The sequence below is a fragment of the Desulfomicrobium aestuarii genome, assembly GCF_055385525.1.
In genome coordinates, this window is sequence record NZ_AP042427.1 from 2607501 (window position 1) to 2721673 (window position 114173).

Genomic DNA, 114173 nt, shown 5'->3' on the forward strand with positions numbered 1-114173 from the left:
CCGGCTCGATCATCCAGAACTCGGCCGCGTGCTTGGGCGTGTTGGAATTCTCGGCGCGGAAGGTGGGTCCGAAAGTATAGACCCGACCCAGGGCGCAGGCCAGATTCTCGGCCGCGAGCTGACCGGACACGGTCAGGGACGCCTCCTTGCCGAAGAAATCCTGGTCGAAGTCCGCCTTGCCGCCTTTTTTGGGCACATCACTCAGATTCAGGGTCGTGACCTGGAACATCTCGCCGGCGCCCTCGCAGTCCGAGCCCGTGATGATGGGCGCATGAACATGGAAGAATCCCTGCTCGTGGAAGAAACGGTGCACGCCGTAGGACAGCTCCGCCCGGATGCGGTTCAGGGCGCCGAACTTGTTGGTGCGGGGACGCAGATGGGCGATGGTGCGCAGGTACTCGTCGGTGTGTCGCTTCTTCTGAAGCGGGTAGCTCGGGTCCGCCTCGCCCAGGATTTCCAGGCTGTGGGCCTTGAGCTCCCACTTCTGGCCCTGTCCCGGAGACTCCACCAACGCTCCCTCCAGGCGGACCGCCGCGCCCGTCCCGACCTTCTCCATCAGCCCGAACCCCTCGGCCCCGGCGTCGACGATGGCCTGCAGGTTCTTCAGGCACGAGCCGTCATTGATCTCAAGGAAGACGAACTCCTTACTCTCCCGCTTGGTCCGCACCCAGCCCTGGACCACCAGCGACGGCACTTCCGACTCGGACAAAAGGACATCGGCCACTCTGATATTCTTCATTTTTCCCCTCGGGTATGAAACGGCTAGAGCATGTCCACGGGATCGAGATCCACGGACATGCGGACATTTTTTTCCGTACGCAGCGTCTTGCGCATTTCGGCGCACACCCCCCTGATGGCCGGCCAGCTGTCGGCCTTGAGCAGGCACTGGAAGCGCTTCCGTCCGCGCAGCACGGCCAGCGGCGCCGGCGCCGGCCCCAGAACCCTCACCCCGGACGCCGCCCCCAGGGCGCGGATGCGGCCGCCGAAGCTCGCCAGCAGTTCGCCCTCGGGCAGGTCCGTTGGCAGGGAGATGCGCACCAGGGCCAGCTTGACGAAGGGGGGATAACCCATGGCCCGGCGCAGGGCGATCTCCCTGTCGAAAAAACCTTCGTAATCGTTGTCGCGAATATACTGCCAGCAGTAATGCCCGGGGTTTCTGGTCTGGATCAGCACCCGGCCGGGCTTGTCCCCGCGGCCGGCCCTTCCCGCCACCTGCACGAGCATCTGGAACGACCGTTCCGTAGCCCTGTAATCCGGAAGATTCAAGCCCAGGTCGCCGTCCACGACCACCACCAGGGTCACGTTCGGAAAATGGTGCCCCTTACTGAGCATCTGCGTGCCGACCAGGACCTGGGCCTCCTGCCTGGCGAAGGCCGACAGCGTGTCCTGCATGGAGCCAGCCCGGCGGGCCGTGTCGCGATCCAGGCGCAGGATGCGCGTGTCCTGAGGCAGTTCGTCGCGCAGGAACTCCTCCAGGCGCTCGGTCCCGGCCCCCAGAGGCAGAAACTCGTGTCCCCTGCACGACGGGCAGGACAGGGGGAAGAGCAGCGTGTGGCCACAATAATGGCACAGCAGCAGTTCGCGCCGCTTGTGCAGCGTCAGGGAGACCTGGCAGTGCGGGCACTTCAGGGGCGTGTCGCAGGCCTCGCAGTAGAGGACAGGGGCGTAGCCGCGCCTGTTGTGCAGGATGATCGCCTGCTCCCCGGCCTGGATCGCCGCCACCAGCGCGTCGCGCACGGACGTGGCGAAGGGCCCGTGCTCTGGCGGCTCGGAGCGCAGGTCCACCAGCGTGACCTCGGGCAGCCGCGACTCGCCGATGCGGCTTGTGAGCGATTCCACGGCGATGCCGCCGCTGCGGGCCGCATGAAAGACCTTCACATCCGGCGTGGCCGACCCCATGAGCAGAAGCCCGCCGCTGCGGGAGATGCGGCCGTAGGCCAGCTCCCTGGCCTGGTAGACCAGCCCCTCGTCCTGCTTGAAGGAGGCGTCGTGCTCCTCGTCGAGGATGACAAGCCCCGGTTCCAGCGGCAGAAAGAGGCTCGACCTGGTGCCGACGACGATGCAGGGCTCCGTCCTGCCGGCCAGCTCCGCAAACGTCCGCAGCCGCTCCCCCGCGGCCAGGTATCCGTGAAACAGCCGCACCTGCGCCTCGGGCAGGGCCGATCGCACGTCCTCGTACAGTTTCAGGGCGATGGCCACTTCCGGGGCCAGAAGCATGACATGCCGGCCGCTGCACAGGGCCCGCCGGGCCAGTTCCATGTACACGGCCGTCTTGCCGCTGCCCGTCACGCCGAACAGCAGCGCCGACTCGGGCGCGTCGGCCAGAAGGAGCCTCCAGAACCCGTCCACGGCCCGTTCCTGTTCGGGCGTGAGGGTCAGTTGCACCGGGCTCGGCGCGCAGACGTCCGCGGCTTCGAACGCGGACTCGACTTCCCGGACCAGACCCTTGCGCGCCAGGGTGCCCAGCACCTGCGCGACGCTTTTGCCGAAATGCCCGGCCAGGGCCTTGGAGGACGACACGCCGTGAACGTCCAGATAACGCAGGACGTCGAGCTGGGCCGTGGCCTGCGGGCGGACGGCCCACGGCGGTTCGGAGGTCAGGGAGTAAAGCCTGTCTGTCCGGCGCTGAGCCACGACGGGCGAGAATCCGCCATCCAGCCACGCCGCGGTCAGACCGGCGCGGTCCCCGCTCCCGTCCAGTTCGCCCAGGGGGACGATCCGGCCGTCGCGGGCCCGGAAGGACGGGACCTCGCGCAACGCCGACGGCAGCACGCGGGCCAGGATCCGCCCCGGCGCGTCCATCTGGCGCACGGAAAGGTCGCGGATGAAATCGAGGTACGCGGCCGAAAAAAAAGGTTCCAGGTCCACGGGCCAGACCACGTCGCGGCACGCGCACCCTTCGGGTGCGGGCACGTCCATCCCCACGATCACCCCCACCCGCAGCGACCGTCCCAAGGGAACGATGGCGCGCACGCCCTCCCGCCACATTTCCCGCGGCAGGGACGCGGGCAGGGAATACGTCAGGGCGCTGTAGGGGGCGCAGAGGAGGAGGACGGAACAGTACTGACTCATGGGCTCCACGAAAAAGAGAGGGGGAACGGACCGGCCCGTTCCCCCGTGAGAATCGGGATCGCGTCTAGCGGGAGGGCGGGATCAGTTCGCGCAGGCGGGCGATGAGATCGTAGCGCAGATCCTCGTCCTGCAGGGCGAAGTAGATGTTGGCGGTCAGGTAGTCGACCCAGTCGCCCACGTCGAAGCGCTGTCCGCGCAGCTTCACGGCCAGGAGGCGGTTCTCCCGCGCCATGGACTGCAGGGCGTCGGTCAGCTGAATCTCGCCGGTGTGGTCGGGATTCAGCCCTTCGAGATGCTTGAAGACCTCGGGCGTCAGCACGTAGCGGCCCACCAGGGCCAGGCGCGACGGCGCGCTCTCCATGTCGGGCTTCTCCTTCACGCCGCGGATGCGGTACAATCCGGGCGCGAACTCCTCGGCGTCGATGATGCCGTACTTGCTGACGCGGTCGCGCGGCACTTCCATGACGCCGACCACAGGCATGCGCTCGTTCTTCCAGACTTCGAGGAGCTGGTTGATGCCGGGGTCGCGGTTGAACATGAGGTCGTCGCCGACCATGACGGCGAAGGGCTCGTCCTTGACGACCTCCCGCGCGCAGAGCACCGCATGTCCCAGGCCCAGCTGCTCCTTCTGGCGCACGACGATGATGTTGGCCATCATGGCCACCTTGCGCACCTCGGCCAGCAGATCCGTCTGCCCCTTGCGTTCCAGCAGCTGCTCCAGGGCGAGGTTGTAGTCGAAATGGTCCTCGATGATGCGCTTGTTCTGGTTGTTGACGAAAACCACGTCCGACAGGCCCGAGGCGATGGCCTCCTCCACGATATATTGGATGGAGGGCTTCCGGAACACCGGCAGAATTTCCTTGGGCACATTCTTGGTCGCCGGAAGTGATCTGGTTCCCCACCCTGCCACCGGAATGACAACTTTACGTACCTGCATGGATCGCTCCTTGTTTATACCCGACGAGGGCGGGCGTTCCCGCTCCTCAAAATTTCGATTTCAGGCCAGTCCCGACTCCACGGCCTGGGTCAGATCGTCGCACAGGTCGTTGACCAGAGACTCATCCCGGGCTTCGACCATGATGCGGGCCAGGGACTCGGTCCCGGAATAGCGCAGCAGAACGCGACCCGTCCTGCCCAGCCGCTCCTCCGCGTTCTTCACCGCCGCCTGGATGGATGGCACGTCGGCGAAGGGGACTTTCCGCTTGACCTTCACGTTGACGAGCTTCTGGGGGAAAGGCGTCAACAGCCCGGCAATCTCGGAGATGGAACGCTGTCTGGCGACCATGATGCGCAGCAGCTGCAGCGCCGCCAGGGTCCCGTCGCCCGTGGTCGAATGCTCCATGAAGACCAGGTGGCCGGACTGTTCCCCGCCGAGAAGATACCCTCCCCTGCGCATTTCCTCAACGACGTATCGGTCGCCGACCTTGGTCCGCACCAGCCGGCCGCCGCGCTCCTGCATGAAGACCTCCAGGGCCATGTTGCTCATGACCGTGGCGACCAGCGTGTTGCCGGCGAGGGTCCCGCGGGACAGCATCTCGTCCGCGCAAACGGCCATGATCTGGTCCCCGTCGAGCACGGTTCCGTGCTCGTCGACCACGATGAGCCGGTCGGCGTCCCCGTCCAGGGCCAGGCCGATGTCGGCCCGATGCTCCCGGATCTTGGCCGCAAGGCCTTCGGGGTGCAGGGAGCCGCAGCCCTTGTTGATGTTCAGGCCGTCGGGCTCCACGCCGAGAGTCACGACCTTGGCGCCGAGCTCCTCGAAGATGAGCGGCGCGACGCGGTACGCGGCCCCGTGGGCGCAGTCGAGAACGATGGTCAGGCCGTCCAGGGTCATGCCCGCCGGAAAGCTGTGCTTGAGTTCGACGATGTAGCGCCCCGGGCTGTCCTGAATCTTCCTGGCCCGGCCGACCTGATCGTAGGCCGGGTAGTCCCAGGCGAAATCCGGGTTGGTGACCATGGCCGCGATCTCGTTCTCTGCCTCGTCGGCCAGCTTGAAGCCGTCCTTGTCGAAGAACTTGATGCCATTGTCCATGTAGGGGTTGTGGGAGGCGGAGATGACCACACCCAGGTCGGCGCGCATGCTGCGCGTCAGGAAGCTGATGGCCGGGGTCGGCATGGGGCCGACCAGGAAGACGTCCATGCCGGCGGCGCAGAAGCCCGAGGTCAGGGCCGACTCGAAGACGTACCCCGAAAGCCGCGTGTCCTTGCCGATGACGACCCTGTGCCGCCTGCTGCCGTTGCGGAAATACTGGCCCGCGGCCAACCCGAGTCGCAGCACGAGTTCCGGCTGCATGGGGTGGCTGTTGACGCGTCCCCTGATTCCATCCGTTCCGAAAAGTCTGCCCATCCGCTCTCCTCTTATGGGGTCAGCGACTCGTTGCGCTGCACGATGATTTCAATTTCCTCAGGCTTGGATTCCAGCAGTTCCACCCCGTCCGGGAAAATGTACTCGGGCTTGACGACGCTCTGCCCGAGAGCAGGATTGGCCCCGGGGTCCACCGTCATGCGCAGCTTCTCCCGCCAATCCTTGTCCTTGAGGAGCCGCACCGGCACGAGCAGCCTGACGCGCGCGAACTTGGGTTCCATGACGTAGGTGAAGGAAGGGTACTCGACGGCCTCCAGGTTCACCTTGATCCAGATTTCCTGCTTGATGTGCCCGAAATGCAGGTCATAGCTGACGGAGGCCACGGACGTGCGCACATCCGGAGGGAGCAGCAGGCGGGCCCTGCCCGACGCCGTGAGGCTGCCGTCCGCGGGAACCTGCACTCGCACCGTGGGCACCCTGTCCACCTTCTCCAAGGCGCTGGCGAACCCGGTCACGGTGACCTGATCCGGTACCACGGTGGCGTTCTTGAACTGCATGTCTTCGCCGGGCAGTCCTTCCCAGTCAAGATGAACCGGCACGCTCTTGGAAACCATGACGTCGGCCACGAGTTCAAGACGCGTCGGGTTGATCTCGACGACCTCCACCGCCGAGGTGATGGCCATGCTCTCGGGCACGAGCGGAATGACGTTGGTCCCGACCTGAACCTTGGCCAGATCGAGCTTGTAGGCCAGCCGGCCCGTGTTCAGGGACCGGACCTGGTTGCTCGTGCCGCGTATGCGCACCTGCAGCTTGTTGACCAGCCCGGAGGTGATCTCCATCTGCTGGGGAAGGTTCACGAATTCGAGCGGCACCTCGAGCCACGTCTCGACCTTCTCCTGCCCCGAGACCACATACCAGCACGCCAAAGCCAGAAGCAGGGCCAGCGCTCTGTATTGCCAGTTATTCCACATCATTTCCTCAACGCAGCGGCAAGAACTTTCTTCAGGCGGACCTCATTGAGGCTGCTCGTGATGCGCCCGCCCACGGCCAGGGATATGCTGCCCCGCTCCTCGGACACGATGAGGGCCACGGCGTCGGTCTCCTCGGTCACGCCGATGGCCGCGCGGTGCCGCGTGCCCAGTGCGGCCTCGTGCTTGAGGCCCACGGCCAGGGGCAGGATGCACGCCGCGGCCTCAATGCGGTTGTCGCGGATGATGACGGCGCCGTCGTGCAGGGGCGTGTCCTGATGAAAGATGGTCAGGAGCAGGTCCTTGCTGAAGGCGGCGTGCAGTTCGATGCCGCCCGAGACCACGTCCCCAAGGGGGATGTTGCGCTCGATGACGATAAGCGCCCCGGTCTTGCTCTTGGCCATCTGCACCAGGGCCAGGATGAGGTCGTCGAGGACCGCCGTCTGCACGGTGTCCTTCTTGAAAATCGTGGTCGCGCCCATGACGGCAAGGGCCTTGCGGATGTCCCGGCGGAACAGGATGATGACCACGAGGAAGATGGAGCCCAGAAAATTGCCCAGCAGCCAGTTGAGCGTGTACAGGCCGAATTCCCCGGCCGCGAAGTAGGCGATGACGATGAGCAGCAGACCGTAGATGACGGAAACGGCGCGGGTGCCCTTGATCAGCAGGATGATCCGGAAAAAGATGTAGCCCACCAGCAGGACGTCCAGGATGTCCTTCCAGGTGACTTGCAAATTGCCGATGGTGTAGCTCAGCACCCGACCTCCCCTTCTCCCGCCAATGCCCGCGCGACCAGCAGGCCGTCGCGCGTCTCCCGCACCTCATGCACGCGGTGGATGCGCACCCCCCGACCGTAGAGCGCCACCGTGGCCGCCAGGGTAGGGGCGTTGCGATCCCTGCCGTCGCGCCCCAGCAGGCCCTTCCACAGCGACTTGTTGGAAAGGCCCATGTACACCGGCCGCCCGAACTCGAAAAACCGCTCGATATTCTGCAGGATCTCCAGGTTGTGTTCCAGGGTCTTGCCGAACCCGATGCCGGGGTCCAGGACCACGTTCCCATCGGGTACTCCGGCCCGCACCAGCGCTTCGAGACGTGCGGCGAAAAACGCCCTGATCTCGTCCACGACATCGTCGTATCTCGGCGCGACCTGCATGTTCCCGGGAGCGCCCTGGCTGTGCATGAGCACATAGCCGGGCTTCAGGTCGGCCACCACGTCCATGAGCCCCGGGTCCGCACCCATGGCCGAAACGTCGTTGACGATGACGGCGCCGGCCTCCAGGCAGGCCCTGGCCACGCAGGCCTTGGTCGTGTCGACGGACAGGACAGCGTCCGGGTGTGCCCGGAGCACCCCCTCGACCACCGGCAGGACGCGCTGCAGTTCGACGTCCGCCGGGACCGCTTCGGCGAAGGGCCTGGTGCTCTCGCCGCCAATATCCAGAATGTCCGCGCCTCGGTCAAGAAGATGCAGTGCCTTGTCCACCAGCGCCCCGGCATCGCAGGCGCCGCCGCCGTCGTAGAACGAATCCGGGGTGGCGTTCAGGATTCCGACGACAAAAAAGGGGGCAGGACCGAGGGTCCTGCCCCTGAGCACATCCCAGGAGACGTTGTCTGCTCTCCCCCGGGACATGCGCTACTCTCCCGCCTTGTCGCCCGCGTCCCCCTCGTCCAGGGCGAAGCCCTCATCGCCCGCCTCGGCGGACGAAGCCTCGGCCGCACCGCCGGCCGCATTCCGGCCGCCGTTGCCCTGCGGGGCCAGGGGCTCTCCCTGGATGATCTTGGCCACCTCCTCGCCCGTGAGCGTCTCACGTTCGATGAGGGACAGGGACAGGGCGTGCAGGAGTTCGAGGTTGTCCTGCAGGATGGTCTTGGCGCGGTTGTAGGCGTCGCCCAGGATACGCTTGACCTCGAGGTCGATGAGCTTGGCGGTCTCGTCGCTGTAGTCCTTGATGTGGGCCATGTCGCGGCCCAGGAAGACCTCGTCGTCCTTCTTGCCCAGGGCCATGGGACCGAACTCCTCGCTCATGCCCCACTCGCAGACCATCCGCTTGGCCATGGCCGTGGCGCGCTCGATGTCGTTGCCCGCGCCGGTGGTGATGGAGTTGAAGACGATCTCCTCGGCCGCCCGGCCGCCGAAGAGCACGGCCAGGTTGTTCTGGAGATAGGTCTTGGAGTAGGTGTGGCGGTCGTCCACGGGCAGCTGCATGGTCACGCCCAGGGCGCGGCCGCGGGGGATGATGGACACCTTGTGGATGGGGTCCGTGCCCGGCAGGAACTTGGCCACCAGGGTGTGCCCGGCCTCGTGGTAGGCCGTGGTCTTCTTCTCCTCGTCGCTCAGGATCATGGAGCGACGCTCCTTGCCCATCATGACCTTGTCCTTGGCCTCCTCGAAGTCGAGCATGGTGACCTTGTCCTGGCTCAGCTTGGCGGCGTGCAGGGCCGCCTCGTTGACCAGGTTCTCGAGGTCCGCGCCGGAGAAGCCGGGCGTGCCGCGGGCCAGGACGTCGAGGTCCACCTCGGGCGACAGGGGCGTCTTTCTCGTGTGCACTTCGAGGATGCGCTTGCGGCCCTTGAGGTCGGGGTTGGGGACCACGACCTGTCGATCGAAGCGGCCGGGGCGCAGCAGGGCCGGGTCGAGGACGTCGGGACGGTTGGTGGCGGCGATGAGGATGACGCCTTCGTTGGACTCGAAGCCGTCCATCTCGACGAGCATGGCATTGAGGGTCTGCTCGCGCTCGTCGTGGCCGCCGCCGAGACCCGCGCCGCGCTGACGGCCCACGGCGTCGATCTCGTCGATGAAGATGAGGCAGGGCGCGTTCTTCTTGCCCTGGATGAACAGGTCGCGCACGCGGGCAGCGCCCACGCCGACGAACATCTCGACGAAGTCGGAGCCGGAGATGGAGAAGAAGGGCACCCCGGCCTCGCCGGCCACGGCCCGGGCCAGCAGGGTCTTGCCCGTGCCGGGGCCGCCGACCAGCAGCACGCCCTTGGGGATGCGCCCGCCCAGACGGGTGAATTTCTTGGGGTTGCTCAGGAAGTCGACGATCTCCTGCAATTCCTCCTTGGCCTCGTCCACGCCGGCCACGTCGGCGAAGGTGACCTTGGTCTCCTCCTGGGTGACCATCTTGGCCCTGGAGCGGCCGAAGGACATGGCCTTGCCGCCGCCGCCCTGCATCTGGCGCATGAAGAAGATCCAGACGCCGATCAAAAGGAGCATGGGGAACCAGGAGATGAGCACCGTCATGTACCAGGGTGCGTCCTCCTCAGGCTCGGCCTTGACCTGCACGTTGTTCTTGACCAGCGTGTCGACCAGGGTCGGATCGTTGGGCGAATAGGAGCTGAAACGCTGGTCGTTGACCAGCACGCCGGTGATTCGCGAGCCTTGAATCTTGACGCTGGTGACCTCGCCCTGACGGACCTTGGTCAGAAATTCCGTGTAGTTGAGATCATTGGGCGGCACGGGCGGCTGATTGAACAGATTGAACAGGACAATCATGACCATGCAGATCGCGGCCCAGAGGACCAGATTCTTGGAAAAACTGTTCAAATGAGAAAACCTCCATAAGCCGGGTCGTCACAGGTCCCTCGTCACCGGCCGTCTTTGTCGTCGTAGTGGGTTCATGCTTAGCTGAACGAGATGTGATTGTTAAGTTCAGTTTCAGGAATGACAAGTAAATTTTCGCCAAAACGCACCTTTTTTGAAAGGTAGCCCGAAAACCTTGATCATTGTCCGGTGCATTGATAGATACGTGCCTCCCGAGGGGGAAGCGTATCGTCACCGGTGTGGCGCCCGGTCTTCAAAACCGGTGGAAGGTCGAGAGGTCTTCGGTAGGTTCGACTCCTATACGCTTCCGCCACCCTCACGCCTCTGCGCATTCCCCTTCACGAAAGCCGCCTTGCCATCTCCGCCGCGCTCTGACATGGGCCGGACATGTCCCCCGACACCGCCACGCTCACCCGCCCGCACTGTCTGGAAGGTCTCGACCTACTGCACGCCAGCTACCGCCGGCAGACGTTCTCGCGTCACAGCCACGACGGGTACGCCTTGGGCGTCATCGAAAGCGGCGCCCTGGCTTTCCGCTACCTGCACCGGGACCACGTGGCCTGCGCGGGAGAGGTCAATCTGGTCGTCCCGGGAGAGTGCCACGACGGCCGGTCTGCCGGCCCCGATGGCTGGACCTACCGCATGCTCTACCTTTCGCCGGAACTGGTGCGGGACGCGGCCGGGGAGCTGGAACTGGGGCTGCCGGACTTCAGGGCCGGAGTCCTGAGTGATCCCGGGCTGGCGGACGCCATCCGCGCGGCCCACATCCGTCTCTCCGACCCGTCCGTCTGCGTTCTGGAAAAGGAGTCGAGCCTGCTCCTGCTGCTCACCCGGTGGATCCACGCCCATGCGGAACGAGGCGGCAAGCCCGGCCGCAAAGGCCCGCAACGGGCGGCCGTGAGGCGGGCCGAGGAATTTCTGCGTGCGCACGCCGCCGACGCGCCGCGGCTCGATGACGTCGCGAAGGCATCGGGCCTGAGCCCCTATCACCTGCTCCGGGTTTTCGCGGAAACCACCGGGCAGACCCCTCACGCATTCCTTACCCAGCTGCGGGTGGACATGGCCAAGAACCTCCTCGCCACGCAACTGCCGTTGGCTCGGATCGCCGCGGAATGCGGGTTCGCCGACCAGAGCCACCTGACACGGCTTTTTCGCCGCCAGTGCGGCGTCACACCGGGCCATTTCCGCAAGATCGTACAAAACACCGACCCCGGGAATGCGTAAAGCCTCCCCCCACGGAGGCTTTATGACACGCATTCTTCCCCATCTCTGTCTGGCCGCGGCCATGGCCCTCGTCGGGAGTTCCGTCGTGGCCGGCGAAATCATGATCCGCCACTTCCCCATCCATCTGGGCTCGCTGCTGCGCTTCGCCCTGGCCAGCGCCATCATCGTCCCTTTCTGGCTGTGGATCGAACCGCACCCGCCGCGCCTGCGCCCGCGCAGCTGGCTCATCCTGGCGGTTCAGACCCTCTGCGGGTCGGCGCTCTTCACCATCTTCGTGCTGCACGGGCTGCGCTGGACCTCGCCGGCCTCGGCCGGAATCATCACCAGCACGACGCCCGCCTGCATGGGTCTTCTGGCCTGGATCATTCTAGGGGAACGTCCGGGCGGACGCATCATGGCCGGCATCGCCCTGTCCGTGACGGGCATAGCCATCCTCAACCTGGCCGGGGCGCAGGACGGGCCCGACGGCTCCTGGCGCGGCAACCTGCTGGTCGCCGCGGCCGTGGTCGTGGAGTCCCTGTTCCTGCTGGTCCGCAAGTCCATCCCCGAGAAGCTTTCCCCCCTGGCGACATCGAGCATCATCAGCGTCCTGGCGACGCTCTTCTTCATGCCCCTGGGGCTGTCCCAGGCCTGGGGCTTCGACTTCTCTGCCCTGCCCATGGAGGCTTGGTGGTGCGTCCTCTACTACGCCGTGGCCGTGACCATCATCGCCTACCTGTGCTGGTTTGCCGGGGTGACGAAGGTTTCGGCCTCGGTGGCCGGCATATTCACGGGCATCCTCCCGGTCAGCGCCCTGGCTGTTTCGGCGCACTTTCTCGGGCAGAACGTGGCGTGGCCGCACCTGCTCGGGTGCGTCCTGGCCATGGCGAGCATCGGGCTCATCTGCAGCCGCAGCACGGCGTAACCGGCCGGGCGTCAGGAACGCACGAAGAAATCGGGAGGCAGCACGGCCCAGACGGCGCGCTTGCCGGCTTCGAGGCTGCCGTACTCGCCGCCCAGGCCCAGAACCTTGGCGGGGTGGGTGGTGACCATGGCCAAAAGGTCCCAAAGGGGGATGTCCGTGGGCAGCAGGGCGCGGACCGTCCGCAGTTCCGCCCAGAGGTTCAGGTCGTCGTTGGAGGCCAGGGAATCCGTGCCCAGGCACAGCGTCACACCGGCGGCATGAAGGGCCGCGACCGGAGCCTCGCCCACCCCAATGCGTTCGTTGCTGCGGGGGCAGAGGCAGATTCCGGCGCCGCTGCGGACGAGAATCCCGATGTCGGTCTCGTCCACGTGGACGCAGTGCACGGCCAGCGTCCGGCCATCCAGCAGGCCGAGTTCGGAAGCGTACGCAACGGCGCTCATGCCGGGCGGGACGAACCCCTTGGGCAGGATGCGGCGGGCGCGCAGAAATTCGGCGAACTCCCCGCCGCGCCCCTGGAACAGCTCGTTCTCCCCCGGCACTTCGGCCAGGTGCAGGCTGAAGGGAAGGTCGCGCGAGACGCACCAACCCTTGGCCTCCCTGGCCAGGGCCGGGGCCGTGGAATAGAGGGCGTGCACCGACGGGCTCCAGGGTCCGCGCCAGTCAGCGGCGGAGAAATCGGGCAGACCTCGCCACCCGGACAATTCGCGGAAAAGGTGCCCGCCCATTCCTTCGGCCTCCAGGACGCTGCGGACCATCACCGCCTCCCGACCGACAACGTCCGCTATGAAGCAGGTGCCGGAGTTCCGGGCCGCGGCCGCTGCGCCCTCCACATCGGCCCGGCACACCCGCTGGGCGCGCAGGGCCGCGAACAACCCGTCCGCCCAGGCCTCGAACCCCTGCCCGGCTGAAAGCCTGCCCGCCAGATGGGACAGCTCCAGGTGGGCGTGCGCGTTGATCAGCCCGGGCACCAGCGTCACGTCGCCCAGATTACGGCACGGCCCCGACGCCTCCTTCCAGGGGGCGACAGCGACGATGCGGCCGCCGTCGACCAGGATGCAGCCGTCCACGATCTCGGGGCACCCGGGATTCATGGTCAGGATTCGCGCCGCACGGTACGCCTCCGTCATGTCCAGTTCACCTTCCCGCACGGAAAACCATAACAAAAGAGGCGGCCAGGCCGCCTCTTTTCAGAACACGTTGTTCCGCGGTTATTTGTAAACCTTGTCGGCATCCTTCTGCACGTCCTCGGGTACCTTCACGCCCATCCTGGACGCGGCCTTCAGGTTGAGGTGCAGGACGAGTTCCTGCTGGGTCTCGACGCAGGTGGTGCCGGGGTCGGCCTTGTCCACCAGCAGGCGCTTGGCCATGAGGCCCGTCTGGTACCCGTGCTGGTAGTAGTCGAAGGCCAGGGCCGCGACGGTCCCGCGCTTCACGGAATCGACGTCGGCCGAGAACAGGGGCATCTTCTCCTGCTCGCAGACCTTGATGACGGACTCGAGGGCCGAGATGACCGTGTTGTCCGTGGGCAGGTAGATGGCGTCGACCTTGCCGACCAGGGACTTGGCGGCCTGGTTGACGTCGCTGGTCTTGGCCACGGTGGCGGCCACGACCTCGAAGCCTGCCTTGGCCCCTTCGGCCTGGACCATGGACACGGTGGTCTTGGAATTGGCCTCGCCGGCGTTGTAGATCATGCCGAGCTTCTTGAGGCCCGGATAGAACCTGCGGATCATCTCCACGTGCTTGTCCACGGGCAGCATGTCGGAAACGCCGGTGATGTTCTTGCCGGGCTTCTGCAGGTCGTCCACAAGGCCTGCGCCGACGGGGTCGGTGATGGCCGTGAAGAGCAGCGGTGCCGCTGACAGGACGGGCGACTTCTTGGTGGCCACGGCGCAGGCCTGGGCCGACGGGGTGGCGATGGCCAGGACCAGGTCCGGCTTCTCCCCTGCGATCTGGGCGGCGATCTGGTTGGCCGTGGCCATGTTGGCCTGGGCGTTGTGGACCGAATAGGTCGCGTTCACGCCCTGGGCCGTCAGGCTGTCCTTGAAGCCCTTGAGCACGGCGTCCAGGGACGGGTGTTCGACGAACTGGTTCACTGAAATGGAGTACTTTGCTGCATAGCCCTGGCAGGCAAAGGCCAGGATGCACAGGGCCGTGATGATGGCTTTCTTCATGTTGCTACCTCTTTTGGGTTCGTGGGGACTACCGAATGCGGAACATGTCCACGAGCCCTTTAAGCTGTTCGGAAAGCGCGCGCAACTCCTCGGCATGCTCCCGCACAGTGACGCCGTTGCGGGTCATGTCAGTGGCGGACGAACTCACCTCGGCGATCTGGCTGGTTATTTCGCCGGCCACGCCCGACGTCTGGCTCACGTTGTGGTTGACCTCGTCGAGCCCCTGGGAGGCCTGGCCGATGTTCTGGGCGATGTCTCGGGTCGTGACGGACTGCTCCTCCACGGCCGCGGCGATGGTGGTGACGATGGAGTCTATGTCGGTGATGACCTTGGTTATCTCGTTGATGCGCGCCACGGTCTGGTCGGTGGCGCCCTGAATGCCGCTGATCTTGCCCCGGATCTCGTCGGTGGCGGCGGCGGTCTGGTTGGCCAGTTCCTTGATCTCGTTGGCCACGACGGCGAAGCCCCGGCCGGCTTCACCGGCCCGGGCGGCCTCGATGGTCGCGTTCAGGGCCAGGAGGTTGGTCTGGGAAGAGATGGCGGTGATGGTCTGGGTCACGGAATGGATCTCGCGGGCCATGGCGCCAAGGTGGTCCACGTCGGCCGACGTCGCTTCGGCCGTGCTCACGGCCACCGCGGTGATCTCCTTGGCCCTGGCGGTGCTGCGCGAAATCTCGTCGATGGTCGCGCTCATCTCCTCGGACGCGGCGGCCACGGTCGAGATGTTGACCGACGCCTGCTCCGTGGCCGCGGCCACCGAGCGCATGTTCGTACTCATCTCCTCGGACGCGGCGGCCACGGCGTCGGAGCGGGTCTGATTGTCCGAGGCCAGGTCGGCCACCGTCTCGGAAACCGATTTGAGCTGGCCCGAGGCCACGGCCAGGGTGCCCACGCCGGAGATGATCTCCTGCATCATGGACCGCATGTTGTCCGTCATGGAGTTGACGCTTTGGGCCAGTTGCCCGATCTGATCCCGGCTTCTGGTTTCCACGTGCACGGTCAGGTCGCCCTTGCTGATCTTTTCCGTGGCCTCGGCCACGTCATGGATGGGGACGAGGACGGCCCGCCGGAGGAAAAAGGACAGGGCGCCGAGGAGCACGGCCAGACCCGCGGCCATGATGCCCCCGACTTTAGTCTGGTTGCTCATCATCGCGTTCATCTGGGGCGAAATGTCCTGGGTCATGACCATGACCCCGAGCACCGGCTGATTCGACCCGTGACAATGATGGCAGGACTCTTCGTTGGGAATGGACTTGATTTCGAGGTAGGCCGGTTTGCCGTCGATCTCGGTGATGGACTGGCTCATGCAGTCCTTGCGCAGACAATCCTCGAGCAAGGCTGCCAGTTCCGCGCTCCTGACGACGTCCGTGATCTCCTTGCGCAGGAACTGGTCCGACGTGGAGTAGGTGACGTTGCCCTTGAAATTGGTCAGATGGATGTCGATATCATCGTAGCGACGGCCAACTTCCACGAACTTTTCCGTGGTCCCCTCGTTGTCGCCGATGGCCATGGGTTCGCGGATGGCCATGGAGAGCATCTCCGCGATGCGCTCGGCGTTGACCTCGACCTCGTGCAGCGTGCGGGCCCGCTGCATGAGGAAGGTCGCCGTGAACAGCGCACCGAAAGTCAGGACGAGCACCGCGAAGGTGATGCCGAGGATCTTGGCGCCCAGGGATCTTCTGAATATGTTCATGGCGGCCTCCTAGTGGGCCCCGCCGTACAGCAGGGGCTTGAAGTTGAAGGCCTTGACGCGGCTCTCGTTGTGGCAGCCCTGGCAGTCTTCCATGCTCAGCTTGCCCTTGATGAGTTCCGTGTCCCCTCCGTTCTCGACATGTTCCTGGCCGGGCCCGTGACACACTTCGCACCCCGCGTCCGCAACATGCGGCGTCTTCTCGTAGCTGACGAAACCGCCGGGCTTGCCGTAGCCGGTAGTGTGGCAGCCGTAACACTCGGCCAGCTCCGCCTCGGTCAGATCCGAGGCCATGATCTTGATGGACCTGTCGGAATGGGCCTTTTTGGCGTATTTCGTGAAATTGTCGTACTGTTCTTCATGACAATCCTTGCATGCTGCGGTGCCTACATAGGCATTCTCTGCCAAAGCTGACATAGGGCACAACAGACATGCCAAGACGACGGCATGGAGCACCTTGCGAACGATCTGAGCCTTCATCCCCCCTCCCTGCATCAAACTGGCACCGTCAGTCCGTTGCCGATAAATTTTAACGCGTGTACATACATTACTGTATGACGTCAATAACATCCTGGGATCTCGACAGAAATATCCGCGTTCCCCGACTCCGGACACATGAGAATACATTGTGCCCGATGCAGTTCCACCCACTGTCGTCATACACTTCGAGTCGGCGCCCCCCGCGGCGTGATCGCGGCGCAACATGCCCGCCATCCCGACTTCGCATACGGGGGCACGCCCGCATACCCCATGTCCCGCCTTGCCGGACCTGCAGCCAGAAGAAATGCTTATCTTCATGTTACGACCCTCCCTTATGATTCCTGCCCGATGACTTCTTGTTTATTGGAAATGAGGAGGGGGATGAAACTCGAACCAAAACGTATTTTTTGATAAAAACGACTAAAGTATTACGGGCTAATTTGAGTACATAGATACTTATACATGCGTATACAGCCAACGCTGGCGGCCTAACCCCGGGCGTGAAAAAGCCCCCGCCGATGGTGCGGCGAGGGCTTCCGTCACGACGCGCGACGCAATCGTCGCGTTCGTGTGCTGTGCGTCAAGAAACGGCGGAGCTAGGCTTTCTCCGACAGCCAGGACGAGAGTTCGGAAATCTGCGCGCCGACCGAATCGGGGCCAGTGCCTCCGGGCACGTGCCGGCGGGCGACGGCATTGTCGTAGTCGAGAACGGCAAAGACGTCCTCGCCGATGTCGGCCGAGAAGCGACGCAGTTCCTCAAGGCTCAGATCCTCGATGCCGACACCGCGTTCCTCGGCAAAGGCCACGGCCGCTCCGGTGATGTGGTGAGCCTGACGGAAGGGCACGCCCTTGGCCGCCAGGTAGTCGGCCAGTTCCGTGGCGTTGAGGAAGCCGGCTTTAAGGGCCCGGCGCATGCGCTCGGCGTTGAAGCCCAGTTCCGACAGCATGCCGGCCATGATGGCCAGGGACGGTGACACCGTGTCGTGGGTGTCGAGGAAGGGCTCCTTGTCCTCCTGCATGTCGCGGTTGTAGGCCAGAGGCAGGCCCTTCATGAGGGTCAAGAGGCCCATGAGGTCGCCGTAGACGCGGCCCGTCTTGCCGCGCATGAGCTCGGCCACGTCGGGGTTCTTTTTCTGGGGCATGATGGACGAGCCCGTGGAGTAGGCGTCGGGCAGGCGCACGAAGCCGAACTGCGGGTTGGCCCAGATGATGATCTCCTCGCACAGCCGCGAGAGGTGCAACATGACAACGCTCCCGCAGAACACGGACTCCAGGACGAAATCGCGGTCGGAGACGGCGTCCATGCTGTTGGCGAAGGTGCCCCCGAGTCCCAGGGTCCCGGCCACCTGGGCGGGGTCGAGGGGATGCGTGGTACCGGCCAAGGCCGCCGCTCCCAGGGGCGAGACGCGCACACGCTTCAGGGCGTCGCGGACGCGGTCGTGGTCGCGGCGGAACATCTGGGCGTAGGCCAGCAGGTGCTGAGCCAGGCTGACAGGCTGGGCCGGCTGGAAATGGGTGCAGCCGGGCAGCAGCACGCCCTGGTTTTCTTCGGCCCGCTGCACGAGCACGCCGACCAGGCCTTTCAGGTTCTCGCCCCATTCTTCCAGGCAGGCGGCCGTGAAGAGCCGGAAATCCAGCGCCACCTGGTCGTTGCGGGAACGCCCGGTGTGCAGCTTCTGGCCCGGCGTGCCGACGAGCTCCGTCAGGCGGTGCTCGATGTTCATGTGCACGTCTTCGAGGTCCTCGCGCCAGACAAAGGTCCCGGCCTTTATCTCGGCCCGGATCTGCTCCAGGCCCTGATGGATGGCCTCACAGTCGGCCGGGGTGATGATGCCCTGCTTCGCCAGCATGGAGGCGTGGGCCTTGGAGCCGTCGATGTCCTGGGCGCACAGCCGCGAGTCGAAGCCCACGGAGCACGTGTAGCGCTCGACCAGGGGGGCGGTGTCCCCGGTGAATCGGCCGCCCCACAATTTCTTTTCCTTGGATGCCGCGCTCATGGCCTAGCCCTTGATCTTGTTCAGGAACGGTTGGCGGGCCTGCAGGCGCAGACCGTGCAGCTTGATGAAGCCGGCCGCGTCGGCCTGGTTGTAGACCTCGTCCTTTTCGAAGGTGGCCAGCTCCGGGTTATAGAGCGAATACGGGGACTTGCGACCAAGAGGGTACACGCCGCCCTTGTAGAGCTTGAGGCGGACGGTGCCGGTGACCGTCTCCTGGGCCTTGTCCATGAAGGCCTGCAGGGCTTCGCGCTCGGGCGCGAACCAGTAGCCGTTGTAGACCATCTCGGCGTAGCGCGGGATGAGGGTGTCGCGCAGGTGCAGCAGCTCGCGGTCCATGCACACGCCCTCCAGGTCGCGGTGGGCGCGCTGCAGGATGGCCCCGCCAGGGGTCTCGTACACGCCGCGGGACTTCATGCCCACGAAGCGGTTCTCGACCATGTCCAGGCGGCCGATGCCGTGGCGGCCGCCCAGCTCGTTCAGGGCGGCGAGCATCTTGGCCGGGGACAGGGTCTGGCCGTTCAGGGCCACAGGATTGCCCTTCTCGAAATCGAGGGTGATGACCTCGGCCTTGTCGGGCGCCTGCTCGGGATCTACGCTCATCTGGTAGGTGCCCGGGCCGGGTTCGGACCACGGGTCTTCCAACTCGCCGCCCTCGAAGCTCAGGTGCAGGAGGTTGCGGTCGCAGGAATAGGGCTTCTCCTTGGTCACGGGCACGGGGATGCCGTTTTCCTTGCAGAATTCCAGGAGCTGCGTGCGGGAGTTGAGATCCCACTCGCGCCAGGGGGCGATGGTCTTCAGGTGCGGGGCCAGGGCCAGGGTGGACAGTTCGAAGCGGACCTGGTCGTTGCCCTTGCCCGTGGCGCCGTGGGCCACGGCCTGGGCCCCTTCGGCCAGGGCGATCTCGACCATCTTCTTGGCGATGAGGGGCCGGGCGATGGACGTGCCGAGCAGGTACCCGCCCTCGTACATGGCGTTGGCCCGGAACATGGGGAAGACGTAGTCGGCGACGAACTCCTCCTGCAGGTCCACCACATAGGCCTTGGTGGCGCCGGTATTGAGGGCCTTGTCCTCCAGGCCGTCGAGTTCCTCGCCCTGGCCAAGGTCGGCGGTCATGGTCACGACCTCGCACTCGTAGGTCTTCTTGATCCACTTGAGGATGGCGGAGGTGTCGAGACCGCCGGAATAGGCCAGCACGACTTTTTCGATCTTGCGCATGAAAACTTCTCCTTTATGTGCAGCGGACTGGCCGCCTCAGCTGTAAATCCATTCCAGGATGGCCTTCTGCATGTGCAGACGGTTCTCGGCCTGGTCGAAAACGATGGACCTCGGCCCCTCGAAGACCTCCTCGCTGACCTCCTCGCCGCGGTGGGCGGGCAGGCAGTGCAGGACCTTGGCCGACGGGTCGGCCAGGGTCAGGAGTTCCTCGTTGACCTGATATCCGGCGAAGGCCTTCTCGCGGCGCTTCTGCTCGGCTTCCTGGCCCATGGAAGCCCACACGTCGGTGTTGACGAAATGGGATCCGGCGATGGCAGCCTTGGGGTCGTCGGTGATGTAGACCTTGGCGCCCATCTTGAGGGCCCGCTCCAGAATCTCGGTCCTGGGCATGTAGCCTTCGGGGCAGGCCAGGTTCAGCTGGAAGCCGAAGTAGATGCTGGCGTTGATCCAGGAGTGGGCCATATTGTTGCCGTCGCCGATCCAGGACACGACCAAGTCTTTGAGGTTCGTGGTCCGCTCGTAGATGGTCAGCATGTCGCTCATGACCTGACAGGGGTGGTAGAGGTCCGTCAAAGCGTTGACCACCGGGATGGAGCCCCAGCGCGCCAGTTCCTCGACGTTCTTCTGGGCGAAGGTGCGCACGACCATGCCCTGCACGTAGCGGGACAGGACCCGGGCCGTGTCGGCCAGGGGCTCGCTGCGGCCCAGCTGGGAATCGGCCGGCGTCATGAAGATGGTGCTGCCGCCCAGGTGACGGATACCTACGTCGAAGGAAACGCGCGTGCGCGTGGAGGCCTTCTCGAAGATCATGGCCAGGGTCTTGCCGGCCAGCAGCGTGGACCGGTAGTCCGTGTCCTTCATCTCCTTGGCCCGCCGGACAAGGTCCATGGCCTCGGTGGCCTTGAGATCCAGTATGGATAGAAAGTGCTTCATGGTGTCACCCGATCATCCGGAGATACGGTTTGAATGTTGCGTGCGTAAACGCAAAAAATTTTTTCCTACAAAGCTTGTTCATGGTTTGTAAAGGAAATTGCAACACCACGAAATAAAAATGAAAAAGCCGACGAATACACGTCGGCTCGCAGGTGGTCACAAGCTGTGGCGGCGTTACGGGCGCAGGTGGCGGGCGAAGCCGTCGGCCATGCTCAGGGACAGGGCGCGCATGACGGCGTAGGTCGGGTTCTCGGGCAGGCGCACCTGGCTGCGGACCACGACATAGTCCTTGACGGGCCCGGCCTCCATGGCCGCAGCCTGGGCCGCGGACCAGATCAGGGTCCCGTCGGGCACCCAGTACACCTCGGCCGTGACGCCGATGGATGTCCGGCCCGCGCCGCCTCCCTCGTAGAACTGCGAAACGTTGCCCGTGACCAGAATATTGGCGCCCTTGGCCCGGGCCGCGGACATGGCCGCGTCCAGCCCGGTCCAGGGCTTGGAGGAGTCGTACTCCATGGCCCCGAAGACCCGGCGCTCAAGCCACGCGCGCCTGAAGACGTCGGCCATCTCCCGGCCCACGTCCTTGCGAACGGCGATGTCCTGACGCAGGGCGAAAGGCACTATCAGCGCCCGGTAGCCCGTGTCGGGCATGGACGCGGGCGTCACCGCCTCGACCAGTTCGCCCATCAGGATCTCGGCGTCGTCCTGATAGTCAATCCCGTAAAGGTTCACATCGTAGCGGTCCGCGGACGCGCACCCCACCACGAGCAGGGCGCAGGCGCAGAGAATGAAATATTTCATGACAGCATCTCCTTGGCAGGCGATTTCAAGCAAGATAGGTACCAATGGCCCGATACACCACGCAAGGAGCTTCGACGTGACCCCGACCATGCGCTACCGGCTCGCCCATCAGGACAGTCTCCTGGGGGTGGCCTACTTCACCCCCGAACCCGCCGAACCCCTGACCCTGGAGCAGTGCCTGGACCACGTCCGCAGGCTGCCCGGCGACGAATTCATGCGCGCCCACGTCCGGCCGCTGCTGGCCGCCATGGCCCCGGCGGAACTGCGCGCCCTCCAGGGCGCCGCCGACGAGACGGTCCGCGCCCTGGTCCTCGAAACCGTGCTCCTGACCCCGGGCCTGCGGGACCTGTGGCCGGAGATGCTCCCCGCGCTGGAAGGGCTCAAGGACCGCACGCCCCAGCTCTTCCTGGCCAGCGCCGCCCTGCCCGACCACGACCTGCACGCGCGCGCAAGCCGTCTCCTGGCCGCGAACATCTTCGAACACGCCCCACTGCCCGCCGACCCGGCCGACGACGCCTTGGTCGCGGCGCCCGACAACCCGGCGGCGGACCCGGCCCGCATCCGGGCCACCCTGGAACTGCCCGCCCCCTGCCCCAGGCGGCCTGCCGAGGCCACCCGCGCCCTGGCCGAGGAACGGCTCTACGGCCTGGGCGTCCTGGACGGACCCGAGATGCGCCATCACGCCTCCCTGGCCCCATGGGGGCTGCTGCGCCGCTGGCGGCTGGACCGCGCCACGCGCTGCGGCGCCTTCGACCACCGCCTGCAGGGCCTCATGACCAGCTACGGACGCGGCCTGACCATGGACGACGCCCGAGTCTCCCTGGCCATGGAGATCGTCGAGCGCTACAGCTCCTTCGCCGACATCCGCGACATGCGCGTCTCGGGCAGCCAGGACGGCGGGGAAATCCAGGTCGCACCCTTCCGCGCCCTGGGCGGCGAGGCCCTGGACCCGAACGCCATGCGCCTGGAAGTCCCGTACGCGGACCAGCCCCTGCACTGGATCGCGGGCCGGGGCCGCCGCGGCGAGACCAGGCTCGTCCCGCTGCAGGCCGTGTACCTCTTCACCAACCTCGACGAAGTCCGCCTCTTCAGCGGCCTGGGCTCCACGGGTCTGGCCTCGGGCAACACGCCCGAGGAAGCCAAGGTCAGCGGCCTGCTGGAAGTCATCGAACGCGACGCCGAGGCCGTCAGGGTCTTCGATCCGGCGAGATGTTTCCGCGTGGAGAGCCGCGACGACGAAATGCGGGAGCTTCTGAAACGGTACCAGCAGCAGGGCGTCGACCCCGTCTTCCAGGACCTGACCACGGAACTGGGCGTGCCCTGCTACAAGTGCTTCGTGCACCTGGCCGAAGGCGGGCTGGTCAAGGCCACGGGCGCGTCCCTCTCGGGCCGCCGCGCCGCCCTCTCGGCCCTGACCGAGACGCCCTTCCCCTTTCCCGGCGGACCGGCGTCGGCCGAGGGCCCGCACAATCTTCCGGTGCGCCTGCTCGAAGACCTGCCGGACCACTCGACGGGCTCGGCCGCAGGCGATCTGGCCCTGCTCGAGGCCATCCTCGAAGACCGGGGGTATGAGCCCGTCTACATCAATCTGACGAAACGGGAACTGCGGCTGCCCGTGTACAGGGCCATCGTGCCGGGGCTTGAGATCGTCTCGGACTTCGATCGGTTCACGCGCGTCAGTCCCCGCCTGTGGCGGGATGTGCTCAGATCGAGGGGAAGATGCGGGTGATGGACGCTTCAGGGTCGGACCGGACCGCGGCCACGGCCAGGTCCGTCAGATCGTCCATCTCCGGGCCGTGGTCGTGGCCCATGAGGTGCAGCAGGCCGTGGGCCAGCAGGCGCACGGTGTATTCGTGGGGGTCCTGGTTGTAGAGGCGCGTCTCGCGGGCCAGGGTGTCCACGGACAGGACGAGGTCCCCGAGCCAGTCGCCCTCGCCGCCGGGGAAGCTCAGGATGTTGGTGGGCCCCAGGCAGCCCATGAAGGAACCGTTCACTTCAGCCATCTCCCGGTCATCCACCAGGCGCAGCGAGAGCTCCCACTCTTCCAGGCCGAAGCACCCGGCCAGGCCCTCGAAAATCTCCATGAGCTCCGGCCCCGAGAGGGGAAAGCGCGGGTCCGCGGGAACGCATTGCTCCAGGTGCAGCATCAGCCCTTGCCCTCCCGGGCCAGCGCGGCCTGCCGGTGCCGGTCGTAGGCGCGCACGATCCGCCCGACCAACGGATGGCGGATGACGTCGTCCTCGGTGAAATGGATCATGGCTACGCCCTGCACGCCTTCGAGGACCTCCACGGCCTGCACCAGGCCCGAGCCCATGTGTGCGGGTAGGTCGATCTGGGTGACGTCGCCCGTGACCACGGCCCGCGAGCCGTAACCCAGCCGCGTCAGGAACATCTTCATCTGTTCGGGGGAGGTGTTCTGTGCCTCGTCGAGGATGACGAAGGCGTTGTTCAGGGTCCGGCCGCGCATGAAGGCCAGGGGCGCGATCTCGATGGCCCCGGCCGCGATCATCTCCTGCACCCGGGCGTAGTCCAGCATGTCGTGCAGGGCGTCGTAGAGGGGCCGCAGGTAGGGGTTGACCTTCTCGACCAGGTCGCCGGGCAGGAAGCCGAGCTTCTCGCCGGCCTCCACGGCCGGGCGTGTCAGGACCAGGCGCTTGACCTTCTTCTGCAGGAAGAGGGACACGCCCACGGCCACGGCCAGGTAGGTCTTGCCCGTGCCGGCCGGGCCGATGCCCAGGGTCAGGTCCAGTTCGCGCATGGCGTGCAGGTACTCGCGCTGGGTCACGGTCTTGGGGCAGACGGTCTTGCGCGGGGAGACCGTGAACAGGGCCTCCTGGTAGTATTTCTTGAGCGGCGTGGACGGGTCGCGAAGCATGATGCGCAGGCTCTGCTCGATGTCGCGGTCGAAGAGCTGGTGCCCGCCACGGACCAGGTCGTAGATCTGGGCGAAGTAGCGGCAGACCAGCCGCACCATGTCATGGTCGTCGCCGGAAACCAAAAGCTCGCTGCCGCGGCTCTCCACGGTCACGCCCGTGATCCCGGCCACGGTGTCCAGATGGGCGTTGCCGGGCCCGAAGACCTCGCGGGCGAAGTCCGGGTTCTCGAAGGTTATGTCCTGTCTCTCCATGCATCCTCGTGGCGCGCCGTCAAAGCCGCCCCGGCGGGGCGACGGCTGCGCATTTGCAAAACCATGCGGAGTTCCGTAGAGGAATGCGTCCGCACCTAGATACCAAAAAGTGAAGCATCACAGGGCCGCGAGGCCACATATCATATGAAAGACGACAAACGAACCACTGGCAACCTGCCGGCCGTCAGGCCGGAAACGCAGCTTGCTTTCCAGGAAGCAAGAGGCATGGTGAGGAAAGCATTCGTGACGGCCATCAAGACCAATCTCGCATTTCTTGCCTGCTCCGGCCTCTACGCCTACCGCTCGGGGCAGCGCTTCTGGGAACAGAAGGGCAGTTCGTGGTGGGCCAGGACCCGCGCCTTCTCCAAGACCGCGTACCTGGCCCTGCAGGAGGACGCCTTCGGCTCGGACATCCACATCGAAACCCTCGACCTGGACAAGGTGCTGGAAGGCAGCCGCCCCACCCTGGCCATCCCGTCCACGCCCGAAGCCGTGGACGACCTGATCCACCCGAAAAAGCCCTAGCCGCCGATGGCCGTCATGGCCCGGTCGCAGACCTGGTTGGTCTGGCGCTCCTGCAGCAGCCGGTAGCCCAGGGGCTTCTCCTGGTTGGCCCTGGCGAAGAGGTCGAGCAGTTCCTGGGTGGAGTGCTGCGGGTTGCGCAGTATGGAGCGCACGTCGTATTCCTTGTCGGAAAAGAGGCACGTCCGCAGCTTGCCGTCCGAGGTGACCCGGAAGCGGTTGCAGCTCTCGCAGAAATGGTTGCTGACGGCCGAAATGACGCCGATGCGCCCGGGCCCGCCGGCGATCCGGTACATCTTGGCCGGGCCGCTGTTGCGGGAGGCCTCGCGCACCTCGTCCAGGGGCACGAGGCCCTCTACCGCCGCGACGATGTCCTTGGCCGGCCAGTAGTTCGCACGGCTCCAGCGAGACTGGTAGCCGATGGGCATGAACTCGATGAAGCGCACGTCCACGCCGAGATCCCGCGCAAAATCCACGAATTCCGGCAACTCGTCGTCGTTGATGCCCTTCAGGGCGACGACGTTGATCTTGACCCGCATCCCCGCAGCCAGACAGGCGTCGATGCCCGCTCTGACCAACCCGTACCCGTCAACGCCGGTGATTTCCTCGAACTTCGCGCGCTGCAGGGTGTCCAGGGAGATGTTCAGGCAGGCCACGCCGGCCTCGCGGAGTTCCTGCACGCGCCCTGACAGCATGGTGCCGTTGGTGGTGATGCGCAGGTCGAGGGACGGGTATTTGGCGTGCAGGCGGGCCAGGAAGGGGATGAAGCCCTTGCGGGCGAAAGGCTCCCCTCCCGTGAGCCGGACCTTCTCGACGCCGGCGATCTTTGCCACGTCCACGAGCTCGAACATCTCCTCGAAGGTCAGGATCTGTTCGTGGGGCAGGAACACCCATTCGTCCTGCGGCCTGCAGTACAGGCAGCTCAGGTTGCAGCGGTCGGTTATGCTCAGCCGCAGGTAGCTCACCTTGCGGCCGTGGGAATCGATTAGCATGGACACCTCGCAAAGATAGTGTGGCCGCAAGACCTAAGTCTTCCCGCGGCTCATGTAAAGTCAGCTCCCCATATCGAGGCGCAGCCGCACTTCGAGGTCAGGGTCGATGACCGGCCGGATCGTGCGCAGGACCTTGTCCACGCCGACCATGCCCAGGTTCGCCCCCTTGATGGTCCGCACGTCCCGGACCAGGCACAGCAGCACGTCGCCGCGGTCGGCCATCTTCAGGTGACTGGCCAGGGCGGCCAGGGCGGCGGCCTCCTGGATGGTCCGCTCGGGGACCTCCTGGGCCGGAAAATCGCGTCTGACCACGACATGGGCTCCGGGTCCGTCCTGGGCGTGCAGCCAGTAGTCGAAGGGGCTGGCCGCCTTGGTCAGGAGCTGGTGGTTGGCCTGGGCGCTGCGGCCGCGCAGGATGAGGAAGCCGTCGGAGGAGCGGTAGGTCCCGACCTTTATGCCCCTGTATTTGGCGGGCAAAGGGCTCGGCGCGACCGGCGACAACTGTTTATCGGGCGGCGCGGCCGGCCCGATGCGGCCGGCCCTCGCGTCGTCCAGTTCCCGGCGCAGGGCCTGGATTCTGGCGGCGACGATGCCCATGCCGCGCTCTCCCTTGGCCGCGCGGCCGAAAAATCTGGTCATGTTCTCACGCACGGTCACCCCGGGGTCCAACCGGAGCTCCACCTCCCGGCCGTCCCCGTCGCAGAGCCGGACCACCGCCAGACGGGCGTCCTTGTCCAGGCCGTGCAGATGGGCCTGCAGCGCGAGCCCCTTTTCACGCATGGCGACCATCTCCCCGAGGCGGGACCGGTCCGCCTCCACCCGCGCCAGGGCGCGCTCGATGCGCCGGATGTTGCGGGACCTGGCGTCGTCCTCCCCGCCGTGCGCCCTGGCCATGTCGGCCAGGGTCCGGCCGTGGGCCTGCTGCGCGGCCTCCAGGACGCTCACGCAGGCGCCGCCGCCTTCGAGGGGCCAGAGGCCAACCTGGCTGCGGCCGCGGTGGTCCAGCCCGAAATAAAACGTCCTGACGGCGCCGCTCTCGATGTCCCGCAGCAGGCTCCGCGCCTGGTCCTCGGGGAGGGAACGCAGCCGGTTGCGCAGGGGCGGCGTGAGATGCGGCAACTCGCGCCACAGGCCGTCCTCGCCGATGATCCGCTCAAGCTCCGGCCAGACGGGCGCGGCGCCGAATTCCGGCGGCAGGGAGTCGACCAGGGTGGGCGCCGCCGCGAGGTCGAGGATGAGCCAGCGCCCTTCGCCGGAGGAAAGCTCCAGGGCCAGACGCCGCCGGGACCAGTCCGAGACGATTCCGTGCACGCGCCGGTCCCGCAGGCGCTTGCGCAGCCACATGGCCCGGCCCGAAGGGGTCGGGGGATTTTCCGGTTTGTGCGGGGAAAGGAAGAGAAAGGGGGTGGGCTTGCCGGTGCACAGAACGAGATGCCCCGCCCGGCCCATGCTGAAGGTCCAGGTGTCGGGCAGGGGCGCGAAGACCTTCTCGATGCGCAGGCCCCGGATGCGCGCGGCCAGTTCCTCGGCCACGAAGCGGAAAACGCTGGCGTCCATGCGTGTCCTTCAAAAATAACAAAAAAAGCGCGTCCCGGAACGGTACGCGCCTTGATGAACTTGAAGACCGGGGTGCGGCCCTAGTCGCCGCGCAACCGCTCTTCCTCTTCCCGGCGACTCTTGCACTCGATGCACAGCGTGGTCATGGGGCGCGCCTTGAGGCGCGGAATCCCGATGTCCTCGCCGCAGTCCTCGCAGACGCCGAAGGAGCCGTCGTCGATGCGGTCCAGGGCCTCATTGATCTTCTTGATCAGCTTGCGGTCCCGGTCGCGCAGGCGCAGGGTGAAAGTGCGGTCTGACTCGGCAGAGGCCCTGTCGGCGGGATCGGAGTAGTACTCCACGTTGTCCGACATTTCCTCGATGGTCGCCTCGCCCTGACGCTGGATGTCGTCAATCATCTTGGTCAAATATTCTCTGAAGAACTCAAGGTCCTTGGCTTCCATGGTACGTCCTCCTGAACAGGCCGATTGTCTAAGGAGAGAGAGTTAGTATTCACTGACCACCAAAAAGTAAACCCCCGGGGGATGCGTACGCCTCTTTTGATAAGAATAATCCTTTGTCGGCCAGGTGAAAAGAAAAAATCAGATTTTGGTTGACAGCCGACACCGGCCTTTATAAACACGACTCCTCGTTGAGCGGGAGTAACTCAGTGGTAGAGTGCAACCTTGCCAAGGTTGAAGTCGCGGGTTCAAATCCCGTTTCCCGCTCCACAGATCAGGCGGCATAGCCAAGTGGTAAGGCAGAGGTCTGCAAAACCTCCATTCTCCAGTTCAAATCTGGATGCCGCCTCCAATCGCGGGAGTAACTCAGTGGTAGAGTGCAACCTTGCCAAGGTTGAAGTCGCGGGTTCAAATCCCGTTTCCCGCTCCAGAAGACAAAGGCCGGTCCGACCGGCCTTTTCTTTTTCCGGCCGGTCGGAAAAAATGCTTGCCTCCCGGCCGACGTCCGATTAGGGACGACTCTTCGAACGCGGGAGTAACTCAGTGGTAGAGTGCAACCTTGCCAAGGTTGAAGTCGCGGGTTCAAATCCCGTTTCCCGCTCCATGCGACTATGAAGGCCGGTTTCCCGGCCTTTTTCTTTTCCCGCCCAGAATGCCGCGGCTACTTGCGGCCCCCGAAGATGGAGCCGAGCACACCGCGCAGGATCTGCCGCCCAAGCTGCGTCCCTATGGTTCGCGCCGCGCTCTTGACCATGGCCTCCCCCAGTCCCTGGCGGCGGGAAGTCCCCGTCAGCCAGTCGAAGGCCCCGCCACGGGCCGCCTCCTCCTTCTCGCGCGCCGCCGACTCGGTCCGGTCGCGGGCCTGATCCGCCATGGTCCTGGCTCTGGCCTGCAGGAGTTCGAAGGCCGACTCGCGGTCGACCATGGCTTCGTAGCGGCCCTTGAGGGGCGAACGGCCGAGAATCTGGGCGCGCTCGGGCTCCGTCAGCGGCCCGATCCGGGACTGCGGCGGCCGCACCAGCACCCGCTCGACCACGCCGGGGCGCCCCTTGGCGTCGAGGACGGACACAAGTGCTTCTCCTGTCCCCAGTTCCGTGATGGCCGCGGCCGTGTCGAAGGCCGGGTTGGCCCGGAAGCTCTCGGCCACGCTGCGCACGGTCTTCTGCTCCTTGGGGGTGTAGGCCCGCAGGGCGTGCTGGATCTTGAGCCCGAGCTGGCCCAGGACCTCGTCCGGGATGTCGGCCGGCGACTGGGTGACGAAGTAGACGCCCACGCCCTTGGAGCGGATCAGGCGCACGACCTGCTCGATCTTGTCGACCAGGGCCTTGGGGGCATTGTCGAAGAGCAGGTGCGCCTCGTCGAAGAAGAAGACGAGGCTCGGGCGCTCGGGGTTGCCGACCTCGGGCAGCTGCTCGAAGAGCTCCGACAGGAGCCACAGCAGAAAGGTCGCGTAGATCTTGGGAGAGCGGGCCATGAGGCCGGCCGCGTCCAGGAGTGAGATCACCCCGCGCCCGGAAAAATCCGTGTGCATGAGGTCCGCCAGGGCCAGGGCCGGCTCGCCGAAGAACACGTCCCCGCCCTGCTCCTCCAGCACCAGGAACTGCCGCTGGATGGCCCCGACACTGGCCGGGCTGATGTTGCCGAAGGTCCCGCGAAGTTCGGAGGCGTTCTCGGCCATGAAGGCCAGCATGGCCCGCAGGTCCTTGAGGTCCAGGAGCAGCAGACCCTGCTCGTCGGCGATGCGGAAGCAGGCGTACATGATGCCCGTCTGGGTCTCGTTGAGCTCCATGAGCGTCGAGAGCAGCAGGGGACCCATCTCCGAGACGCTGGTCCGCAGGGGATGCCCCGAAACACCGAAGACGTCCCAGAAGACCGTCGGGTTGCCCTCGAAGGCGAACCCCTCGGCCGGCATGAGCGCGAGGCGTTCATCGATCTTCGGGTGGGGATTGCCGGGCGCGGCGATGCCGGACAGGTCGCCCTTGATGTCCGCGGCGAAGACTGGGACGCCCATGCGCGAGAAGCTCTCGGCCAGGACTTGCAGGGTAATGGTCTTGCCGGTGCCCGTGGCCCCCGTCACCAGCCCGTGCCGGTTGCCCATGGCAGCCAGCTGGTACACGCCGGCCCCGTCCGCCCCGCCGAGAAGAAAGCGTTGTCCGTCGATCATGTGACGCTCCTTGTGGATCGGATTGAGACTAATTTTTGATTTCTAGCACACCGCGGCCCGAATACAAAGCCCATTGACTTGTGCGCGAACCCCCGCCACAACGGCGTTCTGCGGATTCCCCGACCGGCTCTCCGGCCGCCCGGAACCGCGCCAACCCAAACCGTTTCAATTCGGACCATTATGATCAAAATAAACCCTTGCCCCAAGGGCTACGTCACGGACCTGGACAAGACCTGCACACCCGAGGAAACCGTCGCCAGGGCCCGCGAGGCCCTGTCCCGCTCCGGCAAGCGCATCCTGGCCCAGACCCGGCGCATCGATACCGGCCGGCTGGGCATCCCCGTCTTCATGTCCATCTGTGGCGAGGACGCGCGCGAGGTCATGCCCACCCGCAAGCAGATGGGCAAAGGCGCCTCCCCGGCCCAGGCCGAGGCCTCGGCGCTGATGGAGCTGGCCGAGCGCTTCAGTTACTTCTCCTTCTGGAACAACCCCGGCAACTTCCGGCCCATGACCTGGTCCCAGGCCCGCCAGGCCTTCGGCGACAGCCTGCTGCCCATCTCCTTCCTGATCCAGTCCGTGGCCGATAAGGCCCGTGAAGAGGACGCGGCCCGCATCCTGGACCTCCTGCCATGGAGCTTCACGCCGGTCACGGACATCGGCACGGGGCGCGAATACATGGCCCCTCTGGACTGGTTCAAAAAGCTCAACGAATTCAACGGCTCCTCGGCTGGCAACACCCTGGAGGAGTCCATGCTCCAGGGCGGCTGCGAACTGGTAGAACGCCACGTCTGCGCCGTGGTCGACCGTACGCGGCAGGAGACGCCAAGCATCGACCCGGCCTCCTTCACGGACCCGGTGCTGGTCGAACTCTACTACAAGTTCATCCGCAACGGCCTCAAGGTCTGGCTCAAGGATTTCAGCCTCGGCCTGCCCGTGCCCACGGTGGCGGCCCTGGTCATGGACCCGGGCACCTTCCCGCACACGAGCGAGATCGTTTTCACCGCCGGCACGGCCTCCTCGCCCCAGAAGGCGGCCATCCGCGCCCTGACCGAGATCGCCCAGCTCGGCGGCGACTTCGAGAGCTGCAGCAACTACGAAGCCTCGGGCCTGCCCAAGTTCACCCACCCCGACCAGTTCGGCTGGCTGACGTCGGGCCCCACGGTCTCCATCCACAGTCTGCCCTCGAACCAGGACGCGGACATCGCCACGGAGCTCGTGAACTTCTGCGCGCGGCTCAATGAGCAGGGCTTCACCTTCTTCTCCGTCGACACCACGCAGCCGGGCCTTGGCATCCCGGCCAACTACAACTTCATCCCGGGCTTCCTGTTCCGGGAGCGCACGCCCATGGCCTCCCTGGGCCTCTTCGTCGGCCGCATCCTGGCCGAGGACATGGACCCGGACCAGGCCGAAGCGGGCCTGTCCGTACTGGAAGAAGTCTATCCCGACGCCCACTACCTGCCCTTCTTCCGGGGCCTGGTGGACCTGCGCCGGGGCGAGATCGACCGGGCAGCCAGTTGGTTCGCCGAGGCCGAGCCGCAGCAGCCCGAACGCGACGACCGCGGCCTGGCCGCCTTCTACCAGGCCTACGCCCTGTCCCAGCAAGGCCTGTGGGCCGAGACCATCCCGCACCTGGACCGGGCCGTGGATCACTGCCCCGAGGTCAAGGAGTACTTCAACCTGCGCGGGGTGGCGTATTTCAAGCAACAGCACTACGCGGGCGCCGCGGCCAATTTCGAACTGGCCCTGAGTCTGGACAGCGGCTCGGCCATGGATCTTGCAAATCTGGGCCTGTGCCATAAATTCATGAACAACGCGGACAAGGCGCGGGAACTGCTGGGCGAGGCCCTGCGGCTCGACCCGGGCCTGGACTTCGCACGCACCCACCTGAACGAACTGGAAGCCCGATAAGGAGGACTCCATGGACATCAGCAAAAAGATAGCGGAACTCAAGACGGAACCGGGTTTCCGGGAGAACGTGGGCATGGTTCTGGTCCACAACGGCGTGGTCCGGGCCTGGTCACGCAAGGACAAGAGCAAGGTCGGCCGCGTGAAGATCGAGGTCGATCAGACCAAGGTCGAGACAATCCGCAAGGAGATCGAGGCCCGCCCGGGCATCTTCCGCGCGGTGGCCGAAGCCAGAAGCGGCGAGTACGTGCCGGGCGACGACCTGCTCTTCCTCATCGTGGCCGGCGACATCCGCGAAAACGTCAAGCCCGCCCTCGCCGACCTCCTGGACCGCATCAAGTCCGAGGCCGTGACCAAACAGGAACTTTCGGAATAACCGGAGAAACGAACCATGAAGCGTCATCCCCTTGCCATACTGCTCTGCACGATCCTCCTTGGCGCATCCCTTGTCCTGTCCACGGCAGCTCTGGCCGCCACGGACCTGCCGACTCCGACCGGCGGCACCAACTTCGACTACGCCTGGCTCAAGGGCCGCGCCCGCCATCTGGCGCAGCAGCCCTACGTGGACCACGCCGGCGAGATCCCGGAATCCCTCAAGAACCTGAGCTGGGACGCCTACATGCAGCTGGCCTTCGACTCGGAGCACGCCCTGTGGAAGAGCGACGCGTCCCTGTTCCGGGCCGAACTGTTCCACCTGGGCCTCTTCTTCAAGACGCCCATCACCATCTATGAACTTCAGGACGGGAAGGTCAAAGAGCTCGACTACACCCCCGACCTCTTCACCTACGGCAAGTCCGGCGTCAAAGGAAAGGACCTGCCCAAGAACCTCGGCTTCGCCGGCTTTCGCCTGCGCTACCACACGGACTGGACCCGCGACCTCGTGGCTTTCCTGGGCGCGAGCTACTTCCGCGCCGTGGGCGGCGAGATGCAGTACGGCATGTCGGCCCGCGGCCTGGCCGTGGACACGGCCCTGCCGCGCGACGAGGAGTTCCCGACCTTCACCCATTTCTGGCTGGAAAAGCCCCGTCCCGGCAGCGACACGGCCACGGTCTACGCCCTGCTCGACTCGCCCAGCGTGACCGGCGCGTACCGTTTCGACATCCGCCCCGGCCAGATGCTGACCATGCGCGTCGATGCGGCCGTCTACCCGCGCAAGGCCATCGAGCGCCTGGGCATCGCCCCCCTGACCAGCATGTTCATGGTCGGCGAGAACGACCGCCGCATGAACCACGACTGGCGCCCCGAGTTGCACGACTCCGACGGCCTGGCCATGCACAACGGCAATGGCGAGTGGCTCTGGCGGCCCCTGAACAACCCGCCCTTCCTGCGCTTCAACGCCTACATGGACAACAACCCGCGCGGCTTCGGCCTGGTCCAGCGCGACCAGAACTTCGACCATTACCAGGACGACGGCGTGTTCTACGACAAGCGCCCGAGCGTCTGGATCGAGCCAATCGGCCAGTGGGGCACCGGCTTCGTGCAACTGGTGGAGATCGCCAACCTCGACGAGACCTTCGACAACATCGTGGCCTTCTGGAACCCGGCCGAGCCCGTCCAGGCCGGCCAGGAACTGCTCTACAGCTACAACATGTACTGGGGCACCAATCCCCCGTCCCAGACCAAACTGGGCAAGGTCGTGGACACCTTCACGGGCCTGGGCGGCGTGGTCGGCGTCATCCGCAAGTACTACAGCCAGCGCTTCGCAGTGGACTTCTCCGGCGGCGACCTGGCCATGATCGGCAAGGACACCAAGATCAAGCCGGTCCTGGAGACCTCGGCCGGCCGCATCGAGATCACCTCGGTCCGTCCCCAGCACGCCATTAACGGCTTCCGCTGCATGTTCGACGTCGTGCCGCCGGACGACACCCAGAACCCCATCAACCTGCGCCTCTACCTTGAGGCCGACGGACGCCCCCTGACCGAAACCTGGATCTACCAGTGGACGCCGCCTGCCGCGGGCGACCGCCATCTCTACAACCCGGGCCACCTGGAAAAACAGCCGGGCGCCAACTAGACGCAAAAAGGGCAGGTCCTCGGGCCTGCCCTTTCCTTTTCCCCAATCACAACGGGTGGTTGCACTTCGGAGTTCACGACCTCCGTCCGTAGTATTCCCGCACCGTGCTGAAATTCTTCATGATCGCGTCCCACATGCGCAGGGCGTCTTCCTTGGCGCTTTCGGGGCAGGTCAGCTTGATCTCCATCATCGGCTTTTCCGGGTCGTTTCCCGCACCATGGTAATTCCAGGAAGCGATCAAGCGAGGCTCCTCATCATTATTGCAGAATACGCAGTTGCAAGCCGTTCATTGTGGCCCAAGGTATTATGGTGATAACGCTTTTCGGCGGTTCGCCGGGACTGCTGACGGGATAGGTGTCAAAGGCAAGATTTATCCGGGTCCCAAACTGGCTCATTGTCCAGATTGCTCAACCGCGACGCCATGACCCCCGGCACCACGACGATGGCCACGGGTCCCCCTTTTGACTCGGAAGACATGGGTCCGGTTCAGCTCGCAGTTGGAGGCCACACGGGGTGAAACATCTCCTGCGGCGTCTTTTCGTGGATTCTGGGGCCGACGTAGTCATCCGTGGCGTGTTTGAGCCTGACCATTTTTTTCATGGCAACACCTTCAGGTGCGGGGATTCCGCGCGCAGGTTAACGTGGGCTTCCATGTCCTGACAGAGGAAATAGTCGATGGACACGTCGTTGGCCGGGGAGCCCTGCGCGTCGAGCCTGACGACATTGCGCACCAGGGTCAGGGAGGATGCCTTTTCCTGGGAGCCGGAAACCGGAAAGCATGTGAACATGTCCAAGCCGTTGGCGGGTCTGAACGAATGCGCCGATTCGCCCACCCGTACTTCCTCTCCATATGATTCCAGGACAAATGCGATCCAGTACTCTTTCGGACAGTCCAGACAAACGTGTTCAGCCACGATGACCTTCTTGGGTGCAGATGGTGCGCATGGCGGAAACGGCCGCGTCCTCATTGACATTTCCGACAGCGAAGATCCTGAGCGCGGGAAAGACCTCGGTGTCGGGAAAGGATTCCCCGTGCAGCAGGCAGCAGCGGACAAACAGTTCTAGGGCTCCCTGGGTGGACAGCCCCAGGGCGAGTCCCCTGCGCACATGGCGGACGACGAAGGCCGGGAACGGTTCATTTTCGGGAGGCATGGGCGGAAGCGCATCAAGAGTCGATCCACATAGGGAAAAGACAACATTGCGGGCCATCACCAGAGCGCGCCCTTCGCTGAAAATTTCGGCGTGGCGCGTGCTGAAGTGGTACCATGGACAGGAATGGACGATACCGCTCGTTTCGGCGGGCTCGGCGGGCCGGTCGGGCCGGTCGATGCGCACCCAGCCCTCCTCCACCGTGCGGGTCAGGACGAGCCGCAACGGGCCCAGAAGCAGCTGCGTCTCTTCGGGCATGGCGGCGCAGATGCGCGCCAGAATTCTTCCGTCCCAGACGCGGAAGATGAGGTTTTCTCCTTCCGTCCTGACCATAAGCAGGCTTCGCAGGTGGGCCAGGATGTCTTCGGATGTCGCATCCGAGGCTACAACCATGCCCCATCCTTTGGGGTCGTGTTCTTCGAGCCAGTCGAGGACTGGAGAGTCAGGCGTCACGGGCGCGAAGCGGGGGGAGAGCTCGTGCATGTGCTCCAGGCAGGAATCGAAGAAGAGCAGCGTTTTTTGCCTGTCGGGCTCCAGGGCGTAGAGTTGCGCAAGCGCGTCAGGGTGACAGCCTGGGTCCAGGACAAGCCAGGCGCTCCAGCCTTTGCTCAGAACTTCTTCAAGGACGTCTTTGGGATCGCAAATTTTTCGCCCTGCAATCGTATTGACTGCTTCATGCATGATATTTCTCTTTATACACGGTCAATTTTGCAAAATTTGATCAAATATTTACCAAATATTAACAATTATTACGTGGTGAAAAAGAGGAATGTGCCCTTGAGAAAGAGGCTAATGATGGCTGTAGTTTTCATTATTTTGACAGAATTTCACTATGAATGACAACCAATGATTTCAGTCATCTACTCCCATGGCTTTGAAGGCATGCCTCTTTGAATCCATTCATGATATTCAACAAGTATGTTACAATTATTCATAAAGTGAATTACAGAGATCGATATGATACATATTAACAACATAAATATAGAATTTCTGCGAGTGCTTACTATGAATAAATTTGCAGAGTAAAAAATAGCGATGAATATAAATATATATATAAACTTTATAGGATTGATCCCAATATGATTAGATTCAAAAATTATTTTGTAAAAAAATATCGCAGTGAGTATAATATATATAAATATAAAAATGTAAAATAATGCAAAATAAAATTTTAAATATAATCGCATTAATTCCTCCTTGTATGAATTTTTCATGGAGAAAACATCTTTTCTGGAATTGGTATTCCTGTTGACTCATCTCCGTTTCCAATGTTTTTTCCTCTTTTGTAAGCCCTGAGGTATAACGGGTCGTCTCCAAAAGAGTCATGACGATCAAAAGAGTCGTATTTTTCAGAGAAGTATGCGCACCCCGTTGTTCCGTATGTAAAAATTTTTTGCATCGAAGAAAATGCTTGTGCAGGAGACCAACCTTCCCTTTCTACTCCTGTATTACAACCATGTATCCATAAAGAATCATTTGCTTTCCATGGTAAAATTTCAAGCGAATTTATCTCAGATAATTGCAGATTTATTTCACCGGCAAGAGGATCATTTGCAAACGGATCGTCAGGATCTGCACGAAACTCCAGACCCTGATTACGGCCTGATCCTAAACTCGCATGAGTAAATATCCTTCCTTCTACAATATTAAAATTGTTATTGATTGATGTTTTGTATATAGCAATCCACGTTTTCTTAAATTGCGGCCCTAACTTGACACTAACACTCATATAAAGAGTATCGCCTTGCATCACTTCATGTTATCTTAATCTTTTTATCCATGTTTCTGCATCTTTTTTGAATGCGTTGTCGTCCACATCAAAGCATATTGAAAAGAAAATATTTCGTGATTTACTGTTTGTATATTGATTGTTTTAAGTATAGCATGTCGTTGCGTCATCAGTTTTACTTGATTGTGGCATGGTTGCCCCAGCGTCATATCCAGCACCCCGTTCCAAGGGGCATAACTTGACGACCGCCTCATCGAGTTCACGGGCTTTGTTGAAAATCACTTTTTGACAATACGGCACCTGCCCTTCCTCCGGCACGATCCCGTCCAAGGGCAACAGCGGTTTCGCCCCCGTGCCCGAGCCCGGGCTGCCGCCGGAGTTGATCCGGATCTTGGCCCCGACAATGGTCACCCCCGACGGGTCGAGCTTGATGAAGCTGCCGCCGACCTTGACGGTCAACTCCGTACCGGCCTCGATGACGGTCTTCATCCCGGCCTTGATGTGGGCCTCGTCCCCGGCCCGGAGCAGCCATTTCTCTCCGATCCGGGTATGGCGGGTTCCCTTGACCGTCAGATGGTCGTCGGCCAGGAGTTCGACCTTGCGGTCCTTCTCCACGGCCTGCTGATCCTCGCCCTTCACCAACGAATAGGAGAAGTGGTCCACGGTGCGGTGCTGGTCGCGCAGGATGTGCTCTTTCCAGTCGTTCTTGACGTGTACGTTCACGTCCTTCTCGGCGTGGACGTAAATCTCCTCCTGGCCCTTCCTGTCCTCGACCCGTAGTTCGTTGAAGCCGCCCCCGCCCGGCGAGGACAGGGACTTGAAGACCGTGCGCGTCTTGTGCTCGGGCAGGACGTACGGGACCGGGTTGGCGGAGTTGTAGACCCGGCCCGTGACGATGGGCCTATCCGGGTCGCCCTCCAGGAAGGAGACGACGACCTCGTGACCAATCCGGGGGATGGCCATGGTCCCGTACTGGCCGCCGGCCCAGCCCTGGGACACGCGGATCCAGCAGGTCGTGTTCTCGTCGTATCCGCCCAGCCTGTCCCAGTGGAACTGCGCCTTCACCCGGCCGTACCGGTCCGGGAAGATCTCCTCGCCTTCGGGGCCGGTCACGATGGCCGTCTGATCCCCGAGGACGCGGTTCTTGGGATGCTCCGACGCGGGCACGAAACGCGTCGAGTCGGGGATGGCCAGCAGCCTGGCCCCGTAGCTCATGCCCCGGTCCGGGGCCTCGTGCTCCAGCACCTGGGGCTGCTCGCCCCGGTGCTCGACCCGGACGACCCACCAGCGGGCGTTGAGTTCCTGACGCTGGTGGCCGAACATCTCGAACACGAAACCGGGGTTCATCCTGGACACGTCGGTTTCGGCCTCGATCCACAGGCCCAGGCTCAACTGGCGCAGCAACTCGAGGTGGGCGTAGCGCTTGCCCTCCCGCTGCAACTGGTAGAGGTGCGGGTAGCGGTAGCGTTCGAGGGTCATCCCGGCCGGGACAGGGGCCTTGACGTGGCTCGTTTCCCGCTCGCCGACCTCCAGGTTCAGCCGCGTCTTCTCGAAATTCCAGTCGCGGTAGGTGGACGAGTCGCTGCGGATGGCCTGGCCGAGCAGGACGCGCCTTATGGTTGCCGTGTCCACGACGGTCCCCGCGCCGGGATGGAAACGCAGCCGGCTCTCGCCCCCGATTCGGGGGCCGCCCTCGCGGTCCGAAAAGCACAGCACATGCCGGTCCGGGCCGTGCTCGAAGTAGAAATAGACGCCCTCCTCCTCGCACAGACGGGAGATGAAGTGCAGGCTCGTCTCGCCGTACTGCACGCAGTACTCGCGGGCGGCGTAGTCGTGGAAGCACTTGAAGGCGTAGCTGTCGCCCGTGAAGTTCTGTTCCTTCAAAACCTGCTCGATGATCTGGAGCACGTTCATGTTCTGATAGATGCGGTGGTCAGTGGTCAGGCCCAGGAACCACAGACGGGGGACCAGCAGGCAGCGGTAGTGGGTTCGGAGATTGGCGGTATGCAACTGCTTGAAGTGTCGGACGATGCCGTGGACGTGGCGGGCGCCGCCGCTCCGGTCCGCGATGGAGAGGCAGGCGGGCCGGCCGAGGAGGCCGGAGAAATCCAGGGATGACGACTCGTGGGTCAGTTCGATCTCGAACTCGTAGGGCCGATGCACCTCCTCGGTGCCGGAGAAGGCGAAGACACCGAAATCGGGCCCGCCCTCGACCTCGAAAGTGAACCAGGGACTGTTGGCGCTGTTATCCCACCATTGCTGTGGGTTGATGATTTCCCCGTCAGCATTTTTCATCTGGTAATGGACATGCTGCGAGTAGTGATCACTGCCTTTTGGTCCCCTTCCCCCCATAGTTCCCAGCGGAGTTCCGACACGTATCTGTTGGCCGTTCCGAACGCGTTGGGTGTTAGTATGAAGACACTGGTGCAGGTTGCCTTTGTCGTCGCGAATTCCGATTGTGCCGTATTGCCCACCAACCGGAGGCATTTCCACTGTTCCGGACACGGGCGAGTGCAGAGCAGGGTGGTTCAGGTTGATCCCTGTCTGGCCTCCTTCGTAATTGAAATCCACTCCACCGTGAGGCCCGGATGGGCGTTCTTCCCCGAAGGGCGCCGTTGTGTGGGCCGAATTCCCGGCCTGTTCAGGAAGAATGGTGTCGATAGCTTTTTTGAAAGGCATATCACTCCCTCGATTTTATATTGAATCGTCTTCAATCATATATAGATTCCAGCATTTATTTTTTTTAAAATGATATTTCACAAGAAGCCCTGTATCGTCTTTCGATCTGATTATTTCAGCATTATTCTTATCAATCTGAACTATTTTTAATTTTTGCTTATCTTCATTCAATATATCGAATGAAGGTATTGTTGGATATTTTATATCTTTTTTATCAATTGATTTTTTAATCTTTTGAGGAATTAAATAAGACTCTGTATCAATAAGTAAGATTATAACATGATCGCTTGAGTGTTTTTTTTGGAAATACTGATCATTTATGAATATATTGGAAAATTCATAAAAATCATCTGATAAAAATGCGTTATCTTCTGTAGAATTGCCGCATTCATATGAAAATGCAGTACTGTTTACGAACAAAATCAATGAAATCAGCGTGATGAGATATGTTTTCACAGCCTTTCCTTCATGGCGCGTTGCATCAGGGTCTTTTGGCGGGAGAGAGGAACATGAGCCGCCCTGATGGCTTTGGCCTCCGCGGGAAGGGAATCGGACGCTATTCCCCGGCGCGGACGGACAGGCATGGACGTATCATGTCTCGCAGGAGCATGACATTGGGAACGGTTCTATATGTCGTCGGGAAAAGTATGCATCAACAAGGCGGGTGAAATGGGGAGACTGGTACGTTGACGTGGAATCGAAATTGTGTGTCGAAAGATTCGGGAGTGAACCCCAGCCGGGAATTCACGGCAGGAAAGGCGCCGCCAGCTCCCGCACTCGCATCGCCTCCTCGTCCTTGCCGTACTTGATGCATCCCTGGGCGTAGAGCCGGACCCGTTCCCGCAGGGACGCCACGGCCATGGCCCGCTGCTCGGCGGTCAGGTCCATGGTCCGCAACAGATCGACGACGGCGTAGACGCGGTACAGATCCAGGCCGATGATGCGCCGGGAAAGCTGGTCCGCGTGCCCACCGGTCTTGACGGTCAACGCCTCGGGCACGAGCCCGACGGGATGGCGCGCCCCGACCCGCAGCCACAGGCTGTAGTCCTCGCAGGCCGGCAGGCGCTCGTCGAACGGCCCCAGCTCGTCCCACAGCCGACGCGAGAACATGACGCACGACGGACTGATCAGGCACAGTTCCAGAGATTTTTCCAGAAACCAGCCCGCGGGCTTGGCGTGCTTGAAGCGCGGGTTGACCCGCACGCCGTCGCGGATCCAGATCTCGTCGGTCTGACAGATCTGCAGACCGCTTTCGACCAGGAAGCGGACCTGCCGCTCAAGCTTTTCCGGCAGCCAGTAATCGTCCGAGTCCAGGAGCGCGATGTAGCGGCCCCGGCTGGCGGCGATGCCCAGGTTGCGGGCGGAGCTGACCCCTTTATTTTCCTGACGCATTCCCGTAAGCCGGGGATCGTCGAATCCGGCCAGGACCTCTGCGGTGCGGTCGGTGGAGCCGTCGTCGACGACGATGAGCTCCAGGTCGGGGAGGCTCTGCGCCAGCACCGAGGCCACGGCCCGGCCCAGAACATCCGCCCTGTTGTGGGTGGGAATAATCACGGAAACACATGTCATGAGATGCATCCAGGTCGTCAATGTGCGGTGGTTCAACGCCACCGCGTGGTACGGCATGTTCCTCGGCCGCCTGCTGATCGAGGCCGGCCACGAGGTGCTCGTCCTCGGTCTGCCCGGCACCCTCTCGGCCCGCAAGGGCGGGGAGTGGGGGCTGCCCATGCGGCTCATGGACCTGAACACGACCACGCCCTGGGGCATAGCCGCGCTCTACGCCGAACTCAAGGCCCTGGTGCGGGAGTTCAGGCCCGACGTAGTCAACTGCCACCGCGGGGAGGCCTTCCTCCTGTGGGGGCTGCTGCGCAAGGAGCTTGGCTCCTTCGGGCTGGTCCGCACCCGCGGCGACCAGCGCCTGCCCAAGGCCAATATCGTCAACCGCTGGCTGCACAACGCGGTCAGCGACGCGGTCATCACCACCAACTCGCCCATGACCCGCCATTTCCGGGACGCCTTCGGCATGTCGCCGTCCAGGCTGCACGAGATCCTCGGCGGCGTGGACACGACCGCGTTCCACCCCGACGCTACGGCCAGGGAGCGCATCCGGGCTGAGCTGGGCTACGGGGAGCGTGATTTCGTCGTCGGGCTCCTGGGCCGCTTCGACCGCGTCAAGGGCCAGCTTGAGCTGATCAAGGCCGTGAGCCGACTGCGCCGCGAGGGGGCGGGGAATCTGCGCCTCCTCCTGCTGGGCTTCGACTCGGCCACGCCGGAGGCGACCGTGCGCGACTGGATCGCCGAGCACGGCGTCGAGGACGTGACGACCATCACCGGCAAGCGCCCGGACATCGCCGCCTGCCTGAACGCCCTGGACCTGGGAGTGGTGGCCTCCCTTTGGTCCGAGACCATCGCCCGGGCGGCCCTGGAGATCATGGCCACGGGCGTTCCCCTGGTCGGCACGGACGTGGGCGTCATGCCCGACCTGCTCGAACCCGCTGCCCTCTTCCCGGCCGGGGACGTGGACGCCATGGCCCTGCGCATCCGCGCGGCCATGACGGACCCGAGCCTGGTGACGGCCCTGCGCGAAGGCCAGCGCCGCCGCATGTCCGGCCTTTCGGAGCGGGATTTCCTGACCCGCACCATGGCCGTGTACGAGGGGCTGCGATGAAGCGCGTCGCCCTGATGCTCCCGAACCTGAGCCGCTACGGCGGGGCCGAGCAGTTCGGCCACCGCCTGGCCGGCTATCTGGCCGCGTGCGGCGACTTCGACGTGACCTTCGTCTGCGCCAGGCAGGACGGAGAGGCCCCCGAGGGCGTGCGCATCATCCGCGTCGGCCGGCCCGTGCCGGGCAAGCTCGGCAAGACCCTGTGGTTCGCCCTGGCCGCCGAGTACGTGCGCCGCAGGGAGAAATTCGACGTGACCGTCGGGCTGGGAAACACCGTGTTTCAGGACGTCGCCCGCCTTTCGGGCGGCCCCACCGGGCTCTTCTGGGGCCTTTCGATCAAGGCCTACGACGAAGGCCTGCCGCGCACCCTGAAAACCCTCTCCCGCCGCCTTTCGCCCGGCAAGCAGCTCGCCCGGGTCATCGAAGGCCTGCAGGCGCGCCGCACGCGGGTTCTGGTGGCCAATTCCCACTTCGTGCGCGACCTGACGACGCAGGCGTTTCCCTTCCTCGACGCCGGCCGCATCCCCGTCATCTACAACCAGCCCGACCTCGACCGCTTCCACCCCGGCCGACCGGAGGACAAGCCCGCCCTGCGCGAACGCTTCGGCCTCCCGGTCCAGGGGGACCTGATCATCACCGCGGGCACCAATTTCCGCCTCAAGGGCGTCCACATCCTCATCCGCGCCCTGGCCCTCCTGCCCGCCTCCTTCCGGCTGGCCGTGGCCGGCGGTCGGGGCAGCTCCGAGATGCTCGCGCTGGCCGATTCCCTGGGCGTCGCGGACAGGGTCCGCTTCCTAGGCCGGGTGGACGACATGCCGGCCCTGTACCAGGCCGGGGACATCTTCGTGCTGAACACCTTCTACGACGCCTGCGCCAACGCCGTGCTCGAGGCCCTGGCCTGCGGCCTGCCCGTCGTCTCCACGGCCTGCAACGGCAGTTCCGCCTTCCTGGCGCCCGAGGCCGTGCTGGCCGACCCGACCGACCACGCGGGGCTGGCCGAACGCATCGAGGCCCTCGTCCACGGCGGCTCCACGGCCAGAACCGTTTTCAACCCGCCCCGCGGCCTCGAGCCGTACGCGGAGCTCATCCGGAACCTTGCATGACAGATCTTTCGTCCTTCAGCCCCGAACGCATCCTCGTCTGCCAGCTGCGCCAGATCGGCGACGTGCTGCTGACCACGCCGTCCATCCGCCTCCTGCATGAACGCTACCCGGCCGCGGCCATCGACGTCTTCACCGAAAAGAAGTGCGCCCCGGTCCTCGATAACAACCCGCATGTGCGCCGGGTCTGGGCCCTGGACAAGAAAGCCCTGCCCAACTTCCTGGCGGAGCTGCGCTACTACGCCCGCATCGCCGCCGAAAACTACGACCTCGTCGTGGACTTCCAGCAGCTGCCCCGCTGCCGCTTCGTGACCCTTCTGAGCCGCGCCGAGGTCCGCCTGACCTATCCGCCGCCGTGGTACAACCGGCTGCTCTACACCCACTGGGCTCCCCCCACTCCCGGGTATTCGGGCAGATTCAGGGCCGGCATCCTCGCGCCGCTGGGCATCGTCTGGAACGGCCAGGCCCCGGAGCTGTTCCTGACCGACGAGGAAAAGCGCTGGGCCGAAACCTATCTGGCCGGATTCGACCTGGAGCGCGGCCGATTCATCACCCTCGACCCGACCCACCGCCGCTCCACCCGCCTCTGGCCCGCCCGCCACTATGCGGACATGGTCGCAAGGGTCCATGCGGCGCGCCCGGACCTGCGTTTCTTCATCCTCTTCGGCCCCGGCGAGGAAGCCATGGCCCGGGAGGTGCTGGAGCACTGCCCCGTTCCCGAAGCCTGCGTCCTGCCGGACACGCTCATCGGCCTGCGGCAGATGGCGGCCGTGCAGTCCATGGCGCGGCTGCACGTGGGCAACTGCTCCGGCCCGCGCCATTTCGCGGTCTCCGTGAACACGCCCACCCTGACCATCCTCGGCGCCACGGGCGGAGGCTGGCGCTTCCCCTCCGAGGCGCACAGCGACATCTTCGAAGACCTGCCCTGCAGGCCCTGCAACGAAAACTTCTGCGCCCGCAAGGATCACGCCTGCCTTGAAAACCTTTCTCCCCGGCGTGTGGCCGACCGGGTTCTGGAGATCCTCGGGGCCTGAGCGCCCCGGGGTGGGCTCCGTATTGCCCGCGCCACGATTCGAGTCTATGGGTGCGGGGTGGCTGGCAGCCACTCTTTTTCGGAAATTCCACCCAAGGAGCGACCTCATGAAAAAAACCATTCTCACCATCTTCATCCTGCTGTGCTGCGCCGGTCCGGCCATGGCCGACGCCCTCGATACCTTCCTCGACAACATCAACGTCCAGGCCGCCGCGGACAGGCATGGCGCGGTCGCCAGCATCGGCTCCCATTTCGGGGTGCCCTACTCCGACGTCGAACTCATCATGGGTACCACGGGCAGCCTTTCCGACGCGTTCATGATCCTCCAGTTCGGACGCTGGACGGGCCTTAGCCGCGACAGGATCATGGGCGTGTACGGCTCCAGGAAGGGGCAGGGTTGGGGCGTCATGGCCAAGGAACTCGGCATCAAGCCGGGTTCGGCGGAGTTCCACGCCCTCAAGAGCGGAGACTTCGGCTACGACCCGCGCCGTCCCTACGGCTATGACGACAAGGGCGGGACCTCGAAAAAAGGCGGGCCATCGGACAATGGTCCGGGCAAGGGAGGCAAGCCGGACAAGGGCGGAAATTCCGACAAGGCCGGCGGGAAAGGGAACAAGAAAGGCCCCGGCAACAGCGACGACCTGCTGCCCTCGGACCAGGGCGGCGGCAAAGGAAAGCAGAAGTAACGCCCCGACCATTCACTCGGGACGGTTCGCACCGTCCCGAGCCGATTCACGAGCCGTGTAGCAGACCCCGCACTCGTCGTGGTACTGCTCCCAGATGGCCGTGAATTCCTCACGGTTCTCCAGCAGGATGTCGACCAGACACGGGTCGAAATGCCTGCCGCTCTCCTCCAGGAAATACTCGAACACCTCGTCCCAGTTCCACGCGTCGTGGTAGACCCGCTTGTTGGACAGGGCGTCGAACACGTCCGCCACGGCGACGATCCGCCCGTGGACGTGAATTTCCTCCTCCTTCAAGCCCTGCGGGTAGCCCATCCCGTCCCATCGTTCGTGATGCAGCAGCACGATACGAGCCGCCGTCTGGATGATGGGGCTCGTCGAACGGCTCAGGAGTTCGTACCCGCGCTGCACGTGGCTCTTGATGACGTCGAACTCCGCGGGCGTCAGGGAGGCCGGCTTGTTCAGGATGGAGTCGGGAATGCCGATCTTGCCCAGGTCGTGGGCCGTGGAGGCGATCTTGAGCATCTCCGCCTCCTCCTCTGGCAGACCGTACTTGAGGGCCATGAGGCGCACATATTCCGACACGCGGCGCACGTGGCTGCCGGTCTCGGCGGAGCGGCACTCCATGGTCTCGGCGATGTGGAAGATGATCTCCTTCTGGGTGTCCTCGATGCCCTTGTTCAGGAACAGGTTGTCGAAGGCCAGGGAGACGTTGGTGAAGAAGAGTTCGAGCAGGTCGTGGTCGTTCTCGTCCAATTCCCGGCCGACCTCGAAATAGAGAAAGTTTTCCGAACCTGTCCTGCTGATGAAGTACCAGGCGCACTTGCCGTCATCGCAGTAGAATCCGTGGGGTTTGCTGCGGGCCCTGGCCAGGGCGCGATGCACGGTATCCCCGCGCACGTCCTCGATGGGCCGCTCCACGAATTCGCTGAACTCGCCCGTGGCCGCCAGGACCACGGACCGCCCCTTGAGCCCCGACGCGGCCAGGCCCGAGGCGTGGCTGTACACGGCGTCGCGCTTGAGCTGGAGGATGGCCGTCAGCTGGCTCAGCACGCCGCAGCCGAGTTTCTGCAGGGACTGGCGCTCGAAGATGTCCGACGAGGCCTCGATGATGCGCTTGAGGCCCTGGCGGTTGTCCTCGATGGTCGTGATGAAGCTGAAGCTGCGCAGGGCCGAGACGATGGTCACGAGCATCTTTTCCAGGGTCAGCTCGGTCTTCTCCTTGTAGTCGTCGATGTCGTACTCGAGGATGACCTTGGCCGCGGGCGCCTTGCCCGGCTGTCCCGTGCGCAGGATGATGCGTACCGCCAGGTTTTTGAGCTCCTCGCGGATGTGGCGGACCAGTAGCAGGCCGCTGTCGTCGGCCTCCATGACCACGTCCAGGAGGATGACGGCGATGTCGTCGTGCTCGCGCAGCACGGCCCTGGCCTCGGCGGCGCTGTGGGCGTGCAGGAATCCGAACCTGCGGCCGCGGTATTCCTGCCCCGACAGCATGAAGACCGTGACGCTGTGGACGTCGGCCTCGTCGTCCACGATCAGGATCTTCCAGGGCGCCTCGCCGGCCCCGGAAACAGGTTCCGGCGCCTCTTCCTTGAACAGGATCTCGTCGTTGTCGGTCATGCCTCTCCTTGCCCGACGGGCACGCGCACCTGGAACGTCGTGCCGTGGCCCGGCGCGCTGCAGCAGGTGACGGTCCCGCCGAGGGTGCGGGTCACGGTGTTGAAGACGATGTGCAGGCCCAGCCCCGTGGAGCCCTTGGCCCGCGCCGTGGTGAAGAACGGTTCGAATATCTTTTCCTGAACTTCGGGCGGCATTCCCCGCCCGTCGTCGGAATAGGTCATGTTGAGAACGCCGTCGGTTCGCTTGATCTCGATGCGGATGTGCCCCGCCTGCCCCTCATCGTAGGCGTGGGTCAGCGTGTTGACGATGAAGTTGGTCAGGATGTGCGAGAACGCGCCGGGGTAGCTCTCGACGACCAAGTCCTCGTCGCAGACCACCTCGACCGTGTGGCTCGTCTTCTTCAGCTTGGGCCGCAGGCTCAGGAGCACCTGGCCGACGTACTCCCGCACGTTGAAACTCCTGCGGTTCTCGGAGATCTGGTCCGCCGCCACCATCTTGAAACTGCGGATCAGGTCCGAGGCCCGGTTCAGGTTGATGAGGCTCATCTCCAGGCCTTCCCGACTGGACTCCAGATACTCCGAGAGGTCCGAACGTTTCATCTCCGCGCGCTCGAAGAGGCCGCGCAGCACCCGGTTCTTCTCGGCCATGGTCGATGTGGCGGACAGGGCCACGCCCACCGGGGTGTTGATCTCGTGGGCCACGCCCGCCACCAGCCCGCCGAGGGCCGCCAGCTTTTCGGACATGACCAGCTGGCTCTGGGCCTGGCGCAGGTTCTCCAGGGCTGACTGCAGGTCCGCGTTGGCCCTGGCCAGTTCCGCCGTCCTCGTGAAGACGCGCTCCTCCAGTTCGGAGTTCAGAAGACAGCACTCCTCCTCGGCCCTCCGCCGGTCGTGGTCGTGGACTTCGAGGCTCGCGGCCATGCGGTCGAAGGCCGCGGCCAGCCGCCCGAGTTCGCCGTCGGCGTGCTCAAGGCCCGTGCGGGTGCTCAGATCACCAGTGCCCAGACGATCCGTGGCCGCCATGAGACGTTCCAGACGCCGCAGAATCGTGTGTTCACCCACGAACCAGGCCGCGGCCAGGGCCAGGGCAGCGGCCAAGGCCAGGGACATGAAGTTCCAGACCATGGCCCACCTGGCCGCCGACAGGGCCAGGCCTTCGGGCTGCCCGAGGCGGATCATGAGGCCCTGCAACGGGGTGTCAGGGAAATTCAGGCGCTTGAAGCCATAGAGGCGCCGCACGCCGTCCACTCCCCGCTCCAGAAAGGTCCCCTCTTCCTCCTGGCCGGACATGCGCTCGACCATACGCGGGAGGTCGTTCACCCATGTGTACTTCTCGGTTTCCGGAAACCGTGTCAGACGCAGCCCGTCATGGTCCGTCAGGGTGAAGACCGAACCCTCTGGCAGATGGAAGTCGACGAATATCTGACCGAAGTAGCTCAGGTCGAAGGAGGCCACCAGGACGCCGCGCGTCGTGCCGTCGCGATCGATGACGGGCTGGGCGAACTCCATGAGCACGTGCCTGCTCTTGTCCACGAGGTGGTAATTCCCCATGGCGAACCGCCCCGTCTGCATGGCCTGCACAAAATACGGCTCCCCTTCGATGCTGACAAAGGATTCCACCGGGGACACGGCCACGATCCGGCCCGTTGCGTCGGACAGGGCCAGGGCCACGTAGGCAGGGTTGGTCGAGAGCATCTCCTCGAGCAGGAGCTGGGAGCCCAGCGCGTCGAACTGCTGCACCTCCCTGGCCCTGGTCAGGGTGGCCAGCATCAGACGCGCGTTGGCCACGACCTGCTCATGGTGCGAGGCCATGACCTGAATCTGCCTCAGGGCAGCGCTCCGGGCGCTTTGGATGGTGTTCTCGCGCAGGGAGTAGCCGGTGAACAGCATGATGCACAGTGCGGGCAGGATGGCGACCAGCACCAGGCAGATGAGGCTTGTGCGTATGGAGGCGAAGGCGGGGATGCGCATTGTCCCTCCGACAAACGGGGCGAGCCGGGACGGCGCGCCTGTTTGCAGGAAGGATAGCGGGGGGGAGACGATGGCGCAAGACATTCCCGCACGAAAAGGTCGCGCGGGAATGTCCGGCCGCAGGGGTCAGCGTTCGCTGGCCAGAGTCCGGGAGATGGAGTAGCAGTAGTCGCCGATTTTCTCCAGCCTGGCCAGCAGGTTGATGAAGGCCAGACCGCCCTCGATGCCGCACTTGCCGATCTTCAGGCGCTCGATGTGGGCGTCGCGCATGGTCTCGCGCATGGAGTCGATGGCCCGCTCAAGCTCCTCGGCCTTTTCCATCAGCTGTTCCGGCTGCTTGATCAGGGCTTCGGACACCATCTTCAGGAACTCGTCGACCCTGGCGGAGATGACGAAAAGATCGCCCATGGCGTTCTCGCTGAACTTGAGTTCCTTGTCGACGATGTCCTCGCAGAGCAGGCCCAGCGCCTCCACCGCGTCGCCGATGCGTTCGAGGTTGTTGACGATGCGCATCTGCTCCGCGATGTCGGTGGACGTCTCCTCGTTGAGCTCTCCCTGCATGGTCTTGGCCAGAAAGGTCGAGACTGCCTTGTGCGCGTCGTTGATGTGCGATTCGTAGCGCTGCCGCAGACGCACGGTGCGGTGGTCCCGTTTTTCGAGGCCTTCCAGGGCGTTGGCGTAGGCCGCGTGGACCGTCTGGGACATGCGGTGGATCTCGCCGCGGACCTGCGCCAGGGCGGCCACGGGGTTGTCCTCGACGTGCTGGTCGAAGACCGGCAGCCGGAACAGGTCGTCGCCCTCGGTCTTGTCCTTGGGCGAGCACCATGTGCCGACGCGGATGAGTGCCGGGAGGAAGACCAGGAAGACCACGGCGTTGGTCAGGTTGAAGAGGGTATGGCCGTTGGCCAGGAAACGGCCCACGTAGGGGTACTCCCCGCCGACCTGCGTGTCCCACGGCTGCGATGCCGTGACGTTCATGCTCACCCACTCAATCCCCTGCAAGAAGTACGGGAAGATGGTCAGCATGATGCACACACCGAGCACGTTGAACATGGTGTTGGACCTGGCCGCCCGGTGGGAATCGCTGCAGCTCGACCCGATGGTCGCCAGTTCGGCGGTGATTGTCGTCCCGATGTTCTCGCCCAGCACCAAGGCCATGGCCGAGGGAAAGTCGAGCAGTCCCTGCGTGGCCAGGGTCATGGTCAGGCCCACAGTGGCAGACGAGGACTGCAGGATCATGGTCAGGATGCAGCCCGTGGCCACGCACAGGAGCACGCCGCCCATGCTCGAGGCGTCAAACTTGGTAAAAAAGGCGATGAATTCGGGATCGGACCGCAGGGGCCGCAGCCCGTCACCCATGACCGTCATGCCGAAGAAGAGCAGGCCGAAGCCGAGGATGACCTCGCCGAGGTAGCGGTACTTCTTGCGCGGGGCAAAATACTTGAGGGGGACGCCGATGGTGATGGCCGGCAGCGCCAGGTTCGACAGCTTGAAGGCGATGAGCTGGGCGGTCATGGTCGTGCCGACGTTGCAGCCGAGCATGACGCCCACGGCCTGGTTCAGGCTCATCAGGCCGGCCGAGACGAAGCTGATGAGCATGACCGTGGTGGCCGACGACGACTGGACCAGGGCAGTGACGCCCGCGCCCGTGATGAACCCGACGACCCGGTTGTTGGAGACGGCCTTGAGGACGTTGCGGATCCTGTTGCCCGCAGCCATCTGCAGGCCTTCGGTCATGAACTTCATGCCCAGGATGAAAATACCGAGGCCGCCAAGGGTCTGAATCAATACATCAAACATGTGGTATCCGTGATCCTTGTGTTACATTCGTATGACAGCGAACCGAAATCCGAATTCCTGTAGAGTATCTCTGCCGGTAAGAAAAGATTTTTTACGATTCTGAAACACGCCTGTAACAAAACGAACATTTGTGCATTTTTTCAACGGGATCAGTTTGTTACAACTTGACGACGCGCCCGATCGCAGCTCTTCCCGACCAAACCGATCAGAAAGTTTTCCCGCAAGCTCCACGCCGAGTTGCGCAAATCACCGCGGGCTGGCATGAATGAACCGGGAAACCGCAGCCTGATTCGCACGCAAGGAGGATTTCCGTGAACAAGCAAAACGCCTTCGTTCTCTGGTTCGACGAGATCGGCATCGAGGACGTGCCGCTGGTGGGCGGCAAGAACGCGAGCCTTGGCGAGATGTACCGCAACCTGACGGCCAAGGGCGTGCCCGTGCCCGGCGGATTCGCCGTCACGGCCAAGGGGTACCGCCATCTGCTGGACAGCTCGGGCGCCATGGACAGGATCAAGAGCATCCTGCAGGGCCTCGACACCCACGACATGGACAACCTTATGGAGAGGGGCAGCCGCATCCGCTCCCTCATCCGCGGCCTGGAGTTCCCGGCCGACCTGCAGGGGGCCATCGCCGAAGCCTACCGCAAGCTGGAGACGCAGTACGGCCAGGGCGTGGACGTGGCCGTGCGCTCCTCGGCCACGGCCGAGGACCTGCCCGACGCCAGTTTCGCCGGCCAGCAGGAGACCTACCTGAACATCCGCGGCGTGGAGGACCTCCTGGACGCCTGCCAGCGCTGCTTCGCCTCCCTCTTCACCAACCGCGCCATCTCCTACCGCCAGGACAAGGGCTTCGACCACTTCTCCATCGCCCTGTCCATCGCCGTGCAGAAGATGGTCCGCTCGGACCTCTCGGCCAGCGGCGTCATGTTCTCCATCGACACCGAGACGGGCTTCCGCGACGCCGTGTTCCTGACCGGCGCCTGGGGCCTGGGCGAAAACGTGGTCCAGGGCGCGGTCAACCCCGACGAGTGGTACGTCTTCAAGCCGACCCTCAGGCAGGGGTTCAAGCCCATCATCATGAAGCGCGTCGGCGGCAAGGCCATCAAGATGATCTACACCACCGACGCCAAGGCCCCGACCAAGAACGTGGCCGTGCCCGAGGAGGACCGCCGCCGCCTGGTCCTGTCCGACGACGAGGTCGTGGCCCTGGCCCGCATGGCCTGCACCATCGAGGAGCACTACAGCGCCATCCGCGGCCAGTTCACGCCCATGGACATCGAGTGGGCCAAGGACGGCCAGACGGGCGAACTGTTCATCGTCCAGGCCCGCCCTGAGACCGTGCATTCCCTCAAGGACCGAGCCACCCTCAAGAAGTACGTGCTGCAGGAAAAGAGCGAGGTCCTGGTCCAGGGGCAGTCCGTGGGCGAGCTCATCGGCCAGGGGCCCGTGCAGGTCATCAAGTCCGCGAGCATGATCCACGCCTTCCGCAAGGGCGAGGTCCTGGTCACGGACATGACGGACCCGGACTGGGAGCCCATAATGAAGATCGCCTCGGCCATCGTCACCAACCGCGGCGGCCGGACCTGCCACGCGGCCATCGTCAGCCGGGAACTCGGCATCCCCTGCATCGTCGGCACGGGGAACGCCACCACGCGCCTGAACCAGGGCGAACCGGTGACCGTGGACTGCTCCGAAGGGTCCGTGGGCACGGTCTACCGGGGCCTTCTGCCCTTCGAGGTGCAGGAGACGGACCTGGGCGCCCTGCCCAAGCCGAAGACCAAGATCATGATGAACCTGGCGAGCCCCGAACAGGCCTTCGAGAAGAGCTTCATCCCTAACGAAGGCGTGGGGCTGGCGCGCGAGGAGTTCATCATCAATTCCTACATCAAGATCCACCCCCTGGCCCTGCTGAACTACGAAAACCTGCCGGACGAGATACTGAAGCGCGCCATCGCCGACATGACCTCGGGCTACGCGGACAAGGCCGAGTATTTCGTGGACAAGCTGGCCGAGGGTGTGGGGATGCTGGCCGCGGCCTTCCACCCCAAGCCGGTCATCGTGCGTCTTTCGGACTTCAAGTCCAACGAGTACGCCAACCTCATCGGCGGCAAGCTCTTTGAACCGGACGAGGAGAACCCCATGATCGGCTGGCGCGGGGCATCGCGCTACTACTCGGAAGGGTACAGGGAGGCCTTCGGCCTGGAGTGCCGGGCCATGAAGAAAATCCGCGAGGACATGGGGCTGACCAACGTCGAGATCATGATTCCCTTCCCGCGCACCGTGGAGGAGGCCAAAAAAGTCATCGAGACCATGGCCGGGTACGGCCTGAGGCAGGGCGAGAACGGCCTCAAGGTCATCGGCATGTGCGAGATCCCGTCCAACGTCATCCTGGCCGAGGAGTTCCTGGAGGTCTTCGACGGCTTCTCCATCGGCACCAACGACCTGACCCAGCTCATCCTCGGCGTCGACCGCGACTCGTCCCTGGTGGCCCACGTCTACGACGAGCGCAACCCGGCCGTGAAGAAGTTCGTGCGGCAGGTCATCGAGGTGGCGGTGAAAAAGGGCAAGTACATCGGCATCTGCGGCCAGGCCCCCAGCGACTACCCCGAGTTCGCCGAATTCGTGGTCGAGTGCGGCATCGGGTCCATGTCCCTGAACCCCGACACGGTCATCAAGACGACCCTCATCGTGGCCGAACTGGAAAAGCGGCTGGGCATCTCCTGACATTGCGCACACCCGCCGCGTACGGCCCCTCCCTGCAGGAGGGGCTGTACGCGGCGGCCCCGTAAGCGCCACCTCGTCCACGCACCTTCCGGACGTGCACAGGGTGGGGGAGGCGCCCCGGACTTCCCGCTTTGAGCGCTTCTTCCGCGTGATCGCACCGGACGCCCCGCACGGCATTGAGGCATGACAACATGCCCTGGACCGTGTACAGCTCGTCCAGGCTGCCGGAGGTCTTCCCCGATCCGTTGGAGCAACGCATGCCTTCATCCCGGAACATTCCCCTCGTGACCTACGTACGGCAAACCCTCGTCGCACGCCTGGCGTTCATGGCCGCGGTCATCGCCCTGGGCATGGCAGTGCTGGCCTATATGGCCGAGGAACGCATGATGGCCCGGGAGGTCGTCTTCGAGGCCCAGATCGGCATCGAGGAACTGGCCGACCGCACGCGCGAACTCATGGTCATGGACAACCTGCAGCCGCGGGCAGCCTTCCGCAAGACCCTGGACGAGCTGAGCGTGGCCAGACCGAAACGAAGAAACGGCAAGGTCGTCTACGCAGGATTTTCCAAGCCCGGCGTCGAGGGCGCCGAGGAGTATCTGGACAGGAGTTTCGTGCTGCACCAGGCCGTGTGGGATTATGTGCACTCCCGCAGCACACCGCACGCCGAGACCGGCGAGGCCTGGTCGCGGACGACCGTCATCGCGGACCTGCTCTGCGTCCATGCCATGCTTCCCCTTGGGGACTCCGCGAGAAACGAAACCGGACGGGCTGAGATAGTCTTCGTGCCGTCCCCGGAAACCCTGGCCGCCATGAACAGGAAGTCCATCCTGACGGCGGGCATCGTGGTGCTCATCACCCTGGCCACCACGGGCCTGCTCTACCCCGTGGTCCTGCGCCTGACCGACCGTCTGGTGGCCTTCTCCCGCAACATGCAGGCCGCCAACTTCGAGACCCTGTCCCTGCTGGGGTGCGTCGTCGCCAAACGCGACAGCGACACCGACGACCACAACTACCGGGTCACGCTCTACGCCCTGCACACGGGGGCGGCCATGGGCCTGGACGCGGACCAGATGCGCGCCCTGACCAAGGGCGCGTTCCTGCACGACGTGGGAAAGATCGCCATCCGGGACGACATCCTGCTCAAACCCGGCAGGCTCACCCGGGAGGAGTTCGAGATCATGAAGACCCATGTCCGCCACGGCCTGGACGTCATCGACCGATCGACGTGGCTGCGCGACGCGCGGGACGTGGTCGGCGGGCACCACGAGAAGTTCGACGGCGAAGGGTACCCCGGCCGGCTGGAGGGCGCGGACATCCCCCTGACCGCCCGCGTCTTCGCCGTGGCCGACGTCTTCGACGCTCTGACCTCCCGCCGCCCCTACAAGGCGCCCCTGAGCCGCGCCGAGGCCCTGGGCATCCTGATCCGCGGGCGCGGCAAACACTTCGACCCCGAAGTCGTGGACGTTTTCGCCTCCATGGCCAAAGACCTGCATGAGCGCTACGCGCACAAGACGGGGAGCGACCTCAAGGCCGAACTCATCGACATGTCCTGGAGGTATTTCCAGGCCGACGCGGAAACCCTGGTCTGACGCGGCGCGACCGAAATGGGCAGGATTGCGGAAGAAATCTCCAGACTGTCGTTATCGTTGGCCGACCTTTGCCTGGTTCCCCCTTCTCACTTCCCGAACGCGGACAGCCCTGAACGGCAGCGGCAGTTCGCGCACTTGACCGTGCACGAGCACGTCCCCCCTCCCCCGCCGGGGCACGACCCGTCCCCGTCTTCGCCCTGCGGGCGCTCGGTCCACGATCGCGAGCCCATGACCCCGCTCGACGCCTTGCGCAGCCGGTGCATGTCCTGAATCGAAAAGAGTTCCGAACCGTTGTCCAGTTTGAAACACATATCCCCTCCTTATTTCAGCCGGCGCTTGCGGCCACGGCGCGTGACACCGTGGCCAGACCGAAACCCGGCAGCATGTGCACGGGCTTGTTGTGTTTCTTTCCCATGTTCTTGACCAGAAGACAGGCCGCGTGGCTGTTGCAGTTCACGGGGCACAGCACCACGTCGGCGCGGAGGAAGCGGCTTTCGAGCCCCTTGACGCCGCCGCGCAGCCGGCCGTCATGGTATTCGAAGACCCCGCCACGCTCCTCGATGAATCGCCTGTAGGCGTCCTCCATGCGTCCCGGGCCGCCGACGATGAGGATACGCTTCCGGCAGAGGTCGAACGACGGGCACTCGGGCGAACACTTCTCCGACGGGCATGTGCCCCAGGGAGCTGGCGCCCCGTCCGACCCGTGATCACGCACGTTCCCCGATGCCCGGCAGCCTGCGCCGCACTCCAGAGTGCTTCGAACATCCGCATTCATCGAGTCCCTCCTTTAATTAGCTCTCTCTAACATTTAAAGCCAAACTCGATCACCAGGATTCATGACATGATCACTGAATCACTCATGTCATCACCATACAGCGCTTTGCCTAGCTTAGCAGAAATTAGACGTAACTAATAAAATTGCGCCTAACCCCGCTCCCTCCTTCCTGTCAACGAATATCCTGTCGGCGAAGCATCCGGCGGCTCTTGATGTTCACTCAGCTATCTAAACTTGATTTAAAAAATGCAGAAAACAGATATACCCCCTGTGGCGCCCCGGATGCCGTACAAGCTGGACGGCCAAAGCTCCTCCTTGCCTGCCGCGGCGCACATCAGATAGCACGGCGCAGGGGCGTCGTCCGGCGCCCGCGAAATTTCACCGCGCACGCTGCAGGAGGCCGCTCATGTTCGTCGTCATCGTCGATATCGCCGTCAAAAGGGATTTCATCGAGCAGTTCCGGGAGGCGGTCATCCGCCAGGGGAACAATTCACTGACCTTGGAGGAGGGATGCCTGGGCTTCGACATCCTGCAGGACCCGGCCGAACCGACCCGCTTCACGCTCTACGAGTCGTACGTCGACAGCGGAACCTTTCACGACGTGCACCGCGCCACGCCGCACTTCGCGGAATACGCGGCGACGACCGCGGACTGGGTGGAGAGCAAGAGCCTGCGGGCCATGACGAAGATCTGGCCGCTGGAAGACGATTGACGGGGCCGTCCGCTGCTGCGGACGGCGCAATCACAGATACTTGATGGCCGCGAAGCCGAGAATGGCCAGGGCCACGAGAGCCGTGGCGGCAAGCTCGAAATGGCGCTCCATGAAAGGCTTGATGCGCGCGCCGAACATGCGGATGAGCCCCGCCACGAGAAAGAAGCGCATGGCCCGCCCCAGGACCGAAGCCAGGACGAACTGCGTCAGATCGAAGCGCATCATGCCCGAGGCGATGGTGAAGACCTTGTAGGGGATGGGCGTGACCGCCGCGATGAGCACGCCGAAGAAGCCGTAATTCTCGTACCAGATCCGCACGGACTCGACCACGGCCTCGCCATGGTACATGCGCACGATGGGCAGGCCGACGGCTTCCCACAGCCCCCAGCCGATGAAGTAGCCCAGCAGGCCGCCGGCAACCGAGGCGACCGTGCACCACGCGGCCAGGCTGAACCACCGGCGCGGGTTGCAGAAGCACAGGGCGATGAGCAGGACATCCGGCGGCACGGGGAAGAAGGAACTCTCGGCAAAGGACAGGATCACCAGCGCCGGCAGGGCGTAGGGCGTGGCAGCCCAGTGCAGGGTCCAGTAGTAGAGTTTGCGCAGGGGACTGCGCGTGGCGCGGGCCCGGGCCAAGTCGTCCTGGGGTGATGTTTCGTCGCATTTCATGGCGCGGCACATCAGCACAAAAGCCCGGAAACCACAACCGCAAAGAGCGACGGCTCGCGGGCGCTTTTCTTTTGCCCGCATTTCCCGCACAGTCCGTGCGAACACGCTCCGCATCCCCGAGATCGACATGGCCGCACGAACTCCCACCAAATCCGCTCCAAGCGGCACCCCCCCCGGGCGGGCCTTTGCCCTGCCCTGGCCCCTGCCGGCGCTGCTGGCCTGGTCCGCGTGCTGGGCCCTTTTCCTGGCCCTGCACGACCTGCAGCTGCCCGTGGCCTGGTCCGCGGTCGGTGCCACGGCCTTGGGCGTCGCGGCCGGCGCCTTTGCCCGCTCCTCGTGGCGCAGGCTGTTCATCGCCGCGGGCTTTCCCCTGTCGCTGGCCGCGTCGGGGCTGGGCGCCGGCCTGCCGGCCTGGGGCTGGCTCCTGGCCCTGGTACTGCTCACGATGCTCTACCCCATGAAAACATGGCGCGACGCACCCCTTTTCCCGACCCCGCGCGGTAGCCTCGCGGGCCTCGACAAGGTCGCGCGCCTGCCCGCCGGGGCCCGCATCCTCGACGCAGGCTGCGGCCTGGGCGCGGGTCTGGCCGAACTGCGCAGCGTCTTCCCCGACGCGCGGCTCGCGGGGCTGGAGTGGAGCTGGCCCCTGCGCCTGGCCTGCGGCCTGCGCTGCCCCTTCGCCCGTGTCCGTCGGGGAGACATCTGGAAGGAGGACTGGTCGGGCTACGACCTGGTCTACATGTTCCAGCGGCCCGAAAGCATGGGGCCGGCGGCGGACAAGGCGCGCCGGGAGCTGCGGCCCGGCGCGTGGCTGGTCAGCCTGGAGTTCGAGGCCCCGGCCCTGCGCCCCGAGGCCGTGCTGCGCAACGTTCACGGCAAGCCAGCCTGGGTCTACCGCATGAAGTGAGCAGGGCGCAAAAAAACCCGCCACGGTCACGTGGCGGGGTTTGCTTGTTTGTGATGTCCGATCAGCGCGGGATCACTGCCGGCTGGCGACCTCGTGCCCCTTGTGCAGGGCCTTGGACAGCGGGACCACATCCGACGTGGAGCAGAACAGGCTCTCCCTGCTCACGCCCTTCAGGGCCTCGCACAACACGTCGTCCATGTTCTCGACCAGGACGATCTCCAAGTCCTTGAGCACGGCCTTGGGAACTTCCTTGAGGTCCCGCTCGTTCTCCTTGGGCAGCAGCACGCGGGTGATGAGGCCGCGATGGGCGGCCAGGAGCTTCTCGCGCACCCCGCCGATGGGCAGGACGCGGCCGCGCAGGGTGATCTCGCCCGTCATGGCAACGTCGTTCCTCACCGGGATGTCGAGCAGGGCCGAGGCCAGGCAGGTGGCCAGGGTGATGCCGGCCGAAGGCCCGTCCTTGGGCGTGGCGCCCTCGGGCACGTGGATGTGGATGTCCACTTCCTTGTAGAAGTCCCGGCGCAGGCCGAAGAACTCGGACCGCGAACGGATGTAGCTGATGGCCGCCTTGGCCGACTCCTGCATGACGTCGCCGAGCTTGCCCGTGATCTCGATCTTGCCGCCGCCGGGCATGAGCGCCACCTCGACGAAGAGAAGCTCGCCGCCGACCTGGGTCCAGGCCAGGCCCGTGGCCACGCCGACCTGGGCCTCTTCCTCGCGCTGGTCGTGACGGACCTTGGGAATGCCCAGGTAGGTGCCGATCATGGACTTGGACACGGTCACGGTCTTGTCCATGTCGCCGTCCTCAACCAAAGCGCGCGCCACCTTGCGGCAGATGGAGGCCAGTTCGCGCTCCATGTTGCGCACCCCGGCCTCACGCGTGTAGCGGCGGATGATCTCGAGGACGGCGCCCTTGGACAGGCTCAAGTTCTCGGGCTTCAGGCCGTGCTGCTCCATCTGCTTGGGCAGGAGGAAGTCCGTGGCGATGCGCTCCTTCTCCGTCTCCAGGTAGCCGGGGATGTTGATGATCTCCATGCGGTCCTGCAGCGGCAGCGGGATGGTCTGCAGGGAGTTGGCCGTGGTGATGAAAAACACCTGCGACAGGTCGTAGTCCATGTCCAGGTAATGGTCGTTGAAGGCGCTGTTCTGCTCCGGGTCCAGGACCTCCAGCAGGGCCGCCGAGGGGTCGCCCCGGAAGTCCATGCTCATCTTGTCCACCTCGTCCAGGCAGAAGACCGGGTTGTTGGAGGACACGCGCTTCAGGGACTGGATGATCTTGCCGGGCAGGGCCCCGACGTAGGTCCGGCGGTGGCCGCGGATCTCGGCCTCGTCGCGCACGCCGCCCAGCGACAGGCGCACGAACTCGCGCCCCGTGGCCCGCGCGATGGACTTGGCCAGGGACGTCTTGCCCACGCCGGGAGGGCCGACCAGGCACAGGATGGGCCCGCGCAGCTTCTTCACCAGGGCCTGCACGGCCAGGTATTCGAGGATGCGCTCCTTGGGCTTCTCCAGCCCGTAGTGGTCGTCGTCGAGGGTCTTCTGGGCCTGCTTGATATCAATGTCCACGTCGCGGAGCACGTTCCAGGGCAGGGCCAGGATCCAGTCCACGTAGTTGCGCAGCACCGCGTACTCGGCCGAGGACGGCGGGGTCTGGCGCAGCTTCTTCATCTCGGCCATGGCCTTGGAGCGGGCGTCCTCGGGCATGTCCTTGGTCTTGAGCTGGTTCTCCAGGTCTTCCACGTCGGCCTTGGGGTCGAAATCGCGGCCCATCTCCTTGTGGATGGCCTTCAGCTGCTCGCCCAGATAGTAGTCCTTCTGGTTCTCCTCCATCTGCTTCTTGACGCGGCCCTTGATCTTCTTCTCCAGGGAGAAGACCTCGACCTCCTCCTGGATGAGCTCGTAGACCCGTTCCAGGCGGCGCACCGGGTCGCGCAGTTCGAGCACGTCCTGCTTGCGGTCGTAGGTGGCCTTGAGGTGCGGCGCGATGCTGTCGGCCAGGCGGCCGGGCTGGTTCACGCTGGTGATGGCCAGGACCGTCTCCTTGGCCAGCTTGCGGTTGACCTGGGCGTACTCCTCCACGGCCTCGTGGGCGGCGCGCACCAGGGCCTCGCCCTCCACGGGGTTGCCGTCGATGTCGGGCAGGGCCGTGACGCGCACCATCTGGATCTCGTCCTGGATCACCAGACCGTGGGCCTGGTCCCAGGAGGCGCGGTACAGGCCCTCGAAGAGGACCTTGATGGTCCCGTCGGGGAGCCGGAGCATCTGCAGGACCTTGCTGACCGTGCCGACGTCATAGAGGCCGTCCACCTCGGGCCGCTCCTGGCTCGGATCCTTCTGGGCCACGAGGAAGATGCGCTTGTCGTAGGTGTCCAGGGCCCGTTCGATGGCCTTGATGGAGGAATCGCGGCCCACGAAAAGCGGCACGATGGATTTGGGGAACATGACCACTTCGCGCAGGGACATGACCGGCAGGGTCAGGCTCCCGGGGTGGTTCTTCTCGAAAATGATGGCATCGGACATGGCTGGTCTCGCTGGTTGCGCCCGACCGGGGTCAGGCGCTCTTGGCCTCGGGCTTGAAGAGGATGAGGGGTTCCTTGCCCTCCTCCACCACGGCCCTGTTGATGACGCACTCCGTCACGTCCTTCATGGACGGGATGGTGTACATGATGTCGAGCATGATGGACTCCATGACGGAGCGAAGTCCGCGGGCGCCCGTCTCGAGCTTGATGGCCCTGGCGGACAGGGCCTTCAGGGCGTTGGTCGTGAACTTGAGCTCCACGTTCTCCAGCTCGAACATCTTCTGGTACTGCTTGACCAGGGCGTTCTTGGGCTCCTGCAGGATGCGCATCAGGTCGTCCTCGGTCAGCTCGGTCAGGGAGGTGATGACCGAGATGCGGCCCGTGAACTCGGGAATGAGGCCGTAGCGGATGAGATCCATGGGGTGGACCTGGCGCAGGAGGTTGTCGGTCGTGATCTCCTCCTTACGGCGGACCTTGGCGCCGAAGCCCATGCTCGAACCCTGCACGCGCTGCTTGACGATGTCCTCCAGGCCGATGAAGGCCCCGCCCACGATAAAGAGGATGTTGGAGGTGTCGAGGCGGATGAACTCCTGCTGCGGGTGCTTGCGGCCGCCCTTGGGGGGAATGTTGGCCACAGTGCCCTCGATGATCTTCAGCAGGGCCTGCTGCACGCCCTCGCCGGACACGTCGCGGGTGATGGAGGGGCTGTCGGACTTGCGGGAGATCTTGTCGATCTCGTCCACGTAGATGATGCCCTTGGCCGCGGCCTCCAGGTCGTAGTCGGCGTTCTGCACGAGCTGGACCAGAATGTTCTCCACGTCCTCGCCCACGTAGCCGGCCTCGGTCAGGGTCGTGGCGTCGGCGATGGCGAAGGGCACCTTGAGGATGCGCGCCAGGGTCTGGGCCAGGAGCGTCTTGCCGGAGCCCGTGGGCCCGATGAGCAGGATGTTGCTCTTGTCCAGCTCCACGTCGTCCTTGACCCGGGCGTGGTACTTGATGCGCTTGTAGTGGTTGTACACCGCGACCGAGAGGATCTTCTTGGCGTCGTCCTGCCCGACCACGTAGTCGTCGAGGGCGGCCTTGATCTCCTGGGGCAGGGGGATGTCCGAAGAGTCCAGGTCTTCCTTGCGGTTGTCGTTTTTCAGAATGTCGTCGCACAGGGCGATGCACTCGTTGCAGATGTACACTTCGGGACCGGCGATGAGGCGCTGCACCTCGTCCTGGCCCTTGCCGCAGAAGGAGCAGCTCAAATCCTTGCCCGTCCTCTTCTTTCTTTCCGCCATGGGATACCTCGTAAAAACTCGATCAAACCTGTTATTCCAGTTCCTTGCGCGAAGCCAGGACCTGATCGATGAGCCCGTATGTGCAGGCTTCCTCGCCGCTCATGAAATAGTCGCGCTCCGTGTCCTGCTCCACCTTCTCCAGGGACTGCCCCGTGTGGTTGGCCAGGATGCCGTTCAGCTCGCCGCGCAGGCGGATGATCTCCTTGGCCTGGATGGCGATGTCCGTGGCCTGCCCCTGGAATCCGCCCATGGGCTGGTGGATCATGATGCGCGAGTGAGGCAGGGAGTAGCGCATGCCCTTGGCGCCGGCGGCCAGGAGCACGGCGCCCATGCTCGCTGCCTGGCCGATGCACAGGGTTGCCACGGGCGCGGAGATGTACTGCATGGTGTCGTAGATGGCCATGCCGGCCGTCACGGAACCGCCCGGGGAGTTGATGTACATGTTGATCTGCTTCTCCGGGCTCTCGGACTCCAGGAAAAGCAGCTGGGCGCAGATGGAGTTGGCGACGTGGTCGTCGATGGGCGTGCCAAGGAGCACGATGCGGTCCTTGAGCAGGCGCGAATAGATGTCGTACATCCGCTCGCCGCGGCCGGTGTTCTCGATGACGAATACGGAATTGCTGACCATGAAAGCTCCTGAAACAAACGGGTGAATGCTGATACCAAAGATTTGAAAAATAACGATCCGGGGCAGGGTGTCAAGGGCTGGGCGGAAGAGGACGCGGCCGTCCGGCGTCTGCCGGCGCATGGCCTGCCGGGACCGGACGCCGCACCGTAAGGAAAGGGCCGGGACAAGACCCGGCCCTTCGTGAGCTTATGCGTCCTGAGCGTCCTGGGCCGCCGGGGGAACCGGGGTCACCTTGGCGTTCTCGTAGATGAGGTCCATGGCCTTGTCCGCCAGGACCCGATCCTTGAGGGGGATCATCAGGTTGTGCTGCTCGTAGTAGTCCTTGATGGAGTGGAAGTCCTGGCCCGTGGAGGCGGCCATCTTCTGCAGGACCATGTCCACTTCCTGCGGATCCACCGTCAGGCCCTCGGCCGTGGCGATGGCCAGCAGCACCAGGGAGGACTTGACCACGTCCTCGGCCATGGGGCGGTTTTCGGCGCGCATTTCGGCGGGCGTCTTGCCCAGGGAGTCGAGGCTCTTGCCCTGGCGCTCCAGGCGGCCCTGCAGTTCCACGATCTGCTTGTCGATCTGCTCCTCGACGATGCTCTGGGGCAGCTCGAAGCTGACCTGGGCCTTGATGCCGTCCAGGAGCTTCTTCTGGGCGTCGCCCTTGACCAACTGCTTGCGGGTCGAGAGGTAGGACTTCTCGATGGCGTCGCGCAGGTCCTGGACCGAGGAGTAGCCGCCGGCCAGCTCGGCGAAGTCGGCGTCGACCTCGGGCAGCTTGCGTTCCTTGATGGCGTGCAGGGTGACCTTCATGGTCACGGTCTGGCCGGCCAGCTTGTCGTTGATGAAGTCGGCCGGGAAGGTCAGTTCCTTCTCCACGGTCTCGCCCGGGGTCATGCCGATGACGATGTCCTCGAACTCGGGCAGGGAGTTGCCCTCGCCCAGGGGCAGCTCGAACTTGTTGGCCGCGATGCCTTCCATATCCACGCCGTCCTGCATGGCCTGGAAGTCGATGACGGCGATGTCGCCGCTGACGACCTGGCGCTCTTCCTTGATGATCACGGTCTTGGCCATGTTCTGGCGGATGCGCTCGATGACGTCGTCAACCTGCTTGGGATCGACGGCCACCTCTTCCTCCTCGACCTCGAGGCCCTTGTACTCGGGCAGGTCGAAGGCCGGGGCGATCTCGAAGGAGAAGCTGTAGGAGAACTTCTCGTCGCGCTCCATCTCCTTGGCGTCCACGTCGATGCGCGACAGGGGGGAAAGCTTGGTTTCGCCCAGGATCTCGTTGATGTGATAGTTGATGAGGTCCGTGGTGGCCTCGCCGTAAATCTGCTTGCGGAACTTGGCCTCGATCACGGACGACGGGACCTTGCCCTTGCGGAACCCCTTGATGTCCGCGCCCTTGCGGTACAGGGCCACGGTGGCGGACAGGGCGGCCTGCACTTCCTCGACACCCACCTCGACGGTCACCTTGCGCTTGACCGGGGACAGTTCTTCGACTTTGTATTCCATGACTCCACTCCTTGATGATGGGCGCACCCTCGGGGGCCCGGATAGTCTTCTCTGGTGCGGGCGATAGGATTCGAACCTACAAGCTTTTGGCGCCAGCTCCTAAGGCTGGTGCGTTTACCGTTCCGCCACACCCGCAATCCGCAAAAGAGGGTCCATAGACGAGCCTTTGCGGGCCTGTCAACGCATGCATTGGTCGCAAAAGCCCGCTTTCGCCCCCCTTTCGCCCGTCTTTCCGGCCTGTTGAGCTATGTTTGGCTCTCTTTGGCCAGGCGCACGGCCAGGGACGTGTGGCGCAGCCGGCCGCGCTCGTTCCCCAGCCCCATGTGCATGGCCCGGCGCGACCCCATGAGCACGGCCAGCTTCCGCGCCCTGGTCAGGCCGGTGTAGATGAGGTTTCTCTGCAGGAGCATGTAGTGCTGCGTGACCACGGGCATGACCACGGCCGGGTACTCGCTGCCCTGGCTCTTGTGCACGCTGATGGCGTAGGCCAGGCCGATCTCGTCCAGCTCGTCGAAACCGTACTCCACCTCGCGCCCGTCGAACTCGGCCGTCAGGACCTCGTCCTGGGTGTCGATGCCGGTGATGCGGCCCAGGTCGCCGTTGAAGACGTCCTTGTCGTAGTTGTTGCGGAGCTGCAGGATCCGGTCCCCTTCCCGGTACGTCCGCTGCCCGCGGACAAGCTCCCGGCCGTCGGGGTTCAGGCGCTCCTGCAGGAGGCGGTTCAGGATGACGGTGCCGACCTCGCCCTTGTGCATGGGCGTCAGCACCTGCACCTCGGTCATGGGGTCCAGGCCGTAGGCCTCGGGGATGCGCTCGCAGACCATGCGCAGGATGAGGGCCTGCAGCTCGGAGAGGTCCTCCTTCTCGACCCAGAAGAAATCGGCCTTGGGCGGCGCGTGGGGGCTGCCCTGGGGAAATTCGCCCTCGTTGATGCGGTGGGCGTTGACCACGATCATGCTCTCGCGGGCCTGCCGGTAGATGTGCGTCAGGCGCACGGCAGGGATGGTCCCGCTTTCGAGCATGTCGCCCAGGACGTTGCCCGCGCCGACCGACGGCAGCTGGTTCTCGTCGCCGACGAAGACCAGGCGGCAGGTCAGGGGCAGGGCCCGCAGCAGCGCCAGGCACAGCCCGCAGTCAAGCATGGAGACCTCGTCCACGACCATGACGTCGGCCGGGAGCTTCTTGTCCTCGTTGAACTCGAAGCCCGAGGCCGGCTGGTAGCGCAGCAGCCGGTGAAGGGTCACGGCCGTGAAGCCCGTGGCCTCGGACAGGCGCTTGGCCGCGCGGCCCGTGGGCGCGGCCAGGGAGATGCGCAGGCCCAGGGCCTTGAGCGCCCGCACCACCACCCGCGTGATGGTCGTCTTGCCCGTGCCGGGGCCGCCGGTGATGATGGACACCTTGTGCCCGCAGGCCGACTCCACGGCCAGGCGCTGCTCGTCGGACAGGGTCAGGGACTGCCGCTGCTCCTCGCGCTCCACGGCGGCCGAGATCTTCTTCGGGTCCATGCGGATGGCATGGTCCAGCAGAGCCCGCAGGCGCGAGGCGATCTCGCGCTCGGTCTTGTAGAAATACGTCAGGTACACGGCCTCGGCCACGCCCTTCTCGGGCAGGGGCTCGATGACCAGGCGCTTGCGCTCGACCAGGGCGTCGATCTGCTCCTCGATGAGCTCCAGGTCGTGGCAGCCCAGCAGCCGGGCCGCCTCCTCCGCCAGGACGGGCCGGGGCAGGAAGACGTGCCCGGCCCCCTCGGAGGTCTGGCGCAGGCAGTACTCGACGCCGGCCTCCAGGCGCTGGGGCGCGTCCTCGGCGAAGCCGAGCTTCAAAGCCATCTCGTCGGCCGTGCGGAAGCCGATGCCGTGGATGTCGTAGGCCAGGTCGTAGGGGTTGGCGCGCAGGCGCTGCACGGCGCCTGCCCCGTACTGGCGGAAGATGCGGTGGGCGAAGGTCGTGGCCACGCCGTGGGTCTGCAGGAAGAGCATGAGGCCGCGCACCTCGCGCTTCTCCTGCCAGGACAGGACGATGCCCTTGAGCTTGGCCGGGCCGATGCCCTCTATCTCGAGCAGCCGCTCGGGATCCGAATCGAGGATGTCGAGGATCTGGCTGCCGAAGCGGGCCACGAGCCGGTCCGCCATCTTCTCGCCGATGCCCTTGACCGCGCCCGAGGCCAGGAAGCGCCGGATGCCGCTCAGGGTGGCCGGCATGACGTGCTCGCAGCCCTCGGCCTTGAACTGCCGGCCGAACTTGGGGTGCTCCACCCACTCGCCCGACAGGCGCAGGGACTCGCCCGGCGCGATGTCGCCCAGGGTGCCCACCACCGTGACCTGGCCGGGCCCGGCCGGGGAGTCCAGCCGGGCGATGACGTACCCGTTCTCGGGGTTGTGGTAGACGACGGTGACGACTTCGCCCTGGACGGTGTGCATGATCCTAGAGCGACTGCCGGTACTTGAGGGACTGTTTGAGGGTTTCGCGGTCCACGTACTTGATCTCGGAGCCCAGCGGGATGCCTTGGGCCAGGCGCGTCACGGAGACGTGGGGAAAGGCGCGCGTGACCAGGCCGTGCAGGTAGGTGCTCGTGGCCTCGGCCTCCATGGTGGAACCCAGGGCCAGGATGACCTCCCGCACCTCCCCTTCGCGCAGGATGGATTCCAGCCGCGAGATCTCCAGGGAGCGGGCGTCGACCCCGTCCAGGGGCGAGAGCAGGCCGCCGAGGATGAGGTAGCGCCCCTTGAATATCCCGGACTCCTCCATGACCACGAGGCTGTCCCATTCCGAGACCAGGCAGAGCTGTTCGCGGCTGCGCTTGGGATCGGCGCAGATGTGGCAGGGGTCCGTGTCGGCCAGGGAGCAGCAGCGCGAGCAGATGTGCAGGGCGCTGCGCAGGTTCTCGATGTCCCGGCCGAAGGCGCGCACGGACTCCTCGGGCCACTTGAGGAGCGTCATGGCCATGCGCAGGGCGCTCTTGGGCCCCACTCCGGGCAGGGCCGAGAACTGGTCCACGATCTTTTGCAGGGGTGCGGGAAGTCGCTGCACGAGGGGTTCCTAGAACAGGCCCGGGATCTTCATGCCGCCGGTGATCTGCGACATCTCGGCCTGCACCGTGTCCTTGCCCTTCTTGATGACCTCGTTGACGGCCGAGAGGATGAGGTCCTGCAACATTTCCACGTCCTCGAGGACCGCAGGGTCGATCTTCACGGACAAGAGCTCGCCCGCGCAGGTGGCCCTGACCGTGACCATGCCGCCGCCGACGCTCGTCTCGATCTCCTTCTTGCCGGTCTCTTCCTGGGCCTTCAGCATCTTCTTCTGCATGAGCTGGGCCTGTCTGATCAGTTCGTTCATATCTCGTTCTCCTGTGCTTTTCCGTTGATCGGGGGCCGGACCTCGACGATCCGGGCCTGAAATTTCTCCTGGGCCTGCCGCACCACGGGGTCGGCCTGGGCCATCTCCTTGAGTTCGGCGCGGGTCTTGCGCGCCTCGGCCACCGGCGTCTCCACCCGCACGTTCACGCCCGGACCGTAGTAGGCCCGGGCCAGCTCCGTCAGCACGGGCAGGCCGGCCCGCAGGCGGTCGCAGAGAAAGGCGTGGGGGCTCGTCAGCACGAGGTCCGTCCCGTTCAGCTCGCCGCGGGCCTTGTCCAGGGCGGGCAGGGGGCGGCTCCCATCGGGCCGCGCTGCGCAGAAGGCCGCGAAACCGGACCAGGTGCGCGGCCCGGGCGGGGGCGCGGGGATGGACGGGCCGGCCTCGGGACGGGCGCCGAAAGCCGCACCGTTCTCGCGGACCATGGCCGCCGGGGCCGCAGGCTCGCGCACCTCGCGCGGGGCCGCGGCGGCCGGACGGGGCGGCGCCTGGACCTGCGGCTGGGCGGACGGCTGGGGGGCCGGCCGCGGCGCGGGCGCAGGCCGCTGCGGCGCACCGGCGGGGGGCCGCGAAAATCCGTCGGGACGCGGCGCGGGGGACGGGGACGGAGCCTGGGCGGCGCGCGGCGGCGCGGCCTGGCCGGCGGCCGCGCCCTGGCCGGGCGCGGCGGCGCCCAGGGCCAGCAGGTCAGGCAGGCAGGCCAGGTTCAGGAGCAGAAGCTCCAGGGCCAGGGCCGGCTCCATGCTGGTCAGGACCTTGCGCTGGCTGTCCATGGTCATCTGCCAGGCCGCGTGCAGGTGCCCCAGGCTGAAGCGCGGCGCGAATTCCGCCCAGACGTCGATCTCCTCGGCCGGCAGGTCCATGAGGCCGCGCGCGGCGTCGCCCATCTGGTTCAGCAGAAAGAGGTTGCGCCAGCACCCGGCAAGCTCCCTCAGAAAGAAGCCCAGGTCCGCGCCCTGATCCAGGACCTCGGTCAGCAGGGCGTGGAGGCCCCGCAGGTCGCGGCCGTGCACGCACTCCACCAGGCGCGCGAAGATCTCGCCGCCGGCCAGGCCCAGAACCTCGCGCACGTCGGCCAGGGTCAGGGTCGTCGAGCCCAGGGCCAGGACCTGACCCAGAAGCGACATGCTGTCGCGCACCGAACCCGCCCCGCGCTTGGCGATGAGGGTCACGGCCGAAGGCTCGGCCGGGATGCCCTCGCGCTCCAGCACGCCGCCCAGGTGGCGCACCAGGTCGGCCTGGGGCAGACGCTTGAAGACGAAATGCTGGCAGCGGCTGACGATGGTCTGGGGAAATTTTTCGGGCTCGGTGGTGGCCATGATGAAGGTCACGTGCCCGGGCGGCTCCTCCAGGGTCTTGAGGAGCGCGTTGAAGGCCGCCTTGGAGAGCATGTGCGCTTCGTCGATGATGATGACCTTGTAACGGCACTCCAGGGGCGCGTAGCCCACGTCCTCCTTGAGACGGCGGACGTTGTCCACGCCGGTGTTGGAAGCGCCGTCGATCTCGACCACGTCCACGGCCGCGCCGAGGGTGATCTGGCGGCAGACCGGGCACTGGTTGCAGGGCTCCTCGGCCGGGCCGTGCTGGCAGTTCAGGGCCTTGGCGAAGATGCGGGCCAGGGTGGTCTTGCCCACCCCGCGCGTGCCGCTGAACAGGTAGGCGGGCGCCACCCGCCCCGTGGCCGCGGCGCGGGACAGGATGCGCTTGACGGAGTCCTGGCCGGCCACGCTGGCGAAGTTCTGGGGGCGGTAACGGGCGGTGAGGCTTTCCTGGCTCATGGTGTGATCGGCGGGTGCGGAAATTGACGAAACGCCGGGCGCAGGCAGGCTGCGCCCGGCGGGCAATAACGGGAGGCTAGAAGCTGTAGCGGGCCAGCCACTGGCCGTACTTGGGGTTCTGGCCGCGCAGGACCTTGAAGTAGGCGTCCTGCAGGGCCGCCGTGACCGGGCCGCGGCTGCCCTGGCCGATGACGCGGCGGTCCACCTCGCGGATGGGCGTGATCTCGGCCGCGGTGCCGGTGAAGAAGGCCTCGTCGGCGCAGTACAGCTCGTCGCGGGTGAAGCGGTCCTCGACCACGGTGTAGCCCAGGTCCTCAGCCAGGATCATGACGGACTCGCGGGTGATGCCCGAGAGGATGGAGCCCAGCGGCGAGGTCTTGATGACGCCCTTGCGCACGATGAAGATGTTCTCGCCCGTGGCCTCGGACACGTAGCCCTCGGCGTCGAGCATGAGGGCCTCGTTGTAGCCGTCGGCCAAGGCCTCGCGCTTGGCCAGCACGGAGTTGACGTAGTTGCCGCAGGTCTTGGCCTTGGTCATCATGACGTTGACGTGGTGGCGCGTGAAGGACGAGGTCTTGACGCGGATGCCCTTCTCCAGGGCCTCGGCGCCGAGGTACGCGCCCCAGGGCCAGGTGGCGATGATGGTCTGGATGGGGTTGTCGCCCGGGTAGACGCCCATGACGCCCGCGCCGATGAAGGTCAGGGGCCGGATGTAGCCCTCGGCCAGCCTGTTGACCTTGAGGGTCTCGATGATGGCCGCGCTGATCTGGTCCTGGGTGAAGGGGATGACCATCTCGTTGATCTTGGCCGACAGGAAGAGGCGCTCCACGTGCTCCTGCAGCCGGAACACGGCCGAGCCGCCGTCGGTGCAGGTGTAGCAGCGGATGCCCTCGAACACGCCCACGCCGTAGTGCAGGGTGTGGGTCAGGACGTGGACCTGGGCTTCGTCCCAGGGCACGAGTTTGCCGTCGAACCAAATCTTGTCTGCTTTCTGAACCATGGAATCCTCCTCGCGGTGGGCGTCGTTGTGGCGCGGCGGGGCGCGCGGCCCCGAGCGTCGCGGAACACTAGGTCAAGGCGCAGGCCCCGGTCAAGGGAGGCCCCCCGAGGCCGCAGGCCCTTACGAATCCTTGGCGTGGCTGGAGCGGAAGATCATGCGGATGGGCGTCTTGTCCATGCGGAAGACCTTGCGCAGCTGGTTCTCCAGGTAGCGCACGTAGCTGCCCCCGAAGAGCTTCTCGTCGTTGACGAAGAAGACGAAGGTCGGCGGCCGGGAATCGGCCTGGGTCATGTAGTAGATCTTGCCGCGCCGTCCGCCCATGACCGGCGGCTGGTGCCGCTCGGTGACCATCTTGACCAGGCGGTTCAGCTCGCCCGTGGTCACGCGCTGGCCGCACTGCTCCCAGAGCTTCTCGACCAGCGGCAGGAGCCCGCCCAGGCCCGCCATGGACACCGACGACGAATAGAGCACGGGCACATGCCCGCAGAATGCGAACTGGTCCACCAGGTCCTTCTTGGTCTTGGCAAGCTGGTCCTTGGTCAGGAGGTCGATCTTGTTGACCACGATGACGAAGGGGATCTTCTCCGTGTCCAGAAAGGACAACAGCCGCTTGTCCTGCCCGACCACGCCGTCCATGACGTCGAGCACCAGCACGACCACGTCGGCCTGCTTGGCGGCCTGCATGGAGTGCACGACGCTGAAGTATTCCAGGGAATCGGTGACCTTGGACTTGCGGCGCACCCCGGCGGTGTCGACAAAGGTGTAGACCTTGCTGCCGCGCTGCACGGTCACGTCCACGCAGTCGCGGGTGGTCCCGGCCTCGGCGCTGACCATGAGCCGCTTCTTGCCCAAAAGCGCGTTGATGGTCGACGACTTGCCCGCGTTGGGCCGACCCAGCAGGGCGATCTTGAGACCGCCCTGAGGCTGCTCCACGCCCTCGCACTGGTCCTTCGGCAGCGCCGTCTCGATCATGTCGCGCAGATCGCCCATGCCGAAACCATGGGCCGCGGACACGCACTGAAGGGGAAAACCCAGAGCGTAGAAATCCGCCGCCAGGGTCTCCTCCTGCTCGGGGCCGTCGACCTTGTTGATGATGACGCGCACTTCCTTGCCGCTTTGACGCAGATACTGCCCGACCTGCTCATCCTGGGGATGCAGCCCGGCGCGGCCGTCGACGATGAACAGGATCAAATCCGCCCCGGCCATGGCTTCCCGGGCCTGCTCGAAGATGCTGATCTCGATCTCGTCGCTGGAGTCGGGGACAAGTCCGCCCGTGTCGACGAGCATGTAGGTGCGCGTTTCGCCGCGCACCTCGCTGAAGATGCTGTCCCTGGTCACGCCGGCCATGTCGTGGGTGATGGAGACCCGCTTCTTGATGAGGCGGTTGAAAAGGGTGGATTTGCCCACGTTGGGACGCCCGATGAGGGCCACCATGGGAAGATGCTGGTTCATGGTCTGCGTTCCTGGCCGATGATCTCGGCGATACTCGATGTGTATGGCGGGGAAAGCACCCCGCGTTCGGTGATGATGCCCGTGATCAGGGAGTGATCCGTGACGTCGAAGGCGTAGTTGAAGACGGGCACGCCGTCGGGCGTGATCTGGGTGGCCCCGACGTGGGTCACTTCCAGGGGCGTGCGGTCCTCGATGGGGATGAGGGAGCCCTCGGGCGTGGCCAGGTCGAAGGTGGAGCTGGGCGCGGCCACGTAGAAGGGGATGCCGTAGTGCCGGGCCAGGATGGCCACGCCGGACGTTCCGATCTTGTTGGCAACGTCGCCGTTGGCCACGATGCGGTCGGCCCCGACCACGACCTTCTGCACCAGCCCGCGCTTCATCAGCAGCGAACAAGCGTTGTCGCAGGCCACGGTCACGGGGATGCCGTCCTTGTGCAGCTCGTAGGCCGTCAGGCGGGCGCCCTGCAGGAAGGGCCGGGTCTCGTTGGCGATGACGGAAATCCGCTTGCCCATGTCCACGGCGCCGCGGATGACGCCCAGGGCCGTGCCGTACCCGGCCGTGGCCAGGGCCCCGGCGTTGCAGTGGGTCATGACCGTGTCGCCGTCGGCCAGGAGTTCCCCGCCGAAGCGGCCCATGGCCTTGTTCATGGCGATGTCGTCGGCGTGGATCTTCCGCGCCAGGGCGAGCCAGACATCGCCCAGTTCGCGCGGGTCGGCCACGCCGCTTGCGGCGCCGCGCATCTCGTTCACGGCCCAGGCCAGGTTGACGGCCGTGGGCCGCGCCTGGGCCAGGAGGCCGAGCAGCCGGCCGAGTTCGTTCGTCCAGTAGGCGCCGGCGGCCAGGGCCTGCTTCAGGGCGATGCGGCAGCCGTAGGCCGCCGTCACGCCGATGGCCGGCGCGCCGCGCACGACCATGGTCTGCAGGGCGTAGATGACGTCCTCCACGGTGCGGCAGGCGAAGGTCTCCTCCACCAGGGGGAGCTTGCGCTGGTCAAGCAGGAGCAGGGCGCAGGCCTCGGCGTCGAATCGGATGTGGTCTTCCATGTGAGTCCTTTTCAAGAGAGAATGGAAATTATGGGAGGCATGGGCGGTACGGGGGTGCATACGTCCCATGGCTCCCGTGATTCCCGTTCTCTTTTCCCAAAAAAAACCGGGCCACCAAGCAGCCCGGTTTCCACAGACAGGGGCGGAGCCGCTTCGTCAGGAGCGCTCGGTCACTTCCACCAGGTGGTAGCCGAACTGCGTCTTGACCGGGCCGTGGACCACGCCCACGGCTTCGTTGAAGCAGACGTGGTCGAACTCGGGTACCATCTGGCCCGGGCCGAAGGTGCCTAGGTCGCCGCCGCGGCGGCCCGACGGGCACTGGGAATAGTTGCGGGCGATTTCGGCGAAGTCTCCGCCTTCCTCGGTGATCTTCTTCTTCAGAGCCTGGCAGACCTCTTCGGTCGCCACCAGGATGTGACGGGCACGTGCTTTGGCCATGGTGATCTCCTTGATTTTTTCGTGGCCCTAACCCGATGCCCGCCACTTGGCAAGACGCCTCAGGCGTAGCTCATCATGTGCGCCGCGACCTTGTCCATGTCCACGGGACGCCGGTACATGGCCCCGTCCCTGCACTGCGGCAGGAGCGTCTCCTTGGACGGACGCTGTTCGCGGTAGATGACGCCGATGGGGATTTCCTCGCCGAAGACCATGGCCGCCTTCATGGCCTCGTCCCAGTTCGCGGGGTCGTGGGAGACCTCCTTGCAGCGGGACTTGTACCAGGCGAAGGTGTTGACCTTGTTGAAGGAGATGCAGGGCGAGTGCATGTCCACCAGAGAGAACCCCTTGTGCTCCATGGCCGCGGCGATGGTCGCCGCGGCATGTTCCTTGAGACCCGAAAAGGACCGGGCCACGAAGGAGGCGTGCATGGCCACGGCCACGGCCACGGGGTTGAAGGGCTGGTCGAACACGCCCAGGGGGTTGTTCTTGGTCACGTGGCCCGTCATGGTCGTGGGGCTCGACTGGCCCTTGGTCAGGCCGTAGATCTGGTTGTTGTGCACGATGAGGGTGATGTCCAGGTTGCGGCGGATGGCGGCCAGCAGGTGGTTGCCGCCCTCGCCGTAGGTGCAGCCGTCGCCCGACTCCACGACAACCTTGAGCTCAGGATGGACGAGCTTGAGGGCCTGGGCCGGCGGCAGGGCGCGGCCGTGCAGGCCGTTGAAGCCGTTGCCCCGGACATAGTGCACGATCTTGGCCGCCTGGCCGATGCCCGAAACCAGGGCGAACTGGTGGGGTTCGAGATCCTGCCGGGCCAGGGCGTCCTTGAGGGCCAGGAGCACGTCGTGGTTGCCGCAGCCCGGGCACCAGGCCGTGACGTATTCGCCGTATATCTTGCTGTCGATCATAATGCCTCCAGGATGGGCGCCAGGCGCTCCAGGACGTAACCGGCCGTCAGGGCCCGGCCGTCGTAGCGCAGGACTGAGTTGGCGATGTGGAAACCCGTGGTCTCGCGCAGCAGCCGCGTGAACTGGCCGGTGCTGTTGCCCTCCACGGCCACCACGCATTCCGCGGCGTGCAGGCGCTGCAGGAAGGTCTCGGGCGCCAGGGGCCAGACCTGGATGAAGCACAGGCTCGCGGCCCTGATTCCCCGTTTCTGCAGAATCCCGGCGACCTCGCGCAGGACCTCGCCCGAGGAGCCCCAGCCCACCAGCAGCAGGTCGGGATCGTCCTCTCCCGTGGAGACGGGAGGCAGGATTTCCTCCCGCAGCACGTCCAGCTTGGCCAGGCGCTTGTCCTGCATGCGCACGCGGATGTCGGCGGCCTCGATGATATGCCCCTTCTCGTCATGCTCGTGGCAGTCGGCCAGGACCAGGCTCTTGCCGTGGCCCGGGATGCGGCGCGGGGACACGGACGCGGACCAGTCGTAGCGGCGGTAGGCGTCCGGGTTCTCGTCGCTCAGGTCGGGTCCGGCCACGGGCGGCAGGGCGCCGAGGTCGAAAGGCTCCGTGGACCGCACGGCGCTGGCCAGGTACTGGTCCGAAAGGATGAAGACCGGGCCCTGGGATTTCTCGGCCAGATCGAAGGCCTTGTGCGTGAGGTGAAAGCAGTCCGCGACATCCGCCGGAGCCAGGATGGCGCGATGGAACTCCCCGTGGCCGGCGCGCAGGACCAGCTCCAGGTCGGCCTGTTCCGTGCGCGTGGCCAGGCCCGTGGCCGGGCCGGGGCGCTGGGCCACGACGAAGACCACGGGCATCTCCATGACGCCGGCCAGGCTGACGGCCTCTGTCATCAGGGCGAAGCCGCCGCCCGAGGTCGGCACGATGCTGCGGGCCCCGCCGAAGGACGCCCCCAGGGCCATGTTGGCCGCCGCGATCTCGTCCTCGCCCTGCTCCACTACCACGCCCATGTCCACGGCCACCTGCGCGAGCCCCTCGGCGATGGAGGTGGCCGGTGACATGGGGTAGTAGCCGCAGAAGCGCACCCCGGCGGCCAGGGCGCCCAGGACCAGGGCCTGGTTGCCGTCCATGGCCAACCGGGTCACGCCGTCGCCCTCGCCCGGCAGGGGCAGGGACGGCGCGTTGTCCGCGGCCCACTTCATGGCCGCGGCCAGGACATCCAGGTTGCTGGCCACGATCTGGTCGCCCTTGGCCCGGAAGTTGTCCGCCACCAGCTCCCGCAGGATGTCCGCCCCAATGCCGAGCATGGCGCCGAGCACGCCCATGAGGGCCACGTTGCGGAAGACGGGCCGCGAGGCCAGTTCGGCGAAGGGGATGCCGATGAGGCCGGGTTCGGGCGCCATCTCCCAGCCGCCGTCCACCAGGATGACGGCCCCGTCCGCGAGCCGTGCCCGGTGCAGGTCCACGCTCTCGCGGCTCATGGCCGCCAGCAGGTCGAAGGTGTCGGGCGGACCCTGCACCGGCCGGGACGCCAGGCGCATGCGAAAATTGTTGTGCCCCCCGCGCACGCGGGACATGACGTGCTGCACGGTCAGCAGGTGGCGCCCGGAACGGACCACGGCCTTGCCCAGAAGTCCGGCCACCGTGTCCAGGCCCTGGCCGGCCTCTCCCCCCAGTATCAGATGAAGTTCTTCGCGCACGAATCTCTCCTTGGTTTCCCGTGGCCGCGACAGCGCCGCACGGAAGTGAGCATGATGGCCCCTTTCGTTGCACATTTCGGCCCTGGAGACAACCGCGGTCTGCCGTTTGTCACGAAAACGATCAGGCGCAGGCTTTACGCCACAGCGCGAAATCCTTAATGCAGACCCGTCCGCACACCTTTCAAGGAAACGATCATGTCCTCAGAGCATTTCGTCATCGGCATCGACACCGGCGGCACCTACACCGACGCCGTGGTCCTCGACCGGCGCACCGGCCGGGTCCAGGCCTGCGCCAAGGCGCCGACCACGGCCCACGACCCGGCCCTGGCCATCGGCCGCGCCCTCGCGGACGTCCTGGCCGCTTCGGGCGCGGAACCGGGGCGGATCGGGCGGGTCACGGTGTCAACCACCCTGGCCACCAACGCCCTGGTGGAGGACAAGGGCGCCGAGGTCGGCCTCTTCGTCATCGGGCACGACAAGCGCCTGCACGTCCCGGCGGCCGACTCGCGCTTCATTCCCGGCGGTCACAAGGCCCGGGGCGTGGAGGTCGAACCTCTGGGCATGGAGTTTCTGCTGAAGGGCATCTCCGCCATGCGCGGCCATGTGGACGCCTACGCCGTCTGCGCCCTGCTGGCCTTCGACGACCCGACCCACGAGCTCGTCGCGGCCAAGGCCATCGAACTGACGGACCCCAAGCCCGTGTTCTGCTCCCACCAGGCCAGCAGCCTGCCCGGCATCGAGGAGCGCGCCTCCACGGCCGTGCTGAACGCCCGCCTGCTGCCCGTCATGCAGGACTTTCTGCAGAGCATCGCCCGCTCCATGCAGCGTCTGGGCCTCTCCTGCCCCGTGCGCATCGTGCGCGGCGACGGCAAGAGCATGGACCTGGACCAGGCCCTGCGCAACTCCTCCTCCACCGTGGCCAGCGGCCCGGCGGCCACGGCCCTGTTCGGCGCCGACGCCGCGGCCGGCGACACGGCCGTCATCGTCGACGTGGGCGGCACCACCACGGACATCACCCTCATCCGCGACGGACGCCCCGTCATCCGCGAGGAGGGCATGACCATCGGCGCCTGGCGCACCCATGTGCAGGCCGTGGAGATGTACACCGTGGGCCTGGGCGGGGACAGCGTGGCGCAGGTCTCGAACGGACTGATCTCCCTCGGCCCGGCCCGGGTCGTGCCCCTGTCCCAGGCCGGGCTGCATCTGGATGGCGCGCCCCTCGACGCCGTGGAGAACCCGGCGGACTGGCTCGGGACGGACATGCGCGGGCAATGCGTGCACCTGGCCCCAGGGGCCGTCCCCGGCGACGACCCCATCCTGCTCCGGCTGGCGGAGCGCGGCCCGGCCACGCCCTGGCAGCTGCGCCGGGACATCGGCATGGCCGAATCCAGCCTGGAGAAGGCCATCGCCCGGCTGCAGGCCGCACGAAGGGTCGTGTCCTGCGGCTTCACGCCAACGGACGCTCTGCACGTGCTGGGGCGCCTCAGTCTCGGCAACGCGGAGGCGTCCCTGCGGGGGGCGAAGGTCCTGGCGGAACTGTGCGGCATGGCCCCCGAGGAGTTCTGCCTCCGGGTGCTCGAAAAGGCCGAAGGGACCATCGCCGCCACCATCCTCGAAGCCCTGAGCACGCGCGAAGTCGGGCCGGCCCTGGCCAGGTTCATGGGCCAGACCGGGCACAGCCCCCTCCTGGACATTTCCATCCGCCTCAAGGCGCGGATCATCGGCATCGGCGCGGCCGCGCCGTTCCTGCTGCCGGCGGTGGCCGAGCGCCTGGGCACCGAGGTCGTTTTCCCGGACCATTACGAAGTCGGCAACGCCCTGGGCGCAGCCGTCATGGACAGCATCAACGCGGAGGCATGATCATGCATTTCAGGGAACAGTGTTTTGCGGCGGCCATGGAAATCTGCAGCGAGAGCGAAGCGGCCGAGGTCGTCCACGGCTGGGTGCCCGGCGGACCCGGCTTCGTGGTCCACGCCTGGGCCGAGGTCGAGGGCGGCGTCTACGACCTGACCGAAAGCGACCGGCCCATGCGCAAGGCCGACTACTACGCCCTCATGGGCGTGCGCCCGGAGCTGACCCGGCGCTACTCCCGGGTCGAGTATTTCACCCTCATGGCCGAAACCGGGAGCTTCGGGCCCTTCGACAAGGAGCTCTTCTTCGCCAACGAAACGGCCACGCTGGCCCAGGGATGACCCTGCCCTTCGCCGGTGAGGTCGCGGCCCTGGCCGCGGCCTTCATCTGGTCCGTGGCGACCTTCCTCTACACCCGCACGGGCAACCGCGCCCCGGCCGTGTTCCTGAACCTGGTCAAGGGCGCCATCGCCGTGGCCATGCTCATGGCGACCATCCTGGTCCTGGGCGACTCCGCGCCGGACCTGACGGCGTCGCAGTGGCTGTGGCTGGCCGGCAGCGGCGTCGTGGGCATCAGCATAGGCGACAGCGCGTATTTCTCGGCCATCAAGCGCATCGGCCCCAGCCAGACGCTCCTGATCGAGTCCCTGGCACCGCCCTTGACGGGCGTGCTCGGCATGTGCCTGCTGGGGGAATCCATCGGCATCGCCGGCTGGTGCGGCATCCTCCTGACGGTGTCGGGCATCCTGTGGGTGGTCACGGAGCACCGGCCGCGCCAGCGCCCCAACCTCCCCGGCCTGGCCTTCGCCGCCCTGGCCGCCCTGTGCCAGGCCCTCGGCATGATCCTTTCCCGGCAGGTCATGGTCACCTCCGAGGTCACGCCCCTGTGGGCCGCTCTGGTCCGCCTGGGCGCCGCCAGCCTCGTGCTGTGGGCCGTCATGCCCATAATCAGGCCAGGGTTGGTGCTGAACCGCGAAACCTGGCGGGCCGTGGGTACCGCACGCCACGGCTGGGCCCTCTTCACCCTGGCCGTGTTCCTGGGCACGTTCCTGGGCATCTGGCTGCAGCAGGCTTCCCTCAAGCTGACCAGCGCGGCCGTGGCCCAGACCCTCATCTCCGTCAGCCCCCTCTTCGCCCTGGGCCTGGCCCGGCTGGGCGGGCATCCCGTTTCGCGCCGCAGCGTCGTCGGCGCCCTGGTCACCCTCTGCGGGGTGGCCCTCTTCTTCCGCTGAACCGGCCGCATCCCCGCCGCGCCGACGGAGCGCTGGTGGAGCGGCTGGCGGCAGGGCTTGCGTTTTGGCTTCGTCCTGCTATTTCTGACGGCTCCGGAACCGGACATTCATCCCCAGGGGAGCCCCATGACAGATCAGTTATCCTGTCCCGTGCAGGCCCAGGCCGACCCCGTCAGCCTGGTCGTCTTCGGCGCCACCGGGGATCTGGCCATGCGCAAGATCTACCCCGCCCTGGCCTCCCTGTGCCGCAACCAGCTCCTGAGCCACGACACGCGCATCCTGGCCGTGGGCCGCACGGAAATGGACACGGAGCAGTACAGGAATCTGCTCGGCGACAGGCTGGCCGGGGCCGTTCCCGCCTCGTGCCTGGCGGATCTCGCCCCCAGGGTGAGCTACCTGCGCATGGACCCCGAGGACCCCGCCTCGGCCCGCTTCCTGGCCCTGGCCCTGAACGAGCTGGACGGCGGCGCGAAGGACCGCCTGTTCTACCTCGCCGTGCCGCCGTCGGCCTACATCCCCCTGGCCACGGCCATCGGCGAGGCCGGCCTGGCCCGGCAGGACGAGGACCGGCGCGTGCGCATCGTCGTGGAAAAGCCCTTCGGCCGCGACCTGCCCACGGCCCGTGAGCTCGACGAGGTCCTGCACCGCTATTTCCGGGAGAGCCAGATCTTCCGCATCGACCACTACATGGCCAAAGAGACGGTGCAGAACGTCCTGCTGCTGCGCTTCGCCAACGCCCTTTTCGAGCCCGTCTGGAACCGCCGCTACATCGACCACATCCGCATCACCGCGGCCGAGGACCTCGGCATCGGCCACCGCGCCGGGTTCTACGACCAGGCCGGGGTCCTGCGGGACATGTTCCAGAACCACATGATGATGCTCCTGGCCCTGTGCGCCATGGAGCCGCCGTCCCTGTTCGACGCCGAGCTGGTCCGCGACGAGCGTTCCAAGGTCTTCCGCGCCCTGCGCCCCCTGGACCTGGAGCGCCTGGACGAGCAGCTGATCCTGGGCCAGTACGGGCCGGGCATGGTCGACGGCAAACCCGTGCCCGGCTACCTGCAGGAGCCCGGCGTGCGGCCGGACTCGGCCACGCCGACGTTCGCCTGGATGAAGGTCTATCTGGACAACTGGCGCTGGCAGGGCGTGCCCTTCCATCTCTGCTCGGGCAAGCGCCTGGCGGCCAAGCACACCGAAATAACGGTGCAGTTCAAGAGCGTGCCCGTGTCCATGTTCCGCAAGACTCACGGCGGCGCCATCCCGCCCAACAGGCTGGTCATCGGCATCCACCCCCACGAGGTGGTCCGCCTGGAAGTCCAGACCAAGGGCCAGGGCTCCCGGCTGTGCCTGCAGGGCCAGTCCATGGAGTTCTCCTACGGCGCGGCCTCGGGCCTCGGGCGTCTGGACGACTACGCCAAGGTGCTGCTGGACTGCATTACCGGCGACCAGACCCTCTTCTGGCGCCAGGACGCCGTGGAGCTGTGCTGGGGTTTTCTGACCCCAATCCTCGACCGCTGCGACGGCGAGGAAGGGGCTCTGCCCCTGCACACCTACGTCGCCGGCGGGCCCGGGCCCAAAGAGGCGCACCGCGCCGCGCCGTAAGAACCTCGATTTTCAGGACAACGGACGCACCACTCGCAACCATCAACCCGACACGCATCAGGAGGACCCATGGCCGGTTTCGAAGGCATCAAATGGGCCGGTTCCCAGGCACGCTACACGCTCCACGACAAGGCCTTCGCCATGGTGCCCACGACCGACAAGGTCCCGGCGGTATCCCGCTCCATCCACTACGGGATCTGTCTGGCCTTCGAGGGCATCCGCTACTTCATCGGCCCGGCCGAGGACGGCAGCCTGCACATCCAGTTCCTGAACCTGCACAAGAACCTGCAGCGCTTCCGCCGCTCCATCTCCTTCAACCTCGGCACGGCGCAGCAGACGCTGGTGCCGACCGAAGAGGAGCTCCAAGGCCTGATCCTGCACTACCTGCGCAGCCCCGAACTGGCGGACTTCATCAGGGACATGGGCGAGACCGGCGGCCAGGGCTACCTGCGGCCCTTCACCGTGGACGAGTCCCAGTCCATCGGCGTGACCTTCCCCGAGCGCCCGTCCATCCGCATGGTCACCTGCACCTACGACCGCTACCTGGGCGAGCCCTTCAGCGGCGTGGTCGTGCCCAACCTGGTGCGGGCCGTGGGCGCCAACGGCACGGGCAACCTCAAGCTCGGCGTGAACTACCTCCTGAGCGTCAAGGCCGTGGACGAGGCCAAGAGCATCCTGCCCGAGGCCAGCTCCGCCCTGTTCCTGGACGACCGTCTGGACCTGCCGCTGCGCGACCGCCGCATCACGGAATGGGACTCGTCCTGCTGCCTCATCGCCATGGCGGACGGCACGGTGGTGAAGATCCCCGAGAGCCCGCTGATCCTCCCCTCGGTCACCATCCAGGGCATCTGCGCCATCCTGCGCGAGGACGGCGTGCCCGTGGAGGAGCGTGACATGACCTACGGCGAGTTCATGGCCCGGGCCGAGGCCGGGGAAATCGCGGCCATCGCCTCCATCGGCACGGCGGGCATCCTGAACCGGGCCCAGCGCCTGATCATGGTCGACGAGAACAACGCGCCCTGCGGCGAGCTGCGCGCCCAGACCGACCACCCCATGTACCACGCCCTGGGCAAGGCCAGGCAAACCTACTGGGACATCTACCAGGACAAGGCCCCGGTACCCGTGGGCATGACTCTGCAGAGCTACCTGATCTGAAATGCGCCGAAGGCCTGAAAAGCGTTCTGGCAAGGCGCGAACCGATTTTGGAGGGCGAAGTGTAGCCGTCTACATGAGCCCTTCAAAATCGGTGAGCAACGCAGTCCAGAACGCTTTTCAGGCGTTCGGCTGTTGACAACCGGGCCCGCACCACCTATCAGGCTTCCCACGCCTGGGGATGTAGCTCAGCTGGGAGAGCGCCGCGTTCGCAATGCGGAGGCCAGGGGTTCGATCCCCCTCATCTCCACCACAGGAAAAGTCAGGGCCTGGATGAAAAATCCGGGCCCTTTTTCTTGGCCGAAATTCCTCCACGCCTCCCTTTCAAGCATCCGGGCTGCAACGGACGATAGTTGCACTCCCCGCGATTCTTCAGCTATGGTCCATGCCTGACCCGCCCATCCGCACGATTTCCCCCTCATCGGACGGGCGGAACCTCAACCCCGGAGGCATCATGGAACTCTCGACGAAAACGAAAATCGGCGACCTGCTCGACGCGTACCCTTTTCTGCTCGAATATCTGGTCAAGCAGTCGCCGAAGTTCTCCAAGCTGGAAAACCCCTTCCTGCGCAAGACCGTGGCCTCCTTCGCCTCGGTCTCCAAGGCCGCAGCCCTGGGCGGACTCGACCCGGACGATTTTCTTGCCGGCATCGCGGTGGAGATATTCAGGAAATCCAACGACTCCGTCACCCTGGTCAACAGCGGCGGGCGGGCGGAGCAGGCGCGGGGCGTGTCACGCGAGGAGCGGATCGAGGCCTTCAAGGGCATCGTCATGCGCCTGCACGGGGGCGAATCCCTCGACAGCCTGCGGCAGGAATTTCACGCGCTGCTGAAGGACGTCTCCCCGGCCGAGGTCGGCGCGATGGAGCAGCGCCTCGTGGCCGAGGGCATCCCGGAGTCTGAGATCAAGAAGCTGTGCAACCTGCACGTCGAACTCTTCACCGCCGACGCCGACAAGCCCGAACTGCCGCTCCTGCCCGACGGGCACCCCATCCGCACCTTCCAGGCCGAGAACGCCCTGGCCGAGGAAAAGGCGGCGAATCTGTCCACGATCCTGGGCGGCGTCCGGGACGAGCTCGGGTATTCGGGGGCGCGAAATGCCCTGAAGAACGGGGTCGCGGACCTGGCCGCCATCATCCGCCACTACGAGCGCAAGGAGAACCAGCTCTTCCCCATCATGGAGGCTCACGGCCTGACGGCCCCGCCGCAGGTCATGTGGGAGATCCATGACGACATCCGGGCCATGTTCAAGAAGGCCCAGGCCTGCCTGGAGTCCGCAGAGCACGCTCCGGCCGCGGAGGCCGTGTCCGAGCTGGTCCTGGCCGTGCGCGACATGGTCTTCAAGGAGGAGCGCATCCTCTTCCCCATGGTCTTCGAGGCCTTTTCCGAGGAGGACTGGCGCAAGGTCAGGCGGGGCGAGGCGGAGATCGGCTTCGCCTGGGTGGACCCGGGCGATGCGTGGCTTCCTGCCGCCGGGACGACCACTTCCGGCGGAGGAGCCACCGGCCTGATACAGCTCGACTGCGGACGCATGGAGCCCGAGGTGATCAACGCCCTGCTCAAGCACCTGCCCGTGGACATGACCTTCGTCGGCCCCGACGACCGCGTGCAGTACTTCTCGCAGACCGAGGAACGGATCTTCCCGCGCAGCGAGGGCATCATCGGCCGCGAGGTGTCCAAATGCCATCCGCCCAAGAGCGTGCACATGGTCGAGGAGATCCTGGCGCGGTTCAAGAGCGGGGAGCGCGACACGGCCGAATTCTGGATCGAGCTGGGCGGACGGTTCATCCACATCCGCTATTTCGCGGTCAGACGCGAGGGCCGGTATCTGGGCTGCCTCGAAGTCAGCCAGGACGTCACCGCCATCCGCGCCCTGAAAGGGCAGCAGCGCTTGCTGGACTGGAAGTGACGACGTGGCCTGCACCTCGTGAAGACAGGGCAAGCTTTTGAACCGCGTCCCCGTGACGCAGCGAACTCTTTGACTCCGCACCGTCATCCGCAATTCCTCGTCCACCATTGCCGGGAAGCGTCTCTTTCGCGGGACGCTTCCCGTTCCGGGCCATGTCCGCGCATCCGAAGCGCGAGGCACGGGATGCCTTGCGCCCTTGCGCTTTCTCTTCCGACTCGCGTAAGAAATATCCAGGGCGACGCCGCCCCCATGAATTCACCCCCGTCGACGTCAGCGAGGCTTCATGTCCCGGAAGCAGAAGACCAGCATCCCTAGCGCGTTCCTGCGCTTCACGTCTCTCATTTCGACCGTTAGTCTGCTGCTGTTGGGCGCCTTGTGGATCAGCGACGACGTCTACCATTTCGAGGAAGACAGCGCAGAATACCGACAGGAATTCCTCGAGATACGCAAGGGCGAAGTCAGGCACGAAGTGGAACTCTTCCTGGCCGCGGTCGCAAAGCGGCGCGGCAACCTCGAAGACTCCCTGCGGGAGAACATCCGGGACCGGGTCGATGAGGCCTGGGCCGTGGCCGACAACCTCTACCGGCACAATTCGGGGCGCATGGGGCGGGAGGATCTGGCCGGGATGATCCGCGAGGCCCTGCGCCCCATCCGCTACAACAACGGGCGGGGCTACTTCTTCGCCACGGGCCTCGACGGGGTGGAGCAGCTCTTCGCCGACCGGCCGGAGTTCGAGGAACGGAACCTCCTGGACATGAAGGACGAGTCGGGGAAACCCGTCATCCGGGACATGATCCGCATCGCCAGGGAACGGGGCGCGGATTATTACGAATATTTCTGGACCAAACCCGGCAGTCCGGGGCGCGACCACCGCAAGCTCGCCTACATCCGCCACTTTCCCGCCCTCGACTGGCTCATCGGCACCGGGGAATATCTTGAGGATGTCGAGAACGACCTCAAGGCCGAAATACTGATGCAACTGGAGCAGGAGCGTTTCGGCGACGGGGGGTACCTCTTTGCCGGCACCCTGGACGGCGTCGCGCTTGCCGGGCCGGCCAAGGGCAAGAACATGCTCGCGGCGACCGACGCCAACGAACTGAAGGTCGTGCAGGAACTCATCGCCACGGCCAAGAAAGGCGGCGGCTTCATCGAATACGTCATGCCGCCCATCGAGGGCATCACCCCACACCGCAAATTGAGCTACGTAACCCTGGTGAATGATTGGGGCTGGATCGTCGGCGCGGGCGTCAACCTCGACGCCGTCGAGGCGGAGATCGCGCGCAATCGGCAAGACATCATGGCCAACAGCCTTAAGCACACCGCCATGCTGCTCGGCCTGCTCGGCATCGTCTTCCTCGGCCAATACATCGCCGCCCGACGCGCTACGGCGCGGCTCAGGGACGGCCTGGCCGTCTTCATGGACTTTTTCAGCCAGGCCGGACGGTTCGGGGCGGCCCTCGTGCCCGAGTCGCAGCCCTACACCGAACTGGAGGAGCTGGCCGCCACGGCCAACGCCATGATCGACGGCCGCCTGCGAGCCGAAAAGGCCCTGCAGGACAGCGAAGCCCGGTACCGGCGTCTGGTGGACAACGCTCTGGACGCCATCTTCCTGGCCGACCGGTCCGGCCGCATCATCGACGCCAACAACGAGGCCTGCCAGAGTCTCGGGTACACGTTCGAGGAGGTCACGTCCCTGAACGTCTGGGACGTGGACATCCATGCCTCGGCCGAAGGTTTCGGGCAGGTCGTCGACATGTTGAACGAAAAGGGGGCCGCGATGCTTCAAGGCGCCCACCGCAAGAAGGACGGCACCGTGTTTCCGGTGGAGGTTCAGACCACCGTTTTCCAGGAGAACGGCTACCTGCTGGTCCTCGGCGTGGCCCGCGACATCTCCGCCCGGATCGAGGTCGAAGAGAAGCTCAGACAGTCCGAAAAGACGTTCATCCAGCTCTTCCAGTCATCGCCGGAAGCCATTCTTCTCGTGCAGACGGAGAGCGAGCGCATCAGGGAGGTCAACGAGGCCTGCGTGCGGCTCTTCGGCCATGCCCGGGAGGACCTGCTGGGGAAAACCGCATTGGAAGCTGGGCTTTACGCCCGCCAGAGCGATCGCGACACGATTCTCGGCGAATTGCTCCGGGGCGGGGAGGTCAAGGACTACGAACTGCAGATGCGGCACAGGGACGGACGCATCCTGGACTGCGTGCTTTCGAGCCAAATCCTGGACATCGGCGGCGAGCGCCATCACCTGGCGTCCTGCCACGACATCACGGAGCAGAAGAAAATCCAGGAAATGCTGATCCAGTCCGAAAAAATGATCTCCGTCGGCGGCATCGCCACGGGCATCGCCCACGAAATCAACAATCCCCTGGGCATCATCATGCAGGCCGCCGAAAACCTGACGCTCAGGACCCGGCCCGATTTCCCCAAGAACCGTGAGGCGGCCGAGGCCGTCGGCCTCGATCTCGGGCTCATGGACAGCTACATGAAGGCCCGCAAGCTCGACGTCTTCATCCAGGACATCCGCGAAGCCGGCGTCAGAGCGGCCTTCATCGTGCGCAACATGCTCGACTTCAGCCGGCGCGGGGAATCCAGGCGCACCATGTGCCGCGTGCGCGACATCGCGGAAAAGGCGCTGAACCTGGCCCGCAGCGATTACGACCTGAAGAAGCGCTACGACTTCCGCAGCATCCGCGTCGACATCGCGGAGGAGCCCGATGTGCCCGCCGTTTTCTGCAGCGAGACGGAGATGGAGCAGGTCTTTCTGAACCTGTTCCGCAACGCGGCCCAGGCCATGGCCTCCGCCCCGCCCCCCGGCGGGGAGCCGCGCGTCGAGGTCCGCATCTCCGCGCCGCGTCAAGGCTGGGTCCGGGTCGAGGTCGAGGACAACGGCCCGGGCATCCCGCCCGAAGCGCTCAGACGCATCTTCGAACCCTTCTTCACCACCAAGAAGCCCGGGGAAGGCACGGGCCTCGGCCTGGCCGTGAGCTACTTCATCGTGACCAGCGGGCACCGCGGAAGAATCCACGCCGCACCGGGCTCCGCGGGAGGGGCCTGCTTCACCGTGGAACTGCCGGTGCAGCCCGGAAGCACCCCGGAGAACGCGGAACTCCGGCACGCGCAGACACCGCCTTCCAGCTGGCGTTGAACGGTCCCCACGGGCCTGCCTTCCGCGGACAAGCGTCAGGGCGCTCCGCTCCCGACTTTTTTCTTTGCAGAACGAAAAAACCGCGTTAGCGTCCGGTCAGCCCCGCGAGGGCTTCCTCAACGCACAGTCAGACAGAGCATCGAACATGCGTCCCAAACTCAGAACAGGTTACCCCGTGACGATCCACGGCCAGGCCTTCACCAAGGTCGGCATCGTCTGCGACGTTTCGGCCTACGACGTCGACGGCACGCTGCAGGTCGTCTATGTGGACCCGGCCTTCAAGGCCCGGCGTACCACCGTGGTCTGGCGGGACGGACGCTTCGAGTGGGCCGACCCTTCCACCCCCGGCGACAACGCCGAGGACGACCCCGCCCTCGAAACCTACGTGACCACGGTCAAGAACGGCCGCTACTAGGGTCCCTCCAGGCGGCAGCGCTGCTCGTAGAAGGCGCTGCCCCCGCCCATGTCCGTCTCCACCGCCCGGATGATGCGGTTCACCCCGCCCCCGAACTTGCCCCACGGCCCGCGCCGGTAGACGACGCAGTCCGGGTGCACGGCCGCGTCCGCGGCCAGTTCCACGTCCAGGAACCCGAGTTCCGTGACGAGACGGCCCGGACCGGGTTCGAGCTCTAATCCGTTCAGCGTGTCCGGGTGCACGCCGACCACGGGCCGCGCGGCCTGGTCCTCGGGCAGGATCTGGGAATGAACGAAGCGACGGTTGATGAGGGTCAAAAGCTGCAGCGGGTACCCGGCCGGCGGGTCCTGGGGCGGGTCCAGCCGGGCGGGTAGGCGGTACAGGCCGTCGGCGTGGCCGAAGCGCAGGCCCTCGAAGGCCACGGCCGGATGGATCGAGCGGGCGTAGCCCGCGGCCCGCAGCTCTTCGAGGGTCGTGTCCAGGGTGCGAGAGCGCAGAGCCTGCCGCAGGGCCTCCTCGGGCTCCGGCAGCGACAGGCCGAGCCGTCGGCAGAGGTCCGCGAGGATGTCGTAGTCCGTACGCACGCCCGCCGGGGGCTCGACAGCCTTGCCGCTCCACTGCACGTACTCGTGCAGGAAGGAGCCCACCAGATCGTCCTGTTCGAGCATCAGCGCCACGGGCAGGACCAGGTCCGCGACCTCGGCCGTGTCGGTCATGAAGGCGTCGCAGACCACGACGAAATCGAGGCCGTCCAGGGCACGGGCCACCGCGCCGGCCTCGGGGAACTGGTTGGCCGGGTTGATGCATTCCACCCAGGCCATGCGCACGGGCGGGTCGGCGCGGCCGATCTCGCGGGCCAGGTCGGGCATGAGCAGCGTGCGGCCGTAGCTCGTGGCCGCCTTCCAGGGCACGTCGAAGTTGGCCATGGAGCTCAGGTTGTAGTAGGCGCCCCCGCCGCTTCGGCCCACCTGCCCCGAGAGCATGGCCAGGGCGTTGACGAAGCGCACGTTCTGCCCGCCGAAGCGGTAGCGCTGCATGCCCCAGCCCAGGAGGGAGGCCACGGGTTCCGCTCCCGCATACAGACCGGCCAGGAAGTCCGCGTCCTCGCGGGACGCCCCGCACCACCGAAGCAGTTCATTCCCGCAGCCGTCCAGAAGCGCCCGGAAGGCGGGCAGGTCACGGCAGGCCGCCGCCACCTCCGGCGCCACGCCCTTGCGCCGCAGCACCTCGCGCAGCACGGCCGCGGCCAGGAAGCGGTCCGTGCCGGGACTGATGCGCACGAAGCGGTCCGTGAACCCCTCGGCCGTGTCCGCGCCCGGCGCGATGGTCACCACGGGCACGCCCGCCTTGCGCAGCCGGCGGACCATGGCCGCGGTGTGCACGGAACCCCGCTTCAGGTCGCGGCCCCAGTTGACCAGGGCCGACGTGTTCAGGATGTCGACGATGTCGTTGTGGCGCAGGGCCCCGAAGTCCTCGACGCAGGCCGTGATGCCGGCCTCGTCGCACAGGGAGCCGTGCAGGCCCGAGGCGCCCAGGGTGCGGAAGAAGAGGGTCGAGAGGAACTTGACCACGCCGCGGTTGCCGGACCCGCGCACATGCAGGATGGAGCGCGGCTCGTCGCGGTACTGGGCGATCTTGCGGGCGCAGAGGTCCAGGGCCTCGTCCCAGCCGATGTCCCGCCACACGCCGTCCGTCTTCAGGCGTGGGGAGCGCAGGCGGTGGGGGCTGGCGAGCCTGCGGCGGTGCACGTCGAGCTTGGGGCAGGCGAAGCCGCGGGTGAAGGGATGGTCGGGGTTGCCGCGCAGGCGCAGCCCGCCGGGGCCGTTTTCGGCCACGATGGAGCAGGCGTCGGGGCAATCCAGGGTGCAGGCGGTGATGGTCATGTATTCTCCACAAGGGCCCGGTACCTATGGGCATTTATGTATGTTCGTCCGATCGTCAGGGGTCGTTCTAATCCCGGCGTTGACGGAAGCCAAGGCCGGCGGCAAGGTCGGCCCATGTCCAACATTCTGAACCTGAACCAGACCGGCCGCGACAGGGTCGAGATCCTGGGCCGGGCCGTGAGCGAATCCGGGGGGGCCACGCCCCTGTATCTGGAGCGCATCTCCGCCGGCTTCCCCTCCCCGGCCGACGACTACATCGAAACGGCCCTGGACCTGAACACCTATCTGGTCCGTAACCCGGCCGCCACATTCATGGTCAGGGTCAGCGGCGACTCCATGTCCGGCGCGGGCATCAGCGACGGCGACATTCTCGTCGTGGACCGCTCCGAGGAGCCCGTGCCCGGCAAGATCGTGGTCGCGGTCCTGGACGGCGAACTGACGGTCAAGCGGCTGATCCGCAAGGACGGCCAGATTTTCCTCGCCCCGGAGAACCCCCGCTACCGGCCCATCGCCGTGGCCGCCGAGCAGGACCTGCACGTCTGGGGCGTGGTCTCGGGAGTGGTGCGGAGGCTCTAGTGCGCGACTTCTACCTCATGGTCGACTGCAACAACTTCTACGCCTCATGCGAGCGCGTCTTCGACCCGTCCCTGGAAGGCAAGCCCGTGATAGTGCTGTCCAACAACGACGGCTGCGTCATCGCCCGCTCGAACGAGGCCAAGGCGTTGGGAATAGCCATGGGCGAGCCGGCCTACAAACGCGAGGACTTCTACGCCCGTAGCGGCGTGCGCGTCCTCTCCTCCAACTACGCCCTCTACGGCGACATGTCGGCCCGCGTCATGCGCACCCTGGGCCTCTTCTCCGCCGAAGCCGAGGTCTACTCCATCGACGAGTGCTTCCTGCGCCTCAAGGGCCTGGACAGCCGCAGCCTCGTGGACACGGCCCGCGAAATCCGCGCCACGGTGAAGAAATGGACGGGCATCCCCGTGGGCGTGGGCATCGCCCGGACCAAGACCCTGGCCAAGGTCGCCAACCGCCTGGCCAAGAAGGGCGACGGCGTGCGCCTGCTGGAGGACGAGGAGGACATCGACCAGTTCCTGCACGCCACGGAGCCCGGCGACGTGTGGGGCATCGGCCGCAGGAGCGCGCGCTTCCTGGCCGCCTGCGGGGTGCGCACCGCCCTGGACCTCAAGCGCCGCCCCGACGACTGGGTCCGCCGCCAGCTGACCGTGACGGGCCTGCGCACGGTTCTCGAACTGCGCCAGATCCCGTGCATCGCCCTGGAGGACGCCCCGCCGCCGGCCCGGTCCCTGGTCTGCTCCCGCTCCTTCGGCACGCGCGTCGAGAGCCTCACGAGCCTGGAGGAGGCCGTCTCGGCCTATGTGCAACGGGCCGCGGAGAAGCTGCGCCGCAAGGGACTGGTGGCCGGGGCCGTGCAGGTCTTCCTGGAGACCAACCGCTTCCAGCCGGGGCCCCAATACTCCGCCAGCCGCGGCCGCGCCCTGCCCGCGCCCACGGCCGACACCCTGGTCCTGCACGGGCCGGCCCTGCAGATCCTGCGCGAGATCCACAAGCCCGGCTACAGGTACCAGAAGGCCGGAGTGATCCTGCTGGACCTCGCCCCGGCGGGCCAGCGCCAGCTGTCCTTCCTGGAGCCCCGCGGCGAGGACAAGGCGCGGCGCGACGCCCTCATGCGCGTCATGGACCGCGTCAACACCATGCACGGCCGGGGCACCCTGGCCCTGGCCGCCTCGGGCCTGGGCAGGAAGGAATGGCACATGCGCCAGGAGCGCCGCTCCCCCCGCTACACCACGTCCTGGGCCGAACTGCCCGTCGTTCACTAAACCCTTTCGCTTCCGCAGGGACCAGTATGCGCTTCGGACTGTGCTGCCTTTTCGTGGCCGAACCCGTGACCTTCCGCGCCACCACGGCCAAGGCCCTCTCGGCCCTGAGCCGCCGCGACGCCTTGGCCAAGGCTTCGGCCGTCTGCCTGCACAACGCCCAAAACCTGCTCCTGGCCGTCAGGACGGCGCACCGGCTCGGCATCGGGGCCTTCCGCATCATGTCGCCCCTCTTCCCGCGCATGACCCACCCCGAGGTCGGCTACAATCTTGAGGACCTGCCCGATGCCGGGGCCATCGCCCGCAACATGGCCGATGTCAGGGACTTCGCGCGGGCCCGCGACGTCCGCCTGAGCTTCCACCCGGACCAGTTCGTGGTCCTGTCCTCGCCCCACGCCCACGTCATCGAAAGCTCCGTGCGGGAACTGGATTACCAGGCCTTCCTGGCGGACCTGACCGGGGCGGACGTCATCAACATCCACGCCGGCGGGGCCTACGGCGACAAGGCGGCCGCCCTGAAACGCCTGGCCGCCGTGGTCCGGGACCTGCCCGAAGGCGTGTCCTCCCGCCTGACCCTGGAGAACGACGACGTGACCTACTCCGTGCGCGACCTGCTGCCCGTGTGCGGGGAACTCGGCCTGCCGCTGGTCTATGACGTCCATCACCACCGCTGCAACCCGGACGGCCTGGACGAGGCCGAGGCCACGACATTGGCCGCCGCCACCTGGAAGGGACGGGAACAGTACTGCCACGTCTCCTCGCCCCGTGAAGGATGGAAGAACAAGCCCAAGCCCCATGCAGACTACATCGACCCCGCGGATTTCCCGGCCTGCTGGCTGGGCCGCACCATGACCGTGGACGTGGAGGCCAAGGCCAAGGAGCTGGCCGTGGTCCGCCTCATGCGCGATCTCGCTCCCCCCGCCTGAACATGACGCACCGCCCAGGCGCGGCCCGAACATCATCCCACCGGCAGCCGACTGCAGCGCCGAATATGCGGCTCCATCACGACACGGCAAAATATTTGTCATACGAATCTGGACAAGAATCCATGCCTGACATATATGTAAGACAGCCGTTTTTTTCGTCGAACCGGAAGGAGACACGCCATGACCGAAAAACGAAGCGCCCCCCGCAAAGCCAGTCTGGAGCCGTGCAGCATCGAACTGTACGCCGGCGGCAAAGGCCCCTTCCCGTCGCGAGTCGTCAACTACAGTGATGGAGGCCTGATGGTCGAACTTGACCACCCCCTGACCAAAGGGGAACCCGTCAAGATCCGCTTCCGTCCCGGCTTGGAAAACGCCCAGCGTCTCGGCGAAACCCACTGCGTCGGCATGGTCCGCTGGTGCGCGCCCCAGGAGGGCCTGTACTCCGGCCGCTACGGCGTGGGCGTACAGATGCCCCAGAGCGTGAGGGCCACCAAGGCGGCGTAAGCCCGGCCCAATACCATCTTTCCCGAAATTCCCGGTCCAGGCGAACGCATTCGCCTGGGCTTTTTTTCGCCCTTCATCCCCGCAGACCGCACGCAGCGTGCTCCCAAGGCTGCCCCCGGCTGGGCCTTCCGCCTCGAGTTCACGCCATCTTTGCATCCCGGTAAAAACGTATTAGGATCGCAACATCCTCCCTCACGCTCGCGGAGCCGCCGGCCATGAAAACCTATCAGGAACTGGCTCGTTCGGCCGGAGGCGGCAACAGAACCGCCTTCGAAGAACTCGTGCGCCGTTTCTCCGACATGGCCAAAGCCGTGGCCGTACGTCGGCTGCGCGATCCGACCCTGGCCGAGGACGCGCTGCAGGACGCATTCCTGACCGCCTGGCTTCATCTGACCGGCCTGCGCAATCCCGACGCCTTCCCCGCCTGGCTGCGCGGCATCGTGACCAACAGTTGCCGCCGCATGCTCCGCGCCCACCCGCCGGACATTCTGACCTCCGACCTGGACAACATCGAGGACTTGCCCTCCGACGACCTGGACCCCTGGGAACACTACGCCCGCTTCCAGACCCGCGACATGATCCGTTCCCTTCTCGCCTCCCTGCCGGGAGTCTATCGGGAAGCAGCCGTGCAACGCTACCTGCTTGGACGCTCCTACGAAGACATTTCCTCGGCCCTGGGCGTGCCCGTGGGCACCATCAAGCGCCGTCTGCACGATACCCGCGAAAGGATGATGCGCGCCGTTGCCGGCCATGACGCGCAGACCATCCGCGTCGGCTGCCTTCCCATCTCCGACCACCTTCTCCCCATGATCGCCCAGCAGCGTCACGACCAGGCCGCCTTTCATGTCAGCCTGCGCAGGTTCACGTCCTGGTCGGAGCTGACCAAGGCCATGGTCAACGAAGCACTGGACGCGGCCATGATGATGGCGCCCCTGACCATGGTCCTGCACAACCGGGGCGTTCCCCTGAGATGGGCCCTCGACGGGCACCACGAGGGCAGCGCCATCACCATGCAGAAATCCATGACCAGGGACCAGGGCCGCCACGGCTTCCCGGGCCGCGATCTTGCCGGGACAACCATGGGGCTGCCCCACCCTCTGTCCACGCACGGCATGCTGCTGCGATCCGTCCTGGGCCTGGGGCCAGGGGGCAGGCCCTTCCGTCCCGTCTATCTCAGCCCCTCCTGCATGGCCCGTCCCCTGGCCCGCAGAAACCTGGACGGTTTCTTCTGCTCCGAACCCTGGGGGCTCATGGCCGAAAACGCCGGGACGGGCACCGTCCTCATCCGCTCCCATGACCTGGCGCCGGACCATGTCTGCTGCATTCTCGCCGTCCGCAGCGATTTCGCGCGCGGCAAGCCGGAACTGCTGGACGGCTACCTGAAGCTGCTCCTGGCCGCCGCGGACTACGCCCATGCGCACCCCATGGAGAGCGCGGCCATCCAGGCCCGTTTCACCGGCGTAAACAAGTACGCGGCCGCCCTGGTCCTCGAACGCGGCTTCGTGACATTCCGCGACCTCGCCCCGGACAGCGCCAGGGCCCGCCAGGTCATGGGCATGGCCCTGCAGAGCGGCATCCTCGACCGCCCCTGCGACCTGGACGCCCTGCTCCTCCCCCGAGCCAACTAGATCCCCCGCAAGAACTTCGTCCGAACCTTTTGTCCGCTTTCAGGCACTCTCTTCAAACGGACATGCGCATGCCCGCGCCAACCGGCAATGACGCAACGACGGGGAGACGCCATGATCGAGATACGGCTGGTCCGGCCAAACAGGCGGGAATTCAGACGGGACGTGTACCGTCCGGGGGTCATCTCCCTGTCGCGCATCCTGTGGGGTTCCTTGGGAAGCGGGATATTCCTGGCCCTCATCGCCCTGGCCGGCTCGGCCACGGGCGTCGGCGTCCTCTATCCCCCTCTGGCCGCCACCTGTTTCATCGGCGCCACCTGCACCTACCTGCGCGTGGCGCGGCCCAAGTCGGTCATCGTCGGGCACTTCATCGCCACGGTGGGCGGCCTGCTCGGCGTAGCCGCCGGCGACCTGTTGTTTGCGGGGGGCACCATGGCCATTCCCATGAAACTCGGCCTGGCCGTACTGATCTCGGCCGCCCTGATGCAGATCCTCGACGCCGACCACCCTCCGGCGGCGGCCACGGCGGCCATCCCGGCCATCCTGCCGCTGCCCGCCCCCGCCTTGATCCTGCCCCTGCACATGGCCTGGGGCGCCGTCCTGGCCGTACTCTTCGGAGTGATCTGGAACCGCTTCTGGTTCGAGTGCCCGCCCCCCGAAGAGGGCTGCGGACGCGCCTGGTTCAATCTGGGCATGGACAGGGCCGACATCGCCGGAACGGGCACATGCACCCTGGCCACGCTGCTCATGTGCGCAAAGCCGTGGAGCCAGGTCGCGTACGAGGCGGGCCTGTGGGTCATGCTCGCGGGGCTGACCGTCATGTCCCTGCACCATTTCTTCGGTGCCCGGGTGCTCGTCTCGCGAACGGACGAGACGTGCCCCCTCGCCGCACCGCCGCAAACGGGCGGACCCGGCCCGGATTCAGGGTCAAAGGAGGTTACGAGATGAACAGTCGATGGATTCCCACCATGTGCTACCAATGCAAGGCCGAATGCGCCATCCTGGCCAGGGTGGAGGGCGGCGTGCTGAAGGAGATCCGCGGCAACCCCAGGGCCCGCGGCAAGGCCTGCGTCAAGGGCATGGCCGGGGTCTCCCTGGAGTACAGCCCCGACCGCCTGACCAGACCCCTGAAACGGGTCGGCAAGCGCGGCGAAGGGAAGTTCGAGCCCTGCTCCTGGGACGAGGCCCTGCACGCCATCACCGCCAAGCTGAGGGACCTGCGCGACCGGGGCGAAGCCCACAAGCTGACGGCCAGCTTCTTCCCCCACTCCATCACCGACCCCAAATGGCGCTTCCTGAACGCCTACGGCGGCTTCATCAACACCGCCCTGCCGCACTGCGACTCGGCCAAGATCGTGGCCTGCATCAAAGCCATGGGCGGGGTGCCCAACCATCACATCCCGCCGAACTTCGCCTCCGTGCCCAAGGGCGGGGTCATCATCCTGGCCGGCCGGCACGCCATGGGCTGCCTGGACGACGCGGCCGTGCCGAGGGACATCCTGGACGCCAAGGCGCGCGGCGCCATCCTTGTGGTCATCGACCCCGTCTTCACGGCCGACGCGGCCAAGGCCGACTGGTGGATCCCGGTCAGGCCGTCGGGAGACACGGCCCTGTTTACCGGCATGACCCACCACATCGTCATGAACGGCCTTCACAACAAGGCCTTCGTGGAGAACTGGGTACGGGAAGGCGACTTCGAGAAGCTCAAGGACTATCTCGCCGACAAGACCCCCGAGGCCATGAGCGCCGTCTGCGACGTCCCGGCCCGGGACATCGTCAAGCTGGCCGAGATGTGCGCCGCGGCCCCGTCCGTGGGCGTGGACAGCTTCAAGGGCATCATGCTCGGCCAGGCCCTGGACTTCGGCCACGCCTGGACCAACTTCCTGGCCGTGACCGGCAACATCGACAACCCCGGCGGCCAGCCCCTGCCGGACCTGACGCCCCTCTCCCCGGTCCTGCCGGCCCCGGCCGGGCCGAGCCTGGCGGAGAAGGGCTGGCACCGCACCGGGCCCGACAAGGGCAAATTCGGCAAGTACTCCTTCATCATGGAGCCGACCTGGTACGAGGCCCAGGCCATCAAGAACGGCGGCCTCAAGGTGCTCGTCACCGCGGAATGCAACCCGGCCCTGACGGAAATGGGGCAGGAGGAATGGCGCAAGGCCGTGACCATGACCGACGACAAGGGCCAGTATCAACTCGAAATGCTGGTCAGCTACGAGATCATGCTGTCCGAAACCTCCAAATACGCCGACTACGTGCTTCCGGACAAAAGCTACTTCGAACGCTGGGAACTGCTCTACATGCCGTGGTGGTACAACTTCGGCCATGGCGTGGCCCTGCGCCAGCCCGTGGTCGAGGCGCCGGGCGAATGCCGCCATTCCAACGAAGTCTTCATCGAACTGGGCAAGCGGCTCTGCCCGGAGTACTTCGCCTTCAAGGACGACCTGGAATACTATGACATCCAGTTGGCGGGCCTGGGCCTGTCGGTCGGGAAGCTGCAGGACATGGGCGGCTTGTGGTCGCCCGGCACGACGGGTTTCCGCAAGTACGAACACGGCGGGTTCGGCACGCCGAGCAAGAAGGTGCACCTCTACTGGGAGGACCTCGAAGAAGCGGGCCAGGCCCTGCCGCGAGTAGGGCTGGCCCCGGAATACGACGCCGACGCCGGCGAGTTCCCGTTCATCCTCATCTCCTACCGCACCATCTTCCACCAGGGTTCGGGCCAGTGGACCCACAACAACCCGCAGCTGCGCGACCCGGTCGGCGGCTTTCTGGACAACCCGGTGCTCATCAACGCCGCCACGGCCAGGAGGCTCGGCATCGAGGACGGGGCCATGGTCACCCTGCGCTCCCGCACGGGCAGCCTCAAGGCCCGCGCCAAATGCACCGAGCGCATCCGGCCCGACTGCCTGGGCCTGCACCACGGCTTCGGCTCCACCGTGGGGCGGGTCGCCGTCCTGGGTCACGGGGTCAGCGACAACGTCCTGATACCTGATTCGGGCATGACCCTCGACTGGCAGGACCTCGTCGGCGGGGAGTCGCACGTCTCGACCCGCGTTACCGTGGAAAGCTAAGGAGGCACGCCATGAAACAACTCAGTCTCGCCATAGACCTGGACCGCTGCATCGGCTGCAAGACCTGCGTGGCGGCCTGCCGCAACGCCAAGGGACTGGTCGACCATGCATCGGCCCTGCCCGGCGCCATCCCCTATTACCTGCGCGTGGAGAGCGACCGTCAGGGCGTGTATCCCGACATCTCCATCCGCTCCTGGGTCATGCCCTGCCAGCACTGCAAGAACGCCGCGTGCATCAAGGCGTGCAAGGCCGAAGCCATCGTCAAGGACGAACAGACCGGCATCGTGCGCATCCTGGCCGAGAAGTGCACGGGCGGCCGGGCCTGCATCGAGGCCTGCCCCTACGGGGTCATCCAGTTCGACGCGGCCCGGAACAAGGCCCACAAGTGCGACCTGTGCTGGGACCGGGTGCACACCGGGCAGAAGCCCGTGTGCGCCGAGGTCTGCCTGACCGACGCCATCCGCTTCGGGGAGAAGGATCTTCTCAAGATGGAACTCGAAGCCGAGGGCAAGGAGATCGTGAAGAAAATGAGCGCCCAGTCCATGCTCTACTTCCGCACACCCGGATAGACACACTCGCGAAGCGTTGCGGCGGGCCGGAGGCGAAAGCCTTCGGCCCGCCGTGGCGACAAGCGAAACCGCCCCGCATTGACCATCCCCCGCTCTCGCCGCTAGGCTGCGATCCCGGCCGGACCGTTCCGGCCAGCACCCTTCAACCGGCGCGAGAATCATGAACATCCCGGCCATCCGTCACATCCCCGCCACCGGCCAGACGCTGTGCTTCGACGCGGCCGGCAACCTCGTGGACTGCGTCGGCAGCGGGCAGGACGGCGAGTTCCGCGCCGGGCAGCCCTGGCCCGAGCCGCGCTTCGAACTCCAGGGCGCCGACCTGGCACTGGACCGTCTGACGGGCCTGGTCTGGCCGCGCGTCGCCTCCGTGGGGGACTTCCCCATGTCCTGGGCCGAGGCCCTGGACGCCGTGGCCGCCATGAACCGCGAGCAGGCCTTCGGCCACGCCGACTGGCGGCTGCCCAACCGCCGCGAACTCCTGAGCGTGGTCAGCCACGACAGCCGCCGTCCGGCCCTGCCGCCGGGTCACCCCTTCACGGTCAGCCAGACCTGGTACTGGACCTCGACCACGGCCGTCATCGCCCCGGACTGCGCCTGGCGCGTGCATCTGGAGGGCGGGCGCATGTTCTACGGCGACAAGACGCGCGACGCCATGGTCTGGCCCGTACGCGGGGAAAGCTCGCTCCTGGCATGGACCGGACAGCGCGGGTGCTGGGACTCGGCGGGAAACGTCGTGACGTGCGCAGGGACGGGGCAGGACAGGGAACTGCGGCGCGGGTCTCCGTGGCCCGACCCGCGCTTCGCCGTGGAGGGGGAAGGAGTGCGCGACCGCCTGACGGGCCTGCTCTGGTCCCGCTCGGCGGACCTGCGCGGAATCTGCACGTGGGAGGAGGCTATCCGGGCGGCACGGGAGTACCACGAGGGGGGGCTGGTCTGGCGGCTGCCGAACATCAGGGAACTGGAGTCCCTGGTGGACGCCGAGCGCCACGACCCTGCCCTGCCGGGCGGGCACCCTTTCGAGAACTCTCAGGAGGCCTACTGGTCATCCACCAGCAGCGCCTACTCGCCCGACTGGGCCTACTGCCTGTACCTGCACAAGGGGGCGGTCGGCGTGGGCTTCAAGGCCGGGGCCGAATTCTCGGTCTGGCTCGTGGCGGTGGAATCTACTCCGGGGTGACGCGCACCGCGCAGGCCTTGAATTCCGGGATGCGCGCCAGGGGGTCCAGGGCCGGGTTGGTCAGGACGTTGGCCGCGGCCTCGGCGAAGTGGAACGGGATGAAGACGTGCCCCTCGGCCACCCGCCCCGTGACCTCGGCCTTGACCGATATCTCCCCGCGCCGCGAGGCCACTCGCACCCGCTGCCCCTGGACGATGCCCAGGCGTGCGGCGTCGGCCGGGTTCATCTCCACGAAACATTCGGGCACGATGCGGTTCAGGCCTTCGCTTCTGCGGGTCATGGTGCCGGTGTGGTAGTGCTCCAGCACGCGGCCGGTGCCTAGGGTCAAAGGATAGTCCTCGTCAGGTGTCTCGGCCGGCGGCACTGGGTGCACGGGCACGAACCGCCCCCTGCCGCGCGGGAAGCTCTCGCGGTGCAGGATGGGCGTGCCGGGATGCCCCTTGTCCGGACAGGGCCAGACCAGGCCTTCATTCTCGATGCGGCGGTAGTCGATGCCGCCGTAGATGGGCGCGGCCTGGGCGATCTCGGCCATGACGGCCTCGGGCGAGTCCGGCCCGGGCCCCAGGCCCAGGCGTTCGGACAGCATGTTCAGGATGCGCCAGTCGGGCAGGGCCTGCCCCGGGCAGGGCACGGCGGCGCGCACGCGCTGCACGCGGCGGTCGGTGTTGGTGAAGGTGCCGTCCTTCTCCGCGGCCGAAGCCGCCGACAGGACGACGTCGGCCAGCCGCGCCGTCTCGGTCAGGAAAATGTCCTGCACCACCAGGAACTCCAGGCTTTCCAGCTTCCTCCGCACATGCCCCACGTCCGCGTCCGAAACCATGGGGTTCTCACCCATGACGTACATGGCCCGGATCCGGTCCGCGGCCATCATCTCCGTGGCCGTCAGCCCCGGCTTCCCGCACAGCTCCGCGCCCCACAGCCCCTCGGCGTGACGCCTGGCCGCGTCGTCGTCCACGCGGCGGTAGCCGGGTAGCACGTTCGGCAGCGCACCCATGTCGCAGGCGCCCTGCACGTTGTTCTGGCCCCGCAGTGGGTTGACCCCGGCCCCGGGCCGCCCCACGTGCCCGCAGAGCATGGCCAGGCTGGCCAGGGCCTGGACCGTGTCCGTACCGCAGGCGTGCTGGGTGATGCCCATGCAGTAGAGGATGGTGGCCGTCCCGGCACGGGCGTAGAGGCGCGCGGCCTCCTCCAGGTCGGCCGCCGGGATGCCCGTCAATTCCTGCACGCGCTCCGGCGTGTAGGCCGCCAGGGAGTCGCGCAGGGCCTCGAAGCCCTCGGTGCGGGCCGCGATGAACTCCCGGTTCTCAAGCCCCTCGCGCAGGATGACGTGCATGAGCCCGTTGATCCAGGCGATGTCCGTGCCCGGAGCCTGGCGCAGCCAGAGGGTCGCGTGCCGGGTCAGGCCCACGGCGCGCGGGTCGACGACAACGAGCTTCGCCCCGGTGCGCACGGCGCGCTTGACGCGGGCCGCGAAGACCGGGTGGGTCTCGGTGGTGTTGGAGCCCGTGACCAGGATGACCTCGGCGTGTGCGATGTCGGCCATGGGGTTGGTGGCCGCGCCGCTGCCGAAGGCCTGCATGAGGCCCGTCACCGTGGGCGCGTGGCACAGCCGGGCGCAGTGGTCCACGTTGTTGGTGCCCATGCGCCTGGCCAGCTTCTGGAAAAGGTAGTTCTCTTCGTTGGTGCAGCGGGCCGAGGACAGGAAGCCCAGGCTGTCCGGCCCGTGGGCGTCGCGGATGGCGGCGAGGCGACCGGCGACCAGCCCCAGGGCCTCGTCCCAGGACGCGGGGACCAGTTCGCCGCCGCGGCGGACAAGGGGCGTCTTCAGGCGGTCGGGGTGGGAGGCGAAGTCCAGGGCGAAGCGGCCCTTGACGCACAGGCTCCCCTCGTTGTGCCCGTCCTCGGCGCCCCGCACGTGCGCGATGCGGCCCCCGACCACGTGCAGGTCCACCTGGCAGCCCACGCCACAGTAGGCACAGGTGCTGCGCACGGGGCGGGTCTCGCACAGGCGGGGTTTGCTGCGCGCATCGCTCGCGCTCAAGGCCCCCACGGGGCAGACCTGCAGGCACTCGCCGCAGAACACGCAGTCGGACCGGGACAGGGCCGTGTCGCACCCGGCCACGATCTTGGCGGCCGCGCCGCGGTAGCCGTAATCGATGGCCTCGTTGACCTGGATCTCGTTGCAGGCCTGCACGCAGCGGCCGCAGAGGATGCACTTGGAAAAGTCGCGCACGATGAACGGGTTCCCCGTTTCCGGCCGGTAGCGGGGCCTAGGCCGTTCGAAGGCGCCCGTGCCCACGCCGTAGCGGTAGGCCAGGCTCTGCAGGGCGCAGTCCCCGGCCGCCGGGCAGAGCAGGCAGTCGTGGTTGCCGGAGTCGAGCATGAGGCGCAGGATGGTCCGGCGGGCCCGCAGCACGCGGTCCGAGTCCGTGTGCACGATCATGCCCTCGGCGGCCGGGGCCGCGCAGGACGCCACCAGGGTGCGCGCCCCCCAGACTTCCACCACGCAGATGCGGCAGGCGCCCGTGGGCGTGCAGTTCGGCAGGCGGCACAGGGTCGGGATGAAGATGCCGTGGGCCGCGGCCACGTCCAGGATGGTCTGTCCGGGCGTGAAGGCGCAGGTCATGTCGTTGATGGTCAGTTCCATGGGGGTCACTCGATGCAGTCGAAAGGACAGGCCGTGTAGCAGGCCAGACATTGCACGCATTTTTCGCGGTCGATGCGCGCGGTCTTCTTCTTGGCCCACTCCACCGCCCCGGTCGGGCAGGCCTTGAAGCACAGGCCGCACTTGCGGCAGCGCTCCTCGTCCACCTCGAATTTGAGCAGCGCCACGCAGCGCTTGGCCGGACAGCGCTTTTCGGCGATGTGCGCCTCGAACTCGTCCCGGAAATGGCGCAGGGCCGAAAGGATCGGGTTGGAGGCCGTCTGGCCCAGGCCGCACAGGGACGCGTCGGTGACGACCGCGGCCAGGTCCTCCAGGGCGCGCAGGTCGCCGGGCTCGCCCTTCCCTTCGCAGATGCGGGTCAGGATCTCGAGCTGCCGCCTGGTCCCCTCGCGACAGGGCGTGCACTTGCCGCAGGATTCGTCCTGGATGAAATCCATGAAGAAGCGGGCCATGTCGACCATGCAGGTGCGGTCGTTCATGACGATGACACCGCCCGAGCCCATGATGGCCCCGGCCTTGGCGATGGCCTCGTAGTCCACGGGCGTGTCCAGCAAATGCGCCGGGATGCTCCCGCCCGACGGGCCGCCGAGCTGCACGGCCTTGCACTTCCTCTTGCCGGGCACCCCGCCGCCGATGTCGTTGACCAGCACGGACAGGGGCGTGCCCATGTCCACCTCGACCAGCCCGATGTTGTTCACGTCGCCGGACAGGGCGAAGACCTTGGTCCCCGTGCTGCCCTCGGTGCCCACGCCCGCGTGGCAGGCCGCGCCCAGGCGGATGATGGCGCCGATCCCTGCGAATGTCTCGACGTTGTTCAGGACCGTCGGCTTGCCCCACAGCCCCTGCTGCGCCGGGAACGGCGGCCGGGGGACGGGCATGCCGCGGCGGCCCTCGATGGAGCGCATGAGGGCCGTCTCCTCGCCGCAGACGAAGGCCCCGGCGCCCTGGTAAATTTCGAGATCGAAGGAAAAACCGCTGCCCAGGATGTTCCCGCCCAGCAGGCCCAGCTCCCGGGCCTGGCCGATGGCGACGGTCAGGCGATGGATGGCCAGGGGGTATTCCGAACGGCAGTAGATGTAACCATGGCGCGAACCGATGGCCACGGCCGCGATGAGCATGCCCTCCAGCACGGCGTGGGGGTCGGACTCGAGGATGGAGCGGTCCATGAACGCGCCCGGGTCGCCCTCGTCGGCGTTGCAGAGCACGTACTTGACGTCGCCGGGCGAAGCGGCCGCGAACTTCCATTTGAGGCCCGTTGGGAACCCGGCCCCGCCGCGGCCGCGCAGGCCCGAGGCCCGCACCTCCTCGACGACGCGCTCCGGGGTCATGTCGAAGAGGGCCTTGGCCAGGCCCTGGTAGGCTTCGTGGGCGACGGCGTGGCCGATGTTCTCAGGATCGATGCGGCCCTTGTTGCGCAGGATCCACGGCCGCTGCAGGGCAAAGAAGGGGATGGAGTCCATGCCCGCCACGGCGTTGCCGTCGGGGTCGCGGTACAGCAGCCTCTCCACGGGCCGCCCCCCCGCCGAGGCGATCACTTCGGCCGCGTCCTCCGCGCGCACCCTGCAGTACAGGACGCCGCCGGGCTGCATGATGACCACCGGCCCCAGGGCGCAGAAGCCGTTGCAGCCCGTCTCGATGACCTGCACGGCGCCGCCCTGCCGTGCGGCCTCCTGGCGCAGGGCCTCGATGAGGGGGATGGAGCCCGTGGCGTGGCAGCCCGTGCCGCTGCAACAGAAGACGCGCGGGGCGAAGGTTTCGAGGGCGGCCCGCTCACGGTCGCGCATGGCCGTCAGCGCGGCGCGGTCGAGACGGGCGCTCATTCGTAGCCCTCCAGGATTTCGCAGGCCGAATCGGGCGTGACCCCGCCGTGGACGTCGCGGTCCACGACCATGACCGGGGCCAGGCCGCAGGCGCCCAGGCATCGCACGGGCTCCAGGCTGAAGCGCCCGCTCCCGCAGGTGCCGCCGGCCTTGACCCCGAAGCGGCGCTCCACGCGGTCCAAGACCTCGCGCACGCCGCGCACGTAGCAGGCCGTTCCCGTGCAGACGCGGACCTGATGCCGGCCCTTGGGTTCAAGAGAGAAAAGCGAATAGAACGACACGACGCCGTACACCTTGGCGACGGGAAGGTTCATGCCGCGCGCGATGCGCTCGATGAGTTCCGGCGGGAAATGCCCCGCGATGTCCTGGCACAGCCGCAGGACCGTGATGAGAGAACCGGGCGTGCGGCGGTGTTCGGCCACGACGGCGTCGGCCTGGGCGAGTTGTTCGGGGGTGAGTGCGTTCAATGGGGCCACGATGGTTGGAGGTTTCTTCGGTGCTTGGCTTGGGAAAGTCATAGTGCAGGGGGCGGTGATGCGCAAATCGGTTTTGGGGGGGCCGGGCGGCGGGGTGGACGGTATGGACCGGATGGACGTAATGGACGGCATGGACCGTGACGGATTCGGGCCACGGGCCAAGCCGTGGCCGGGAGGACAGCATGCATGCCGACGACCCCTTTGACCTGGACCGCTTCCTGCAGGCCCAGGAAGGCGTTTACGCCGCCGCCCTGGCCGAACTGCGCGCCGGGCGCAAGACTTCCCACTGGATGTGGTTCGTCTTTCCGCAGTTCGACGGCCTTGGCCGCAGCCAGACGGCCCGGTTCTTCGCCGTGAAGAGTCTGGCCGAGGCCCGTGCGTTCCTGGCGCACCCGGTCCTGGGCAAACGTCTGCGCGAATGCACCGCCGCCGTGCTGCGCGTCACGGGTCGCACGGCATCCGAGATCTTCGGCTACCCGGACGACCTCAAGTTCTGCTCCTCCATGACCCTGTTCGAACGGGCAGAGCCGGACTGCGACCTCTTTTCCGAAGCCCTGGACAGGTTTTTCGAAGGCAGGCGCGACCGGCTGACGCGGGAACTGCTGGCAGACGGCGGTTCCTGAACGCCGGCCCCGTCTTGCGGGCGCGCCCCCGAAACGTCATTGCCGGGGGAGGGAAGTTTGCTTAGGGAAGCGTTCAGCACATCCCGGAACCCGGCAATTCCCGGGACAGGCGTGACGCCCCGCCGCGCCCTCAAAACCACCCGTTCGCCCGCATATGACACCCATCCATTTCCGACCAAACACCTTTTTCGGACGCCGCGCCGCCCTGGCCAGCCTCGTCCTCCTGCTGCTGACGCTGTCCCTCGTCCTGCTCCAGGGTGGCAAGGAACCGCTCAGGGAGGTCCTCCCGCCCATGGCCGTGCCGGCCATCCCGAACAATCTTTCAGGTCTGACCTGGAACGCCGAGACGGGAACGCTCTTCGCCGTCGCCAACGGCCCGGAATACGCCTATGAACTGAGCCTCAAGGGAGAGGTCCTTCGCAGCATCAGGCTCCGCGGGTTCAAGGACACCGAAGGCATCACGCATGTCGAAGGGACGCTTTTCGCCGTCGTCGAGGAGCGCAAGGGGATTCTTAGCCTGTTCCACATCCCCGCCGACGCGACGGAAATCGATCACGACGACGTCATGCGCCTGGAACTCGGCAAGACGCGCAAGAAAAACAAGGGGTTCGAAACAGTCAGCTACGACCCCGCGACCAGGACGCTTTACACCATGCGGGAAGGCAAGCCTTTCGTCCGCCTCGCCATTCCCCTGGACGACCAGTTCAGGCCCGACGAAATCCGGACCAGCCCCCTGCCGGGCCTGCGCGTCAAGGACGTGGCATCCATCGTCTCGGACACCGACGGCACCCTCTGGGTGCTGAGCGAAGCGTCCTCGCGCATCGTCCATCTGGACCGGGACGGCCGCGAACTTCGCTCGTTCAGACTGCCCATCGACACGAAGGCGTTTCAACCCGAGGGCATCACCTTGGGGCCGTCAGGCAAGATCATCCTGGCGGGGGAACCCAACATCCTGGCCATTTACGAAATCCCGTAACCCGGACCTTCCGGGGCAATGACCGGCCGCACGCCTTCACGTAACTGCACCAAGGAACATCATGGCATTTATCGACCCCGACTCACACCAGGCCATGGTCCGTCACGGCCTGAAAACCGGCATCGCCGCGGTGCTGGCCTACGGTTTGGCCCAACTGGCCGACCTGCAGTACGGCTACTGGGCGACGCTGTCCGCGGTCATCGTCATGCAGGTCTACGTCGCGGATTCCGTCCAGATGTGCCTCTACCGCTTCTCCGGCACCGCCGTCGGCGCGCTCATCGGCATGGCGGCCATATCGGTCTTCCCGGCGACGCAGGCCATGACCGTGCTGGCCCTCTTTCTGTCGGTGGCCTTCTGCGCCTACATGACCCGCTACAACGCCAGATACCGCATGGCGGCCATCACCGTGTGCATCGTCATCCTGGCCAGCCTGGACCAGGAGGACAGGCTCGTCTTCGGGCTGCTGCGGGTTGCGGAGATCGGCATCGGCGTGGCGGCGGCCTTCGTGGTCAGCGTCACCCTCTGGCCAGTGCGGGCCGGCAGCGCCCTCAAGGCCCGGCTCATGGAGCGTTTCACCGAATGCGCCCGCAGCTACGAAACCATCATGGAGTCGTTCCTGGCCCTGCAGACCGGCCTCGACCCGCGTCTGCTCGCCGGCCTGAACGCCGACATCCTGAAGGACCGCGACCTGTTCCGGAAAGTCCTGCATCATGAGCGAAGGATGTACCGCGAGGACACCGACTTGCTGGACCTCAAAATCCGCACTCTCGAAACGTGCAGCGCCCACCTGGAGACGATGCTCCGAGCGCTCAACAGCGAACAGGAACGGGGCTACGACATCCTCATGGCACCCGAACTGCGGCAGCTCTCCTCCATTACCGTGAACGGGATGCGCGCCATCGCCTCCGGATGCCTCCCGGACCAGGCGGCGCTCTCCCAAGCCCTGGAAAATGCGGAAACGCGCCTGCGGGAGCTTCGGAGCGAGGGAGCCACAAAACGCTTCCACCTGCAGAAGCTCGTCCAGTTTTTCGCCTTCTACCACAGCGCGCACGCCATGGGGCACGATATTCTACTCTACAGTCTCAATGCGAAGTTCGACATTGAGCCTTCCTGATGGTAAGAATCGTGCATATGTTCTACGGATGACGTACACGATCAGGCCGTGCCCGGACTCCTCGACAGGCCATTGACTGACCTGAAGAGCGATTTTATGAAACATTCCACCATTGTAAACATCAGCCACAAGGAAGGCGTAACCATGAAAAAAATACTTCTGACCGTTCTCATCACCGTGTTCGCAGTGAGCGGCTGCGCCACCATGGACCAGCAGTCCAAGACCACCAAGGGCGCCACCTACGGGGCGGCCGGTGGCGCCGCGGCCGGAGCGATCCTGGGACAGATCATCGGCAAGAACACGCAGGGCACGCTCATCGGGGCGGCGGCCGGAGCGGCCATCGGCGGCTTGGCCGGGGCTGGCGTCGGCCACATGATGGACAAGCAGGAAGCGGAAATGCGCGACGCCCTGGCCACGTCCGAGGAAGTGGCCGTCCGGCGCGAGGGTGATCTCATCGCCCTGACCCTGAAGGGCGACGTGTCCTTCGACGTGGACTCCGACGTGGTTCTCCCCGGACTCTACACCGAACTGGACCGCATCGCTCAGATCCTGGTCAAGTATCCGGACACGACCATCGTCGTCGAAGGGCACACGGACAGCACCGGCTCCGACACCTACAACCAGGGGCTGTCCGAAAGGCGCGCCCTGAGCGTCCAGCGGCTCCTGGTACAGCGCGGGGTGAGCGAGTACCGCATCTCGACCATCGGCTACGGCGAAACCCGCCCCGTGGCCACCAACAACACGCCCGAAGGCCGCCAGATGAACCGCCGCGTCGAGATCCGCGTCAACCCCAACACCCAGGCGCAGCCTCAGGGCCAGCCTGCCCCGATGCAGTAGCCCCGCCGGCTCTGCTCCGCACCTGACTGCGATACATAGGGCCCGCGTCTTTGCGATGCGGGCCCTATCTTTTTCCGGGAACCGCCGCCCGCGTGCGAAGCCCGCAAGGTTCACAGGCATACGTTTGAAATCGACGCCTCCGGCTTTCCCGCCATGCAGTTCACCGTGCAGGGTTTGCACAGCGGGAGGAAGGGATGGAAAAGTTTTCGCGTGAGGTTCCCCACGCACCGATCTTCAGCCGCTCTCCGGTCGGCCGGACGCTTCGACTCCTGCGGCGGCATCGTCGGCCCGCACCCAATATCAGGTCCGGTTCACTTTTTGCTGTTCAAGGATAAATGGGCTCCGCCTGGAGACGGGGCCTGCGGGAGTCCGACGATACCGTTTCGCCGGGTCACTCCTTAACCTACACAGACCATGAAAAAAACACTGGCAACAATTGTCCTTTTGTCCGCCCTCGCACTTCAGGGATGCGTGGTCGGGGTCAGTGCGGTGCAGCCCCCACATGCCCGCTATTACGGACACCCGTCCCTCGTCGTCATCCCGGGGACCTACGTCTACGCCATGACCGACGTCACGGATGACATCTATTTCCACGTCGGCTGGTGGTGGCGGCTGTGGGACGGACGGTGGTACAAGTCCCGCTACTACGACCGCGGCTGGAGCCATTATCGGGGCGTGCCCGTATTCTACCGGGAAGTCGACCCCCGCTGGAGGGACTTCTACAGGCACCGCCACTGGCACGGGCACCCGTGGACATGCGAGCGCATCCCGGCCTCAAGGGTCCAGAGCGACTGGCACAGATGGCAGGATGCCCGGCACTGGGAAAGGGAGAAAAACTGGGGCGTCAAGGGCTTCCGCCCGGAACCCTATCGGCATGCCGGTCTGGCGGAACAGGAACGGGACGGCTCGCGGTTCAGGGACACGGACAGGCAGCGCCAGGTCCGAACTCAAGCGTCGCCTGAGAGCAGACGTGAATTCACGCGCGAAAAGGAGACGAGGCACGGCCTGCCGTTCTTCGGAAACCGCCGGACGGACGAGCGGGAAACGCAACGCCTTGAAAGGGATCGAACCCGTGATCGCCGGAACAGCCGGCCGGAACCGGCCTTCGACCGTGGGCGGCGGCAAGAAAATCAAGATGCTCCCATGGCCTCGGAACGACTGCAGCAGGATCGCCAGCACACGCCACAGATCTTCGAACGGCAGAGGCGAGACGAGGTCGGAGACGAGGCAAAACGTGCATGGGGGAACCGCGGGCAACAGGATTCCCGGCGCAACCGCAAGCCTTTCGAATTCGGGCGACAGGAGTCCGGTAACATGAGCAAGACGAGGCAAGAACAATTTCGCGAGCGGCTGGAGACCCGGGACCAGGCACCCCAGTCCGAACAGCGGCAAAGGGAAGCCAGGCCGGAACGGGTTCAGCGGCGTGAGGGATTTGGTTCCCAGGCATCGCATTCCACGTCGCGGCAGCGGGAAGTCACCCAGGAGGAGTCCCAAGGTCAAACGCGCAATCGCGACGCTAAATTCCTAAGACGTGCAGCGCAGGGACCTTCTGAGCAGGAATCCGGACACACCTGGCCCTCAAAGAGGGGATACTCCCAGATCATGCAGACACAGGAATAGTATCCAATCATTCACTGAGGGAATTGCTTCACAGGAAAAACCAATGTTGAAAAGTCATTCCGATCATGTTGCAAGATGAAAAGTCGGGTCAAGGATCCAATAATAAACCCTCGCTTTACGGCGAGGGTTTATTATTGCATTTCATATGCAGATGCTGAAGTCAGCATGAAAGCATTTCAAACTAGAACGTGTAACGAAGCCCCAGCAGCACCTCATGTGCTATCAGATCAGCCTCGCCCTTGACCTCTAAAGGAGCGACCCCAACGTCACCTGTTTCAGCATTTCCGAAATCAGCATAGCGGTAACCAAGATCAAGAGTAAAAAATTCGTTTACATCGTAGCCAACACCAAGCGCAAGGTTGAAAGCGAAATTTGTGACGCTATCCGACGCTGAATCATCATATATTCTTACACCATTCTCAGACAATTTGAGTTCACCTTCAGCGTCGATGATTGCGACACCGAGCCCACCGCCAACATATGGAGTAAAAGCAGTACCTGTTTCAATATCATAAAAAACATTAATAAATACGCTCTGAATATCAAATTTCATAGTTCCTGAATCACGATAAAGATCAGAATCTATATAAAATGCGTCAGAATATTCACCTTCGGATTCACTGCGCATGGCATATTCAACTTCCATTCTTACAGGAGTTTTGAAATTTGGATTGAAGTCATAACCAATGGCAATGGCTCCCCCGAAGGAAGAATCCTTTTCGCTGTCGAGTCCAGCGCTGTCAGAACCCAAGCCTTCAACCTCAACCTTCACTTCCGCGTTATCAATACGTTGATACGAATACACAAATTTTGGCGCAAGGTATACGCCAGTCTGTTCAGCGAAAGCAAAAGATGTTGAACACAAAATCCCCAGAGCTACGATCAAGAAAAGTCTTTTTTTCATTGCCTTACTCCTTTTGATTAATTTGAACACTTGCGCAAAATTTATCACAGCCTGTTCGTATGACACAATAGAAAAATAAATTTCTTTCAATTTGTGCTCAATGCCTGCCTGTATGACGACATTCCTACTAAATGACTCAAGAATCATAGCGCATGCCCGACCCGATTCCGAGGTCTTGATGAATTTGAATTATAGCCGGGAAGATGGAGGTGCGCCAACAATGATCAAGACATCAATCGAAGTTCTGCGGCATACTGCACGACGACCGCACGTATGCGAAAGGACAGACTGTTCAAATTGACACGAAAAGGAACGAAGGTGCAGGCGAAGGCTGGGCTTCAAAACGACTCGCGGCAGGTTTCTCCGATTATCTATCCGCCTTGTGTATCCGTGCGGACTTGGAGATCCCTGCCGTTTTTATATCGCAACTATTGGTGATAGTTGGAGAAAAGTGGCGGAGAGGGTGGGATTCGAACCCACGTACCGGTGATTAGCCGGTAACTCGATTTCGAGTCGAGCGCGTTACGGCCGGACTTCGCTACCTCTCCGCGAGGTTTTTGGAAATTTTCTTTTCCTGGCGGCGCTTCCGGAAGAAGCCGCTCAGGACGGAGCTGCACTCCGCTTCGAGGACGCCGCCCAGGGACCAGAAACGGTGGTTGCTCCAGGGCAGGTCCGTGCCGCTCATGCGGCTGACCAGGCAGCCCGCCTTGGGGTCGGCGGCGGCGTAGACCACTCCGGCCAGCCGGGCCTGGATGACGGCGCCCAGGCACATGATGCAGGGCTCCAGGGTCACCACCAGGACCGCATCGGTCAGGCGGTGGTTGCCGACCTGCCGGGCGGCTTCGCGCAGGGCCAGGATCTCGGCGTGGGCCGTGGGGTCGTTGTCCCGGATCGTCCCGTTCTCGCCGCGGCCCAGGATGCGGCCGCTGCCGTCCACGATTATCGCGCCCACCGGCACGTCTCCCCGCTCCTCGGCCGCAAGGGCCAGCTGCAGGGCCTCGTTCATGAAGGGCTCCCAGACGCTGATTTCGTCCGGGTCCGGCGTCGGGGAAGGCGCACAGTAGAAAGTCATGGGTTCGCTGTCAATGCTCTTTGCAGCTCCCGGTCACGTTCCCGACCTACAGAGCCTTGAGGTAGTCCACGCCGCCCTTCAGCAGGGCCGTGCCGAGGGTGGACGTCTCGCCGCGAGTCCAGCGCGGGTGATTGGTCGGGTGGTTGTAGGCCTCGGGGTGCGGCATGAGGCCCAGAATCCGGCCCGACGGGTCCGTCAGGCCCGCGATGCCGAGGGGTGAGCCGTTGGGGTTGGCCGGGTACTCCTGGGTCACCTCTTTGGTCGACGGGTCCACGTACTGCAGGGCGATGAGGTTCTGCTCCTGCAGGCGCGCCAGAGTCGTCTCGTCGCCGGGCACGAGCTTGCCCTCGCCGTGGCGCACGGGAATATAAAGGTAGTCGAGGCCCTTGGTGAACACGCAGGGCGAGTCCTGGTTGATCTTGAGCGTCACCCAGCGGTCCTCGTACTTGGCCGAATCGTTGTGGCTCAAAGACACTTGGCGGGTGAAGTAGGCCCCGTCCAGGGCGGGCAGCAGGCCCAGCTTTACCAGCAGCTGGAAGCCGTTGCAGATGCCCAGGATCAGGCCGCCGGCGTCGAGGAAGCCCTTGAGCTCCTCCATGAGGGAGCGGCCGCTGGCGGTCTTCATGTGCCTCCAGCGCAGGGCCGCGGCCTGGGCCGAGCCCAGATCGTCGCCGTCGAGGAAGCCGCCGGGCAGGATGAGGAAATTGTAGTCGGCGAGCCGCACCTTGTCCGCCGTCAGGTCCGAGAAGTAGACGATGGTCGTCTGGTCCGAACCGGCCTGGTCCGCGGCAAAGGCGCATTCCCGCTCGCAATTCGTTCCGTATCCGGTGATCACCAATGTCCTGACCTGAGCCATTTTCCCTCCGAAAAAGCGGCCGCAGCCGCGCTGTGTTTTCACGTAAGGAAGGCCATTACAGGCCTAGCAACACCGGCGCAAGCCCGAAAATGCCCCCTTGCCGCTGTTTGCACTCCGCACGCTTTCTGCTATGCAGACCTGAGGTGTTTGCAGGACACCAGGGCCGCTTGACAAGCAGGAAGTCCGCTGCCAAATGACCCGGCGGACATATTGGTTGTCGAATTTCGGGCTGCCGGCAGGTGGCCCATTTGTTTTGTGAACCACGGATTCCGCGCATCCCCGCGCGGACGATGGCAGAAGAACTTTCAGGCGCACGAGGACGTGATGAACACCAAATTCATTTTTGTGACCGGAGGGGTGCTCTCCTCCCTGGGAAAAGGGCTGGCCGCCGCCTCCATCGCGGCCCTGCTCAAGGCGCGGGGCCTTAGGGTTACCATTCAGAAGCTCGACCCCTACATCAACGTCGACCCGGGAACCATGAACCCCTTCCAGCACGGCGAAGTGTACGTCACCGACGACGGCGCCGAGACGGACCTCGATCTGGGCCACTACGAGCGCTACCTCGGCACGAGCATGAACCAGCGCAACAACTACACCTCGGGCCGCATCTACAACACCGTCATCACCAAGGAACGCCGCGGCGACTACCTCGGCGGCACCGTGCAGGTCATCCCGCACATCACCGACGAGATCAAATCCTCCATCCTGAGCCTGGCCAGCGACGACCTCGACGTGGCCCTGGTCGAGATCGGCGGCACCGTCGGCGACATCGAGGGCCTGCCCTTCCTGGAGGCCATCCGCCAGTTGCGCGCCGACCTGGGCAAGGACAACGTCCTCTACATCCATCTGACCCTGGTGCCCTTCATCAAGGCCGCCGGCGAGCTGAAGACCAAGCCCACGCAGCACTCCGTCAAGGAGCTGCGCAGCCTGGGCATCCAGCCCGACATCATCCTCTGCCGCTCCGAGGTGAACCTCGGCGACGACATCAAGCGCAAGATCGCCCTCTTCTGCAACGTGGACCGCGACGCCGTGTTCACGGCCATTGACGTCAACCACATCTACGAGCTGCCCCTGACCCTCTACAACGAGGGCGTGGACCAGAAGATCGCCATACTGCTGCGCCTGGCCGCCAAGAACCCGGACCTGCAGGCCTGGAAGGACCTCGTCCACGACCTGCACCACCCCAGGACCCAGGTCACCATCGCCATCGTCGGCAAGTACGTTGACCTGAAGGAAGCCTACAAGAGCCTTCACGAGGCCCTGACCCACGGCGGCGTGGCCAACCACGCGGCCATCCGCTTCCTGTACGTCAACTCCGAGGAGATCACTCCCGAAAACGTGGCGGAACGGCTGGCCGGCGCCGACGGCATCCTCGTGCCCGGCGGCTTCGGCATCCGCGGCGTGGAGGGCAAGATCGCGGCCATCACCTACGCCCGCGAGAACAGGGTGCCCTTCTTCGGCATCTGCCTGGGCATGCAGTGCGCGGTCATTGAGTACGCCAGAAGCGTCATGGGCCTGGCCAAGGCCAACTCCGAGGAGTTCGACCTGACCACGCCGGATCCGGTCATCTATCTGATGAAGGAGTGGTTCGACTTCCGCAAAAAGTGCGTGCAGCGCCGCGACATGGCCAGCGAGAAGGGCGGCACCATGCGCCTGGGCGCCTACCCCTGCGTCATCGAGAAGGACACCCGCGCCTTCGAGGCCTACAGCCAGGTCGAAGTCTCCGAACGCCACCGCCACCGCTACGAATTCAACGGCGCCTACCAGAAGCGCTTCGAGGAGGCCGGCCTGACCATCAGCGGCACCTCGCCCGACAAGAGCCTGGTGGAGATCGTGGAGATCAAGGACCACCCGTGGTTCCTGGGCTGCCAGTTCCACCCCGAGTTCACCTCCCGGCCCATGCAGCCCCACCCGCTGTTCCGCGAGTTCATCGCCGCGGCCGTGGCCAACAAGAAACCCGAGCAGGAACCATGATCGACTGCGCCGAGCTGGTCGCCGACCGCCCCTTCCTCATCGCCGGACCCTGCGTCCTGGAGAGCCTCGACGTGGCCATGACCGTGGCCGTGGAGCTGCAGGCCATCTGCGCGGAGCTGGGCCTGCCGCTCATTTTCAAGAGCTCCTACGACAAGGCCAACCGCACCGCGGGGGGGAGCTTCCGGGGGCCGGGGCTGGACACCGGGCTCGACTGGCTGGCCCAGATCAAGAGCCGCACGGGCCTGCCCATCATCACGGACATCCACGAGCCGCGCCAGGCCTCCCTGGCCGCCGAGGTGGCCGACGTGCTGCAGATCCCGGCCTTCCTCTGCCGCCAGACGGACCTGCTGCTGGCCGCGGCCCGCACCGAGCGCGTCGTGAACATCAAGAAGGGGCAGTTCATGGCCCCGTGGGACATGCGCGGCCCGGTGGAGAAGATCCGCTCCGAAGGGTTCACGCGCATCTGGCTGACGGAGCGCGGCTCCATGTTCGGCTACAACAACCTCGTGGTCGATTTCCGGTCCCTGGTCATCATGAAGCAGTTCGGCTGCCCGGTCATCTTCGACGCCACGCACTCGGTGCAGCTCCCGGGCGGCCAGGGCTCGTCCTCGGGCGGCCAGCGCGAGTTCGTGCCGCCCCTGGCGCGGGCGGCCGTGGCCAGCGGCTGCCAGGGCCTGTTCATGGAAATCCACCCGGACCCGGACAAGGCCCTGTGCGACGGCCCCAACTCCTGGCCCCTGGCCAAGGCCCGCACCCTGCTCTCTGAGCTGGCGGCCATCTGGAGCGTCCCCAATGAATGCTGAGCGCCTGGCCAAAGACGTGCGCCTCATGATCCTGGACGTGGACGGGGTGCTGACCGACGGCGGCCTGTACTACGACGAGTCCGGCTGCGTCATGAAGCGCTTCAACGTCCAGGATGGCC

The 114173-nt window shown here is 65.4% G+C and carries 97 protein-coding genes and 8 tRNA genes (2 of these 105 cut by a window edge); 47 read left to right on the forward strand and 58 right to left on the reverse strand.

Annotated elements, in window-relative coordinates:
- The 8 genes from asnS to ftsH form a co-directional block, all read right to left on the reverse strand.
- Positions 1-739, reverse strand: partial view of an asparagine--tRNA ligase gene (gene asnS, locus ACZ5AC_RS11805; RefSeq protein WP_464247805.1) — the 5' portion only. Its footprint begins 644 nt before the window's first position; only the first 739 of its 1383 coding nucleotides appear in the window; the start codon lies at positions 737-739; its stop codon lies off the left edge, out of view.
- A 23-nt stretch (positions 740-762) separates the two neighbouring features.
- The gene (gene priA, locus ACZ5AC_RS11810; protein ID WP_464247806.1) at positions 763-3072 is read right to left on the reverse strand and encodes a replication restart helicase PriA; all 2310 of its coding nucleotides are present in this window, start codon (positions 3070-3072) and stop codon (positions 763-765) included.
- Between the two features lie 64 nt (positions 3073-3136).
- On the reverse strand, positions 3137-4009 hold the full coding sequence (galU, locus tag ACZ5AC_RS11815) for a UTP--glucose-1-phosphate uridylyltransferase GalU (protein WP_464247807.1): 873 nt from the start codon (positions 4007-4009) through the stop codon (positions 3137-3139).
- 60 nt (positions 4010-4069) lie between these two features.
- Positions 4070-5419, reverse strand: a complete 1350-nt coding sequence (gene glmM, locus ACZ5AC_RS11820; protein WP_464247808.1) for a phosphoglucosamine mutase — start codon at positions 5417-5419, stop codon at positions 4070-4072.
- A gap of 11 nt (positions 5420-5430) precedes the next feature.
- Positions 5431-6348, reverse strand: a complete 918-nt coding sequence (locus ACZ5AC_RS11825; RefSeq protein WP_464247809.1) for a CdaR family protein — start codon at positions 6346-6348, stop codon at positions 5431-5433.
- Entirely contained in the window at positions 6348-7103 is a 756-nt protein-coding gene (gene cdaA, locus ACZ5AC_RS11830) for a diadenylate cyclase CdaA (protein ID WP_464247810.1), read from the reverse strand. Before cdaA ends, ACZ5AC_RS11825 begins: the two co-directional genes overlap by 1 nt.
- Positions 7097-7972 carry a dihydropteroate synthase gene (folP, locus tag ACZ5AC_RS11835; RefSeq protein ID WP_464247811.1) on the reverse strand — a complete coding sequence of 292 codons (876 nt, stop codon included), beginning with the start codon at positions 7970-7972 and terminating at the stop codon, positions 7097-7099. Before folP ends, cdaA begins: the two co-directional genes overlap by 7 nt.
- A 3-nt stretch (positions 7973-7975) precedes the next feature.
- Positions 7976-9889 (reverse strand): ATP-dependent zinc metalloprotease FtsH, encoded by a 1914-nt coding sequence (gene ftsH / locus ACZ5AC_RS11840; RefSeq protein WP_464247812.1) that lies wholly within the window; start codon positions 9887-9889, stop codon positions 7976-7978.
- Positions 9890-10105: 216 nt separating this feature from the next.
- Here ftsH and ACZ5AC_RS11845 point away from each other — a divergent pair.
- From ACZ5AC_RS11845 to ACZ5AC_RS11855, 3 genes are all read left to right on the forward strand, one after another.
- Positions 10106-10199 (forward strand) — tRNA-Sec (locus ACZ5AC_RS11845).
- A gap of 74 nt (positions 10200-10273) precedes the next feature.
- The gene (locus ACZ5AC_RS11850) at positions 10274-11110 is read left to right on the forward strand and encodes a helix-turn-helix domain-containing protein (RefSeq protein ID WP_464247813.1); all 837 of its coding nucleotides are present in this window, start codon (positions 10274-10276) and stop codon (positions 11108-11110) included.
- Positions 11111-11132: 22 nt separating this feature from the next.
- The gene (locus tag ACZ5AC_RS11855) at positions 11133-12014 is read left to right on the forward strand and encodes a DMT family transporter (RefSeq protein WP_464247814.1); all 882 of its coding nucleotides are present in this window, start codon (positions 11133-11135) and stop codon (positions 12012-12014) included.
- An 11-nt stretch (positions 12015-12025) separates the two neighbouring features.
- On the opposite strand, the gene ACZ5AC_RS11860 is transcribed toward ACZ5AC_RS11855, so the two are convergent.
- The 8 genes from ACZ5AC_RS11860 to ACZ5AC_RS11895 all read right to left on the reverse strand — a co-directional run bounded on the left by ACZ5AC_RS11860 (position 12026) and on the right by ACZ5AC_RS11895 (position 21301).
- Positions 12026-13141, reverse strand: coding sequence for an amidohydrolase family protein (locus ACZ5AC_RS11860; RefSeq protein ID WP_464247815.1), 1116 nt, complete (start codon positions 13139-13141; stop codon positions 12026-12028).
- An 81-nt stretch (positions 13142-13222) separates the two neighbouring features.
- Entirely contained in the window at positions 13223-14185 is a 963-nt protein-coding gene (locus ACZ5AC_RS11865) for an ABC transporter substrate-binding protein (protein ID WP_464247816.1), read from the reverse strand.
- Between the two features lie 28 nt (positions 14186-14213).
- On the reverse strand, positions 14214-15878 hold the full coding sequence (locus ACZ5AC_RS11870; RefSeq protein ID WP_464247817.1) for a methyl-accepting chemotaxis protein: 1665 nt from the start codon (positions 15876-15878) through the stop codon (positions 14214-14216).
- A 9-nt stretch (positions 15879-15887) separates the two neighbouring features.
- On the reverse strand, positions 15888-16355 hold the full coding sequence (locus tag ACZ5AC_RS11875; protein ID WP_464247818.1) for a cytochrome c family protein: 468 nt from the start codon (positions 16353-16355) through the stop codon (positions 15888-15890).
- A 596-nt stretch (positions 16356-16951) separates the two neighbouring features.
- Complete coding sequence (gene argH, locus ACZ5AC_RS11880) at positions 16952-18352, reverse strand: argininosuccinate lyase (RefSeq protein ID WP_464247819.1); 1401 nt, start codon at positions 18350-18352, stop codon at positions 16952-16954.
- Positions 18353-18355: 3 nt separating this feature from the next.
- The gene (locus ACZ5AC_RS11885; protein ID WP_464247820.1) at positions 18356-19567 is read right to left on the reverse strand and encodes an argininosuccinate synthase; all 1212 of its coding nucleotides are present in this window, start codon (positions 19565-19567) and stop codon (positions 18356-18358) included.
- Positions 19568-19603: 36 nt separating this feature from the next.
- Positions 19604-20500 (reverse strand): ornithine carbamoyltransferase, encoded by an 897-nt coding sequence (argF, locus tag ACZ5AC_RS11890; RefSeq protein ID WP_464247821.1) that lies wholly within the window; start codon positions 20498-20500, stop codon positions 19604-19606.
- Between the two features lie 174 nt (positions 20501-20674).
- A complete protein-coding gene (locus ACZ5AC_RS11895) occupies positions 20675-21301 on the reverse strand; it encodes a hypothetical protein (RefSeq protein WP_464247822.1) in 627 nt (208 codons plus the stop codon).
- A 76-nt stretch (positions 21302-21377) separates the two neighbouring features.
- Here ACZ5AC_RS11895 and ACZ5AC_RS11900 point away from each other — a divergent pair, with 76 nt between their 5' ends.
- Positions 21378-23030 (forward strand): YcaO-like family protein, encoded by a 1653-nt coding sequence (locus ACZ5AC_RS11900; RefSeq protein ID WP_464247823.1) that lies wholly within the window; start codon positions 21378-21380, stop codon positions 23028-23030.
- On the opposite strand, the gene ybeY is transcribed toward ACZ5AC_RS11900, so the two are convergent.
- Positions 23005-23448, reverse strand: a complete 444-nt coding sequence (gene ybeY, locus ACZ5AC_RS11905; RefSeq protein ID WP_464247824.1) for an rRNA maturation RNase YbeY — start codon at positions 23446-23448, stop codon at positions 23005-23007. The genes ACZ5AC_RS11900 and ybeY overlap by 26 nt on opposite strands.
- On the reverse strand, positions 23448-24428 hold the full coding sequence (locus tag ACZ5AC_RS11910) for a PhoH family protein (RefSeq protein ID WP_464247825.1): 981 nt from the start codon (positions 24426-24428) through the stop codon (positions 23448-23450). The genes ybeY and ACZ5AC_RS11910 overlap by 1 nt, the downstream gene beginning before the upstream one ends.
- A 225-nt stretch (positions 24429-24653) precedes the next feature.
- Between ACZ5AC_RS11910 and ACZ5AC_RS11915 the strand changes: the two genes are divergently transcribed.
- Complete coding sequence (locus ACZ5AC_RS11915) at positions 24654-24953, forward strand: hypothetical protein (protein ID WP_464247826.1); 300 nt, start codon at positions 24654-24656, stop codon at positions 24951-24953.
- Here ACZ5AC_RS11915 and moaA read toward each other — a convergent pair.
- The 3 genes from moaA to dksA form a co-directional block, all read right to left on the reverse strand.
- Entirely contained in the window at positions 24950-25942 is a 993-nt protein-coding gene (gene moaA, locus ACZ5AC_RS11920; protein WP_464247827.1) for a GTP 3',8-cyclase MoaA, read from the reverse strand. The two genes, ACZ5AC_RS11915 and moaA, sit on opposite strands and share 4 nt — an antisense overlap.
- 60 nt (positions 25943-26002) lie before the next feature.
- Positions 26003-27499 carry an NFACT RNA binding domain-containing protein gene (locus ACZ5AC_RS11925; protein ID WP_464247828.1) on the reverse strand — a complete coding sequence of 499 codons (1497 nt, stop codon included), beginning with the start codon at positions 27497-27499 and terminating at the stop codon, positions 26003-26005.
- 80 nt (positions 27500-27579) lie between these two features.
- Positions 27580-27942, reverse strand: coding sequence for an RNA polymerase-binding protein DksA (gene dksA, locus ACZ5AC_RS11930; RefSeq protein ID WP_028577928.1), 363 nt, complete (start codon positions 27940-27942; stop codon positions 27580-27582).
- A 192-nt stretch (positions 27943-28134) separates the two neighbouring features.
- Between dksA and ACZ5AC_RS11935 the strand changes: the two genes are divergently transcribed.
- The 4 genes from ACZ5AC_RS11935 (at position 28135) to ACZ5AC_RS11950 (ending at position 28543) form a co-directional block, all read left to right on the forward strand.
- Positions 28135-28209, forward strand: a tRNA-Gly gene (locus ACZ5AC_RS11935).
- 7 nt (positions 28210-28216) lie between these two features.
- Positions 28217-28291, forward strand: a tRNA-Cys gene (locus tag ACZ5AC_RS11940).
- 3 nt (positions 28292-28294) lie between these two features.
- Positions 28295-28369: transfer RNA gene (locus ACZ5AC_RS11945), tRNA-Gly, on the forward strand.
- Between the two features lie 99 nt (positions 28370-28468).
- Positions 28469-28543 (forward strand) — tRNA-Gly (locus tag ACZ5AC_RS11950).
- Positions 28544-28600: 57 nt separating this feature from the next.
- Here ACZ5AC_RS11950 and ACZ5AC_RS11955 read toward each other — a convergent pair.
- Entirely contained in the window at positions 28601-30103 is a 1503-nt protein-coding gene (locus ACZ5AC_RS11955) for a helicase HerA-like domain-containing protein (RefSeq protein ID WP_464247829.1), read from the reverse strand.
- A 180-nt stretch (positions 30104-30283) separates the two neighbouring features.
- Here ACZ5AC_RS11955 and ACZ5AC_RS11960 point away from each other — a divergent pair, with 180 nt between their 5' ends.
- From ACZ5AC_RS11960 to ACZ5AC_RS11970, 3 genes are read left to right on the forward strand one after another with little or no spacing between them, the layout of a single operon-like run.
- Complete coding sequence (locus tag ACZ5AC_RS11960; RefSeq protein WP_464247830.1) at positions 30284-32011, forward strand: YcaO-like family protein; 1728 nt, start codon at positions 30284-30286, stop codon at positions 32009-32011.
- Between the two features lie 10 nt (positions 32012-32021).
- Positions 32022-32384 (forward strand): molybdenum cofactor biosynthesis protein MoaE, encoded by a 363-nt coding sequence (locus tag ACZ5AC_RS11965; protein WP_464247831.1) that lies wholly within the window; start codon positions 32022-32024, stop codon positions 32382-32384.
- 15 nt (positions 32385-32399) lie between these two features.
- Entirely contained in the window at positions 32400-34022 is a 1623-nt protein-coding gene (locus tag ACZ5AC_RS11970) for an OpgD/OpgG family glucan biosynthesis protein (RefSeq protein WP_464247832.1), read from the forward strand.
- A gap of 73 nt (positions 34023-34095) precedes the next feature.
- Here the strand turns inward: ACZ5AC_RS11970 and ACZ5AC_RS11975 are convergent, their stop codons facing one another.
- From ACZ5AC_RS11975 to ACZ5AC_RS11985, 3 genes are all read right to left on the reverse strand, one after another.
- Entirely contained in the window at positions 34096-34263 is a 168-nt protein-coding gene (locus ACZ5AC_RS11975; protein ID WP_464247833.1) for a hypothetical protein, read from the reverse strand.
- 355 nt (positions 34264-34618) lie between these two features.
- On the reverse strand, positions 34619-34810 hold the full coding sequence (locus tag ACZ5AC_RS11980; RefSeq protein ID WP_464247834.1) for a hypothetical protein: 192 nt from the start codon (positions 34808-34810) through the stop codon (positions 34619-34621).
- Positions 34811-34928: 118 nt separating this feature from the next.
- A complete protein-coding gene (locus tag ACZ5AC_RS11985) occupies positions 34929-35753 on the reverse strand; it encodes a DUF4123 domain-containing protein (RefSeq protein ID WP_464250614.1) in 825 nt (274 codons plus the stop codon).
- Between ACZ5AC_RS11985 and ACZ5AC_RS11990 the strand changes: the two genes are divergently transcribed.
- Positions 35649-36011, forward strand: a complete 363-nt coding sequence (locus tag ACZ5AC_RS11990; protein ID WP_464250642.1) for a hypothetical protein — start codon at positions 35649-35651, stop codon at positions 36009-36011. The two genes, ACZ5AC_RS11985 and ACZ5AC_RS11990, sit on opposite strands and share 105 nt — an antisense overlap.
- 370 nt (positions 36012-36381) lie before the next feature.
- On the opposite strand, the gene ACZ5AC_RS11995 is transcribed toward ACZ5AC_RS11990, so the two are convergent.
- From ACZ5AC_RS11995 to ACZ5AC_RS12010, 4 genes are all read right to left on the reverse strand, one after another.
- Positions 36382-36921, reverse strand: a complete 540-nt coding sequence (locus tag ACZ5AC_RS11995) for a hypothetical protein (protein WP_464247835.1) — start codon at positions 36919-36921, stop codon at positions 36382-36384.
- A 123-nt stretch (positions 36922-37044) separates the two neighbouring features.
- Positions 37045-39579, reverse strand: a complete 2535-nt coding sequence (tssI, locus tag ACZ5AC_RS12000) for a type VI secretion system tip protein TssI/VgrG (protein WP_464247836.1) — start codon at positions 39577-39579, stop codon at positions 37045-37047.
- 15 nt (positions 39580-39594) lie between these two features.
- Positions 39595-40035 (reverse strand): hypothetical protein, encoded by a 441-nt coding sequence (locus ACZ5AC_RS12005; protein ID WP_464247837.1) that lies wholly within the window; start codon positions 40033-40035, stop codon positions 39595-39597.
- Positions 40036-40323: 288 nt separating this feature from the next.
- Complete coding sequence (locus ACZ5AC_RS12010; protein ID WP_464247838.1) at positions 40324-41148, reverse strand: glycosyltransferase family 2 protein; 825 nt, start codon at positions 41146-41148, stop codon at positions 40324-40326.
- Between ACZ5AC_RS12010 and ACZ5AC_RS12015 the strand changes: the two genes are divergently transcribed.
- The 4 genes from ACZ5AC_RS12015 (at position 41147) to ACZ5AC_RS12030 (ending at position 45063) form a co-directional block, all read left to right on the forward strand.
- Positions 41147-42247, forward strand: a complete 1101-nt coding sequence (locus tag ACZ5AC_RS12015; RefSeq protein ID WP_464247839.1) for a glycosyltransferase family 4 protein — start codon at positions 41147-41149, stop codon at positions 42245-42247. The two genes, ACZ5AC_RS12010 and ACZ5AC_RS12015, sit on opposite strands and share 2 nt — an antisense overlap.
- Positions 42244-43347: a glycosyltransferase family 4 protein gene (locus tag ACZ5AC_RS12020; protein ID WP_464247840.1), complete on the forward strand. Its 1104-nt coding sequence runs from the start codon at positions 42244-42246 to the stop codon at positions 43345-43347. Before ACZ5AC_RS12015 ends, ACZ5AC_RS12020 begins: the two co-directional genes overlap by 4 nt.
- On the forward strand, positions 43344-44378 hold the full coding sequence (locus ACZ5AC_RS12025) for a glycosyltransferase family 9 protein (protein ID WP_464247841.1): 1035 nt from the start codon (positions 43344-43346) through the stop codon (positions 44376-44378). The genes ACZ5AC_RS12020 and ACZ5AC_RS12025 overlap by 4 nt, the downstream gene beginning before the upstream one ends.
- Positions 44379-44484: 106 nt before the next feature.
- Complete coding sequence (locus ACZ5AC_RS12030; RefSeq protein WP_464247842.1) at positions 44485-45063, forward strand: hypothetical protein; 579 nt, start codon at positions 44485-44487, stop codon at positions 45061-45063.
- 12 nt (positions 45064-45075) lie between these two features.
- Here the strand turns inward: ACZ5AC_RS12030 and ACZ5AC_RS12035 are convergent, their stop codons facing one another.
- From ACZ5AC_RS12035 to ACZ5AC_RS12045, 3 genes are all read right to left on the reverse strand, one after another.
- Positions 45076-46680: a DUF3369 domain-containing protein gene (locus ACZ5AC_RS12035; RefSeq protein WP_464247843.1), complete on the reverse strand. Its 1605-nt coding sequence runs from the start codon at positions 46678-46680 to the stop codon at positions 45076-45078.
- Entirely contained in the window at positions 46677-48650 is a 1974-nt protein-coding gene (locus tag ACZ5AC_RS12040) for a sensor histidine kinase (RefSeq protein ID WP_464247844.1), read from the reverse strand. Before ACZ5AC_RS12040 ends, ACZ5AC_RS12035 begins: the two co-directional genes overlap by 4 nt.
- A 126-nt stretch (positions 48651-48776) precedes the next feature.
- On the reverse strand, positions 48777-50450 hold the full coding sequence (locus ACZ5AC_RS12045) for a Na/Pi cotransporter family protein (protein ID WP_464247845.1): 1674 nt from the start codon (positions 50448-50450) through the stop codon (positions 48777-48779).
- Positions 50451-50761: 311 nt separating this feature from the next.
- On the opposite strand from ACZ5AC_RS12045, the gene ppsA reads away from it, so the two are divergent.
- Positions 50762-53173, forward strand: coding sequence for a phosphoenolpyruvate synthase (gene ppsA / locus ACZ5AC_RS12050; RefSeq protein WP_464247846.1), 2412 nt, complete (start codon positions 50762-50764; stop codon positions 53171-53173).
- A 257-nt stretch (positions 53174-53430) separates the two neighbouring features.
- Positions 53431-54762, forward strand: coding sequence for an HD-GYP domain-containing protein (locus ACZ5AC_RS12055; RefSeq protein ID WP_464247847.1), 1332 nt, complete (start codon positions 53431-53433; stop codon positions 54760-54762).
- A gap of 86 nt (positions 54763-54848) precedes the next feature.
- Here the strand turns inward: ACZ5AC_RS12055 and ACZ5AC_RS12060 are convergent, their stop codons facing one another.
- Both ACZ5AC_RS12060 and ACZ5AC_RS12065 read right to left on the reverse strand, forming a co-directional pair.
- Positions 54849-55073: a hypothetical protein gene (locus ACZ5AC_RS12060; RefSeq protein WP_464247848.1), complete on the reverse strand. Its 225-nt coding sequence runs from the start codon at positions 55071-55073 to the stop codon at positions 54849-54851.
- Positions 55074-55087: 14 nt separating this feature from the next.
- Entirely contained in the window at positions 55088-55537 is a 450-nt protein-coding gene (locus ACZ5AC_RS12065) for a DUF2325 domain-containing protein (RefSeq protein ID WP_464247849.1), read from the reverse strand.
- A 406-nt stretch (positions 55538-55943) separates the two neighbouring features.
- Between ACZ5AC_RS12065 and ACZ5AC_RS12070 the strand changes: the two genes are divergently transcribed.
- On the forward strand, positions 55944-56249 hold the full coding sequence (locus ACZ5AC_RS12070) for a putative quinol monooxygenase (RefSeq protein ID WP_464247850.1): 306 nt from the start codon (positions 55944-55946) through the stop codon (positions 56247-56249).
- Positions 56250-56279: 30 nt separating this feature from the next.
- Here the strand turns inward: ACZ5AC_RS12070 and ACZ5AC_RS12075 are convergent, their stop codons facing one another.
- On the reverse strand, positions 56280-56918 hold the full coding sequence (locus ACZ5AC_RS12075) for a YqaA family protein (protein ID WP_464247851.1): 639 nt from the start codon (positions 56916-56918) through the stop codon (positions 56280-56282).
- Between the two features lie 127 nt (positions 56919-57045).
- On the opposite strand from ACZ5AC_RS12075, the gene ACZ5AC_RS12080 reads away from it, so the two are divergent.
- A complete protein-coding gene (locus ACZ5AC_RS12080; RefSeq protein ID WP_464247852.1) occupies positions 57046-57825 on the forward strand; it encodes a class I SAM-dependent methyltransferase in 780 nt (259 codons plus the stop codon).
- Positions 57826-57897: 72 nt separating this feature from the next.
- Here the strand turns inward: ACZ5AC_RS12080 and lon are convergent, their stop codons facing one another.
- The 15 genes from lon to ACZ5AC_RS12155 form a co-directional block, all read right to left on the reverse strand.
- Positions 57898-60345 carry an endopeptidase La gene (gene lon, locus ACZ5AC_RS12085; protein WP_464247853.1) on the reverse strand — a complete coding sequence of 816 codons (2448 nt, stop codon included), beginning with the start codon at positions 60343-60345 and terminating at the stop codon, positions 57898-57900.
- A 31-nt stretch (positions 60346-60376) separates the two neighbouring features.
- Positions 60377-61627, reverse strand: coding sequence for an ATP-dependent Clp protease ATP-binding subunit ClpX (gene clpX, locus ACZ5AC_RS12090; protein ID WP_464247854.1), 1251 nt, complete (start codon positions 61625-61627; stop codon positions 60377-60379).
- Positions 61628-61658: 31 nt separating this feature from the next.
- Positions 61659-62255 carry an ATP-dependent Clp endopeptidase proteolytic subunit ClpP gene (clpP, locus tag ACZ5AC_RS12095; protein WP_028577951.1) on the reverse strand — a complete coding sequence of 199 codons (597 nt, stop codon included), beginning with the start codon at positions 62253-62255 and terminating at the stop codon, positions 61659-61661.
- Between the two features lie 186 nt (positions 62256-62441).
- Positions 62442-63755: a trigger factor gene (tig, locus tag ACZ5AC_RS12100; protein WP_464247855.1), complete on the reverse strand. Its 1314-nt coding sequence runs from the start codon at positions 63753-63755 to the stop codon at positions 62442-62444.
- Between the two features lie 52 nt (positions 63756-63807).
- Positions 63808-63890, reverse strand: a tRNA-Leu gene (locus ACZ5AC_RS12105).
- Positions 63891-64000: 110 nt separating this feature from the next.
- The gene (gene recD2, locus ACZ5AC_RS12110; RefSeq protein ID WP_464247856.1) at positions 64001-66175 is read right to left on the reverse strand and encodes an SF1B family DNA helicase RecD2; all 2175 of its coding nucleotides are present in this window, start codon (positions 66173-66175) and stop codon (positions 64001-64003) included.
- Between the two features lie 4 nt (positions 66176-66179).
- Positions 66180-66785, reverse strand: a complete 606-nt coding sequence (gene recR / locus ACZ5AC_RS12115) for a recombination mediator RecR (RefSeq protein WP_464247857.1) — start codon at positions 66783-66785, stop codon at positions 66180-66182.
- A gap of 9 nt (positions 66786-66794) precedes the next feature.
- The gene (locus tag ACZ5AC_RS12120) at positions 66795-67091 is read right to left on the reverse strand and encodes a YbaB/EbfC family nucleoid-associated protein (RefSeq protein ID WP_464247858.1); all 297 of its coding nucleotides are present in this window, start codon (positions 67089-67091) and stop codon (positions 66795-66797) included.
- A complete protein-coding gene (dnaX, locus tag ACZ5AC_RS12125; RefSeq protein ID WP_464247859.1) occupies positions 67088-68887 on the reverse strand; it encodes a DNA polymerase III subunit gamma/tau in 1800 nt (599 codons plus the stop codon). Before dnaX ends, ACZ5AC_RS12120 begins: the two co-directional genes overlap by 4 nt.
- A 76-nt stretch (positions 68888-68963) precedes the next feature.
- A complete protein-coding gene (locus tag ACZ5AC_RS12130; RefSeq protein WP_464247860.1) occupies positions 68964-69887 on the reverse strand; it encodes a branched-chain amino acid transaminase in 924 nt (307 codons plus the stop codon).
- Positions 69888-70007: 120 nt separating this feature from the next.
- Entirely contained in the window at positions 70008-71339 is a 1332-nt protein-coding gene (gene der, locus ACZ5AC_RS12135; RefSeq protein WP_464247861.1) for a ribosome biogenesis GTPase Der, read from the reverse strand.
- On the reverse strand, positions 71336-72382 hold the full coding sequence (gene mtnA, locus ACZ5AC_RS12140; protein ID WP_464247862.1) for an S-methyl-5-thioribose-1-phosphate isomerase: 1047 nt from the start codon (positions 72380-72382) through the stop codon (positions 71336-71338). Before mtnA ends, der begins: the two co-directional genes overlap by 4 nt.
- A gap of 156 nt (positions 72383-72538) precedes the next feature.
- Positions 72539-72820, reverse strand: a complete 282-nt coding sequence (locus ACZ5AC_RS12145; RefSeq protein ID WP_464247863.1) for a peptidylprolyl isomerase — start codon at positions 72818-72820, stop codon at positions 72539-72541.
- A gap of 59 nt (positions 72821-72879) precedes the next feature.
- Positions 72880-73725, reverse strand: coding sequence for a thiamine pyrophosphate-dependent enzyme (locus ACZ5AC_RS12150; protein WP_464247864.1), 846 nt, complete (start codon positions 73723-73725; stop codon positions 72880-72882).
- Entirely contained in the window at positions 73722-75416 is a 1695-nt protein-coding gene (locus ACZ5AC_RS12155) for a 2-oxoacid:acceptor oxidoreductase subunit alpha (protein WP_464247865.1), read from the reverse strand. Before ACZ5AC_RS12155 ends, ACZ5AC_RS12150 begins: the two co-directional genes overlap by 4 nt.
- 195 nt (positions 75417-75611) lie before the next feature.
- Here ACZ5AC_RS12155 and ACZ5AC_RS12160 point away from each other — a divergent pair, with 195 nt between their 5' ends.
- The 9 genes from ACZ5AC_RS12160 to ACZ5AC_RS12200 all read left to right on the forward strand — a co-directional run bounded on the left by ACZ5AC_RS12160 (position 75612) and on the right by ACZ5AC_RS12200 (position 86718).
- Complete coding sequence (locus tag ACZ5AC_RS12160; protein ID WP_464247866.1) at positions 75612-77276, forward strand: hydantoinase/oxoprolinase family protein; 1665 nt, start codon at positions 75612-75614, stop codon at positions 77274-77276.
- Positions 77277-77278: 2 nt separating this feature from the next.
- Positions 77279-77608, forward strand: a complete 330-nt coding sequence (locus ACZ5AC_RS12165; protein ID WP_464247867.1) for a hypothetical protein — start codon at positions 77279-77281, stop codon at positions 77606-77608.
- Positions 77605-78498 carry a DMT family transporter gene (locus tag ACZ5AC_RS12170; protein ID WP_464247868.1) on the forward strand — a complete coding sequence of 298 codons (894 nt, stop codon included), beginning with the start codon at positions 77605-77607 and terminating at the stop codon, positions 78496-78498. Before ACZ5AC_RS12165 ends, ACZ5AC_RS12170 begins: the two co-directional genes overlap by 4 nt.
- 126 nt (positions 78499-78624) lie before the next feature.
- Positions 78625-80097 (forward strand): glucose-6-phosphate dehydrogenase, encoded by a 1473-nt coding sequence (gene zwf / locus ACZ5AC_RS12175; protein ID WP_464247869.1) that lies wholly within the window; start codon positions 78625-78627, stop codon positions 80095-80097.
- 69 nt (positions 80098-80166) lie between these two features.
- On the forward strand, positions 80167-81252 hold the full coding sequence (locus ACZ5AC_RS12180) for an aminotransferase class IV (RefSeq protein WP_464247870.1): 1086 nt from the start codon (positions 80167-80169) through the stop codon (positions 81250-81252).
- A 174-nt stretch (positions 81253-81426) separates the two neighbouring features.
- Positions 81427-81502, forward strand: a tRNA-Ala gene (locus ACZ5AC_RS12185).
- Positions 81503-81703: 201 nt separating this feature from the next.
- A complete protein-coding gene (locus ACZ5AC_RS12190) occupies positions 81704-83158 on the forward strand; it encodes a DUF438 domain-containing protein (RefSeq protein ID WP_464247871.1) in 1455 nt (484 codons plus the stop codon).
- A 283-nt stretch (positions 83159-83441) separates the two neighbouring features.
- Complete coding sequence (locus ACZ5AC_RS12195; RefSeq protein ID WP_464247872.1) at positions 83442-86303, forward strand: cache domain-containing protein; 2862 nt, start codon at positions 83442-83444, stop codon at positions 86301-86303.
- A 145-nt stretch (positions 86304-86448) separates the two neighbouring features.
- Positions 86449-86718 carry a hypothetical protein gene (locus ACZ5AC_RS12200; protein WP_464247873.1) on the forward strand — a complete coding sequence of 90 codons (270 nt, stop codon included), beginning with the start codon at positions 86449-86451 and terminating at the stop codon, positions 86716-86718.
- Here ACZ5AC_RS12200 and ACZ5AC_RS12205 read toward each other — a convergent pair.
- A complete protein-coding gene (locus ACZ5AC_RS12205; RefSeq protein WP_464247874.1) occupies positions 86715-88601 on the reverse strand; it encodes a molybdopterin-dependent oxidoreductase in 1887 nt (628 codons plus the stop codon). The genes ACZ5AC_RS12200 and ACZ5AC_RS12205 overlap by 4 nt on opposite strands.
- 114 nt (positions 88602-88715) lie before the next feature.
- Between ACZ5AC_RS12205 and ACZ5AC_RS12210 the strand changes: the two genes are divergently transcribed.
- The 9 genes from ACZ5AC_RS12210 (at position 88716) to ACZ5AC_RS12250 (ending at position 98314) form a co-directional block, all read left to right on the forward strand.
- Positions 88716-89177, forward strand: a complete 462-nt coding sequence (locus tag ACZ5AC_RS12210) for a LexA family protein (RefSeq protein WP_464247875.1) — start codon at positions 88716-88718, stop codon at positions 89175-89177.
- On the forward strand, positions 89177-90442 hold the full coding sequence (locus tag ACZ5AC_RS12215; protein WP_464247876.1) for a Y-family DNA polymerase: 1266 nt from the start codon (positions 89177-89179) through the stop codon (positions 90440-90442). The genes ACZ5AC_RS12210 and ACZ5AC_RS12215 overlap by 1 nt, the downstream gene beginning before the upstream one ends.
- 26 nt (positions 90443-90468) lie before the next feature.
- Complete coding sequence (gene uvsE / locus ACZ5AC_RS12220; protein WP_464247877.1) at positions 90469-91365, forward strand: UV DNA damage repair endonuclease UvsE; 897 nt, start codon at positions 90469-90471, stop codon at positions 91363-91365.
- Positions 91366-91545: 180 nt separating this feature from the next.
- Positions 91546-91869 (forward strand): PilZ domain-containing protein, encoded by a 324-nt coding sequence (locus ACZ5AC_RS12225; protein WP_464247878.1) that lies wholly within the window; start codon positions 91546-91548, stop codon positions 91867-91869.
- Between the two features lie 215 nt (positions 91870-92084).
- Complete coding sequence (locus ACZ5AC_RS12230) at positions 92085-93497, forward strand: sigma-70 family RNA polymerase sigma factor (protein WP_464247879.1); 1413 nt, start codon at positions 92085-92087, stop codon at positions 93495-93497.
- Positions 93498-93608: 111 nt separating this feature from the next.
- Positions 93609-94442 (forward strand): HPP family protein, encoded by an 834-nt coding sequence (locus tag ACZ5AC_RS12235; protein ID WP_464247880.1) that lies wholly within the window; start codon positions 93609-93611, stop codon positions 94440-94442.
- The gene (locus ACZ5AC_RS12240; protein ID WP_464247881.1) at positions 94439-96568 is read left to right on the forward strand and encodes a molybdopterin-containing oxidoreductase family protein; all 2130 of its coding nucleotides are present in this window, start codon (positions 94439-94441) and stop codon (positions 96566-96568) included. The genes ACZ5AC_RS12235 and ACZ5AC_RS12240 overlap by 4 nt, the downstream gene beginning before the upstream one ends.
- An 11-nt stretch (positions 96569-96579) precedes the next feature.
- Positions 96580-97137 carry a 4Fe-4S dicluster domain-containing protein gene (locus tag ACZ5AC_RS12245; RefSeq protein WP_464247882.1) on the forward strand — a complete coding sequence of 186 codons (558 nt, stop codon included), beginning with the start codon at positions 96580-96582 and terminating at the stop codon, positions 97135-97137.
- A 160-nt stretch (positions 97138-97297) separates the two neighbouring features.
- The gene (locus ACZ5AC_RS12250) at positions 97298-98314 is read left to right on the forward strand and encodes an Lcl C-terminal domain-containing protein (protein WP_464247883.1); all 1017 of its coding nucleotides are present in this window, start codon (positions 97298-97300) and stop codon (positions 98312-98314) included.
- On the opposite strand, the gene fdhF is transcribed toward ACZ5AC_RS12250, so the two are convergent.
- The 3 genes from fdhF to ACZ5AC_RS12265 are packed head-to-tail and all read right to left on the reverse strand — an operon-like array spanning position 98301 to position 103275.
- The gene (fdhF, locus tag ACZ5AC_RS12255; RefSeq protein WP_464247884.1) at positions 98301-100961 is read right to left on the reverse strand and encodes a formate dehydrogenase subunit alpha; all 2661 of its coding nucleotides are present in this window, start codon (positions 100959-100961) and stop codon (positions 98301-98303) included. The genes ACZ5AC_RS12250 and fdhF overlap by 14 nt on opposite strands.
- Positions 100962-100966: 5 nt before the next feature.
- Entirely contained in the window at positions 100967-102799 is a 1833-nt protein-coding gene (locus ACZ5AC_RS12260; RefSeq protein ID WP_464247885.1) for an NADH-ubiquinone oxidoreductase-F iron-sulfur binding region domain-containing protein, read from the reverse strand.
- Positions 102796-103275 carry an NADH-quinone oxidoreductase subunit NuoE family protein gene (locus ACZ5AC_RS12265; protein WP_464247886.1) on the reverse strand — a complete coding sequence of 160 codons (480 nt, stop codon included), beginning with the start codon at positions 103273-103275 and terminating at the stop codon, positions 102796-102798. The genes ACZ5AC_RS12260 and ACZ5AC_RS12265 overlap by 4 nt, the downstream gene beginning before the upstream one ends.
- 182 nt (positions 103276-103457) lie before the next feature.
- Here ACZ5AC_RS12265 and ACZ5AC_RS12270 point away from each other — a divergent pair, with 182 nt between their 5' ends.
- The 5 genes from ACZ5AC_RS12270 to ACZ5AC_RS12290 all read left to right on the forward strand — a co-directional run bounded on the left by ACZ5AC_RS12270 (position 103458) and on the right by ACZ5AC_RS12290 (position 108445).
- Entirely contained in the window at positions 103458-103898 is a 441-nt protein-coding gene (locus ACZ5AC_RS12270) for a DUF1810 domain-containing protein (protein ID WP_464247887.1), read from the forward strand.
- Between the two features lie 154 nt (positions 103899-104052).
- Entirely contained in the window at positions 104053-104874 is an 822-nt protein-coding gene (locus tag ACZ5AC_RS12275; RefSeq protein ID WP_464247888.1) for an SdiA-regulated domain-containing protein, read from the forward strand.
- Positions 104875-104935: 61 nt separating this feature from the next.
- Positions 104936-105988 carry an FUSC family protein gene (locus tag ACZ5AC_RS12280; RefSeq protein ID WP_464247889.1) on the forward strand — a complete coding sequence of 351 codons (1053 nt, stop codon included), beginning with the start codon at positions 104936-104938 and terminating at the stop codon, positions 105986-105988.
- A gap of 144 nt (positions 105989-106132) precedes the next feature.
- On the forward strand, positions 106133-106825 hold the full coding sequence (locus ACZ5AC_RS12285) for a YiaD family glycine zipper/OmpA-like lipoprotein (protein WP_464247890.1): 693 nt from the start codon (positions 106133-106135) through the stop codon (positions 106823-106825).
- A gap of 414 nt (positions 106826-107239) precedes the next feature.
- Positions 107240-108445: a hypothetical protein gene (locus ACZ5AC_RS12290; RefSeq protein ID WP_464247891.1), complete on the forward strand. Its 1206-nt coding sequence runs from the start codon at positions 107240-107242 to the stop codon at positions 108443-108445.
- 181 nt (positions 108446-108626) lie between these two features.
- Here ACZ5AC_RS12290 and ACZ5AC_RS12295 read toward each other — a convergent pair whose 3' ends face one another.
- From ACZ5AC_RS12295 to ACZ5AC_RS12310, 4 genes are all read right to left on the reverse strand, one after another.
- Positions 108627-109349, reverse strand: a complete 723-nt coding sequence (locus ACZ5AC_RS12295) for an outer membrane protein (protein ID WP_464247892.1) — start codon at positions 109347-109349, stop codon at positions 108627-108629.
- A 452-nt stretch (positions 109350-109801) separates the two neighbouring features.
- Positions 109802-109897 (reverse strand) — tRNA-Ser (locus ACZ5AC_RS12300).
- The gene (gene tadA / locus ACZ5AC_RS12305) at positions 109888-110421 is read right to left on the reverse strand and encodes a tRNA adenosine(34) deaminase TadA (protein WP_464247893.1); all 534 of its coding nucleotides are present in this window, start codon (positions 110419-110421) and stop codon (positions 109888-109890) included. Before tadA ends, ACZ5AC_RS12300 begins: the two co-directional genes overlap by 10 nt.
- Before the next feature lie 46 nt (positions 110422-110467).
- Complete coding sequence (locus ACZ5AC_RS12310) at positions 110468-111277, reverse strand: phosphoribosylformylglycinamidine synthase subunit PurQ (protein ID WP_464247894.1); 810 nt, start codon at positions 111275-111277, stop codon at positions 110468-110470.
- 324 nt (positions 111278-111601) lie between these two features.
- Here ACZ5AC_RS12310 and ACZ5AC_RS12315 point away from each other — a divergent pair, with 324 nt between their 5' ends.
- The 3 genes in view from ACZ5AC_RS12315 to ACZ5AC_RS12325 are tightly spaced (each overlapping or abutting the next) and all read left to right on the forward strand, a layout consistent with a single transcriptional unit that may run on beyond the window.
- Positions 111602-113251, forward strand: coding sequence for a CTP synthase (locus ACZ5AC_RS12315; RefSeq protein ID WP_464247895.1), 1650 nt, complete (start codon positions 111602-111604; stop codon positions 113249-113251).
- Positions 113248-114054 carry a 3-deoxy-8-phosphooctulonate synthase gene (gene kdsA, locus ACZ5AC_RS12320; protein WP_464247896.1) on the forward strand — a complete coding sequence of 269 codons (807 nt, stop codon included), beginning with the start codon at positions 113248-113250 and terminating at the stop codon, positions 114052-114054. Before ACZ5AC_RS12315 ends, kdsA begins: the two co-directional genes overlap by 4 nt.
- Positions 114044-114173, forward strand: the 5' end (the start) of a protein-coding gene (locus ACZ5AC_RS12325; RefSeq protein ID WP_464247897.1) for a KdsC family phosphatase. Its footprint extends 395 nt past the window's final position; the window shows 130 of its 525 coding nt (coding positions 1-130); the start codon lies at positions 114044-114046; its stop codon lies off the right edge, out of view. Before kdsA ends, ACZ5AC_RS12325 begins: the two co-directional genes overlap by 11 nt.

Coding starts and splice junctions, on each gene's coding strand:
- priA (WP_464247806.1), bottom strand. CDS start 3,072: ATGAGTCAGTACTGTTCCGTCCTCCTCCTCTGCGCCCCCTACAGCGCC.
- galU (WP_464247807.1), bottom strand. CDS start 4,009: ATGCAGGTACGTAAAGTTGTCATTCCGGTGGCAGGGTGGGGAACCAGA.
- glmM (WP_464247808.1), bottom strand. CDS start 5,419: ATGGGCAGACTTTTCGGAACGGATGGAATCAGGGGACGCGTCAACAGC.
- ACZ5AC_RS11825 (WP_464247809.1), bottom strand. CDS start 6,348: ATGTGGAATAACTGGCAATACAGAGCGCTGGCCCTGCTTCTGGCTTTG.
- folP (WP_464247811.1), bottom strand. CDS start 7,972: ATGTCCCGGGGGAGAGCAGACAACGTCTCCTGGGATGTGCTCAGGGGC.
- ACZ5AC_RS11850 (WP_464247813.1), top strand. CDS start 10,274: ATGTCCCCCGACACCGCCACGCTCACCCGCCCGCACTGTCTGGAAGGT.
- ACZ5AC_RS11855 (WP_464247814.1), top strand. CDS start 11,133: ATGACACGCATTCTTCCCCATCTCTGTCTGGCCGCGGCCATGGCCCTC.
- ACZ5AC_RS11860 (WP_464247815.1), bottom strand. CDS start 13,141: ATGACGGAGGCGTACCGTGCGGCGCGAATCCTGACCATGAATCCCGGG.
- ACZ5AC_RS11865 (WP_464247816.1), bottom strand. CDS start 14,185: ATGAAGAAAGCCATCATCACGGCCCTGTGCATCCTGGCCTTTGCCTGC.
- ACZ5AC_RS11870 (WP_464247817.1), bottom strand. CDS start 15,878: ATGAACATATTCAGAAGATCCCTGGGCGCCAAGATCCTCGGCATCACC.
- ACZ5AC_RS11875 (WP_464247818.1), bottom strand. CDS start 16,355: ATGAAGGCTCAGATCGTTCGCAAGGTGCTCCATGCCGTCGTCTTGGCA.
- argH (WP_464247819.1), bottom strand. CDS start 18,352: ATGAGCGCGGCATCCAAGGAAAAGAAATTGTGGGGCGGCCGATTCACC.
- ACZ5AC_RS11885 (WP_464247820.1), bottom strand. CDS start 19,567: ATGCGCAAGATCGAAAAAGTCGTGCTGGCCTATTCCGGCGGTCTCGAC.
- argF (WP_464247821.1), bottom strand. CDS start 20,500: ATGAAGCACTTTCTATCCATACTGGATCTCAAGGCCACCGAGGCCATG.
- ACZ5AC_RS11895 (WP_464247822.1), bottom strand. CDS start 21,301: ATGAAATATTTCATTCTCTGCGCCTGCGCCCTGCTCGTGGTGGGGTGC.
- ybeY (WP_464247824.1), bottom strand. CDS start 23,448: ATGCTGCACCTGGAGCAATGCGTTCCCGCGGACCCGCGCTTTCCCCTC.
- ACZ5AC_RS11910 (WP_464247825.1), bottom strand. CDS start 24,428: ATGGAGAGACAGGACATAACCTTCGAGAACCCGGACTTCGCCCGCGAG.
- ACZ5AC_RS11915 (WP_464247826.1), top strand. CDS start 24,654: ATGGTGAGGAAAGCATTCGTGACGGCCATCAAGACCAATCTCGCATTT.
- moaA (WP_464247827.1), bottom strand. CDS start 25,942: ATGCTAATCGATTCCCACGGCCGCAAGGTGAGCTACCTGCGGCTGAGC.
- ACZ5AC_RS11925 (WP_464247828.1), bottom strand. CDS start 27,499: ATGGACGCCAGCGTTTTCCGCTTCGTGGCCGAGGAACTGGCCGCGCGC.
- dksA (WP_028577928.1), bottom strand. CDS start 27,942: ATGGAAGCCAAGGACCTTGAGTTCTTCAGAGAATATTTGACCAAGATG.
- ACZ5AC_RS11955 (WP_464247829.1), bottom strand. CDS start 30,103: ATGATCGACGGACAACGCTTTCTTCTCGGCGGGGCGGACGGGGCCGGC.
- ACZ5AC_RS11960 (WP_464247830.1), top strand. CDS start 30,284: ATGATCAAAATAAACCCTTGCCCCAAGGGCTACGTCACGGACCTGGAC.
- ACZ5AC_RS11965 (WP_464247831.1), top strand. CDS start 32,022: ATGGACATCAGCAAAAAGATAGCGGAACTCAAGACGGAACCGGGTTTC.
- ACZ5AC_RS11970 (WP_464247832.1), top strand. CDS start 32,400: ATGAAGCGTCATCCCCTTGCCATACTGCTCTGCACGATCCTCCTTGGC.
- ACZ5AC_RS11980 (WP_464247834.1), bottom strand. CDS start 34,810: ATGTTCACATGCTTTCCGGTTTCCGGCTCCCAGGAAAAGGCATCCTCC.
- ACZ5AC_RS11995 (WP_464247835.1), bottom strand. CDS start 36,921: ATGCAAGGCGATACTCTTTATATGAGTGTTAGTGTCAAGTTAGGGCCG.
- tssI (WP_464247836.1), bottom strand. CDS start 39,579: ATGCCTTTCAAAAAAGCTATCGACACCATTCTTCCTGAACAGGCCGGG.
- ACZ5AC_RS12015 (WP_464247839.1), top strand. CDS start 41,147: ATGAGATGCATCCAGGTCGTCAATGTGCGGTGGTTCAACGCCACCGCG.
- ACZ5AC_RS12010 (WP_464247838.1), bottom strand. CDS start 41,148: ATGACATGTGTTTCCGTGATTATTCCCACCCACAACAGGGCGGATGTT.
- ACZ5AC_RS12020 (WP_464247840.1), top strand. CDS start 42,244: ATGAAGCGCGTCGCCCTGATGCTCCCGAACCTGAGCCGCTACGGCGGG.
- ACZ5AC_RS12025 (WP_464247841.1), top strand. CDS start 43,344: ATGACAGATCTTTCGTCCTTCAGCCCCGAACGCATCCTCGTCTGCCAG.
- ACZ5AC_RS12030 (WP_464247842.1), top strand. CDS start 44,485: ATGAAAAAAACCATTCTCACCATCTTCATCCTGCTGTGCTGCGCCGGT.
- ACZ5AC_RS12035 (WP_464247843.1), bottom strand. CDS start 46,680: ATGACCGACAACGACGAGATCCTGTTCAAGGAAGAGGCGCCGGAACCT.
- ACZ5AC_RS12040 (WP_464247844.1), bottom strand. CDS start 48,650: ATGCGCATCCCCGCCTTCGCCTCCATACGCACAAGCCTCATCTGCCTG.
- ACZ5AC_RS12045 (WP_464247845.1), bottom strand. CDS start 50,450: ATGTTTGATGTATTGATTCAGACCCTTGGCGGCCTCGGTATTTTCATC.
- ACZ5AC_RS12055 (WP_464247847.1), top strand. CDS start 53,431: ATGCCTTCATCCCGGAACATTCCCCTCGTGACCTACGTACGGCAAACC.
- ACZ5AC_RS12060 (WP_464247848.1), bottom strand. CDS start 55,073: ATGTGTTTCAAACTGGACAACGGTTCGGAACTCTTTTCGATTCAGGAC.
- ACZ5AC_RS12065 (WP_464247849.1), bottom strand. CDS start 55,537: ATGAATGCGGATGTTCGAAGCACTCTGGAGTGCGGCGCAGGCTGCCGG.
- ACZ5AC_RS12070 (WP_464247850.1), top strand. CDS start 55,944: ATGTTCGTCGTCATCGTCGATATCGCCGTCAAAAGGGATTTCATCGAG.
- ACZ5AC_RS12075 (WP_464247851.1), bottom strand. CDS start 56,918: ATGAAATGCGACGAAACATCACCCCAGGACGACTTGGCCCGGGCCCGC.
- ACZ5AC_RS12080 (WP_464247852.1), top strand. CDS start 57,046: ATGGCCGCACGAACTCCCACCAAATCCGCTCCAAGCGGCACCCCCCCC.
- lon (WP_464247853.1), bottom strand. CDS start 60,345: ATGTCCGATGCCATCATTTTCGAGAAGAACCACCCCGGGAGCCTGACC.
- clpX (WP_464247854.1), bottom strand. CDS start 61,627: ATGGCGGAAAGAAAGAAGAGGACGGGCAAGGATTTGAGCTGCTCCTTC.
- clpP (WP_028577951.1), bottom strand. CDS start 62,255: ATGGTCAGCAATTCCGTATTCGTCATCGAGAACACCGGCCGCGGCGAG.
- tig (WP_464247855.1), bottom strand. CDS start 63,755: ATGGAATACAAAGTCGAAGAACTGTCCCCGGTCAAGCGCAAGGTGACC.
- recD2 (WP_464247856.1), bottom strand. CDS start 66,175: ATGCACACCGTCCAGGGCGAAGTCGTCACCGTCGTCTACCACAACCCC.
- ACZ5AC_RS12120 (WP_464247858.1), bottom strand. CDS start 67,091: ATGAACGAACTGATCAGACAGGCCCAGCTCATGCAGAAGAAGATGCTG.
- dnaX (WP_464247859.1), bottom strand. CDS start 68,887: ATGAGCCAGGAAAGCCTCACCGCCCGTTACCGCCCCCAGAACTTCGCC.
- ACZ5AC_RS12130 (WP_464247860.1), bottom strand. CDS start 69,887: ATGGTTCAGAAAGCAGACAAGATTTGGTTCGACGGCAAACTCGTGCCC.
- der (WP_464247861.1), bottom strand. CDS start 71,339: ATGAACCAGCATCTTCCCATGGTGGCCCTCATCGGGCGTCCCAACGTG.
- mtnA (WP_464247862.1), bottom strand. CDS start 72,382: ATGGAAGACCACATCCGATTCGACGCCGAGGCCTGCGCCCTGCTCCTG.
- ACZ5AC_RS12145 (WP_464247863.1), bottom strand. CDS start 72,820: ATGGCCAAAGCACGTGCCCGTCACATCCTGGTGGCGACCGAAGAGGTC.
- ACZ5AC_RS12150 (WP_464247864.1), bottom strand. CDS start 73,725: ATGATCGACAGCAAGATATACGGCGAATACGTCACGGCCTGGTGCCCG.
- ACZ5AC_RS12160 (WP_464247866.1), top strand. CDS start 75,612: ATGTCCTCAGAGCATTTCGTCATCGGCATCGACACCGGCGGCACCTAC.
- ACZ5AC_RS12165 (WP_464247867.1), top strand. CDS start 77,279: ATGCATTTCAGGGAACAGTGTTTTGCGGCGGCCATGGAAATCTGCAGC.
- ACZ5AC_RS12170 (WP_464247868.1), top strand. CDS start 77,605: ATGACCCTGCCCTTCGCCGGTGAGGTCGCGGCCCTGGCCGCGGCCTTC.
- zwf (WP_464247869.1), top strand. CDS start 78,625: ATGACAGATCAGTTATCCTGTCCCGTGCAGGCCCAGGCCGACCCCGTC.
- ACZ5AC_RS12180 (WP_464247870.1), top strand. CDS start 80,167: ATGGCCGGTTTCGAAGGCATCAAATGGGCCGGTTCCCAGGCACGCTAC.
- ACZ5AC_RS12190 (WP_464247871.1), top strand. CDS start 81,704: ATGGAACTCTCGACGAAAACGAAAATCGGCGACCTGCTCGACGCGTAC.
- ACZ5AC_RS12195 (WP_464247872.1), top strand. CDS start 83,442: ATGTCCCGGAAGCAGAAGACCAGCATCCCTAGCGCGTTCCTGCGCTTC.
- ACZ5AC_RS12200 (WP_464247873.1), top strand. CDS start 86,449: ATGCGTCCCAAACTCAGAACAGGTTACCCCGTGACGATCCACGGCCAG.
- ACZ5AC_RS12205 (WP_464247874.1), bottom strand. CDS start 88,601: ATGACCATCACCGCCTGCACCCTGGATTGCCCCGACGCCTGCTCCATC.
- ACZ5AC_RS12210 (WP_464247875.1), top strand. CDS start 88,716: ATGTCCAACATTCTGAACCTGAACCAGACCGGCCGCGACAGGGTCGAG.
- uvsE (WP_464247877.1), top strand. CDS start 90,469: ATGCGCTTCGGACTGTGCTGCCTTTTCGTGGCCGAACCCGTGACCTTC.
- ACZ5AC_RS12225 (WP_464247878.1), top strand. CDS start 91,546: ATGACCGAAAAACGAAGCGCCCCCCGCAAAGCCAGTCTGGAGCCGTGC.
- ACZ5AC_RS12230 (WP_464247879.1), top strand. CDS start 92,085: ATGAAAACCTATCAGGAACTGGCTCGTTCGGCCGGAGGCGGCAACAGA.
- ACZ5AC_RS12235 (WP_464247880.1), top strand. CDS start 93,609: ATGATCGAGATACGGCTGGTCCGGCCAAACAGGCGGGAATTCAGACGG.
- ACZ5AC_RS12240 (WP_464247881.1), top strand. CDS start 94,439: ATGAACAGTCGATGGATTCCCACCATGTGCTACCAATGCAAGGCCGAA.
- ACZ5AC_RS12245 (WP_464247882.1), top strand. CDS start 96,580: ATGAAACAACTCAGTCTCGCCATAGACCTGGACCGCTGCATCGGCTGC.
- ACZ5AC_RS12250 (WP_464247883.1), top strand. CDS start 97,298: ATGAACATCCCGGCCATCCGTCACATCCCCGCCACCGGCCAGACGCTG.
- fdhF (WP_464247884.1), bottom strand. CDS start 100,961: ATGGAACTGACCATCAACGACATGACCTGCGCCTTCACGCCCGGACAG.
- ACZ5AC_RS12260 (WP_464247885.1), bottom strand. CDS start 102,799: ATGAGCGCCCGTCTCGACCGCGCCGCGCTGACGGCCATGCGCGACCGT.
- ACZ5AC_RS12270 (WP_464247887.1), top strand. CDS start 103,458: ATGCATGCCGACGACCCCTTTGACCTGGACCGCTTCCTGCAGGCCCAG.
- ACZ5AC_RS12275 (WP_464247888.1), top strand. CDS start 104,053: ATGACACCCATCCATTTCCGACCAAACACCTTTTTCGGACGCCGCGCC.
- ACZ5AC_RS12280 (WP_464247889.1), top strand. CDS start 104,936: ATGGCATTTATCGACCCCGACTCACACCAGGCCATGGTCCGTCACGGC.
- ACZ5AC_RS12285 (WP_464247890.1), top strand. CDS start 106,133: ATGAAAAAAATACTTCTGACCGTTCTCATCACCGTGTTCGCAGTGAGC.
- ACZ5AC_RS12290 (WP_464247891.1), top strand. CDS start 107,240: ATGAAAAAAACACTGGCAACAATTGTCCTTTTGTCCGCCCTCGCACTT.
- ACZ5AC_RS12295 (WP_464247892.1), bottom strand. CDS start 109,349: ATGAAAAAAAGACTTTTCTTGATCGTAGCTCTGGGGATTTTGTGTTCA.
- tadA (WP_464247893.1), bottom strand. CDS start 110,421: ATGACTTTCTACTGTGCGCCTTCCCCGACGCCGGACCCGGACGAAATC.
- ACZ5AC_RS12310 (WP_464247894.1), bottom strand. CDS start 111,277: ATGGCTCAGGTCAGGACATTGGTGATCACCGGATACGGAACGAATTGC.
- ACZ5AC_RS12315 (WP_464247895.1), top strand. CDS start 111,602: ATGAACACCAAATTCATTTTTGTGACCGGAGGGGTGCTCTCCTCCCTG.
- kdsA (WP_464247896.1), top strand. CDS start 113,248: ATGATCGACTGCGCCGAGCTGGTCGCCGACCGCCCCTTCCTCATCGCC.